Raw genomic sequence first — 111,476 nt, 5'->3', positions numbered from 1 at the left:
GGCGAGTTGACGGATGCCGTCGAACAACGCCGGCGCTTCGAGATGGAAATGGCAGAAAAGGCGCGTGTCTACGGCGAGACCTACCCGCTCGACGAGGATTTCCTGGCAGCACTCGCGATCATGCCCGAAGCGAGCGGCATCGCGCTCGGCTTCGACCGGCTGGTGATGCTCGCAACCGGTGCGTCGCGTATCGACCAGGTGCTCTGGGCACCGGTGGCGGAGACGCAGCCGTGAACGTACATCGCCCGATCAAGACTGCGCGAGAGCTCGTTGAGGCAGGTCTCGTCGACCGCAGCAATGAGGCCGCGGTTGCCGCCGTCGCCGAGCGTTATGCGGTTGCGATCAGCCCTGTCATTGCCGGCCTCATCGATCCCACCGATCCCGCCGATCCGATCGCCCGGCAGTTCGTGCCCGATGCCGCCGAGCTGACGCTGCTTCCCGAAGAGCGCGAAGACCCGATCGGCGACAAGCCGCACAGTCCCGTTGCCGGCATCGTCCATCGCTATCCGGATCGGGTGCTATTGAAGGCCGTGCATGTCTGCCCGGTCTATTGCCGCTTCTGCTTCCGCCGCGAGATGGTCGGGCCGCAGGGGCTCGGCACGCTGACACCCGCCGAACTCGATGCGGCGATCGCCTACATCGCCGAACACGAGGAAATCTGGGAGGTGATCCTCACCGGCGGCGATCCCCTGGTACTGTCGCCGCGGCGGCTCACCGAGCTCATGGAACGGCTGAAACCGATCCCGCATGTGAAGATCGTCCGCTTCCACACCCGCGTACCGGTGGTCGAGCCGTCGCGCATCGACGCCGAATTGATCGCTGCACTGAAGGCTAACGGCAAGGCGACCTATGTGGCTCTGCACGCCAACCACCCGCGCGAGCTGACTGAAGAGGCGCGCGCCGCCTCGGCACGACTGATCGATGCCGGCATCGTCATGGTCAGCCAGTCGGTGCTCTTGAGGGGCGTCAACGACGACGCGGATGTGCTGGCTAGCCTGATGCGCGCCTTCGTCGAGACACGGATCAAGCCCTATTATCTTCATCACCCGGATCTGGCCCCTGGCACCAGCCATTTCCGTCTGTCGATCGAGGAAGGCCAGGCGCTGGCCTCAGCCCTGCGCGGCCGCGTCTCCGGCCTCTGCCAGCCGACCTACATCCTCGACATTCCAGGCGGCCACGGCAAGGCGGTGATCAGCGCGGCGGCGATCGCGGCCGATGGCGGCGGCTGCTACACGGTCACAGATTTTCGCGGCGGCGAGCACAGCTACCCGCCGAAAGCCTGATACGCCGCGAGAAATCGCGTCTCGCCAACACATTGAAATTTCATCTAAATATTGCGGACCTGTATTTTTCTTGGCGATTTTCGAGAAAAATCGTAGAGGCGCGTCACAGGCTTTCGACGTCAATCGTCACATGGTCATAGGCAACACAACAACGATGGAGTTGAGACCATGACCGATACGAAAGCCGTCCGCTACGAACAGGAAATCCCGGATGTGCTCGGCGCGCTCGCCGATGTGCACAAGACCATGGACCTGCACGGGCTCGACCGGACGATCCACAATCTCGTGCAGCTGCGCGCCTCGCAGATCAACCGCTGCGGCTTCTGCGTGAAGATGCACACCAAGGAATCCCGCGCCGAGGGCGAGAGCAACGAACGGCTCGACCGAATCATCGTCTGGGACCAGGTGAATGATTTCACACCGCGCGAGAAGGCAGCGCTTGCCTGGACCGAAGCGCTGACCGAACTCGAACCGCGCACCGACTTCGCACCGCTCCGCGCCGAGCTGCGCCAGCACTTCAGCGAGAAGGAGATCAGCGTCATCACCTCGACGGTGGCGATGATCAACCTTTGGAACCGCATCCAGATTTCGAGGCACTGACATGAATGACAGGCAGCACATGCAGATCTTCGAGGAGGCGCGCCCGCGCCTCCTCGGCCTTGCCTACCGCATCCTCGGCTCGCGCGCCGATGCAGAAGACGCGGTGCAAGACACGTTCCTGAAATGGCAGGAGGTCGACAGGGCATCGATCGAAACGCCGGCGGCTTGGCTGACGACCGCCTGCGCGCGCCGCTGCCTGGATCTGCTGAAGGCCGCGCACCGCAAACGCGTCGACTATGTTGGCGCGTGGCTGCCCGAGCCGATCCACACGACAAGCGACGACAATGCCGAGGAGAAGCTGGCGCTGACCTCCTCGCTCACCACCGCATTCCTTTTGATGCTCGAGCGGCTGACACCGAAGGAGCGCGCAGCGTATCTGCTGCACGAGATTTTCGGCCAGCCCTATGACGAGGTGGCGGAAACCCTGGACATGCAGGAGACGGCCGCCCGCAAGCTGGTATCGCGCGCCAAGACGAATATCGGCCTGGAGAAAGCCCGGCACCAGACCCCGCGCGAGCGCCAGGATGAACTGCTATCCGCTTTCCACCAGGCAATCCACGGCGGCAACGTCGCCGGACTTACGACGCTTCTTTCGGCCGACGTGAAGCTGACGGCCGACGGCGGCGGCAAGGTGGCGACCGTGCTTGGCGTGCTCTCCGGCAAGGAGACCGTGCTCGCCTTCATCATCGACCGGCTTACCGAATACTGGGCGCATTACGTCTGGGAAATCGGCGACATCAATGGCGGCCGCGGCATCGTGCTTCGCGACGAGGCGAAAAACGAGATCGCCGCGACAGTCGCCTTCGGCTATGACCGTGACGGAAACGTCAACGACATCTTCATCATGCGCAACCCGGACAAGCTCACGCATTTTGGCGAGGCTGCGCTCCACTGACATAGCGGCACCGCCGAAGCGAACGCGATCTTCCGATACCGGATGAGCCGGTGCGCGTTCGCTTGCGATGTCCCGCGTGAGGTACTGACATGCTTGAAAAAACTCCCGCTCCCCAACAGGAAGCCGGCTGGCGCGCGCTGCTGACAGGCGAAAACGCCGTGCATTCGCTGGTGCTCAGCGGCGGTGTCGCGCTGCATGCGCTCAACATTTACGTGGTGACGACAATCATGCCTTCGATCGTGCGCGAGATCGGCGGGCTCGAATATTACGCCTGGAGCACGACGGTGTTCGTCGCGGCCTCGATCCTCGGCGCCGCACTATCGGCGCGGCTGCTCGGTGCTGTCGGCGCCGGTGGCGCCTACGCAATCGGCGCGCTCGTCTTCGGCGTGGGGACGCTCGTCTGTGCCACCGCCCCTTCGATGGCGATGTTGCTTGCCGGCCGGGCGATCCAGGGTTTTGGTGGCGGCCTGCTCTATGCGCTCGCCTATGGCGTGATCCGCCAGGTCTTCCGGCCAGAACTCTGGACCCGCGCCATCGGGCTGATTTCGGCAACCTGGGGAACGGCGACCTTGATCGGCCCCGCAATCGGCGGCATGTTTGCCGAGTTCTCCACCTGGCGCGTTGCCTTCTGGTCTCTCCTACCACTGACGGCGCTGCTTGCCGCGCTCGCCTTCTCGACGCTGCCGCGCAAGGTCACCGGCGAAGAGGGGCGCACGCCGCTCCCGCTGCTGCAACTCCTGCTCCTCGCCGGCATCGTGCTGGCGCTTTCGATTGCGAGCACGCGCACGATGGCCCTGGAGCAGATCGGCTGCGTCGGCGCTGCGATCCTTCTGTTCCTGAGCCTTCTGTTCGTCGAACGTCGGGTGACGGGCAAGCTTCTGCCCTCCGGCAGCTTCACGCTGACCTCCCCGCTGGCCGCCCTTTATGCTACGATCACCCTGCTGATGGTCGGCCTGCAGCCGGAGATCTATGTGCCGTACCTGCTGCAAGAATTGCATGGGCTATCGCCACTGGTGGCCGGCTATATCGCTGCGCTGATGTCGATCGGCTGGACGGCGGGATCGATGACAAGTGCTCATTGGCACGGAGAACGGGCGAAACAGACAATCTTTGCCGGTCCGGCCTTCGGTTTTATCGGCCTGGCCCTGATCGCCCTGTTCATGCCGATGGCAGGCGCAGAGTTCCTGGTGATCGCCGCGCCGCTCTGCGTCGGCATCATCGCGGTCGGCTTCGGCATGGGCTTTGCCTGGCCGCATATCGTTACCGCCGTCTACGAATTCGCGCCGGAGGGCGAAGCGGAGAAGGCATCGAGCTCGATCACCACTGTCCAGCTGTTTGCCGCTGCACTCGGCGCAGCGCTTGCCGGACTGACTGCCAACCTCGCCGGGATCGAGGCGTCGTCGGAGGGTGGCGTGGCGCTCGCGACGACCTGGCTTTTCGGTCTGTTCGCGCTGCTGCCCGTGCTGGCAGTGCTGACCGCCAGGCGCGTACGGCGCGCGAGACGCACGGTGGCGTGAGCCTATCGGGCAATGCGGCCCGCCGAAACGACGGCGGGTCGCAACGAAAAGACTGCGGCGTCCCGACTCATTCGATGGAGCGCGGTCAGGAGGAAACGATGGAAGCCGAGGGCATCGGCCTTCATGGCGTGCGCGAAACGCTGCTGATCACGCTTCGAGCGAAGGCTGCGGAGAGCGCACTACCCGATTCTCTTCTGCACGATCGCTTTGCTGCCGAGCTGTTGCGGCGCCTCGACGGCAAGGCGAAAGCGCCTGATGTCGGTCACGACATGACGATCGGCATCGCGATGCGCGCCTATCTGCTCGACCGATGGACCAGGGCTTTCATCGCGAGCCATCCGGATGCGATCGTGCTCAACCTCGGCTGCGGCCTCGACACGCGGATCCTGCGGCTCGATCCGCCTTCCTCCGTCGCCTGGTTCGACGTCGACTTTCCGGATGTCATCGCCTTGCGGCAGCGCCTCTTTCCCGATCGCGTCGGCTGCACTGCAATCGCCTCCTCCATTACCGAGCGGGACTGGATCGACCGCATCCCCGACAATCGGCCGACGATCGTCGTCGCTGAAGGGGTGCTGCCCTATCTTCGCGATCAGGAAGTGCGGGACCTCCTGCGACGGGTCGTCACCTGCCTTGCCGGCGGCGAGATCGTCTTCGACGCCTACAGCCATCTCGGCATCGAACTGCTGCGCTTCAACCCGTCCTTGCGTGCAACAGGTGCTGAGCTTCGTTGGGGGATCGAGGACGCACGGTCGCTGGAGAGGGGCGTGCCCGGGCTGACACTGCTCGAAGACATTTACAACTACGATGCCGCGCAGATCGCGCGCATGTCACCGATGGCGCGGATCGCGATCCAGTTCTTCAGCGCGGTCCCGATGCTGCGCCGTATGGGGCGCCTGCTGCGCTACCGTTTCAAGCAGACATGAAAAAGGCCGCGCCTCGCGGCGCAGCCCCTTGCAAGCAATCGATGTCTGCCGATCAGGCCTTGATCGGCGCGATCGAGATTTCGACGCGGCGGTTCTGCGCGCGGCCGGACTCGGTCGCGTTGGAAGCGATCGGACGCTCCTTGCCGTAGCCCATGGCCGACATGCGGCGCTGGTCGACGCCCTGGCCTGCCAGGTAGTTGGCCACCGAGGCGGCACGGCGCTCGGAGAGGCCCTGGTTGTAGGAGGCGCTGCCGGTCGCATCGGTGTGACCGTCGACGTCGATCATCGTCTTGTTGAACTTGCGCAGCACGATCGCTACCGAGTTCAGCGTGTCGTAGAAGGCCGGGATCACCTGGTCGCGGTCGGTCGCAAAGGTGATGTTCGACGGCATGTTGAGGATGATGCGGTCGCCGGCGCGGGTGACCGAAACGCCGGTGCCCTGAAGCTGGGCGCGCAGTTCCGCTTCCTGGCTGTCCATGTAGTTGCCGATCAGGCCGCCGCCGAGGCCGCCGATTGCGGCGCCCACAAGCGCCGAGTCGCGCCGTCCGGCAGCACTGCCGCCAACGAGCAGACCGGTCGCTGCACCGAGGCCCGCGCCGATCAGCGCGCCGCCGGCGGTGTTCGACATCTTCTGCTCACCCGTATAGGGATCGGTGGTCGTGCATCCCGAAAGATAGATGGCCGCAACAGCCAGAATGGCGCATTTCTTGATCATGGAATCAGTTGTCCCCATTGGTGCTCAAAGGTGCTTCATACTAGCGATTGCGGCAGGAAGATGAAGAGGCGTCCCAATCACGCCATGGTTTACCGGCAAATGCCGGTTTGCTCGGACCGGGTGTGCCGGTCGGGCCACACTATAACCGATCCTTCACATGCCCTTGATAGGACGGACATCTAGCGACCAGGATAAATGTGTGCGGCTTTCCGCCGCCGCTCATTGATAAAGACGAGGCAGATTTGATGGCAATCGAGTTCGGCGACACGCAACGCAGTCTCAGCGACACGCTCAACGGCATGATTGCCTCCATTCGCGGCGAGACGATCACGCTGCGCGAACTGATGACCGAGATCGGCGAACAGGGATTTCTGTTGCTCTGCGCCCTGCTGACGCTGCCGTTCCTGTTGCCGGTGTCGATCCCCGGCGTCAGCACCGTTTTCGGCGCCGCAATCATCCTGATCTCCGTATCGATCACCCTCAACCGCCTGCCCTGGGTGCCGCAACGCATTCTCGACCGCAAGATCGAGACAGAAAAGCTAGTTCCGACCCTGCAAAAGGGGGCGAGCATCGTCTCCAAGCTCGATCGCTACGTCCGCCCGCGCCTGGGTTTCCTGACGCAGGGCGCGGTGATGAACCGCTTCAACGGGCTGATGATCATGGCCGGCGGCGTGCTGTTGATGTTCCCGCTCGGGCTCATCCCTCTGTCGAACACACTGCCGGGAATCGCGATCCTCTTGCTCTCGCTCGGCATCATCCAGCGCGACGGGCTGATGGTCGCCGGCGGCTACCTCTTCCTGATCGCAACGACCGTCTATTTCACCGTACTTGCCTACATGGCCTTTGCCGCCGGCCAGGGCCTGTCGTCTTTCTTCGTTTCGTAAGGCGGAAGCCCGCGAATTCGCAGTCGGGCCTAACGCGCCATCGACGCGTCGGTCGCCAGTCCGGCCGGGAAAGCCGGAGCGGCGGAATGTCAGGCCGCCTGGAAGCTTTTGTAACTGGCGGAATCGGTTTGGACGCCGAGCTTCTCCATCAGCGCCTCGCGGTCGATGCCGAGACTCCTGTCGAACTCGCCAATCGCTGCCGCGACCTTCGGCGCGAACGCTTCGCTTTCGAATTCGATCATGGTGCAGAAGTTGAACTTTCCCGGGCCGGCATGCTGCTCGAGGAACAGATCCTTGACGTAGCCATCCTGGCTGCGAATGACCGCAAGGGTCTTTTCCACCAGCTCCACAAACTGTACCCGCGCGGCGGTTGGAACCGCAAACTTGTTGATGCGATAGAGCGGCGCGACGACGTCCGCCTTTGCATTGCTGCTCATTGAACTCTCCCTCAAGTGTCTCTTCAATGCCCGCCGATGACCATTTTGGCGACGGGCAGAAACACTCGTACGACCTCAAGTAAAGTTGAGGTCAACAGGGGTCGATGAAAAATCATCCTGACGGCTGAAGCAGGATCAGGCGGCGATGCCCTTAAGTACATTGGCAACGTTGAGGCCGATTTCCGGCACGCCGTAGCCGCCCTCCATGCAGACGACGACCGGCAAGCCTGAGCGTTTCAGCGCCTCCCCCATGCGGATGTAGTCCTCGGACGTCAGCCGGAAGAACGAGATCGGGTCGCGCTCGAAGGTGTCGACGCCGAGCGAGACGACCAGCGCCTCGGCACCGAAGGCGGCGATGCGTGACAGCGCGTCGGCCATGGCATCCGACCAGACATCGTAGCCGGTACGACGCGGCAAGGGATAGTTCTTCGTCGTGCCAAGCCCCTCGCCGGCGCCCTCCTCGTCAGCAAAGCCGAGGAAATAGGGGAAGGCATCGACGGGATCGCCGTGGAGCGAGGCGAAATAGACGTCTCCGCGCTTGTAGAAGATATCCTGGGTGCCATTGCCGTGGTGGAAGTCGACGTCAAGCACCGCAACCTTGCGGGCGCCGTGATCGCGCAGGCGCTGGGCGGCACAGGCGGCATTGTTGATGAAGGAATAGCCGCCATAAAGATCGATCGCCGCATGGTGACCGGGCGGACGGCAGAGCGCGAAGGCGGCGCGGTTGCCCGCATGGATGTGGTCGGCAGCCGAGATGGCGCAGTCCATCGCCGCCCGTGCAGCTGCATAGGTGCCTTCGGTGATCGCCGTTTCCGCCGCGAAGGAATAGTAGCCGAGCGCACCGTCGATATCTTTCGGCGGGTGCTGGCGCATGCGTCGGGCCGGGAAACAGGTCGCGATCGCTTCGCCGCGATAGCCGTCGGCGACCCAACGCGACCAGGCGGTTTCGAGGAACTCGAGATAATCGGGCGCGTGCAGCTTAAGGGCGACCTCGAGCTCGTGACGCTCCGGCGAGACGACATCTTTGAAACCCGCTTCCCTTACCGCCGCGAGAATCCATTCGGCACGGAACGGCGCCTCGAAGGGCGGCACGAGTTCGCCGCCGAAGAGCTCGGTCTTGGCGTCGCGGAGCTTATGGTCTTCGGTGTAGAAGATGCGCATGACGAGAATCCTGATCGGGTGCAACGGGCGTGGCGCGGGCAACCTAACCCAAGATTCAGGCTGTTGGCTATCACGGTAGCCGCCCCTCATCCGGCCTGCCGGCCACCTTCTCCCCGCCTGCGGGGCGAAGGGACGTTGCGGCACCTGCTCGCCCGCAATCTCCACTCTCAGCACTTCCTGGGTGACAGGTGCGGCAGCTGAGACATCAGCGGCCTTTCCGCGTCCCCTCTCCCCGCCTGCGGGGGAGAGGGTTAGGGTGAGGGGCAATCTCGGGAATTAGCAATCACTCGCGAAGCGCGATCCTCTTGTAGAAGAACGTGGTGGCGCAGAGCCCGCCTTCCGGCCACATCGCGTAATCGGGGATGACGCCGACGCGCTGCCAGCCAAGGCGCGGATAGATCGCCTCCGCCTCGCTGCCGGTCGCCGTATCGAGCACCAGCAGCGTCTTGCCGCGCGCCGCCGCTTCGCGTTCGACAGCCTCCATCAACCGCCGCGCCAGGCCCTTGCCGCGGGCTGCGCGATGAACGAGCAACTTCTTCAGATCGCCGCGGTGCGGCTGGTTCGGCATCTGCGCGATGCCGACCTGCACCGTACCGAGGATGCGGCCCGCTTCCTCCGCCACCATCAGCAGCGTTTCGTCTGCAGCGACGGCCTCAACAACACCGCGCCAATAGGCAAGCGCGCTTTCCGGCGGATAGGGCTGCATGAAGCCGACCGAGGCGCCACCCTCGACGCAATCGGACAGTACCTCGGCAAGCGCCGGCATGGCGGCGCGGGCCTGGGTTTCATCGAGCAGACGGATCTGGATATCGGACATGATCAAACCTTGGTGCGGCAGAGGACGACGGCATAGTGAGCCGGCTCATCGTGAGGGTTGTGGAAGATGTGGCCAGCCCCCAGCCCCATGAACAGGCAGTCGCCTGCTTCCAGCGAATGGGAGCCGGATTCGGTTGTCAGTTCCAGCCGACCGGAGAAGAGCCAGAGGTGTTGGGTAATCCCTCGGTCAGACGGCTGCCGCTCGAAGACGACGCGCGCACCCGGCGGAAACTCGACCTCGACGATATCGACCGGCGAGCCGAGGCCATCCGGCGAGACGGAGCGGCGCAGATAGCCGGATTCCGGATCGCGCCAGAGGCGCTGGTCTGCACGCCTTGCAAGCGGAGATGCTTCCTTAGCCTCGAAGGCGAAGAGCGCTGAAAGCGTGGTGCTGAGCGCGCTGCAGAGCTTGGCGAGAAGCTGGGCCGTTGGGCTCGCTTCACCACGCTCGATACGCGAGATCATCGCCCGGCTGACGCCGGAGCTGGTGGCGAGTTCGTCGAGCGTCAGATTCTGCTCCGTGCGCAGGGTGCGAATGCGCTCGCCGATGGCATGTTCGAGGGGGTCGGTGATGTTTTCCATTATTTGAGATTGCATTTCTCATATAGTGGAGTCAAGACTGGGAAAGACTGAAAATACGGGCATGCGATGCCGCTTTGGCGACAGCGCATCGACGGCCTTTCGGCTATCATGGCAGCTTCGTGAGCAGAAACGAGAAAAGCTTACACTTCAATACTTTAGATAGTCCTCATCCATCACGCCAGCGCGCCCAAAGGCGCGGCCTTCCATCGACAGGTTGGACATGACAACGCAGCCCTCCTCGCTGACCTCGATCGCCAGTATCGTTGCCTCGATGACTTCGGTCGCGATCGGCAACGGCATGATGCTCGCCTATGTGCCCTTCGCGCTGACGCGCTCGGACGCGCCGGACTGGGTGCCGGGTGCTGCGGTCACGATGATCGCCTTCGGCGGGCTGATCGGCTGCGTCATCGCCGGACCGATGATCCGTCGTGTCGGCCATGCGCGCGCCTTCTCCTGCTCGATGGCGCTCGTCATCCTCTCGGCGCTGACGATCGCGCTCGGCATGCATCCGCTCTTGTGGGTACTGGCCCGCGGGCTTTATGGCGCGTCCGGCAACACCAATTTCATCATCGCCCAAAGCTGGCTCAACCATGCGAGCGAAAACCACTGGCGCGGCAAGGCGATGGCGCTGTTCTACATGGCCTATGTCATCGGGCTCGGCACCGGCGCCTGGCTGTTCGGACAGATCCCGGCCGACGGCAACCTGCCGCCGCTCGTCACCATCTTCTTCACAGCGCTCGCGCTCTTGCCGATCGGGCTGACGCGGCTGCCGACGCCACCGCCGCCGGCCAAAGTCAGCATCGACATCCCGATGGTCTGGCGCAATTCCCCCGTCGCCTTCATCGGCGTGCTTGCCGCCGGCGGCCTGTCGATGGTGGTGCAGGGCTTCACGCCGATCTATGCGGCCGCCAATGATGTCAGCCAGCGCGACGTCGCCAATCTGATGTTCGTCATGCAATTCGGCCTCATCGCCATCCAGTATCCGATGGGAACATTGTCGGACCGGATCGATCGGCGCCTGGTGTTGATCGGCACGTGCCTATTGATCCTTGCCGCCGGCTTCTTCGCGCTTTCGGCGTCGTTCAGCAATCTGCTCCTTCTGATGCTGGTCTTCGCGCTCTTTGCCGGCGCAGTCGAGACCGTCTATTCGATCGCCAATGCGCATGCCAACGACCGCACGGATCCCGCCGATTTCGTGCCGCTTGCCAGCACCATGCTGGTCGCCTGGTCGATCGCCGCAACAGTCGTGCCGATGCTAGTGACGCTGTTGACACCGGTGTTCGGGCAGCGCACGTTCATCTATGCGGCGATGGCCGTTGCCGCGCTTTATGCCTTCTTCGTGCTGCTCAGGTTGCGCAAACGTGATGAGGTGCCGGCGGCCGAGCGCGAGAGCTTCGAGATCATGAGCGCGCAGGTGCCCAATGCCGGTGCGCTCGTCGATGCCGAAGCGGGGGCCGAATAGGCCGATTTATAGTGAACGAAGCCTTCATTTCCCGCTTTGCGGCGGTTGAAGGCACTGCTATATGCGGCCCATGAGCACAACATCTTCGAAGACGCCCCTTTCGCATATCCGCAACTTCTCGATCGTGGCCCACATCGACCACGGCAAGTCGACGCTTGCTGACCGGCTGATCCAGTCCACCGGTGGCCTCGCCGAGCGCGAGATGTCCGAGCAGGTGCTCGACAGCATGGATATCGAGCGCGAGCGCGGCATCACCATCAAGGCCCAGACGGTGCGTCTGCACTACAAGGCCAATGACGGCGAAACCTATGTGCTGAACCTGATCGACACCCCCGGCCACGTCGACTTCGCCTATGAAGTCTCGCGCTCGCTGTCGGCCTGCGAAGGCTCACTGCTGGTCGTCGATGCGTCCCAGGGCGTCGAAGCGCAGACGCTCGCCAACGTCTACCAGGCGATCGACAACAACCACGAGCTCGTCACCGTGCTCAACAAGATCGACCTGCCGGCGGCCGAACCGGACCGCATCAAGGAGCAGATCGAGGAAGTGATCGGCATCGACGCTTCGGACGCGGTGCTGATTTCGGCCAAGACCGGCCTCGGCATTCCCGACGTGCTCGAAGCGATCGTCACCAAGCTGCCGGCGCCGAAGAGCGACGGCGGCGATGCGGCCCCCTTGAAGGCGCTGCTGGTCGACAGCTGGTACGACACCTATCTCGGCGTCATGGTTCTCGTGCGCATCATCGACGGCACGCTCAAGAAGGGCATGACCATCCGGATGATGGGCACCGACGCCAAGTACACGATCGAACGTGTCGGCGTGCTGACGCCGAAGATGGTCGCGATGGATGCGCTCGGCCCGGGCGAGATCGGCTTCATCACCGCCTCGATCAAGGAAGTGGCCGATACCCGCGTCGGCGACACCATCACCGAAGACAAGCGCCCGACCGCCAAGGCGCTGCCGGGCTTCAAGCCGGCACAGCCGGTGGTGTTCTGCGGCCTCTTCCCGGTTGACGCCGCCGATTTCGAGGACCTGCGTTCGGCCATGGGCAAGCTGCGCCTCAACGACGCGTCGTTCTCCTTCGAAATGGAATCGTCCGCAGCTCTCGGCTTCGGCTTCCGCTGCGGCTTCCTCGGTCTGCTGCACCTTGAAATCATCCAGGAACGGCTGGAGCGCGAGTTCGACCTCGACCTGATCGCGACGGCCCCTTCGGTCGTCTACAAGCTGTTCATGACCGACGGCTCGGAACGCGAGCTGCACAACCCGGCCGACATGCCCGACGTCGTCAAGATCGCCGAGATCCACGAGCCGTGGATCCGTGCGACGATCCTGACGCCCGACGACTATCTCGGTGGCATCCTGAAGCTCTGCCAGGACCGGCGCGGCATCCAGATCGAGCTGACCTATGTCGGCACCCGCGCGATGCTGACCTACGACCTGCCGCTCAACGAAGTCGTCTTCGACTTCTACGACCGCCTGAAATCGATCTCCAAGGGCTACGCCTCGTTCGACTACCAGATCACCGACCACAAGGAAGGCAACCTTGTGAAGATGTCGATCCTCGTCAACGGCGAGCCGGTCGACGCCCTGTCAATGATGGTACACCGGATGGCGGCGGAAAAGCGCGGTCGCGAGATGTGCGAGAAGCTCAAGGAACTGATCCCGAAGCACATGTTCAAGATCCCGATCCAGGCGGCAATCGGCGGCAATGTTATCGCCCGCGAAACCATCTCCGCGCTGCGCAAGGACGTGACGGCCAAGTGCTACGGCGGCGACGCCACCCGCAAGCGCAAGCTTCTGGAAAAGCAGAAGGCCGGCAAGAAGCGCATGCGCCAGTTCGGCAAGGTGGAGATCCCGCAGGAAGCGTTCATCGCCGCACTCAAGATGGGCGACGAGTAAGCGGCAGAACCGCATGCTTCTACGTTTGAAAAGGACGGCCTCGGGTCGCCCTTTTTGGTTTGCCACTAAGACGCGCGTCAGTCCGCGTCGAGCAAATACCGCTTCGAAATCCGATCCACCAGCCGCCCGTCACTCAGCGGCACCGCCTTATCAATCTTGTAGTCTGTGAAGCCCATCCTGCCGTAATAGGTGAGGCCGCCCACGTTGTCGGCGCGGATGGTGGCGTTGAGCGCCTTGAAGCCGATGGAACGGGCGTGGTCGCGGGTGGCCTCGAAAAGCGCCGTGCCGGCGCCTTTGACCTTGTTGCCGGGGCGGGAGAAGGTGCCGATATCGGCCCAATCCTTGGGTATTCCGTCCGAGCGCTCCAGTCCCTGGAAAGCGCAAGGCTCACCATTCTCATCCTCCGCAACGAAGCAACTGACGAAGCCGGGACCTTCGAGATAGTGTTCCGCAAAGCTTTTTGGCGTGAACGGCGTCTGATGGGCGGTGGTGCCGCCGATCCGGATGATCTCGTTGAGGAAGGCGCACAGAACAGGCGCATCGTCCCGCCGCGCCGGGCGCACATGGATCGTTTTCGTCGCATCGACCATAAGAAAAACACTCCTTGAAAAGGTCTAAAGTATTCAGTTTCCTGCACGCGGCAGCGGGCGTGCCGGGTTTCCGGCGACGGTCGCCCCGGCGGGCACATCCTTCGTCACCACCGCGCCGGCGCCGACAATCGCACCATCGCCGATCGTCACACCGCCCAGGATGATGGCGCCGCCGCCGATCCAGACATCCGCGCCGATAGTCACCGGGCGGGCGACTTCGAGGCCCTGGCCACGCAGAACCGCGTCCTTGTGGTGCTCGGCACAATAGATCTGCACGCTCGGTCCCAGCATCGTGCCCTCGCCGATCGTCACCCGACCGCTGTCGAGGATCGTGCAGCCGGCGTTGAGATAGACGCGGGCGCCGAGACTTGTGTTGATGCCGTAGGAGCAATGGAACGGTGCTTCGATGAAGACGTCATCGGCAACCGCACCGAACAGTGCACGCAAAGCCGGCGCCATGCTTCCGCGCGCGGCCGGTGACATGGTGTTGTGCTGGTGGACCGCTTCGCGTGCCGTCAGTCGAAGCGCATCGAGCTCGGCATCGAGGCACGAGTACCATTCACCTGCGGCCATCTTGTCGCGTTCGCTGGCGGTCATGCTCTTGCCTTTGCTTCCGCCGCTTCGCGCCGGGCCAGGCTTTCGGCCGGCCACATCGTCTTCATGTCGTAATAGATCTCGAAGGCTGGAGCGCCGCCTTCGAGCGACAGCCACTCCACCTTGGAGCGAGTGAAAATGTGCGCATCCGGCGAGAAGTCTGAGGGACGGTCGAGGCTCGCGATGCGGAGGAAGGAGAGCCAGCCGCGCCGGCCATAGTCGCTCCAGAGCGCCGTCTGGCATTCGGCGCAGCGATAAACGTCGTGCGGGCGGCCGCTGTCGGTGGGGAGCGTCACCATGACGGGCTCGCCCTCGGTGAGCTCGATATTTTCGCGCTCGATAACGCCGTTGACAACGAAAGCGCTGCCGACCTGGCGCTGGCAATCGCTGCAATGGCAGCAATTGACGAACATCGGCGCGGCCTTCAGCCGATAGCGAATGCGGCCACAGAAGCAACCGCCGTTTAGTGTCTCGCTCATCCGTCCATCTCCTCCAATACCGGATCCGCGTTCGCGGCGGCGCCCTCACGCCGACCGATCGTCGCCACCCAGGCGCGCGCCAGCGTCAGGCCGGCAGCATCGGCCTCCCGGCCATGGCGGGCAGCGTGCTCGCGATAGCGGGCAAGCCAGGTGGGATCGAGCCGGTTGATCGTATCCGCGAAGGCGCGGTTCCAGTCCTCGACGAGGTGCGTGTCCGCCTCGAAATGAAATTGGGTGCCATAGGCGGCGCGGCCGATGCGGAAGGCCTGATGGGTGGTGACGGCGTTTTCGGCGAGATGGACGGCGCCCTCGGGCAACGTAAAGGTATCGCCGTGCCACTGGAAGATCGGGAAGCTCCGGCCGACGCTGGACAGCACCGGGTCCTCAGCGCCTTCGGCGCGCACCTGTATCTCGCACCAGCCGAACTCCCTGGCGGCGCCCAGCAGATTTTCCCCGCCATAGGCGCGCGCAAGAAGCTGGCTTCCGAGGCAGATGCCAAGCACGGAGCGACCGCTGTCGCCGAAGGCGCGCATCAGTGCGGCGAGATCAGGCAGATAGGGATAGGCGGCATCGTCGAGCGCGCTCTGCTCGCCGCCAAGCACGACGAGCGCATCGTAACCTTCGGGCGTAGCAGGAACGGTTTCGCCCAGATAGGCGCGGTGGATCTCGATCTGCGCCTTGACCTCGCGAAGCGCCGTGCCCACCTGGCCGAGCTCGGTCTTCGCCATGTTTTCAACCACCAATACCCGCATCGCCACCTTCCCTTCGCCGTCGCGAACCGAGATTGAACACGAGCGTGGCCGCTGTTCAAGAGGCGCAATGATCCGCCCTGCGCTTTGCCACCTCCGCCACGGGTCTTGACTTCCCGGTCAAACTTTCCGACCTTCGGGGCATCATGATGTCGACGATTTCTTCCTATCACTGCTTCCGGGTGTGCCCGATCGCAGGAACCTGACCCCAGCCCGGATGCTTGCGCTCTCCGGGTAAGGGGAGCCTTTCGCGTCGGCAGAAGAAATTTTAGACGCGGCTGAACGAGCGCCGAAATCCCAGAAAATTGATTCAGAGTGCGCCCGTGGGCGCCAAGGCCGAACACGGCAGGTCACATCATGGCGGCATCCCGCAAGAAACTTCCCCCCATCATCGTCAATGCCGAGGATCACAAGCGGCTGACGGCGCTGGCGTCCTCCGCGCTCGACCGCGTGCCCGACGTGGCCGAAGCGCTGCTCTGCGAGCTCGACCGCGCCCGCATCGGCGCACCGGAGGCGCTGCCTGCCGACAGCGTGCAGATGGGCTCCACCGTTGCCTTCGAGGCGGATAACGGCTTTGCCAAGCGGGTGACGCTCGTCTATCCCGGCGAGGCCGACATCGAGGCCGGACGCATCTCGGTGCTGACACCTGTTGGAGCGGCCTTGATCGGCCTTTCCGTCGGTCAGTCGATCGACTGGCAGGATCGGTCGGGCAAGGTCCACCGCATGACCATTCGCAGCGTGACGCCCCAAGCAATTCCAGGAAAAGTGTGAAACGGTTTCCATCCGGAATTGCGTATTCCCTGAAGGCAGGCCGGCGGCATGGGCACTACGTGTCGCCAAACGAAAACGGGGAGGCCGGTCTTCACCGCCTCCCCGTTTCCCTGGTCATCGTTCGATCAATCAGAACTGCTTGCCGAGCTTTGCGTCGACCGACTGGCTGTTGGCGCCACGGATGGCGAAGAAGAACAGGATCGCCGCCCAGAGGATGGATTTCTCCGCGCCGAAGAGACCCTCGCCCTGCACGATGCCGTGGAAGTAGACGGTGACGAGCAGAACGATCATGCCGGCGAAAGCAGCCGGGCGCGTCAGCAGGCCGATCGCGATCAGGATGCCGCCGAAGAATTCGGTGGCGGAAAGAAGCGGCGACCAGAAGACACCCGGATAGAAGCCGAGGCCTTCAACCATGCCGATCGCGCCGAAGGGATCGGTGATCTTGCCGAAGCCGTGGACCGCGAGCAGGGCACCCGCCAGAACACGCAGCAGCGTCTCGGCTGATGTATCCAGCGGCAGATAAATTTTTTCCAGAGCCGGCAGGATGGTACGCGGGCGGGAACTGGAAGCGGTGACGTCGGTCATGAATGGCCTCTCCGGCGGTTGGGGTGCGACAATTTGTGCAATGCCGCATTGTCTCGCCGCGACGGCAGCGCAAAGCAAGCTATCCCCCGATAAAAACATGACTAGATTTGTTGACAATTATGTGAGCAGGACGTGAGCATCTGAGGCGGAGCGACGCAGTTGTTTCCACCTGGCGCCGCCGGTATGGTCGCCGCCCCGACACACGTCCGAGACCAGGCCGATGGATCCGAAACCGCGTATCACCATCCTCTATTGCACCCAATGCAACTGGCTGCTGCGCGCCGGCTGGATGGCACAGGAACTGCTGCAGACCTTCGGGCAATCGCTCGGCGAAGTGGCGCTCATTCCCGGCACCGGCGGCAATTTCGAGATCCGCGTCGATGACGCGCTCGTCTGGGAACGCAAGCGCGACGGCGGCTTCCCCGGTCCCAAGGAACTGAAACAGCGCATCCGCGACATCATCGAGCCGGAGCGCGATCTCGGCCATACGGACAGGAGCTGATCCTGGATTTCGGAATTCTTGCCGGCGTCTTTTCCGCTGCGTTCCTGTCGGCGACGCTGCTCTTTGGCATGTCGGAGGCTGCAGTCGTTGCCGCCGCCTTGCATGGAGAAACAAGCCGCCCTGCCCTGTTCGTTGCGGCAACGCTCGGCAACGTGCTCGGCGCCGTCGTCAACTTCGCGCTGGGGCGCTTCCTGATCCGCTTCGAAGGTCGACGCTGGTTTCCGGTTTCTCCGGCAAGCCGACAGAAGGCGGAGGCGCTCTTTGCCCGCTACGGCCAGCCGGTGCTGCTGCTTTCCTGGCTGCCCGTCATCGGCGACCCGCTGACGCTGGTCGCCGGCCTGTTGCGCATGAAGCTGCCGCTATTCCTGCTGTTCGTCGCCATCGGCAAGGCGGCACGTTATGCCGTCGTCCTGTACCTGACGCCCTGACGCCAAGCAAAGCGATCAGACGTTGCGATCACGGCTCAGCTGTGAGCGAAGATATCCGTCTCGTCCCAGCCCAGCAGATCAAGCTTGGAGCGCGTAGGCAGGAAGGCAAAGCAGGCGTCGGCATGCTCCATGCGGCCGTCGCGAAGCAGGCGGGCCGTCAGCTTGTCGCGCAGCGCATGCAGGTGCAGTACATCGGAAGCCGCATATTCGAGCTGCGCCGGCGAGAGGATGTCCGCCGCCCAATCGGACGACTGCTGCTGCTTGGAAATGTCGACGTCGAGCATTTCCTTGAGATTGTCCTTGAGGCCGTGGCGGTCGGTATAGGTCCGGGTCAGCCGCGAGGCGATCTTGGTGCAGAAAACCGGCGTCGTCGTCACTCCGAACGTGTGGAAGAGCACGGCGATATCGAAGCGGCCGAAGTGGAAAATCTTCTGGCGGGCCGGATCGGCGAGCATGGCGACGAGGTTCGGCGCTTGCCTCTGGCCGGCGGCGATGCGGATGACGTCGGCGGTGCCGTCGCCCGGCGAAAGCTGTACGACACAGAGACGGTCACGGCGGGGGATGAGACCAAGCGTTTCAGTGTCGATGGCGATCGCACCGGTATAGCGCGCAGCATCGGCTGCGGAAATGTCGCCTTCATGGACCCGTATTGCATTCGCCATCGAAAATCCCCAGATCAAACGAAGTGGTGTGGCCTATAGCGCAAGTTTGGCGCCGGCGATACCGTTACCGTATCCCGCCAGACGGTCGCCCGTTCGAAAGTCCTGACAATGACGTCTTTTCGCTCCGCTCTCGCCCTTTCGGCCCTCGCGCTGACTTTGGGGCTCTCCATCGTCCCGGCAACGGCACAGACCTACCGGGACCTGCCCGGCGTGCGCCAGATGGATCCGCTGAATGGCGGCGGAGACCATACCGTCTGCGAACAGACCTTCGTCGACCGCAACTATCCGTTCGAATCGACGGCCCGCGGCGGCCCCGTCTACGACACGATCTACAATTGCCGCCGCGGTGATGGACCGGTCTTCCAGGGCAGCGACCTGCCGCCGTCGCTCTATCGCCAGAAACGCGGCCTCGGCTATTGAAGCAGGCGTGCCTCGGCGCCCGTCGCGTTGCTCGCAAGCTTGCCTCCTCGACGACCACGCCGCTTGGCAAGGCGGGGATTTCTTCCTAGCCTGACGGTACGGAAGCGGGACTGACTCCGCCTACAGCACTTTGAATTGCTGCATGTTTTCATCCTTGAATCGGTTACGATCAAAGGAAACATGCGGTGGGAGGAACCATGCCCGATATTATGGCCAACAATCGGCCGCTTGCCATCAGCGCGCCCGCTCCACGCACGCTTGACCTGATCTTCACGCCGCAGGCGCTGAAGGACCTGCACCAGCGTTACCGGATCGTCGAAGCCGAACCGGACGATATCGCCGGGCTTAGCGACGATATCCTGTCCGAAGCGCGCTACATCATCGGCCAGCCGCCGCTCGATCATGCAACGCTCCAGCGCATGGGACAACTCCGGGCGATCCTCAATGTCGAGAGCAACCTGATCAACAACATGCCCTACGAGGTGCTGTTTGCGCGCGGCATCCATGTGGTGACCACCGGTCAGGTCTTTGCCGAACCGGTCGCCGAACTCGGCCTTGCCATGGCGCTCAACATCGCCCGCGGCATCGTCGACGCCGACCTTGCCTTCCGCGAAGGCCGTGAACTGTGGGGCGGCGACGGCAACCGATCGGCGCGGCTTCTCGCCGGCGCCGACATCGGCATCATCGGCTTCGGCGATCTCGGCAAGGCGCTGAACCGCGTGCTCTCCGGTTTCCGCGCCAGGATCCGCGTCTTCGATCCCTGGATGCCAGCCTCGATCCTGAGGGACAACGGCGTCGAGCCGGCATCGCTCGATACGGTCCTCGGCGACAGCGACTTCGTCTTCGTCGTCGCATCGGTCACCAGCGAGAACGAAGGCTTCCTCGGCGAAAAGGCCTTTGCCCGCATGCGCCCTGGCGCTGCCTTCATCCTCTTGAGCCGCGCCGGCGTCGTTGATTTCGATGCGCTGATGGCGGCGGTCGCACGCGGCCATATCGTGGCGGCCAGCGACGTCTTTCCGGAAGAGCCGCTACCGCTCGATCATCCGGTTCGCCGCCTGCCAGGTTTCCTGCGCTCCGCCCACCGCGCCGGCGCGCTCGACAGCGCCTTCAAGAAGATGGGCGACATGGTGCTCGAGGACATGGATCTGATGGACCGCAACCTGCCGCCGATGCGCTGCAAGCGGGCCGAGCGGGAAACCGTCGCGCGCATGCGCTCGAAACCGGTGACGGTGAACTGACCCAGCGATTTTTTGAGGCGGGTGTCGGCGGGGCGTGCATCCCGCCGGTTAACGTGTTTTATGGGAATCGCATTTAACTTTCCTTGCACATGCGACCATCCTTGCACGCTAAGGTCGTCGCCAGTTGATCGGTACGGAAGCAGAGAACCGCAATGGCAGACACGGCGTCCGGTGCTCGACAAGGCAGAACACGCGATGGCTGGAACAGCTCGCTGCGGTCGCTGTTCAGCCTGGTCATCGTCACCATGCTGATTGTCGTCTCGGCCACACTCGTCGGGCTCGATTATCATCGCTCGCGCAACGCCGCGATCGCCGACGCCGAGGCCAATATGCGCGGCTTCATGAACCGCCTCGTGGATCGACTGGGCGTGCTCTCGGGCGATACCTCGGCCCTCGTCAACCTCGTTTCCTCGGTCGCCAACTCCTTCCTCGTGCCGCCGCCGGAGCGCATGAACGACAAGGTGGCGGTGCTGCGCGAGGGCATCACCCGCTCGCCGCATATTGACGGGGTCTATGTCGGCTATCCCAACGGTGCTTTCTTTCAGGTGGTCGATCTCAAGCAGGTCGCCTGGCGCATGGCGCTGGACGCGCCACGTGGTGCTGCCATTGCCGTGCGCTCGATGGAAAAGGATGCGAGCGGCAAGTCTCTGCAGCGCGTGCTCTTCCTCGACAAGGACGGCACGCAGTTTTCCGAGCGGCGGCTGCCACCTACCGGCTTCGACCCGCGGACCAGGCCGTGGTATCGCGCGGCGGTCAACGGAAAGGCCGCGGTCTCGACCGGCCCTTATGAAAGTGCCACCACCGAAACGCTGGGCATGACGATCTCGCAAGCGCATCGGGGCAATCCGGAGATCGTCATCGGCGCGGACGTCATTCTCGATACGATCACCGATTTCCTGGCCCGCGAGCGGCTGACGGCCGGGTCCGTCTCCTTCATCCTCGATGCCGTCGGGCGTCCGATCATCCACTCGGACCTGGTGATGATGCGACGCATCATGGCGGCGAAGGACAAGGATAGCCCGATCGTGCAGGCCGAGAGCGATCCCTTGATCCAGAGCATCCGCCTCAATCCGCCTAAGCCCGGCAAGGCCGACTTCGTCGAGGTCGGAGACCGAACCTATCTCGTCATGGTGACGCCGCTCGAATCCGCGCTGCTTCTCTCCGGCAACCGCGCCGTGGTGGCGGCGCCGCTGGACGAACTGATGGCGGAGGCCAACCAGACGCTCGTGCAAGGGCTGGCGATTTCCGGATCGGTCGTGGCGCTCGCGGTGCTCGCTTCGCTGGTGCTTGCGCATTTGATCACCAAGGGGCTCAACCAGCTGACGGCCAGCGCCAACCGGCTGCAGGATCTCGACTTCACGACGCCCATCGACGTCTCGTCGCATGTCAGCGAGATCTCCACGCTCGGCGGGGCCATGAACCGGGCGCGAGACGCGATCTTCACCTTCGCGCTCTATGTGCCCAAGGAACTGGTGCGCAAGGGCATCGAGTCCGGTCAGTTCAGCGGACGCTCCGCCTGGCGACAGGAGGTGACGGCGCTCTTCACCGACATCTACGACTTCACCACGCTCAGCGAAAAATATCCGCCGGAAGATGTAGTGGCGATGCTGTCGGAGTATTTCGACATCTTCAGCGAGACCGTCGGAGAACACGACGGAACGATCATCCAGTTCCTCGGCGATTCGGTGTTCGCGATGTGGAACGCACCGGCGGCGGACGAAAAGCACGCAGAACATGCCTGTCGGTGCGCGCTGGCGGTCGAGGAACGCTTGCGTGTCTTCAACGAGGCGCAGCGTCAAAAGGGTCTTCCGGAGTTCCGCACCCGTTTCGGCATTCATACCGGCACCGCCGTCGTCGGCAATGTCGGCGCGAAGGAGCGACTGCAATATACGGCGATGGGCGATACGGTGAACGTCGCCTCCCGCCTGGAAGGCATGAACAAGAACTACGACACCACAATCATGGCGAGCGGCGCCGTCGTCGCCCATGCCGGCACCGCTATCCGCTTCCGGCCCCTCGGCTCGGCGCAGGCGAAGGGCCGCGCCTCTGCGTTGGAGATCTATGAGGTGCTGGGCGCAGAGCCGGCAGCCGCAGACATGCCGGCAACCAAGCCGGAAGGCTCGCAAGGCGGGGAAAGCGTATAGGCGGCCTCAGTGACCAACACTGCGGCGCGATCGGGTGACCCAGCGGACACCGGCGACGACAGCAAAGGCGAGCAGCGGCCAGACGGCCCAGAACACTCCATGCCACGTCAGCACGTTGATCGTCAGGAGCACCAGCCCGGAAAGGGCCAGCACACCGATGCCGCGATCCACCCACGGGTTTGCCTTGAGCCACGCAAGGCCCGACAAAATGCCGAGCCCGAGCAATGGCCAAACGGACCAGAGCACCCCGTTCCAGGTGAGGAGGTTCAGCACGACCAGTCCTGCGGCGATGACGGCGAGCACGGGAAGAGATCCTCGCTTCGCCGCGGCGACCGCCCCGCCGCCCCCCTTTGCCTCAGCCCCTGATCGGCCGCCATTCCCGCTCGCTTGACCAGCGGAACGTCCGAAGCCTTGGATGCCGATTGCCGGGCGGGGATCGGCCGTGCCGATGCGCACGGCGTAGCTCGGAACACCACCATCGATGTTCTTCACCTCCAGCGGCCCCAGAAAATCGAACCCGACGGCGACCTTGTTGCGCACCTGGTCATAGACCGTATTCGAAATGACGATGCCACCGGCGGGTGCTGAAGCCTGCAGGCGCGCCGCGACATTGACGCCATCACCATAGAGGTCGTCGCCCTCGGCGATCACGTCGCCGAGATTGATGCCTATGCGAAACAGCATCTGCTCGTCCGAGGGGCATTTCTCGTTGCGACCGGCCAACTCGTTTTGCACGTCGATCGCCGCGCGCACGGCTTCGACGACGCTCGGAAACTCCGCGATGAGGCCATCGCCCCAGGTGTTGACGACACGGCCCTCATGCGCCTCGATGAGCCGTCCCATGGCATCGCGATAGCGCTTCAACGTGGCGAGCGTGCCCTCCTCGTCGGCACGCATCAGTCGGGTGTAGTCTTGAACATCCGCGGATAGGATAGTCGTCAGCTTGCGACGCGTCTCGGACATCGCTTCGTCCTCGCTCAGTTCCGCCGCCCCGGCGGACGATTGCATGGTGCCGCGTTCGTGCGGTCTGCACGCCACTTCGTTGCGAATAGAATATCAATGCTGCCGGTCAAAGCTTCAAGGCGCGTCGCGCGAAAATAACGGCGACGCGCAACCATATCGACGGAAAGAGCGCGCCGCGCGACAGGAAATCGCCTCGATTTGCGGGCAAACGCCAGAAACGAAAAAACCCCGGCTAACCGGGGTTTTTCAAAACCAAATCAAAGACTTGGTTGGGAATTTGGTGCCCAGAAGAGGACTCGAACCTCCACACCCTTGCGAGTACCAGCACCTGAAGCTGGCGCGTCTACCAATTCCGCCATCTGGGCGACGGGCTGGGGTGTAAAAGGCCCGAGCTGAAGTGTCAACAGGGTTTTTGAAGTTTTCGTGTCGGATTGCAAAAAACTCAGTTCGAAGCGGATTCTGCCCACCGGCGGATTGTGGATAGCCCCCTTGAGAGCAGCGCTTCGGCAGCCTCAGACGACTCCGCCTCGACGTAGCACCGCATCTCCGGCGCATTGCCCGAGGGTCGGAAATGGATGATCCGACCATCATCCAGCGTCACTCTCAGCCCATCGATGTCGCTCACCGCAGCGACGCCGCCGATCGGCGCCAGGAATTCCGCAAGATTTGCCTCGTCTCCGCGCAGATAGGCCATCAGCCGGGCGCTTGTTTCCACCGGGAAATTTTCGAGCCTATCGCTGAGCGCCACAGGCAACCGGTAGGAAGCGGCGAGCGCGGAAAGCGAAAGCTTGGCCTCAGCCGCCGCGGCCAGTGCCGCGACAATCGGCAGAAAGCTATCCCGGGTGGGTAGCGCTTCCAGCGTTGCGCCATTGATCTCAAAGGGGCTCGCGGTCAGCGTACCGCCATTGGCCTCGAAGCCGGCGACCTTCTGCGTACCCTCTTTCAGCGCCTGCTGCATGCCGGCGATCACGAAGGGCGAGCCGACGCGGGTGCGCAGGACGGAAAGCCCTTCCCTGCCCTCAAGGCCGGAATTCGACGTGACCGGAGTGACCGCAAGTCTGGCGCCGAGGAAACCGCAAGCCATCAGGCCCAGCAGGTCACCACGCAGGGGCAGCCCGTTCTCGTCGGCGACAAGGGGCCGGTCGCCGTCCCCATCCGCCGATACGATCGCATCGAGGCGATGTTCGCGCGCCCAATCCTGAAGCCGCTCGATCGTCTCCGCCGAAACGGCCTCGGTATCAACAGGAATGAAGTGTTCCGAGCGCCCAAGGGCCACGACATCGGCACCAGAGTGGGTCAGCAGGTCGGCGATCAGGTCGCGGGCGACGGTGCTATGCTGGTAGACACCGACCTTGAGCCCGGACAGCGCCCCGGCCGCCAGCAATTGCCGGTTCCGTTCCATGAAGAGGGCGGCGGCCCTGGCCGCGTGGTCCTCACCGGTTCCGGCATCGGCGACCGGTGCGATCTGGTTTGCAATGCCGTCGGCGATGCGGCTGATCGCCACCTCGTCCGCCTTGTCGATCTCGCCATCCGGGCGATAGAACTTGATGCCGTTGCGATCGGCCGGAATATGGGAGCCGGTGATCATCAAGCCCGCTGCCCCGTTGGCGAGGCCGTAGAGCGCCAGTGCGGGCGTCGGCACCGTGCCGCAGTCAAAAACACGCAGCCCCGCGCGCGACAGCGCCGCGGCACAAACGGCCGCGATCTCAGGGCTCGAATCGCGAAAATCACGGGCGATGAGGATGGGATCGCCAGGCTTGCTGTGCCCGGACTCCACGAGGTGCCGGGCGAAGGCCGTCGCATAGCGGGCGGAGGGTTCGCCCTTCAGTTCCTCGGAGAGGCCGCGCAAACCACTGGTGCCAAACTTCAATTGCATCGTGTACCTCGCTGACGACGGGAAGGGACCGGACAAGAACCACAGTGACACGACCGACGGATAGGCGCATCGTACTGAAGAGAGCAACGGGCGGAAATCCAGTGGTTCCCGCAACCACACACAGCGTCCGGCGCCATGAATAAACCAAGAAAAACAAACGTAATACAGGCAGGGACACAAACGGAAGGCATGGCCTTCTGAAAGTGAGGATAAAATGACGGGATTTCGCAATTTCGTTATCGGCTGCAGCTTGGCCGCCACCTCCCTGATCACCCCCATCGGACCTGTCGAGGCAATGCCGATCCAGGCGCCCGATCTCCAGATCAAGGCACAGGGCGACGTCCAGAATGTGCAGTATTACCACCGGCGCTACGGCGGATATGGCGGGTACGGCTGGCGTCGCGGATGGGGTCCAGGATGGGGAGGAGGGCCTTACTACCGGCGAGGATGGGGTGGCCCATATTATGGTGGTTCGGGCCTGAGCTTCTACTTCGGCTCCGGCGGCTATTATGGCGGCGGCTACGGCAGCTACTATGGCGGTGGATACTATCCCCGTTACTATGGCGGCTACTATCCGCGTCGCTACTACGGTAACCGCTATTACGGTAATAGCTACTACGGCAATAACTACTATTATCGGGACCAGTATGTTCGCGGCGGCTCACATGTGAGCTGGTGCATGTCGCGCTACCGCTCCTACAATCCGGCGACCAACCGGTTCCTAAGCTACGGTGGTGCCTACAGGGTCTGCTACTCGCCTTACCGATAGGCGAGACTGACGCGCCGCCGCGCAAAGGCGATGCTGCCTCACGCATTTCTCCGTGCGCAATCGCGGAGCAGATGGCTTCGTCTGCCCGATCGGTCCCGATTTGTGGGAAACGTCGGTTAAGCCGGCATTAACCGCCACGACCTACCGTTTCGGAAAGCTCCACGATGCTGTCCGGGGATCATACATGCTGCTTCCGACCCAGCAATCGACCGCCACCGCAACGACCAGCCTGGTCGGCTCGATCCTCAAGGACATCGAAAAGCGGCAGGCGGAAGAAGAAGAAAAGGCCAAGGGCACCAAGGACGACAAGGTCCTGAAGGCGCAGGTCCAGTCCGACGATGCCCGCAAGGCGGCCAACGAAAAGATCAACGCGCACTTCTTCGATCGCACCCAGAACGACCCCAACAGCAATCGCGCGGCTCTCGTTCGCCAAGTCGGAGCGTTCTTCCACCTCGACCGCGAGACGTTCAAATCCGACGCCGCCTTCGCCAGAACGCTCGAGAACCAGATCAAGGATCTGGATCCGAGCGATATCGCCAAGGTCGAGGAGCAGCTTGGGCTGGATAAACTCGGCCTCTCCCTCACCGAATTGGCTGAGGCACTCAAAAATCCAGGCGGCCGGGAAAACGAGACACTGAAGGCGGCGCTTGGAGAGACGAGCGGCAAGAGTTCTCAAAGCCAGGCACAGGCTGCCAAGGCGGTGGATCGACTCAAGAGCACAACGGAATCCGGGTCGCTCGAGGAAGCCCAAGTCGACAGCTTGCGCAACGATCCCACGCGCAGAACCGACAAGCAGTCGCTGGTCGAACAAAACGAGCAGCTTCGTGCGCTCCAACTCAAGGACGAGATGGAAAATGTCGCCGAGCGCCGCGAAGCCGAGTTGCAAAACCTGGTCCGCTTCGACGAGAACGGCCTGTACAGCCTGACGGCGCAGAGCTTCTGATCATTTCCTCCGCACGATACCGAGCCTTGCCATGACCTCCTTGGGAATGCCGTAGCGGCGAACGGCATCGCGGCTGTCACGCAGCCCGCAGATCTCGCGCTGGATGAAAAAGGCCCAGACGACATCGGCTGCTTCATCGAGAAGCCGCTCGCGCAAATCCGGGGCCGCCTCCGCCTTCAGTTCCGACAGTGCGGCAAGCGCCTTTTCCACCTTCAGCCCATGCCGGCCGAGCGCATCGGCCCGCTCGGACATGAGTTCATATTCGAGCACGTTGAAGGCGCCGGTGGTCGAGAAGGTCGGGCTCAGGGCTTTTGGGGGACGAACGCTCATCCGAAACTCCTCAGAAGTCCAGAAGATGGCGCTGTCGAAGCCCGCAGGCAAGGGCGGTCGGCTGCCGCAGCGATCGAAACTTGGTTAAGATTTCATAAACCTCTTTCACCTAGCCTCAGTGATCATGCCGATTCCCTTATCCGCGGCCTGGTCGCGGCTGTCCGGCCATTGGACCCCTGCATGTTTCTTTAAGAAACATGCAGCAACTCAAAGTGCTACAGCGACCTTTGCGCGCCTCATAGGGCGCGCGGCGCTGTAGACGCGCATGAGGCGCCAACCCGTAAGTGACAAAGAAAACAGTTCGCACGCGAGCCGGAAATCGGTCCGTGCCCAAGCGTGCACCCGCGTTTCGTCGCTCACCGATGATTGGTCAACCTGAGGTCAAGCGAGATGGAGACCAGAATGCTGATACCCATCCAGACGGCCCGAGCCGCGGCCGCTACCGCAGAAGACACGAACACCAAGGCACAGCAGCCGGCAGCGCTGTTGCCCGCCGGCCAACGCGGCGAAGCCATTCAAAAGATCCTGGACGCGTTGACCCGACACCTCTCGGGTCGCGAAATCCTCTCCAAGGACGCTCTGGTGCGGCTGATGGAGGACCTGGCGCGCATCCTGAAGTTCCCGCCCCTGCCTCAGGAAGGCGGGCGCGATTTCGTTCGACGCCTGGTGGCCTTCCTCGAAACGATGCCTGCATCCGATCGGCTGTTGCTCGAGCGCCAGCTCGGCGGGCGCAGCCTCGCCGTCCGGGTCGGTCTGCTTGCCGAACTGCCCGCGATCCGCAATGGCACAAGCGCGTCGAGTAACACCGCCACTTCGATGCCCGCTCAGGCGCGCGACGTCATCCTGCGCAACCCCTCTTTCCAGCCGGCAATGCCTTTCAACCCGGTTGCTGCGCGTACCCCGGTTGCCGGCGAAGTTGCGCTGCTGCAGGCGGTACTGCGCAAGACCTATGGGGTTGGCAACGACACCGACGCGCTCGAACCGCGGGGTGATGACCTGGACCAGGCCGGAACGACAGAGGCGCCCTCAAAAGCCCGAAACGCCGCACCGGAGCGAAGCGAAACGCGTGCGAGCACAGGCAAGCCCACGCCACCGGAAGGCACGCCGGTCGAAACCGCCGCCGCCCTGCTTGCAGGCGAAGGCGAAGTCGAGGAAGCGCCGCAAACGGCCCTCGGGCCTGAGCCTGAGGAAACCGGCCCCCCAACCGATGGCGGGCATGTCGAAACCGAGGTCCCGGCCAGCGAGAGCACGGCGGCGCCGGCCGAAGCCGATACGACTGCCGAAACCGCTGAGGACGCCGACCCCGATGGCACCTATGGCCCAATGCCTGATGCGGAGGAGAAGGACGCCAAGACAGCAACGGCGGCCGGTCGCGGCAACCCCGAAGCCCGGCCGGTGCGGGTGCTCTTCGAGGCGATCAAGACGCTCATTCGCGACAGCGTAAACCTGCCCGGAAGCGCAGCCGGCGCCGAGACCAAGCCGGCGGCTGAGCACGCCAATGGTACCGACGCGCCGGCGCCGGTCCCGGTAAAAGAAACCGCCACACCGGTGCGCGCAAACGACGCCGCGGCGCACCAGCGCGAGGCCCCGGACGGCGGCAACGCCCTGCCGTCCTTGCTCGACGACCAGACCGAGGACACAAAGGCTGCCCAGCGCCTGCCTGTGGACATGCGGCCGCAGCGCGCAACCGATGAACAGAGGATGCATCAGGTCATCGCCAGGCTGGTCGAAAACGGCCTGCCGCGCGAAGCCATTCCTTTTGCCATGATCCCCTACCCGCCAGCCGCCAAGGATGCGGCGGAGACCGAAAACCTCAGCCATGAAATGCCTGGCGGATCTGAAGACCAGGCATCGGACGAAGAACAGGGCGCAGAAGAAGGCGACGGCCACGATCAAGGGGATGGAGCAGATCCAACGGACGAAGCCCTGCTCGACGACGGGACACCCGAAGCACCCGACGCCTATGATCTCTATCGCAGGCTCGGCGGCCTCGGCTGAGGGGGCGCGACCCGAGCAAGTATTCGAGCAAAGAAAAACCCGCGGAGATCGCTCTCCGCGGGTTTTTCAGTTCAGGTGTCAGGCAACGATTACTCGTTGTTCTGGCGGTTCTTCAGAGCCGCGCCAAGGATGTCGCCGAGCGAAGCGCCCGAGTCGGACGAACCGAACTGAGCAACGGCTTCCTTCTCTTCAGCGATTTCCAGAGCCTTGATCGACAGCTGGATCTTGCGGTCCTTCTTGGAGAAGTTGGTGACGCGGGCGTCAACAACCTGACCAACCGAGAAACGCTCCGGACGCTGTTCGTCGCGGTCACGCGCGAGGTCAGCGCGGCGGATGAACGAGGTGATGTCTTCGTGGTTGACGAGCTTCACTTCGATGCCACCATCGTTGATCGCGATGATTTCAGCCGAAACAACGGCGTTCTTGCGCAGTTCGCCCGAAGCAGCGGCGTCGCCGACTGCATCCTTGCCGAGCTGCTTGATGCCGAGCGAGATGCGCTCCTTGTCGACGTCGACGTCGAGAACAACAGCGCGAACAACGTCGCCCTTGTTGAACTCTTCGATAACCTGCTCGCCCGGACGGTTCCAGTCGAGGTCGGAAAGGTGCACCATGCCGTCAACATCGCCGTCGAGGCCGATGAACAGACCGAATTCGGTCTTGTTCTTGACTTCGCCTTCGACTTCGGTGCCAGCCGGATGGCTATGCGCGAATGCCTGCCACGGGTTCTCGAGCGTCTGCTTGAGGCCGAGCGAGATGCGACGCTTGGTCGGATCGACTTCGAGAACGACAACGTCGACTTCCTGGCTCGTGGACAGGATCTTGCCGGGGTGTACGTTCTTCTTGGTCCAGGACATTTCGGAGATGTGGATCAGGCCTTCGATGCCCGGCTCCAGCTCGACGAACGCACCGTAGTCGGTGATGTTCGTGACGGTACCGGAGATCTTCTTGCCGACCGGGTACTTCGCGCCGATGCCATCCCACGGATCCGACTCGAGCTGCTTCATGCCGAGCGAGATGCGGTGGGTTTCCTGGTTGATGCGGATGATCTGAACCTTGACCTGCTGGCCGATGTTCAGGATCTCCGACGGATGGTTCACGCGACGCCATGCCATGTCGGTGACATGGAGCAGACCGTCGATGCCGCCGAGGTCGACGAACGCACCGTAATCGGTGATGTTCTTGACGACGCCTTCGACAACTTGGCCTTCTTCAAGGTTCTGAACGATTTCAGAACGCTGCTCGGCGCGGGATTCTTCGAGAACGGTACGACGTGAAACGACGATGTTGCCGCGACGCTTGTCCATCTTGAGGATTTCGAAGGGCTGCGGGTTGTGCATCAGCGGGGTGACGTCGCGGATCGGACGGATGTCGACCTGCGAACGCGGAAGGAAGGCAACGGCGCCGTCGAGATCGACGGTGAAGCCACCCTTGACCTGATTGAAGATGATGCCTTCGACGCGTTCGCCGGCTTCGAACTTCACTTCCAGGCGCATCCAGCTTTCTTCGCGGCGAGCCTTCTCGCGCGACAGAACTGCTTCGCCGAGCGCGTTTTCGATGCGCTCAACGTAGACTTCGACTTCGTCGCCGACCTTGAGCGAGCCGTCCTTGGCCTTCGCGCCGAATTCCTTCAGAGCGATGCGGCCTTCGACCTTCAGACCGACGTCGACAACGGCGACGTCCTTTTCGATGGCCGTAACGATGCCCTTGGCAACATAGCCTTCGGCGAGATCGGTCTTCGCGAAGGATTCTTCGAGAAGAGCGGCGAAATCGTCACGGGTAGGATTGGTAGCAGACATGGAATCTCCTGCATGCATCTCATTCGAGACGCACATGCGCCGGGGGCTGGTGTTGAACAGGCCTGAACCCAGTCCGCCCCATCGAAGGGGCAATCCGGCGCGTGGACGGAATTTCAGGCTTATGCAAGAAGAGCGATCCTGACAGTGTCGGAGATGGGCTCTTCTTCAGATCTTCTTGATCAGGGCCGCATCGATCAAAGATTTTGCGCCCTGAAACGCCGCCTCTATACTCATTTCAGACGTATCAAGCAAGTGCGCGTCTTCGGCCGGGCGCAAAGGACTGTCGGCACGCCCCATATCGCGCTCGTCGCGCTTCTTCACATCCTCGAAAATCGCCGCGTAGTCGGCCGGCTGGCCGTTGCCGATGATCTCGTCGTAACGGCGTTTCGCCCGTACTTCCGGCGACGCAGTGACGTAGAGTTTTACCGGCGCACCCGGACAGACAACCGTGCCAATATCGCGTCCGTCGAGCACCGTTCCGGGCTCGCGCAGCGAAAAGGCGCGCTGCGCCTCGACCAGTGCGCGGCGCACCGCCGGCATGACGGCGATCTTCGACGCCGCCTCGCCGATCGCGTGGGCGGAAAGCACCGACCGATCAAGCCCGGCGAGCTCGACCTCGCGCGCCATCTTCTCGGCGACCGCCTCGTCATCGAGCGGCAGCCCGCTATCCAGCAGCGCCTTGGCGGTGGCACGATAGGTCAGCCCCGTATCGAGATGATGAAAGCCATATTCCTCGGCGATCCGGCGCGAGAGCGTGCCCTTGCCGGCCGCTGCCGGCCCGTCGATGGCGATGATGAACGTCATTTTCCAACCTGCATATGTATATGGTCGTCGTGCCTGGCGGCCCTGCAACCCTGAAACCTAATGGACTCCGCCTCGACGCCAAGTCTTTGCGCCAGATGCGGCTCCACGAATATCTTCTCGATACCGAAACCGCTCCCCTCACCGGCAAGCCAGCGGAGCGCCTCACGCATCCGCGCCTCTTCGAGCGGCCAGGGCCGCCATAGTGACTGCAGAAACGCCAAGTCCCACCGCAAGGTCAAGAGGGCGTTGCGATCGTCGCATGGAAGAACGCTTCCCGGACGCGGCTCTTCGAAGGCGAAGTAGCCGATCGGCGAACGTGTCGTCTTATCCAGGTATCTGCCGCCGGCATCCTGATAAAAGAACGCGACATCGAGCTTTCGGCCATCCGAGTGGGAGAGATGGGGAAACAGTGGGAAGCCATTGAAAAATGGAAAATTCGCGTCGAGGGCCAAGGTTGTGGTTCCGGGGAATGCCCGGTCCATATGCCGCGACAAAGCGACGGCTGCCTCCCTCAGTTCCGGAACGACATACTGGCGGTTCAGGACGCAGAAGAATGGCGACTGCATTCTGAGCCGCGATGTACCGTCGTCGAAACAGGGCAACGGAACCCGACCAAAGACCGGCGCCACAGCGTAGCTGAGCGTGCTCCCGGCTGCATAGAGGCCAAGAAAGAGTGCAAGAAATACGAGAAAGCCAGCTCTGCTTCGGCGCGCAATGCCAAGTGCAACAAGCCAGACAAGGCCGCCGATCTGCGTCAGCAACGTCAGGAGAACAACGACTGCGATTGTCAGCAGCCATCTGAGTTTTATCGCCGCCAGCGCCGTTGGCTTCACTCGACCACCGCCCCGAGCGTGGTCATCAGCTCAATATACCCCGGAAAGCTGGTCGCGATCATCGACGCATCATCGACGGCGACCGGGTATTCGGACACAAGCCCCATCACAAGGAAGCTCATGGCGATACGGTGATCGAGATGGGTCCTCACCACCCCGCCTGAAGCATTTCCGAGGCCCTTGCCGCCGGGGCGACCACGCACGACGAGCGAGGATCTGCCCTCATCGCAATCAACACCGTTGAGTTTCAGGCCCGCGGCAATGGCGGCGAGGCGATCGGACTCCTTCACGCGCAGCTCATCGAGACCATGCATGATGGTCGCGCCTTCGGCAAAGGCGGCGGCGATGGCGAGAATGGGATACTCATCGATCATCGAGGCGGCACGCTCTTCGGGGACCGTAACGCCTTTCAGTTCGGAATGGCGCACCCTCAGATCCGCCAGGTCTTCTCCGCCGGCCTGCCTGATTTCGATCACCTCGATGTCCCCGCCCATCTCCTGCAACGTCAGGATCAAGCCCGTGCGGGTCGGGTTCATAAGCACGTTCCGGATGGTGATGTCAGAACCCGGAACGACGAGCGCCGCGACCAGCGGGAAAGCCGCCGAGGACGGATCGCCGGGCACATCGATCTCCTGGGCGACGAGCCTGCCGCGGCCTTCGAGCAGGATGGTGCGGACACCGGTGGCATCGGTTTCCACCGAGAGTTCGGCGCCGAATCCGCGCAGCATGCGCTCCGCGTGGTCGCGGGTGATCACCGGCTCGATGACGGTGGTGATGCCGGGCGCATTGAGACCGGCGAAGAGCACCGCCGATTTCACCTGGGCAGACGCGACCGGCACCCGGTAGGTGACCGGCGTCGGCGTCTTCGGTCCGCGAAGGGTCACCGGCAGCCCGTCACCCATAGCTGCCTTTACCTGCACGCCCATCTCACGCAAGGGATCAAGCACGCGCGCCATCGGCCGCCGGCTGAGCGAGGCATCGCCGATGAAGGTCGTTTCGAAATCATAGACGCCGACGAGACCCATGATGAGGCGGCAACCGGTGCCGGCATTACCGAAATCAAGCGGCGCTTCCGGCGCAAGCAACGCACCATTGCCGACGCCGTTGACGATCCAGGTGTCGCCCTCCTTGCGGATCCTGGCACCCATCGCCTGCATGGCCCGGCCGGTGGCGATCACATCCTCGCCTTCGAGCAGGCCGGTGATACGCGTTTCGCCGGCGGCAAGCCCGCCCAGCATCAGCGACCGATGCGATATCGACTTGTCGCCGGGAATTCGGACCGTACCCTTAAGGCCGTCTGATTTGCGGGCGGTGGCAGGGCTTTGGCCCAATCCTTGCGACATGCGGAATCCTCGAAACATGCAAGACAGTGTCGCGCGCTCAAGTCGCGCCAACGTCGCGGCGGCAGCTGAATGGCTGACTGTTTTTATTCTTAGACCGGATAGGATTGAAGAAGACAATGCAACTCGTAAGGCGTCCTTGCAGGCCGGCGCCTGCTGTCGGCAGCACTCCTGCCACAACCCCTGCTGCATACTTCCTTAAATCGCGGCGAGCGGCCATCCTTGCGCGCCGGAAAGCCCGTGACACAGGGCCTTGCAAGTTTTGCCTTTGACAGATGCGGTCAAGATGATTATGGGGACCGGCTAATCATCATAAGCTTGATACCCTTTCCACCCGCCGGTTTTCGGCAAGAGCCGGCTCGGCCGGCCATTCAAGAGGCTTTGACAGTGGCAAAACCGGAACTTGGAACAAAGCGCATCGACCCGGAAACCGGGCGCAAATTCTACGATCTGAACCGTGATCCGATCGTTTCGCCTTACACCGGCAAGTCCTATCCGCTGAACTTCTTCGAAGAAACCTCGGTCGCCAAGGTGCTCGAGAAGGAAGAAGAAGAAGACGTCACGGAAGTCGATGCAGAGAACACCGAAGTCGAACTCGTTTCGCTCGAGGATGCCGATGATGAGGCAGCGGGCGGCGACGACCTGCCGGATCTCGGCGACGACGATGTCGAGATCGACGGTGACGACGACGACACCTTCCTCGAAGCCGACGAAGACGAAGACGACGACGACATGAGCGGCCTCATCGGCGTCTCCGACGACGAAGAAGACGTCTAAGCGCTTCAAATGACATGGGAATGCTCCCGTCCTCGGCCTATAGGGCCCGGACGGGAGAAAATCGGCCCGGACTAGAAATAAATCCACAGGCCACGCATTTTTCGGCTTGCCATCCTCAAAAAGGGGAAGTAATAAGCCGCCACTCGCCGGACACAACAGGCCGACGAATTTCCCGGACCGGCCTAGCCGGAACCCGATATGGGGCTATAGCTCAGCTGGGAGAGCGCTTGCATGGCATGCAAGAGGTCAGCGGTTCGATCCCGCTTAGCTCCACCAAATTTCTTCTTCGATTGATGACCAATGGACCTTCAAGGTCCCTCACTGCTTTCCAACTCGTCCAGCGAATCCAGGATCATCGTCAGCAACCGGATGATGTCGGCCGACTCGAGCAGGGCGTTGCGGATTTCGCGTTCCGATCGGTTGGGCGCGGAGGCGGCAATGTCGAGCAGAACATTGGTGACATCGGGGGCATCGGTGTTGGGTTCCATGCCGGTCTGTTCGCGCATGCAGCGGATCAGCGCCACTGCGCCTTCGAGCAACCGTTGTGCCTGCACCGGGGTGAGTTCATGGACCTCATTGGCGGCACGAAACAGCTGGGATCTGAAGCCCGATATCGTGGTCATCCCCCGGATGATACTCCTTTCGGCTTCAAATGAAAGTGGTGGCCGGACCCATCTGTGCAACGTTCGGATGAACAGGTTACGCGAGCGACCTTGCGCGAAGGCGAACAAGACGGCCAAGCCGCACAGTCACACGTCGGTGCAGCCGGCCCCTCCATCGCGTGTTTATAATTTGTTAAGCATCGGAACGCAGAAGCTGATGCCATGTTCCTGATCTCGAAAATCTTCTGGCTGGCCGCACAGCCGCTGTCGTTCTCGTTCTTCGCCGCCCTTGCCGGGCTGCTGGCGACGGCGGCGGGCATGCGCCGCACCGGCGGCTTCCTTGGCGGGCTTGGCGCGCTGGTGCTCTTCGTCAGCCTGTTCACCACCGCCGGCCCCTACGCCCTCCAGGCGCTCGAAGACCGCTTCGCGCGCCCCTCGCCATCACCTGCAACGCTCTCCTGCATCATCGTGCTTGGCGGCGCCTTCGAGAACGAGGTGATGGCAGGCCGCGGCGGCATGGAATTCAACCAGGCGGCGGACCGCTTCATCGAGACGGTGGCGCTCGCAAAACGCTACCCCGAGGCGCGTATTCTGGTTTCCGGCGGTGACGGCTCCTTCAGCGGCGCCTATGCCGGCGACGCCGAGGCTTCGCAGGGTTTCCTCGCTGCATTCGGCGTCGGCGGCGAACGGCTGATTCGCGAAGAACAGTCGCGCACAACGTTCGAGAACGCCCGCAACACCAAGGATCTGCTGGCTGCGAATGGGCTCTCGAATTGCGCACTCGTCACCTCCGCCTTCCATATGCCCCGTTCGGTCGGGCTCTTCCGCGCGCTCGACATCCCGGTCATTCCCTGGCCGACGGATTACCGCACCAGCGGCAAGCTTGGCCTTAGCTTCGACTTCACCCAGCCGTCGCTCAACGCACAATTGACGACGACGGCGGTGCGCGAATGGATCGGCCTCCTCGCCTATCACCTTGCCGGCCGGACACCCTCGATCCTGCCGGCGCCCTGAGAGTTGACGGCGGGGCCCGAGATAGCCCAGCTTCAAAGCGAACCGCCGAATCTTGCCCGGAGCGCCCATGCCGATCCTCGAAATCCTCGACTACGCCGGTGTGGCCGTCTTCGCAGCGACCGGAGCGCTGTCGGCGTCACGCAAGCAGCTCGACATCATCGGCTATCTCTTCCTCGCCTCGGTGACCGGGATCGGCGGCGGCACGATGCGCGATGTCGTTTTGGGCGCGACACCGGTCTTCTGGGTCACCAACCCGACCTATCTTCTGGTCTGCGTCACCGTGGCGGTCATCCTCTTCTTCACCGCCCATCTCTTCGGCTCGCGCTACCGGGTCCTCGTCTGGCTCGATGCGATCGGCCTTTCAGCCTATTGCGTCATGGGTGCTGCGAAGGGATTTGCGGCCACGGGCTCAGCGGGTGTCGCGCTGGTCACCGGCATGCTGACGGCCACCTTCGGCGGCATCCTGCGCGATCTGCTCGCCGGGGAACCCTCGGTGCTGCTGCGGCCGGAAGTCTATGTCACCGCCGCGCTGATAGGCGCTGGCGCCTTCGTGCTTGCAACGATGGCTGGCCTGCCGCTTGCGGCGGCATCGACGCTCGGGGTGATTTCCGCCTTCGCCGTGCGCGGCGGTGCGCTCAAGTTCGGCTGGACGCTGCCGACGGGCAAGGCGCAGCCGGGCAGAGATCCCGATGATGTGATGTGAATGCGCTTATGCGCCTGATCGGCGCGAACGCTACGCGATCAATTTATTTTAAGGATTGCCGTGCCGGCTCGCTTGAAGACACGCGATTGCCAGCGGAACCCCGTTTCGCGCTTTTCCTGGAATTGCGCTGAGATCAGCGACCGTTCTTGCGGCGCAGACGGATCACCACGTCGACATGCGAAATCTCCATGCCCTCGGGCGGCTCCGGGAGATTGTCGATCTGAATGTTGCTGACGGGGATATCGAGAACCTCGTTCTGGCCCTCGACGAAGAAATGATGGTGATCCGACACATTGGTGTCGAAATAGGTCTTGGCGCTTTCCACCGCCAGGACACGGATCATGCCGGCCTCGGTGAACTGGTGCAGCGTATTGTAGACGGTTGCGAGCGAAACGGGCACCCCGGCCATGACAGCCTCCTCGTGCAGTTCCTCGACGGTCAGGTGACGGTCACCCTTGGCAAAGATCAGATCGGCGAGGGCAACGCGCTGACGGGTCGGACGCAGGCCTGAGTGGCGCAGCCTTTCTTCCGAACTCACTTCTGTTGCTTTCGTCATCAAGGGTCGTTCCATGTATCCCGGCGAAAATCACAATACTTCCGTTGCGATATAACTTTTGCGCCCCGCGCTTTCAATAGATTCTCGGTCAAACATGCGTTGCAAAGCCCGAAAAACCGGTCAAACTCGGGGAAGGCTGGCAATTAACTCTGGTCGCGCCCACATTGATCCTGTAAGCGACGGCGGAACGAAAACGCCATCTGAGGCGGCGGTGATCTGGCCGGAAACGAGAAGGTCCGGGTTCGCCACGCTTCATTTCAAGCCGAACTTGCTCTAAAGCAGATCGGACAACACGTTAAGTCATTCGGGGAAGCATCCATTCATGACCACCAGACAATCCAGCTTCAGCTACGAGGAAATCCTGGCCTGCGGCCGTGGCGAGTTGTTTGGCCCTGGCAACGCGCAGCTGCCGCTGCCGCCGATGCTGATGGTTCATCGCATCACCGAGATTTCCGAAACGGGTGGTGCCTTTGACAAGGGTTATCTGCGCGCCGAATACGACGTGCGCCCCGATGACTGGTATTTTCCCTGCCACTTCCAGGGCAATCCGATCATGCCGGGCTGCCTCGGCCTCGACGGCATGTGGCAATTGACCGGCTTCTACCTCGGCTGGCTCGGCGAGCCTGGCCGCGGCATGGCGCTTTCCACCGGCGAAGTGAAGTTCAAGGGCATGGTTCGTCCCCACACCAAGCTTCTCGAATACGGCATCGACTTCAAGCGCGTCATGCGCGGCCGGCTCGTGCTTGGCACCGCCGACGGCTGGCTGAAGGCCGATGGCGAGACTATCTATCAGGCAACCGACCTGCGCGTCGGTCTGTCCAAGGATAAGGCCGAGTAGTCCAGGCCTGCCTGCACCGAACGAAATAAAGAAAAGGTCAGTATCATGAGACGGGTTGTTGTCACGGGCCTCGGCATCGTTTCCTCGATCGGAAACAACGCGGACGAAGTCACGGCGTCGCTGCGCGATGCAAAGTCGGGCATCACGTTTTCTCCCGATTTCGCGGAAAACGGCTTCAAGTGCCAGGTCTGGGGCGCCCCGTCGCTCGATCCGACCGAGCTCGTCGACCGTCGCGCCATGCGCTTCCTGTCGCAGGGCGGCGCCTGGAACCACGTGGCGATGAAACAGGCGATCGCCGACTCCGGCCTCGAAGAAACCGTCGTTGCCCGCAACGAGCGCACCGGCATCATCATGGGCTCGGGCGGTCCGTCCACCCGCACGATCGTCGAAGCCGCCGACGTCACCCGCAAGAATGTGAGCCCGAAGCGCATCGGCCCGTTCGCCGTTCCGAAAGCGATGTCGTCCACGGCATCCGCGACGCTCGCCACCTGGTTCCAGATCCACGGCGTCAATTACTCGATCTCCTCGGCCTGCTCGACCTCGGCGCACTGCATCGGCAATGCTGCCGAGATGATCCAGTGGGGCAAGCAGGACGTGATGTTTGCCGGCGGTCACGAGGATCTCGACTGGACCATGTCCAACCTCTTCGACGCCATGGGCGCCATGTCCTCGAAATACAACGAGACGCCGGCGACCGCGTCCCGTGCCTATGACGTCAACCGCGACGGTTTCGTCATTGCCGGCGGCGCCGGCGTTCTCGTTCTCGAAGAGCTTGAGCACGCCAAGGCCCGCGGTGCGAAGATCTACGCCGAAATCGTCGGCTACGGCGCGACCTCCGACGGCTACGACATGGTGGCTCCCTCGGGCGAAGGCGCGATCCGCTGCATGCGCCAGGCGCTTTCGACGGTGAAGGGCGATGTCGACTACATCAACACCCACGGCACCTCGACGCCGGTTGGCGACAGCAAGGAAATCGGCGCGATCCGCGAAGTGTTCGGCAGCAAGATGCCGCATATCCAGTCGACCAAGTCGCTGACCGGCCACTCGCTGGGTGCTGCAGGCGTGCAGGAATCGATCTACGGCCTCCTGATGATGCAGGCCGGCTTCATCGGCGAAAGCGCGCATATCACCGAACTCGACCCGGAATTCGATGGCGTTCCGATCGTTCGCAAACGCATCGACAATGCCAAGATCGATACGGTTCTGTCGAACTCCTTCGGCTTCGGCGGCACCAATGCGACGCTCGTCTTCCAGCGCTACAACGGATAACACCATGACGGGACTGATGACCGGAAAGCGTGGCCTCATCATGGGTGTGGCCAACAGCCATTCCATTGCCTGGGGCATTTCCAAGGCGCTTGCGGCGCAAGGGGCGGAACTCGCCTTCACCTACCAGGGCGAAGCTCTCGGCAAGCGCGTCAAGCCGCTCGCCGCCGAGCTCGGCTCGGACTTCCTGCTGCCTTGCGATGTCGAAGACATTGCGTCCGTCGATGCCGTCATCGATGCGATCAAGGAACGCTGGGGCAATCTCGACTTCATCGTGCATGCCATCGGCTTCTCCGACAAGAACGAGCTGAAGGGCCTCTATGCCGACACCTCGCGCGACAATTTCAGCCGCACGATGGTGATCTCCTGCTTCTCCTTCACCGAAATCGCCAAGCGTGCTGCCGAGCTGATGAATGACGGCGGCTCGATGCTGACGCTGACCTATGGCGGCTCGATGCGCGTCATGCCGAACTACAACGTCATGGGCGTTGCCAAGGCGGCGCTCGAGGCTTCCGTGCGTTACCTAGCGGCGGACTACGGCGTGCGCGGAATTCGCGTCAACGCGATCTCCGCCGGCCCGATCCGCACCCTTGCCGGCGCCGGTATTTCCGACGCCCGGGCGATGCTCTCCTGGCAGCAGAAGAATTCGCCGCTGCGTCGTACTGTCACCATCGACGACGTCGGCAATTCCGCGCTCTACCTGCTTTCGGACCTGTCGCGCGGCGTCACCGGCGAAATCCACTACGTCGATTCCGGCTACAACATCACCTCGATGCCGGCGCTCGACACGTTGCGGACGGCCGACGTCGAGTAACACCCTCAACCGACCGGAAAACGGAACAAAGCCCGCGGATCGGCCTCGATCCGCGGGCTTTGTCATTCATGAGCCGCTCAGGGAAATAGAAACAGTGCGAGCACGGCGACCACGATCGCCAGCACGATGAACCCCGTGTGCGTGCGCCGCCCCGGCTCCAGCGGCAGGTGATAAAGGCTCTTCAGGAATGACATGGGTACCTCGGAGGTCGCTCCATGTCCCTCGGCATGCTTGATGTCCTTGGCGACAGCCTCGGCCGCGTCCTCGGTCAAAGGCGGCCTGTTCACTCCCCACGTCATGGCACTCATCCTCCGACGAGAAATACCGACGGCGTCATGGTGAGCCCGAACAGGGGCGATGGCAACAGGCAAACTGTCGCTGCCCGTTGGCCGGGGCGAGAGACCCGGAACGAAAAAAGCCGGGCGATTGGCCCGGCTCCTTGCTTAATCCTTGATGGGCTTCAGCGCTTCGCCCAGAGCACCTTGAAACGGGCGTTGCGGCAGGTTTCGCCGTATTCCTTGGAATTCTCGGCCAGTACCTGCTCGTAGGGCAGGCCGCGGTTGGCGACCAGCATCAGCTTTCCGCCCTGCTTCAGCGCCTTCAGCGCCGTCTTGATGATGGCAATGCCAAGCGCCGGCTCGGCGGCGTGGGCCTCATGGAAGGGCGGATTCATGACGATGAGATCATACTTGTCGCGCGGCTCTTCGCTCGTCAGGTCGAACCAGTGGAAGCGCGCCGGCGTCGACGGCACGTTTGCCATCATGTTGACGCGCGCAGCTTCGAGCGACTCATGGTCGGCTTCGAAGAGATCGACGCCCTTGAGGCCCGGCGAGGCTTCAGCGAGCTTGACAGCGAGATAGCCCCAGCCGGCGCCGAAATCGGCGGCATGGCCGTGGAAATCGTTCGGCAGACGCGAGGCGAGCAGTTCCGAACCCGCGTCGATGCGGTCGTGCGAGAACATGCCCGGCGAAGCCTCGAACAGGCCATCGACGCGTACCGGCACCTTGGCGAGCTTGTGCACCGCGTCGGTGACGTCTTCGGGACGGGTGAACCAGAAGGCGACGCCGTGATATTTCGGCAGATGATCGCCGTCCCATTCGAACTTGGCGATCCGCTTCTTCAGCGACTGGATGCCGTCTTCCTTGCCGCCGGCAACGACGATCAGGCCGCCCTCGCGGGTGCGCTTCAGCGCCTCGGCGATCCGGTCCTCATTCTCGCCCTTGTGCTTGCCACAGAGCACCAGCGTGACGTCGTAGTCCTCGCCGGTGATCTCGGGCGTCACATCGGCGCGCATGGCCTCCAGGGCGCGATAGAGCGGCCGCAGCGGCTGAACGGCGGCGATCGAGGCTTCGAAGCCCTTGGGCAGCCTGTAGCCCGCCTCAGCGCCGAGAAAGAGAACACGCTCGCCTTCGCCCGGGGGGTCGATCACACCGCTATCGAACGGGTAAAACAGGGTCTTCAACGCATCTCGGCTCATCGGTCTATCCGTCATCTTCCTACAAGAAAGGGGCGCGGAGCGTTCCGCCCCGCGCCCCGAATGCATTCGGGTGAAGCTCGCTTATTCGGCGGCTTCGCCGTCGCCCTTCTTCTCAGACTTCTCGGCAGCAACTTCCTTGCCGGTGGCCTGGTCGACGACCTTCATGGAAAGGCGAACCTTGCCACGCTCGTCGAAGCCCATGAGCTTGACCCAGACCTTGTCGCCTTCCTTGACGACGTCGGTCGTCTTGGCAACGCGCTCGGAAGCGAGCTGAGAGATGTGGACGAGGCCGTCGCGGGCGCCGAAGAAGTTGACGAAGGCGCCGAAGTCGGCGGTCTTCACAACGGTACCTTCATAGATCTGGCCAACTTCCGGCTCGGCGACGATCGAGTGGATCCACTTGCGGGCCGCTTCGATTTCCTTGCCCGACGAGGAGGCGATCTTCACGGTGCCGTCGTCTTCGATGTTGATCTTCGCGCCGGTCTTCTCAACGATTTCGCGGATGACCTTGCCGCCGGAGCCGATGACTTCGCGGATCTTGTCGACCGGGATGTTCATGACTTCGATGCGCGGAGCGAACTCGCCGAGCTGGCCACGGCTTTCGGAAATGGCCTTGGCCATTTCGCCGAGGATGTGGAGACGGCCGCCCTTGGCCTGGTTGAGCGCAATGCCCATGATCTCTTCGGTGATGCCCTCGATCTTGATGTCCATCTGGAGCGAGGTGATACCAGCGTCGGTACCGGCAACCTTGAAGTCCATGTCGCCGAGGTGGTCTTCGTCGCCGAGGATGTCGGAGAGAACGGCGAAGCGCTCATCTTCCTTGATCAGGCCCATGGCGATACCGGCAACCGGCTTTGCCAGCGGAACGCCGGCGTCCATGAGAGCGAGCGAGGTGCCGCAAACCGTCGCCATCGACGACGAGCCGTTGGATTCGGTGATCTCGGATACGACACGCAGTGTGTAGGGGAACTGCTCGGCTTCCGGCAGCATCGGGCGAATAGCGCGCCAGGCGAGCTTGCCGTGACCGATTTCTCGACGGCCCGGGGAGCCCATGCGACCGGTTTCGCCGACCGAGAAGGGCGGGAAGTTGTAGTGCAGCATGAAGCGTTCTTTGTACATGCCGGTCAGGCTGTCGACGTACTGTTCGTCTTCGCCGGTGCCGAGCGTGGCAACGACGATCGCCTGCGTCTCACCGCGGGTGAAGAGCGCCGAACCGTGGGTACGCGGCAGAAGGCCGACTTCCGAGACGATCGGACGAACGGTTTCCAGATCGCGGCCGTCGATACGGCTCTTGGTGTCGAGGATGTTCCAGCGAACGATCTTGGCCTGCAGGTGCTTGAAGACGGCGCCGATGACTTCAGCGGTGTACTTGGGCTCCGCACCTTCCGGGAAGAAGTGTGCCTTTACCTTCGCCTTGACGGCATCGACGGCAGCGTAGCGGGCAGCCTTTTCGGTGATCTTGTAGGCGTCGCGCAGTTCGGCTTCGGCCATGCCGAGCATTTCGGCTTCGAGCGCGGAATGATCTTCCGGTTCGAATTCGCGCGGCTCCTTGGCAGCGACTTCAGCGAGCTTGATGATCGCGTCGATGACCGGCTGGAAGCCCTTCTGACCGAAGACGACGGCGCCGAGCATGACGTCTTCAGCCAGTTCCTTGGCTTCCGATTCGACCATCAGCACCGCTTCCTGGGTGCCGGCGACAACGAGGTCGAGCGTCGATTCGTCCATCTCGTCGAGATGCGGGTTCAGCACGTACTGGCCGTTGATGTAGCCGACGCGCGCGCCGCCGATCGGGCCCATGAACGGGACGCCCGACAGCGTCAGCGCTGCGGAAGCGGCAACCATCGACAGAACGTCGGGGTTGTTTTCGAGGTCATGCTGCATGACCGTGACGATGACCTGGGTATCGTTCTTGTAGCCATCGGGGAAAAGCGGACGGATCGGACGGTCGATCAGGCGCGAAACGAGCGTTTCGTTTTCGCTCGGACGGCCTTCGCGCTTGAAGTAGCCACCCGGGATCTTGCCGGCAGCGTAGGTCTTTTCCTGGTAGTTGACGGTCAGCGGGAAGAAGTCCTGGCCCGGCTTCGGCGACTTGGCCGAAACGACGGTGGCGAGAACGACGGTTTCGCCGTAGGTGGCGATGACGGCGCCGTCAGCCTGACGGGCGACCTTGCCGGTTTCGAGCTTGAGCGGACGCCCAGCCCATTCGATTTCAACCTTGTGGGTATCGAACATGTTCTGTCCTTCATGTGCGGCGGACCTTTCCGCGGCTGTTGCAGCGCGGGTGGTCGAGGGGCCGCATGAAATGGCGCATCACGGGCAAGACAACGGGAGGCTTCACGCTTGAAATCGGCTTGTTTCCGCTTCACCGCGCCGCTTATCTGCGGCGTTCCGGCAAGCAGAGCCGAAGCATCCTGCAATCCTGCCCCATGACGGGCCATCGGTTGATCCGCGATACCGGCCCATCCGGTTCGCTGGATTCTCTCCTGGTACCACGCTTCCTAAGCGGCCGGAGAGATCATTGCTTGAGCGTTGAACGCTCCATAAAAAAGCCGGCGGGCCGCAAAGACCCGCCGGATAAGTCGCTTAGCGACGGATGCCCAGGGCACCGATCAGCTTGGTGTAGCGCGCTTCGTCTTTCTTCTTCAGATAGTCGAGGAGCGAACGACGGCTGGAAACCATTGCGAGCAGACCACGGCGGGAATGGTTATCCTTCTTGTGGCCCTTGAAGTGTTCGGTCAGGTTGTTGATCCGTTCCGTCAGGATAGCAACCTGGACTTCCGGAGAACCGGTGTCGCCTTCAACGGTTGCAAATTCCTTGATGAGCTGAGCCTTACGCTCTGCAGCAATCGACATCGGATGATCCTTTCGATTTCGAGGATTTAGGGACGCCGTCAGCCGGGATGTCGTCCAGCTGCGGCCGTGAATGCAACGGGCATGCGCCTTTTGCTGGCGTGCCTATAAACGAATTGGATGAAAAAGGAAAGGGTCATGGACCTGCACCCCGATGGGCTTCCGGAGGGCCTCGGAAGCTTGTCGGTCGCGGCCGATTTCCGACGGTCGCGATCGACGCTCCGGCCGACCTTCGCGCCGTTTTTAAAGGGGCCCATCCGCATTCACGAATCTTCGTCCTTCGCCTCGCGCGGAATGGTGATCCGCCACTCGATGCCATCGGCATGCATCACCCGCTCCAGCGCGGCGTTCAGCGCCATGCCGAGCATGCGCTCCAGCACCAGTGTTCCGAAGCCCTTGCGGACCGGATCGGAGGGCTTGTCGGCGAGATCCGCGCCCTCCTCCCGCCAGCGAATGGCAATGCCTTCATCCTCCAGCGACCAGCTCAGCTTGACGACCCCGGTGGTGTTGGCGAGCGCTCCGTATTTGGTGGCGTTGGTCGCGAGCTCGTGCAGGGCCATGCCGAGGGTCTGGGCGATCTGCGTGTCGAGCCTCAGAGCCGGGCCGGAGAAGATCACGCGCTTCGGATCGTCAGGCGTAAACGGCTGCAACTGGTTCTGGGCGAGCTCGCGGAAATCGACCCCTTGCGCGGCGTTGGTGATCATCAGGTCGGTGGAGCGCGCGAGTCCGGCAATGCGCTTGCGGAAGCTGTCGGCGAAGTCCGACGCGCTCTCGGCCGAATAGACCGATTGGTTCAGCATCGACTGGATGACGGTAAGCTGGTTCTTCGAGCGATGCGCCACCTCGCGCATGAGGAAGCGGATCTCGTTTTCAGCCTTGCCGCGCGCCGCCGCTGCCCGTGCGAGCGCTGCCGAGACCTGCTCGACCTCCGAGATCATGTGCGGCCGCGATTCGATCCGTTCGCCGGCGCCGAGACGGCGCGCATCCTGCGCCACGAGCTTGACGCCCTGCGACAACAGCCGCGCAATCGCCAGCGAGCCGGCAATCGCGATGCCCGCGAAGATGATGCCGCCGAGCGACAGCCACAGGAACGACCAGACGGCCGGTGCATCGACGGTCGCGCTAGGCGCCCAGGCGATGATCCGCCATCCCGTGACGACGGAAAACTCGGTCGCGACGCGATATTTAGTGCCGTTTTCCTTGATGTTGCGGACACCGATGCTGATCGCCGGCACCTTGTCGAGGAAGAATGGTTCCCCGGCCTTGACGGCCGCATCCGACGAGATGATGACCTTGCCTGCGCCATCGACGAGTGCCGCGTTCCAACCGGGAGAAAGCGTGTCGCGGTTGACGGCCTTGGCCATGTTCTCGGCGTTTTGCGTCAGCGTCAGCAGATACTCCTCACCGGTCGCCAATTTCGCCGGCAGATAGACGTTGAAAACCCACTTTCCCGCGGTCTGGCCAAAGAAGACGTTGGAGACGAGCGGCGCACCATTGTTGGTGAAGGCCCGCTCGACCGAGCCCGTATCCGAGGCTTTGCTGAGTTGCGCACCGAAAGGCACCCTGGTGTTGAGCCGCTGGTTGTGCTTGCGGTCGATGACGATCAGGTAGGAGTCCGTTTCGGCGAGCGCCGTGGCGGCCCTGCGGTAGAAGGCCTCCATATTGCCGTCTTCGATCTCTTGCGATGTCGACAGCACCTTGAGCGTCGTCAGCATGCCCTCGATGTCACGTTCGACGATGCGCGTCACCGACCCGGTCGAAGCCTGCAGCAGCGCCGTGATCACCTGTTCCTGCTGGTCGACGCTGCGCTTCAGCACGACGAGCGAAAAAATGAAGGCCGGAACGATGGCCACCAGGAGCAGCGACGTCAGATAAAAACTGAACGGCCGGGTCAGGCGATGACGAACGAGATCGACGATCGTCGCCAGACCGTTCGTAGCCTTCCGCTTTTCTTCGTCCAGCACGCCCGTCACCTCAGTCGCCCTTCTTCGTTCCGCGCCGGCACACAGCCGCTTTCGGCGCGCGCCGCGGGAGACGGTGCGATCGCCAATCGGCTCCGGAGCACGGGACGGAAACGGAATCACCTCGGATGGATTGGAAGCCCATGCCGGGGATCATGCGTCAAGGATGGGGCAAAGGCAAACGCTTCCGGGCGCTTAGCCGGTGGCGAAAACACGCTTCGGGCGGAACTCACCCTCGGCGATCTCACCGATGGCGACCAGCTTGCCGCGTGCCGTCGCATAGGCTTCAGGCGTCGCAAGCGGCGCATCGCGGCCGCGCAGGATGATGGGATTGCCCATTCTCAGGCGGTGCGCCTGATCATCGTTGACGGCAACATGCGGAAGGTTAGAAAGCGCTTCACCGGTCTCGATCAGATAGGCGTCGAGCGCCGCCAGGCGTTCTTCGTCGCTCTCGATTTTCTCCAGCGCCACCAGATCGGCGAGCGGCACCATGTCCTCTTCACCAAACGGTGCGACAAAGGTGCGGCGCAGCGAGGCGATGTGGCCGAAACAACCGAGATCGCGGCCCATGTCACGGGCGAGCGAACGCACATAGGTGCCCTTGCCGCACTCGATTTCGAAATGCGCGAGATTGGGAGCGGCACCCAAGAGCGTCAGGCGGTGCACCTCGACCTCACGAGCCGGAATCTCGACCGTTTCGCCATCGCGGGCGAGGTCGTAGGCACGCTCGCCGTCGATCTTGATCGCAGAGAACTGCGGCGGCACCTGGCTGATGACGCCGGTATATTTCGGCAGCAGCGCGCGGATCGCCTCTTCGTTCGGTCGTTCGGTCGAGGAATGCGTAACCTCGCCTTCGAGATCGTCGGTCGAGCGTTCCTCGCCCCAGGCAACGGTGAATTCGTAGATCTTGCGGCCGTCCATCACGTAAGGAACGGTCTTCGTCGCATCACCGAGTGCAATCGGCAGCATACCGGAGGCCAACGGGTCGAGCGTGCCGGCATGGCCGGCCTTTTGGGCCTTGAACAGCCACTTGATCTTCGAGACGGCTTCAGTGGAGCCGAAGTCGAGCGGCTTGTCGAGGATCAGCCAGCCCGAGATCGGGCGGCCCTTGGGCTTACGCGGTTTGGACATGAAATCTACTATTCTTCGTCTTCGCTGGACTGGTCGAGATCGCGGCTGACTTCCGGCGAACGCAGCAGCTCATCGATCTTCTTGTAGTTGTCGAAGCTCGTATCGTCGCGGAAACGAACGTCGGGCATGTATTTCATCTGCCGAAGCTGGGGGCCGAGGCGGCCGCGGATGTACTTGGCATTGCGGTTCAGCGCGTCGATGACTTCGTCATGGTTGGGCACGCCGAGCGGCGTGACATAGGCCGTGGCGATCTTCAGATCCGGCGACATGCGCACTTCCGAGATCGCGATGACGGTCTTCTCGATCACGGGATCGCGAACCTCGCCGCGCTGCAGAACCTGGGTGATGGCAGCGCGCACCTGTTCGCCGACGCGCAGCATGCGCTGTGAAGGGGCAGAGGATGTGGCTTTGGTCATGGACGGTACCTCAAAAAAATGCGAGCGCCGAAGGACAACCCGGCGCCCGCATAATCTCTAATCGGACGGTTCTTAAAGCGTCCGCGTGATGTGCTCTACGCGGAAGCACTCGATCGTATCGCCGGCGCGGATGTCTTCGTAGTTCTCGAAGGCCATACCGCACTCCTGACCGACGTTGACTTCCGAGACTTCGTCCTTGAAGCGCTTGAGGGTCTTGAGCTTGCCTTCGTGGATAACGACGTTGTCGCGAACCAGACGGACGCCGACGCCACGCTCGACCTTGCCCTCGGTGACGCGGCAACCCGCGACCTTGCCGACCTTGGTGATGTTGAACACCTCCAGGATCTCGGCGTTGCCGAGGAAGGTTTCGCGGCGCTCCGGCGAGAGCAGACCCGACATCGCCGCCTTCACGTCATCGACCAGATCGTAGATGATGTTGTAGTAGCGGATCTCGATGCCGGCGCGCTCGGCGGCCGAACGGGCCTGCGCGTTGGCGCGGACGTTGAAGCCGATGATCGCTGCGTTCGACGCCTCGGCGAGCGAGATGTCGGACTCGGTGATACCACCGGCACCCGAATGCACGATGCGGGCACGCACTTCGTCGGTTCCGAGCTTGTCGAGAGCACCGGCGATCGCTTCGATCGAACCCTGCACGTCGCCCTTGATGACCAGCGGGAACTCCTTGAGACCGGAGGTCTGGAGCTGGGTCATCATCTGCTCGAGCGAGCCGCGCGAGCCGGACTGACGGGCAACCTGCTTCTCACGGGCGAGCCGCTGGCGGTACTCGGAGATCTCGCGGGCGCGGCTTTCGTTCTCGACGACGGCGAACTTGTCGCCGGCAGCCGGTGTTCCGGACAGGCCGAGAACCTCGACCGGCATCGACGGACCGGCTTCCTTGACGTGTTCACCCTTGTCGTTGACCAGAGCGCGCACACGGCCCCACTGGTCGCCGGCGACGATGATCTGGCCAGGACGCAGCGTGCCCTTCTGGACGAGGACGGTTGCAACCGCACCGCGACCACGGTCAAGCTCGGCTTCAACCACCGTACCTTCGGCCGTCCGGTTCGGATTGGCGCGCAAGTCGAGGATTTCGGACTGCAGCAGGATCGCTTCCAGCAGCTTGTCGAGGTTGGTGCCGTTCTTCGCGGAGACTTCCACGTCGAGAACTTCACCGCCCATGGATTCGACAAAGACTTCGTGCTGCAGCAGCTCGGTGCGAACCTTCTGCGGGTTCGCCGTCGGCTTGTCGACCTTGTTGATCGCCACGATGATCGGAACACCGGCCGCCTTGGCGTGGTTGATCGATTCGATCGTCTGCGGCATCACGCTGTCGTCGGCCGCAACCACCAGGATCGCGATGTCGGTCGCCTGGGCACCGCGGGCACGCATGGCGGTGAACGCCGCGTGGCCGGGGGTGTCGATGAAGGTGATCTTGTTGCCGTTCTGCTCGACCTGATAGGCGCCGATGTGCTGGGTGATGCCACCAGCTTCGCCGGCCACCACGTTGGCGTGGCGGATCGCATCGAGCAGCGAGGTCTTGCCGTGGTCGACGTGCCCCATGATCGTGACGATCGGCGGACGCGGCAGCAGTTCCTCGTCGGAATCGGTCACGTTGAAGATGCCTTCCTCGACGTCGGATTCCGAGACGCGCTTGACCGTGTGGCCGAATTCGCCGGCGATGAGTTCAGCCATATCGGCGTCGATCAGATCGCCGGGCTTCATCATCTGGCCTTCCTTCATCAGGTACTTGATGACGTCGACGGCGCGTTCAGACATGCGCTGCGACAGTTCCTGAATGGTGATGGTCTCAGGCAGGATGACTTCGCGCGAGATCTTCTCGCGGGTTTCCTGCATCTGGCTGCGCTTAAACTTCTCCTGGCGGCGACGCATGGCCGACAGCGAACGGGCGCGCTGGCCGCCATCCTCGTCGACGGCAGCGGTCAGCGTCAGCTTGCCCTGGCGACGACCGTCGTCGGCCTTCGGGCGGGCAGGAACCTTGGCAGGCTCGGGACGCACGACCTTGCCGCGTGCCGGGCCTGCGCCCGAACGCGGACCACGATCGTCATCCTTTTCGTTGTCGACCTTACGGCCGCGCAGAGCGCCGGCCGGAGCCGGGGTCGGAAGTCCAGTTGCCGCTTCAGCAGGCCGTGCAGCCTGCGGGCGGTTGTCGACGCGACGCTCAGTGGAAGCCGGTGCGCGAGCTGCCACGGGGCGCTCTTCGACAACCTCTTCGGCCTTTGCTTCAGGCTCGACAGCCGGGCGGGCCGCTTCTTCAGCGGCGCGGCGTGCGGCCTCTTCCTTCTCCTGAAGGAGACGGGCTTCTTCCTCGCGCTTGCGGCGTGCTTCGTTCTCGGCGCGGATGACCGCTTCTTCGGCATCGCGGATCTGCGCTTCGGCGAGAGCACGGCGGCGCGCATCGATCTCACCGGCGGAAAGCTGGTTCAGAACGACACCCACACGCGGACGGTTGGCCTGATTGGCTTCCTGGCGCGTCGAGTGCTGCTGCGGCTGCGGGGCCGGGCGGCCGGAAGGCTGCGGCTGAGCCGGACGCTGTTCGACCGGGCGTGCTGCAGGAGCCGCGGCGACCGGCGTGATCGGACGCTCGTCCTTGGGGCGATGGAAGGGGCGTTTCTTGGTTTCGACCACGACCGCCTTGGTGCGGCCACGGCCCATGTCCTGACGCACGGTCCCCTGCGAAACCCCGTGGGGTTTCAGGGTCAGCGTCTTCTTGCCTGCTGCGCTGCCTGTCTTGTCGTCGTTGTTGTCGGTCATTCCGTTCCGTTCCTAGCGATCAGGGCCGGATGCGTATCACCTGACCCTGTCTTCCAAATTGTCTCAAACAATGTACGCGATGCCAGACTGTGCTGGTGACGCGGGTCATTGCTGTGGCTTGCCAGCACCGCCGTCGGCCCGGACCGGGACGGATCCTCGGTACTTTTCGAGCATGATTGCGCGCTTCACTACACCCTCACCCGCCTGCCCTGCAAGCGCTGCGGCATGGATAAAAGCATTACTTCCTAAAAGGCCCTCCATTTCCGCCCCGGTGAAGGGACGGAACGAAGGTATTTCCATTTCATCGTCGGCCACGAAGCTCATCGCCTTGCGGGCCTGGTCTATCTTCCGCACACCGTCGGCTGCAGCGTCGGCCGCATGGAACACGGCAAGCGCTGCAAGACCGCGCACGGCCTGCTCCGTCTTCGTCGCGCCGGAGATGAACTGGGCCGCCTTGCGCGCCATGTTCATCATGCCGGCCAACTGCTCGGCGAGCAGCCGGTCGACGTCGTCGGCGAGCGTCGCGTCGGCCTTGACGTCCGCCTTCAGGGCGCGGGCGAAGAACTTCTTCGCCACCGCCTTTTCAACGAGCGCCCGCTCGGCCTTCACCCAGCAGCCGCGTCCCGGAAGCTGACGCTTCAGATCGGGAACGACGCGACCGTCGGGCCCGGCAACGAAGCGGATCAACTCATCCGGCGAACCGCTTTCGCGGGTGACGATGCACGTCCGCGTGCTGCCGCTCCGATCCTTCGGGCCCCCATCCAAGGGCAATGTGTCCGAAGGCAGGCTGTCGGCATCATCAGAGGCGGTCATCGTCCTTAAGCGTCCTGCTCGGCGCCTTCGGCAACGTCGATCGGCTCTTCGCCTTCGACCTCATCGCTTGCCAGGTCCTCTTCCGTGATCCAGCCGGCCGCGAGGCGGGCCTGAACGATCATGGCTTCGGCTTCGGCGCGCGAAACGTCGAACTTCGAGAAGGTGCCCTCGAAGCGCTTGGTCTCGCCGTCCTTGCGTTCGCTCCAGCCGACGAGGTCGTCAGCGGCGCAGCCGGCAAAGTCTTCGATCGTCTTGATGCCTTCTTCGCCGAGCGCAACGAGCATCTGGCTCGTCAGGCCGTCGATCGAGCGCAGCTCGTCGGCAACGCCGAGTTCCTTGCGCTTGGCATCCATTTCCGCTTCGAGCTTGTCGAGGAATTCGCGCGCACGGGTCTGGATTTCGGTAGCGGTCTCCTCGTCGAAGCCATCGATCGACGAGATTTCGTCGAGGTCGACATAGGCAAGCTCCTCGACGGCGGCAAAGCCTTCGGACGCCAGAACCTGGCCGACCATTTCGTCGACGTCGAGCGCGTCCATGAACAGGTTGGTGCGCTCGGTGAATTCCTTCTGGCGACGCTCGCTCTCTTCCTGTTCGGTGAGGATGTCGATGTCCCAGCCGGTCAGCTGCGAGGCGAGGCGAACGTTCTGGCCGCGACGGCCAATGGCGAGCGAAAGCTGCTCGTCCGGAACGACCACTTCGATGCGCTCCGCATCTTCGTCGAGAACGACCTTGGCCACTTCCGCCGGCTGCAGCGCGTTGACGATGAACGATGCCGGATCCTGCGACCACGGAATGATGTCGATCTTTTCGCCCTGCAGTTCGCCGACGACGGCCTGAACGCGCGAACCGCGCATACCGACGCAGGCGCCGACCGGGTCGATCGACGAGTCGTTGGAGACAACGGCGATCTTGGCGCGCGAACCCGGGTCACGGGCAACCGACTTGATCTGGATGATGCCGTCGTAGATCTCAGGCACTTCCATGGTGAAGAGCTTCACCATGAACTGCGGATGGGTACGCGACAGGAAGATCTGCGGGCCGCGCTGTTCGCGGCGAACGTCGTAGACGAAGGCGCGGACGCGGTCGCCGTAGCGCATGTTTTCGCGCGGGATCATCTCGTCGCGGCGGATGATGCCTTCGCCACGGCCGAGGTCGACGATGACGTTGCCGTATTCGACGCGCTTGACCGTGCCGTTGACGATCTCGCCGACGCGATCCTTGAATTCGTCGAACTGGCGATCACGCTCGGCTTCGCGAACCTTCTGGACGATGACCTGCTTGGCAGACTGGGCGGCGATGCGGCCGAAGTCCATCGGCGGCAGCGGGTCGGCGATGAAATCGCCGAGCTTGGCGTCCGGATTGCGATCGCGAGCAAGCTCGAGCGGGATCTGCGTGGAATAGTCGTCAGCCTTTTCGACCACTTCCAGAAGACGCTGCAGGCGGATTTCACCGGTCTTCGAGTTGATGTCGGCGCGGATGTTCGATTCCGACCCATAGCGCGAGCGGGCGGCCTTCTGGATCGCATCGGCCATTGCGGCCAGAACGATCTCGCGGTCGATCACCTTTTCACGCGCGACGGCATCCGCGATCTGCAGAAGCTCGAGCCGGTTAGCACTGACTGCCATGTCTTATCTCCGTTGGGTTGCAGGGGGCTTCACGCTCCGCCCGACTTATTCCTCAATAGGTGAATCTTCGTCTTCGAAATTCTCGTTCGCGGCGCGCTCGGCCTTCGCCTTCTTGTCGGCCGTCAGCGCATCACGGATCAGATCGTCGGTCAGGATCAGCCGCGCTTCGGCAAGCGTGGTGAACGGGATGACGACGACAGGTTCCTCGCCGTACGCGGGCTGGTCGCGCTCAAGCCGGAAACCATCGTCATCGACGGAAACGATCTTGCCGCGGAACCGCTTGCGGCCATCGACCAGAACCGACGTCTCGCATTTCAGCAGGTGCCCCTGCCAGCGGAAGAAGTCGGACTTGCGCACCATGGGACGGTCGATGCCGGCCGACGACACTTCGAGATGATACGCCTTGTCGATCGGATCTTCCACATCGAGCACCGGCGAAATGGCCTTGGAGATCTCTTCGCAGTCTTCGACGGTCATGGTGCCGTCGTTGCGCTCGGCCATGATCTGCAACGTCAGGCCGTTCTGGCCGGACATGCGCACGCGCACCAGGCGGTAACCCATCGGCACGATGACCGGCTCGATGATGTCGGCGATGCGCTGGTCGAGACCGGTTTCGGTGATCAGGCGCGGTTCATTTGCATTTTCAGCCGTTGTCGTATCGGACAAACGATCATCTCCTCATCGGACCGGCTAATAAAAAAGAGCGGGTCCTGACGGGCCCACTCTTCATCTACCGATCAAGAATTTGAGGCTCATATACGCTTCGTCGCCGCAAATTGCAAGGCATTGGGCCGTGCGCTCCAAATGCGCCGATCCGCTCGCAGACGACGATCTTCGACAACAAGGTCAATTTCAGCGGGTGGCACTTCGCGTCCTCGGGCCTATAACAGGGATAGAACCGCTTCGAGACGACAATCAAGGACAAGAGAGAAGACGAGGTGCCCCACCGTAATTCGCCGCTTGCACCCTTTAAGCACGACATCTTCCGCACGATCTGGATCGCGAGCCTCGCATCCAACTTCGGCGGCCTCATCCAATCGGTCGGCGCCGCCTGGCTGATGACCTCGATCTCACCGTCGGCAAACATGGTGGCACTGGTGCAGGCCTCGACCTCGCTGCCGATCATGCTCTTCTCGCTCATCTCGGGCGCGCTTGCCGATAATTTCGATCGGCGGCGGATCATGCTGGTGGCGCAGTGTTTCATGCTCTCCGTCTCGGCGCTTCTGACCATCTTCGCCTATGTCGGACTGATCACGCCCTGGCTGCTCCTGCTCTTCACCTTCCTCATCGGCTGCGGCACGGCGCTCAACAACCCATCCTGGCAGGCCTCGGTCGGCGACATGGTCCCGCGCGACGACCTGCCGGCGGCAGTCGCGCTCAACAGCATGGGCTTCAACATCACCCGCAGCGTCGGCCCGGCGATCGGCGGCGCGATCGTCGCCGCGGCGGGGGCTGCCGCCGCCTTCTTCGCCAATACGCTCAGCTATTTCGCGATCCTCTTTGCGCTGGTGCGCTGGCGGCGGGAAGTGCCGACGAACACCTTGCCGCGTGAGACGCTCGGCCGCGCCATATCCGCGGGCCTGCGCTATGTCGCGATGTCGCCGAACATCGGCAAGGTTCTGCTGCGCGGTTTTCTCTTCGGTCTTTCGGCAAGCGCGATCCTCGCGCTCTTGCCGCTCGTCGCCCGCGACCTCGTTCAAGGCGGGCCGCTCACCTACGGCCTGATGCTCGGCGCCTTCGGCCTCGGCGCGATCGGCGGGGCGCTGCTCAGTGCGCGATTGAGGGAGAAGCTGTCGAGCGAGGCGATCGTGCGCATCGCCTTCACCGGTTTTGCCGCCAGCGCCGCGATCACGGCCTGGAGCACCTATGCGTGGCTCAGCTGTCTCGTGCTGCTCGTCTCCGGCGCCTGTTGGGTGCTGGCGCTGTCGCTGTTCAACACGACAGTACAGCTCTCGACACCGCGCTGGGTCGTTGGCCGGGCGCTATCGCTCTACCAGACTATGACCTTCGGCGGCATTGCTGGCGGCAGCTGGCTCTGGGGCACGGCGGCCGAACAATATGGCGCCGCCAATGCGCTGATGGGCTCCTGTCTGCTGATGTTCGCTGGCGTCGTGGTCGGCTTCCGGCTGCCCCTGCCGGAGTTCACTTCGCTCAATCTTGATCCGCTCAACCGCTTCAACGAACCGCCGCTCGAACTGGACCTGAAGCCGCGCAGCGGCCCCATCGTCATTATGATCGATTACGAGATCGCGGACGACGATATCCCCGAGTTCCTCACGACCATGGCGGAACGCCGGCGCATCCGCATCCGCGACGGTGCGGGCCACTGGGCGCTGATGCGCGACCTCGAGAACCCGACGACCTGGACCGAGACCTATCACGTGCCGACCTGGGTCGAATATGTGCGCCACAACCAGCGGCGCACCCAGGCCGACGCCGCCGTCGGCGACAAGCTGACGGCACTGCACAGCGGTGTGGCACCACCGCGCGTGCACCGGATGATCGAACGCCAGACGATCGTGCCGACGCATTACGAGCGCTACAAACGCCAGGTCGATGTCGACATGCACTAGATCATTTCATTGTTTCATCGAAACACTGAAGTGATCTAAGTCTTTGAAATTACGCAATTCCGGACGGAAAGCCGTTTCACACTTTTCCTGGAATTGCTCTAAATGCCGTTGTCGCCCCCAACGCTGACATCGACCAATGCAACGAAAGAGGCCCCGTCACGCAGGGCCTCTTTCGGTTCAGCGGTTCAGCTTGAGAGAGCGTCGACGCCTCTGGTTGGAAATTGCCTTAGCGCAGCTTCGCCTTCAGCGAGGCATCGGGGAAGCAGGTGGCGGCAAGCCCGCTCTTTGCCTGCCAGTCGCCAAGCGAGCGGCGCGTCTTGTAGCCGGGAAGGCCGTCGACCTTGCCGACGTCATAGCCCTTGGCGACGAGCGCCTTCTGCATGGCGAGAACGTCCGAGCGCAGCATGTTGCCGACATCGCCCCAGCTCCCGCGGAACGCACCGCCGCCGGTGGCGATGCGGTCGGCGAGATTGCCGATGAACAGCGCATAGAGGTCGGAGTTGTTGTACTCCTTGAGCACATAGAAATTCGGCGTAACGATGAATTCCGGCCCATGCCGGCCGGCCGGCACCAGCATCATCGACGACGCCGACAGTTCATGCGACGGGAAGGCCTTGCCGGAAATCCGCGTGATGCCCTTGTTGGCCCAGTCCGAAATCGGCCGTGCGAGGTCCGGGCCTTCCTGGGCGCAGGAGACGGCGTCGGGGATCGACACCTCGAAGCCCCAGTCCCGGTTGCGCTGCCAGCCCTTCTTGACGAGATAGTTGGCGATCGAGGCCAGGCTGTCCGGCACCGAATTCCAGATGTCGCGGCGGCCGTCGCCGTCGAAGTCGACCGCATATTGCAGGAAGCTCGACGGCATGAACTGCGGCTGGCCCATGGCGCCGGCCCAGGAACCGCGCATCGCCGCCTCGTCGACGTCGCCGTTGTCGAGAATGTGCAGCGCCGCGATCAGCTCGCGTCTGAAAAGGTCGGGCCGCGTCGACATGAAGGCCTTGGTCGCCAGCACGTCGATGACCGGATAGGGGATCTTGGCGCGGCCGAAGCCGGACTCACGGCCCCAGATCGCCACAACCACCGAGGCCGGCACGCCATAGGTGCGCTCGATCTTCTTCAGGGTCGACGCATGGGTGGAAGCAAGGCTGCGGCCGGTTGCCGCCAGTCCTTGCAGGCGCTTCTCCGAGAAGTAGCTGCCGGGCGAGGAAAACTCCGCCTGGCTCTGCTTCTGCTCTTTCGGCTTCGGGAAGCCGGGAGGCGCCAGATCCGGCAGGTCCCAGTTGAGCTTCACGTCGGCGAAGACGGCCTTGAATGAACCGGCGGAAATGCCCGCCTTCTGCGCTTCCGGCCAGAGATCGCTCTGGAGCCAGGCGCGAAACTCCGCCTCGACATCCGCCTTCGTCGCGGCATGCGCGAACCCCAGCCAGCCACAGAGCAACAAGGTCGAAAGTGAAAGAAGTCTCAGCATAAGGCTTCCCTATCGGTTGGATCGCGGCGTTCGAAAATAGCGTCAGATCGACGTGCGGGCGCGAAGGGCGGCCGCCAGCGTGCCTTCGTCGAGATAGTCGAGTTCACCGCCAACAGGCACGCCATGGGCAAGCCGGGTGATCTTCACTTCCATGCCCTCGAGCTGGTCGGTGATGTAGTGCGCCGTGGTCTGGCCCTCGACCGTCGCATTGACGGCGATGATCAGTTCGCGGACGCCGCCATTGGCGACGCGCTGGACAAGTCCTTTGATGTTGAGGTCTTCAGGACCGACACCGTCGAGCGGGGAGAGCGTGCCGCCAAGCACGTGATAGGCGGCGTTCATCGCGCCGGCGCGCTCCAGCGCCCAGAGGTCGGAAACATCCTCGACGACGATGATGACCGACTGGTCGCGACGCTCGTCGGAGCAGACGGTGCAGGGATCGATCGTATCGACATTGCCGCAGCAGGAGCAAATGCGGACCTTGCGGTGCGCCTCGCCCATCGCGTCGGCGAGCGGCCCCAGCAACTGGTCCTTCTTCTTGACGAGATGGAGGGCGGCGCGCCGTGCCGAACGCGGCCCGAGCCCCGGGACTTTTGCCAGGAGCTGGATGAGTTTTTCGATTTCGGGGCCGGTGACTCGTTTTGCCATGCGGCGCTTTTAGCCCATATCGAGCCCGAACGGAATCGACTTCGCACACTGCAGTGGGCCATCGCAAAGGGCACAGGAGAAATCGGCGTGCATTCGAGCAAGGCGCAATCTATTGTTGATTGCAGCAGATGGAGGCTCCGATGACCAATACGCCTTTCCGCTATGCAGCCCCCAGCGATGAATGCGATCTGATCATGAAAGGCGGCATCACCTCCGGTGTGGTCTTCCCGCGCGCCATTACCGAACTCGCGACCCGCTACCGCTTCATGCACATCGGCGGCACATCGGCCGGTGCGATTGCCGCCGTCATGACAGCGGCCGCCGAATACCGACGCCAAAGTGCCGCAACGGCGGACGAAAAGAACGCTGGCTTCGCGCTGATCGATACGATGCCGAAGGAGCTGGCCGCCAATCTGCCGACCTTCTTCCAGCCATCGGCGGAAACAGCGCCGCTCTTTCGCGTCGGGATGGCGATGGTGCGAACGCAGGGAAACAAGGTGGTGGCGGCAGCTCTGGAGACCCTCAGGGTTTTTCACCTGGCGTTGCTTCTTGCCGCCCTCCCCGGCCTCGCGCTGATCGTCGCCGGCATCGCCGCGACCGACTGGGCGCTTGGCATCCTGGGGGCGCTCGTCGTCCTGATCGGCGCGATGGCGATGTTGACCTATCAGCTCTATCGCGCGGTCGCGGTGGTGTTGCCGGCCCACGACTTCGGCCTATGCAGCGGCCTGACCCAACCGGGCGCGAAGAAACCTGCATTCACCAACTGGATTGCCGAGCGGATCGAAGCCATTGCCGGCCCGGTTCGCTCCGACGGAGAAGCACGGCCTTTGACGATCGGCGATCTCGATCGCTACGAGATCACGTTGAAGAGCGTCACCACCGATCTCTCTTCGCGGCGGCCTTACGAGCTACCCTTTGGCGACCGGGTGCACAATTACCGCAAGTCGGAATTCGAAAGGCTGTTTCCGCCTTCCATCATGAGCTACCTCCTGAAGGAGAGCAAACCACGCGACATCGTAGGGCCGGACGGCGTGCGGGATTACTACCAGCTACCGCCGGCAAGGAAGCTGCCGGTGGCGATCATCGCCCGCATGAGTCTCAGCTTCCCCGGATTGATCCGCGGCGTTCCACTCTATCGCTACGATTATTCCCTGCGCGCGGCAGCCCGGCGCGATCCGTCAACCCATATCCGCTGCCTGTTTTCCGATGGCGGCATCACCAGCAATTTCCCGATCCATTTGTTCGACGGACTGCTGCCCGGTCGCCCGACCTTCGGTATTTCGCTGGCGAGTTACGATCCGAGGCGCCATGGAGAGGATGAGGACGGATCAGGTGGCAGCCGCGTCCATCTTCCGCTCCGGACGGCCGAGGGCAAGGCAACGCCAGTCTATCCGGTCAAGGGGCTCCTGGGGTTCGTCGGCGCTATCCTCGACACGGCCCGCAACTGGCAGGACACGCTACAGAGCCAGCTCCATGGCTACAGCGAACGCATTGTCGAGGTGAGGCTCGACGATGCCAAGGAAGGCGGGCTCAATCTCGACATGGATGGAGAAACCGTGAATTTCCTGAGTATGCTCGGCGGCAAGGCCGGCGACGTCGTGCTCAAGAATTTCGACTTCAACGAACATCGATGGCGCCGGGCGATGACGATGCTGCCGACACTTTCCGAGTCGCTGCGCAAGCTGTCCAATCGTTACATGGAACCGGCGACCGAGCGCAGGATCGACTATCCGGCGATCCTGACGGAATACGATCCGACCGGCCTCGTCGGCGTTACAAAGGCTGATCGCCTAGCGCTGAACGAGCTTACCCAGAAGCTCGCAGCCATAGGCGCCGAACTCGATCGGCGCCCGATTCCTCCACCTTCCAGCCAGAAGGTGGATCTCAGGATCACCGCCAGCATGGATACCAATCCACGCGGGGCGAACCCTCCGCGGCCGGACACGCCACCGGCGCCCAATCAATAGAGCGGGATGCGGAATAATGCGTGCGGTTTTCCGAACGCACCGCGCTCCAACTCGTTCAAACTGGTCAGAACGGCAGCTTCATGCCGGGCGGGATCGGCAGGCCGGCGGTCAGTTCGGCGGTCTTTTCCGCCTGGACGGCTTCGGCCTTGTCCTTGGCGTCCTTGTGGGCGGCGACGATCAGGTCTTCGAGGATCTCGACGTCGTCTTCCTTGAAGAGCGAAGGATCGATCTTCAGGCTCTTGAGGGTGCCCTTGCCGTCGAGGCGGACGGTCACCAGACCACCGCCGGACGTGCCGTCGACTTCGAGTGCGGCGATCTCCGCCTGCATCTTCTCCATCTTGGCCTGCATTTCCTTGACCTTGCCCATCATCCCCATGATGTCGCGCATCGTCGTCTCCTGTTTTTCTGTTTCTGCTCGCAGACGGGACTATTCGATGTCGTCGCCAGGGACGATATCGCCGTCAGCGGATTCGGCTGTAGCCGGAGCAACACTCTCGGCCTCTTCCTCGACGGCGCGAATGCGCACGTCGGTGATCTTGGCACCCGGGAAGCGGGCGAGAATGGCCGCGACATCCGGGTCCTGGCGCGCATCGTTGACGCGCTGTTCCTGCGCCCGCTGTTCGGCCTCGATCAGCGTCGGCTCGCCGCGCTCTCGGCTGTAGCTGACGATCCAATGGATGCCGGTCCATTCCTTGAGCTTAACCGCGACTTCACCAAGCAGCGTCTTCGGCGCATCGTCGGAAACATTGACGTCGAGACGACCGGCCTCGATATGCACCAGCCGCAGGAAGCCGCGCACCAGCGTCTTCAGCTTGATGTCGCGGTTCTTGGCGCAAAGTTCGGCGATATCTGCGATCGAATTGACCGGAACCGACGGCTGCGGCTTGGCAGCTGGGGCCACCGCGGGTCGCTCCTCGATACGGCCGACGGTGACCGGCTGGGGTGCTGCATCCGGCACGGCGCGCAGCATCGTCGCGCCGTTGCTCGTCGGGCGCTGCACCGGCATCGCCTGCGTTGCCTGCGCCGAAATCGATCCTGAGGCGGTGGCCTGTGCCCCGCCGCCATTGCCGCCAACCGGCCCGGAACGGGCGCCGCCGCCTTCACCGCCGGAAAGCTCAAGCACGCGTCGCGCAGCCTCTTCCGGCGCCGGCAGGTGTGCGGCATGCGCCAGCCGGATCAGCACCATTTCGGCAGCTCCCGCCGGGCGCGACGAGCTTTCCGCTTCCGGAATGCCCTTGAGCAGCATCTGCCAGATACGCGAGAGTGCCGTGACCGCAACGCTTTCGGCGAAGACGGCACCGCGGGTGCGCTCGATCTCGCTCAGCGACTGATCGTTGACCGCCTCCGGCACATATTTCATGCGCGTGACAAGATGGGTGAAATCGGCGAGATCGGTCAGAACGACCGTCGGGTTGGCGCCGGCCCCGTATTGCGCGGCAAACTCCTGGAGCGCGGCCGCAACATCGCCTTTGACGACATGGTCGAAGAGATCGACGATGCGGGCGCGGTCGGCAAGGCCCAACATGGAGCGCACGGTCTCGACCTCGACCGCACCGCCGCCATGCGCAATGGCCTGGTCGAGCAGCGACAGGCCGTCACGCGCCGAGCCTTCGGCGGCGCGGGCGACCATGGCGAGCGCTTCCGGATCGAAGGAAACGCCTTCCTTGCCGAGGATCGTCGAAAACAGGCCGACGAGATCAGAGGCGCTGATGCGGCGCAGATCGAAGCGCTGGCAGCGCGACAGAACCGTGATCGGAACCTTGCGGATTTCGGTGGTGGCGAAGATGAACTTCACATGTTCCGGCGGCTCTTCGAGCGTCTTCAACAGGCCGTTGAAGGCCTGGGTCGAGAGCATGTGCACTTCGTCGATGATGTAGACCTTATAGCGCGCCGATACCGGGCGGTAGCGAACCTGTTCGATAATCTCTCTGATGTCATCGATACCGGTATGCGAGGCGGCGTCCATTTCGATGACGTCGACATGGCGGCCATCCATGATCGCCTGGCAGTGTTCGCCCGGCACACGAAGGTCGATCGTCGGCCTGTCGGTCTCAGCCGTCTTGTAGTTCAGCGCACGGGCGAGGATGCGGGCGGTGGTGGTCTTGCCGACCCCGCGCACACCGGTCAGCATATAGGCCTGCGCGATGCGACCCGTTTCAAAAGCGTTGGTGAGCGTGCGCACCATCGGTTCCTGGCCGACCATCAGGTCGGAGAAATCCTTGGGGCGATACTTGCGCGCCAGAACACGGTAGGCGGCCGGTTTCTCAACGGATGAAATGGACGTGTCGTCGCTCATCGACCCTGCCGCTGTTCGAACTCTTGTCCCGACAGGACGGAAAAGGTGGGAGGCTGGCACGATGACCCGTGCCGGGGCTCGTTAGGGCTGCTTCCTTCCGGACCTGACCCGGTTGGCGAGTGGCTCGTCCACCACCAACCTCCCGGCTTCCATATCGGCAATATCGAAAGCAAATGCAAGCCAAGCCATCAAAAAACTGATATCGATATGCAAAACAAGGCGAATCCGTTGTCTTTGCCTGAGGAGAATGACTTGGCGACCTTCACTCTCGACGAGCGGCTCGAACGCGACGGCATCCCGATCGCCTCGATCGGCCTCTGTCAGATGCGGCTGATGAACGACCGCCGCTGGCCCTGGCTCGTGCTCATTCCGCAGCGTGAAGGCATTTCGGAAATCTTCGACCTGACCCCACTCGACCAGACGATGCTGACCTTCGAGACGACCATGGCGGCAACCGCCCTGAAGACGGTCACCGGCGCTCAAAAGATCAATGTCGGCGCATTGGGCAATATCGTTCGGCAACTACATGTGCATATCATCGCCCGCAACGACGGCGACCCGAACTGGCCGGGGCCGGTCTGGGGCTTCGGCAAGCCGGAGCCGTGGGACGAGAAAGAACATCGGGACTTCGCAGCGCGCATTCTGGAAAACCTCTGAACATGACGAAATCGATCTTTGACCTTCGTAGCCCGCATCCGGAGCCAAGCACTCTCGTCGCCTTTTCCGAAAACCATCTGGACCGCCAGTCGGAGCACCGCAGCGACGATTGCGTCGAGCTGGCGCTCAAGCACCCGGGCGCCCATTTCCTGGCCTTCTCGGGACCGAAGCTGATCGTCAAGCACGACGAGAAGATCATCGACCCGCTGTTTGCCCCTTACGAACTCGAAGGGCTCGAACCGGTGCTCGACGAGACCATCCTGCTCGGCTACCTGCCGAACGGCGAGCCACGGCTTGCCGTGCCGACGGGCTTGACCGAAGAGACGATCACTGAACCCTTCAAGATCGCCGATGGCCGCACGCTCTACCGGCAGCAGATGCTGCCGGAGGAACTGCTCGGCCAATTCGCCCAGGCCTCGAGCCTCATTACCTGGAACGCCAACAACCGCTTCTGCGGCCGCTGCGCCGGGCCGATGGAAGGCACGGCCGGCGGCTATCGCCGGGTCTGCACCGCCTGCGGCCACATGGTCTTTCCGCGAACAGATCCGGTCGTCATCATGATGACGATCGACCTTGAGCGCGACCTCTGCCTGCTTGGCCGCAGCCCACATTTCGCGCCGGGCATGTATTCCTGCCTTGCCGGTTTCGTCGAGCCGGGGGAGACGATCGAAAATGCCGTGCGCCGGGAAACGCACGAGGAGTCCGGCATCCACATCGGCCGGGTGCGTTACCATGCCTCGCAGCCCTGGCCGATGCCGCACACGCTGATGATCGGTTGTTACGCCGAGGCGAAATCGACCGTCATCAAGCGCGACGAGCAGGAGCTGGAAGACGTGCGCTGGTTCACCCGCGAGGAAACGATCGCGATGCTCGAACGCTCGACCGGCGTTGCCAATACCGGCGACGAGCATATTCCGCCGCCGAAGGGCGCGATCGCGCACCAGCTGATGCGCGACTGGCTCGCCTGGGACGAGCGGGCCTGAGGGCGACGGGTTACGAGGAGGGCCGACCGTGTCCCGCTCCGAACGGCTGCTGGATCTTCTGCAGGTGCTCCGGCGCTACCGCCAGCCGGTGAGCGGCCAGCGGCTGGCGGAAGAGACCGGTGTCAGCCTCCGAACGCTCTATCGCGATATCGCCAGTCTGCAGGCTCAGGGCGCCCATATCGAGGGCGAACCGGGGCTCGGCTATGTGCTGAAACCCGGCTTCATGCTGCCGCCGATGATGTTTTCCGCGGAGGAAATCGAGGCACTGGTGCTCGGATCGCGCTGGGTTTCAAAGCGTACCGACGACGATCTCGCAGGTGCTGCAGCAAACGCCCTTGCCAAGATCGCCGCGGTGCTTCCGGCCGAGCTTCGCGAGGAGCTGGACAGCTCGACCCTGCTCGTCGGGCCGAGCCCGCCGGCCACCAACGGCATCGACATTGCCGCACTCAGGCGGGCGATCCGCAACGAGCGCAAGGTGGAACTCGACTACGTGGACAATGATGGCAGTGCAACGCAGCGCACGATCTGGCCCTTTGCGCTCGGCTTCTTCGAGAACGTCCGCATGGTCATGGCGTGGTGTGAACTGCGCCTGGACTTCCGGCACTTCCGCGCTGACCGCATGCGCCGGATGACCGTGACCGAAGCGCGTTATCCTCGTCGCCGCCAGGTACTGATGAAGGATTGGCGCGCCAGCCAGGACATCGCCGCATCCAAGCGCCAGACGGTCGGCTCCTGACAACTCTCGATGCTGACAGAAGTTGGCAGCCACCACGCCTAGCCTGCAATTCCCCGCAACAAGGAGGAAACAACATGGCCAAGGCAAATCTCATCGTTCTTTATGTCAAGGACCCGCTGGCGAGCGTGGCGTTCTACCGCGATGTCCTCGCGCAGGAACCAAGCGTCACCTACCAGACCTTTTCGTCCTTCGAACTGCCCGGCGGCTTCACCCTCGGGCTCTGGGCCGAACATACGGTCGCGCCGGAGCCGACGGCATCAGGCCATCGCTCGGAACTGGCGTTCATGGTGGAGGATGAGGGCGCAGTGCGCGCGCACTACGAGAAATGGAAGGCGGAAGGGCTGCAGATTGCGCAGGAATTGACCGAGATGGATTTCGGTCCGACCTTCGTCGCGCTCGATCCGGATGGTCACCGGCTGCGCGTCTGCCTCTTCGATTCGTGATCGAGAGGACAGCGGCGCGTATCCCGCCAGCCCTACAGCGCCGCACGTCTTAGCAGACGTGCAAAGGTCGCTGCAGCACTTACATTGCCGCATATTTTTGTCCTTTGATCGGAACGATCAAAGGACACATGCAGACGCGGCGGGATACGCGAATGATGCGGATTAGCGGCCGTAAACGGCGGCCTGGATCTGCGAACGGGACAGACCGATATCGCTCAGTGCGTGATCGTCGAGAGCGTTCAGCTCGCGGATCGCACGGCGGGTCTTCGCATATTCCATGATCTTCTGACGGATCTTCATCTTTAACACTCCTTACGTGAACGAGCGTTAGATAGGCATTTGCCTAAAATTTGTGTACCGCCGCGATTGCAGATTAGGCATGCGCCAGACGCGTAGCCGGTTAACGAATTTTTGCCACTTTCTTACGCCGCGACACGATCGTTAAGCTGATGATTCCCGTTGCAAAACCGCCTTGGATCACGGCCGGAACGAACGGGTGTTGCCACAGCCAATTCTATTGGCCAGTTTTGATAAACGAAGATGACGACATGCGAATGGGAGAAGATCGCAGCCTTTCGGATGCCATCGGAATTCGATCGCTTCGAGCGCTGGATTGCAGATCAGGTGAGCGCGGGGATCGCCCTGGAGGTCCCGGTGAGGACATCTCGTGCGGGGAGCTTACCGGACGAAAAGTGGTATCGGCACCTTGCGTCCGGTGAGGTGTGGCGGCTCGTCTCGCCCGACTTTCCCTTTCGAGGAGCTTTCGAGCGGGTCTGAGGCAAGCGTCAGAGCACGCCGCGCATCGGGTGCGCCTTGTAGGTACCAAGGATGCGGACCTTCTCGGAGAAGAAACGCAGCTCGTCCATGGCGTGGAGCACGCCGATATCGTCGGGATGGCCTTCGATATCGGCGTAGAACTGCGTCGCCACGAACTTGCCGCCGAGCTGATAGCTCTCGAGCTTGGTCATGTTGATGCCGTTGGTCGCGAAACCGCCCATCGCCTTGTAGAGGGCCGCGGGAATGTTGCGGACATTGAAGACGAAGGTGGTGATGATCAACTCGTCGTCCGCGGAACGCCCTATGCGCTGTTCTTCACGGGAAAGCACGACGAAGCGGGTGACGTTGCTTTCGGTGTCCTCAACGTTTTCGGCGACGATCTCGAGGCCGTAGAGATCGGCGGCAAGGCGCGGCGCAAGCGCCGCCATCGAGCGGTCGCCCTTTTCGGAAACAAGCTTCGCCGCGCCGGCGGTATCGCCGGCGACGACCGGCTTCCAGCCATTGGAACGCACGATCTTGCGGCACTGGCCGAGCGCGTGGATGTGGCTGTGCACGGTGCGGATTTCGTCACGCGTGACGCCGGGCAGAACCATCAGCTGGAAACGGATCGGCATGAAGTATTCGCCGACGATGTGCAGCCGCGATTCCGGCAGGAGGTGATGGATGTCGGCGACGCGGCCGGCGATCGTGTTCTCGATCGGGATCATTGCCAGGTCCGCATCGCCGTTCTCGACCGCGACGAAGGCATCCTCGAAGGTCTGGCAGGGCAGCGGCTCCATCGACGGAAACATGTCGCGGCAGGCCATGTCGGAATTGGCGCCGTAGTCGCCCTGGAAGGAAATCCTGTTGGTCTTGACGGTCACGGTAGCTTCCTTCTCAGGCTTATTCGGGATGGCGGGCGGAAAGGATACGGCGGGCTTTTTCCAGCTCCACCGGCGTATCGACGCCGAGCGGAACCGAATCGACGATCTCGACATCGATGCGCATGCCGGCCTCGAGCGCGCGCAGTTGCTCCAGCGACTCGCGGCGCTCGAGCACGGAGGGCTTTAGCGATACGAAGCGCTCCAGCGCCTGGCGGCGATAGGCGTAGAGACCGATGTGATGGTAGAGCGGGCCCTGGCCGTAGGGCGCGGTGGCGCGGCTAAAGTAAAGTGCGCGCAGGCGCGTGTCGCTCAGCGGCGAGCCGACGACCTTGACGATGTTCGGGTTGGTCTTTTCGCTCTCTTCGGTGATCGCCACCGTCAGCGTCGCGATATCGGTGCCGGCGTTTTCAAGCGGGTTCAGCGCGGCACGGATCGATGCCGGCTCGACCGTCGGCAGATCGCCCTGCACGTTGATGACGATCTCCGCTTCGCCGGTCGGGTCGGCCTTCTGCAGCGCTTCATAGATCCGGTCGGATCCGGACTGGTGATCGATGCGGGTCATGATCGCTTCGAAGCCGGCCTCCCGCACCACGTCGAAGACCTGCTGGTCGTCGACGGCGACGACCACGCGGCCGACGTCCGCTTCCTCGGCGCGTTTCGCCACCTGGACGATCATTGGCAGGCCGCAAATGTCGGCGAGCGGCTTTCCGGGCAGGCGAGTCGAGGCCATGCGCGCCGGAATGAGCACGATGGCTTTACCTGAATTTTCGCGATTCATGATCTGGCCTTCAAAAACCCCGCTGAAAGTGTCAATAAGTCTCAGTTAGGGGCCGATAATCACTGTTGCAACGCAGAGCCAAAAGACATAGGTTCCGCGCGATTTCAAGATAGGCCGGGTTTTTGTTTGCGCCGGTGGCAAAGGGAGCGTTTGCAGATGAATTCATATGTGAACATGGGCGTGGGTGCCTTTCTGGGGACGGTCTTCGTTCTGATGTCCGTGTCCATTGCATCGGAAGGCATTTTCCACTCCGAGGCTCCCGAGAAGGAAGGCTTCGCGATCGTTGCCGAAGAGGGCACGTCTGAAGCCGGCGCCGGCGGCGCCGCAGAAGTCGAAGTCGATATCAAGCCGCTGCTTCTCAAGGCCGATGCTTCTGCCGGTGAAGCCGTGTTCAAGAAGTGCGCAAGCTGTCACACCGCCGACAAGGGCGGCGCAAACAAAGTCGGTCCGAACCTCTGGGGCCTCGTCAACCGTCCGATCGCCTCGCATGAAGGCTTCAGCTATTCGGCCGGCATGAAGACCTTCTCCGAGGGCAGCAAGGTCGTCTGGGATTACGACCACCTGAGCTTCTTCATCGAAGCGCCGAAGAAGCACGTTCCGGGCACCGCCATGGGCTTTGCCGGCGTCAAGAAGCCGGACGAGCGCGCCAACCTGATCGCGTGGCTGCGCGAGCAGGCCGATTCTCCGGCTCCGCTGCCGGATGCGGCTGGCGGCGCTGCCGAAGCGGCACCGGCTGCTGGCGCCGAAGGCGCAAAGCCGGCAGAGGCTCCGGCAACCGAAACCAAGCCGGCTGAAGGCCATGCCGCTCCGGCGACGGAATCCAAGCCTGCCGAAGGCCAGCCGGCACCGGCGCAATAAGCTTAGCGGTTGGAAACAACCCATTCGAAAGGCCCGGCTCGCGCCGGGCCTTTTGCATTTGCGGGGCACGGTGACGCGACACATCCACGCGAATCGATAGACGGGATTTCGCTCCTCCCGAGGAAACACTTCCCGAAGTTCCGAAGCAGTCACACCAGCAGATAGGCCCAGACCGAAACGCTGACGACGCCGAGCGCGGTCGTCAATGTGATGGTCGAGGAGGCGAGTGCGTGGCCGACGTTGAAATGGTTGGCGATCAGCCAGGCGTTGACGCCGGTTGGAACGGCCGATGTCAGCACCAGCGCCGTCGTCCAGTTGTCGTTGAGGCCAAGCAGGTGGCAACTGGTGAACACGACCCCGGGCATGACGAGGAGCTTCAGCACACTCGTAAAGGAAGCAAGACCGAGATTGCCGGCAAGGCCGTATTTGTCTAGCGCCATGCCGATCGAGATCAGCGCTGCCGGCGCCGCCATCGAGGCAAGCTGATCGACGACAGTCTTCACAGGTCCGCCAAGCGGCTGGCCGACGAGATGAAACGCTGCGCCGCAAGCAAGCCCGATGACCAGCGGATTGCGCACCAGGTTGCGGCCGACGCCGGCGAGAAGATGCAACGGGCTTTGCCCTGGTTTGCCGCTTGCACGGCGCTCGGCACGCTCCATCAGCAGCGTGCCGGCGATCATCATGACCGGCAGATGGACGGACAGCAGGATCGAAATCGCCACTATTCCCTCCTCGCCGACGATGCGTGAAACCAACGGCAAGCCGATGAACACGGTGTTGGCGAAGGCCGAGGAGACGCCGGCAAGAACGCCCATGCGTGGGTCACGCCGGAAGATGAGCGTTGCAGCCAGATGCCCGGCCGCCCAGGTGACGGCAACGCCGGAAAAGTAGGCGACCCAGAGCGGCCAGGGCGAACCGTCCTTGAAATCCGCTTCGGCAATCGTGCGAAATAATAGAACGGGAACGGCAACACGAAAGACGAAGTCGCCGAGCGCTTCGCCGACAGCCGGTTTCAGATAGCCTAACCGAACCAACAGCCAGCCGGCAAGGATCAGGACGAAGATGGGCAGAACGTTCTGGAAGATGTCGGACATGCGCAGGCCTTGGGATGGGACTGCCAGCAATAACCGCGTTCACGCCAGGATCGCAAGCGCGGCGCGGCAGAGCACTTTCAAGGGAACCTTCGCAGACCGCAGGCGTTCGGGAAGAGCATGAGGAACATGCCATGCCGCCAGATAAGCCCATTTATGCCCATGGAGACGACGATCCGCATCTGACGGATGACGCGCTCGCCGACAAGGTGCTGCGCTTCATCCAGTATGCCGCCCTGGTCGACACGAGCCGCATCTCGGTGATGGCGCTTGGCGGGCTCGTCGTTCTTTCCGGTGAGGTCGCGAGCGAAACGGACGTCGCCTGCGCCGGGGATGCGGCGGCATCGGTGATCGGTGTTGCCAGCGTCGAGAACCGGCTGAACGCGAAGCCGGGCGACGCCGACCCGCATGCCTGAGCGGTGATCCGACGGGTTGCCGTGTCAAAAGCCGAATGATAGGACATGCGCCACTATTGATGTCGATATGGGCTTGGCATTGCCGTCAGCCTGCAGGAGCCGCAGATGAGGACCGACGAGTCAGCAACCAGGTAAGCCGCAACAACGGTTTGAAAAAGTTGTTGCGGCGTCTGTCGGCTCACACTCCCAAGATTTGATGAAGTGGCAGATCGCCGCCGAATGTTACCCATTTGCGCGGATGTTTCATCATGCCCGATCATAACTTGCCCACCTGGCCCTATACGCTGCCGGCGGCTCTGCTGCTGATGGCGCCTTTCGATATCCTGGCGTCGCTCGCCATGGACATCTATCTGCCTGTCGTGCCGGAAATGCCCGGCATTCTCGGCACGTCGCCGGCAATCGTCCAGCTGACGCTGAGCCTCTACATGCTCATGCTGGGCTTGGGACAGGTGCTCTTCGGCCCGCTCTCCGACCGGTTCGGCCGCCGTCCGGTGCTTCTCGGAGGCGCGACTTTGTTTGCACTGACGTCATTGCTGCTGGCGCTCACCACCTCAGCGCCGGTCTTCGTGGCACTCCGGCTTGCGCAGGCGGCGGGCGCCTCGGCGGCGCTGGTCGCGACCTTCGCGACGGTGCGGGACGTCTATGGCGCACGTCCGGAAGGCGTCACCATATACGGCCTCTTCAGCGCCATGCTGTCCTTCGTTCCGGCGCTCGGACCGATCGCCGGCGCGCTGATCTCAGGCGCTCTCGGCTGGCAGGCGATCTTCCTGACGCTCGGCGTGCTCGGTCTTACCGCGCTCGGCCAGGCGCTGCTGCGCTGGTCGGAAACCCGGCCAATCCCTTCCGGCAACGGGAAGCCCAGCTTTAAGCCCATTCTCAGGAACGGCGCGTTCTGGACCTATACGCTCGGCTTCAGCACGGCGATGGGCGCGTTCTTCGTGTTCTTCTCGACCGCGCCGCGCCTGCTCATCGATCGCGCCGGCTATTCGCAGTTCGGCTTCAGCCTCGCCTTCGCGACGGCGGCAGTGGTGATGATCCTGACCACGCGCTTCGCCAAGGGTTTCGTCGGCCGCTACGGGATGTCCGGCTGCCTCATGCGCGGCATGGCAGCGCTGATCCTTGGCGGGCTGTTGCTTGCCGCCGGCGAAGTCTTCACGACACCCTCCTTCGCAAGCTTCGTGCTGCCGATGTGGGTGATCGCCGTCGGCATTGTCATGAGCGCCTCGGTGACTGCGAACGGCGCGCTGAAGGCCTTTGACGCGATCGCCGGAACGGCGGTGGCGCTCTACTTCTGCATCCAGAGCCTGATCGTCGCCGTCGTCGGCACCGGCGCCGTTCTGTTTCTGAAGGGCGATACGGCCTGGCCGCTCGTCGGCTACTGCCTGGTGATGGCGACGGTCACGCTCCTGGCGCTGGCGCTCCTGAGCCGACCTGGAGGGCAATAGCTGCCATGTACCTCCCGGAGCGGTTGCCTGCTCCGGGAGGTATTCAGCCAACCGGTCCGGCGGCTGCCAACAAGACGGCAAGATGCCTCTTGACCTCGCCCCTGGGGCAGGCCCCAGACTTGTCTCATGACCGATTCTTTTTTCCTCGCCGGCCGTTTCGGCGCTGCCACAAGACTGTCGCCGAAGGCGCTCCGGCTCTATGCCGAGCAGGGCCTGCTCCTGCCCGCCCACGTCGATCCTGTGACCGGCTACCGCTACTACGCCGCCGAGCAGGCGGGCCGCGCCCGGCTGATCGCGCGGCTGCGGCAATTGGGCCTGCCGATCGCCCGAATCGCGCGCCTGATCGAGCTTCAGCCCGAAGTGCGCCTCGCCGAACTTCGCGCCTGGCTGGAGGTACAGACCAAACGGCTCGAGGAGCAGAGCGAACTGGTGCAGGCGATCTTCCGGCAATCGACCGGCGGCGATGATCCGCTGATCAAAGCCGTCCGCGTCCGCGACTCCGCCCCTTCGAAGATCATCTATCGGCAGGGTCATGTGACGGTCGATGCGCTCGAAGCTTTCACGGAAAGCGCCGAAGCGGCGATCCGGAGCTACCTGGCACAATGCGGCAAGGACGACGACGAACCGATGACGCTGCATTTCCACGAGCCCGTGAACCATGATGGCAAGGGTCTCGTCGAAGTCGCGATCGCCTATGCAGGCAGCCTCGAACCGTCAGGCGATCTGCGCATCCGCCTTCAGCCGGCTGGGCGCGAAGCATTCCTGCCGGTGCCCGAGACGTTCGAGACCTTTCCGGCGGTGCTGCGCATCTACGACGCGATCGAGGCCTGGTTCGAGCACAGCAACGATCTCGATTGTTTCGGCAGCCCCTACGAAATCTAACCCGGCAGCGGTGGCGCCCGTTTCGATGTCGCCTATCCCATCGTGCCCTAGAATACCGCAGCTCCGGACGGAAAACCGCTTCACACTTTTCCTGGAGCTGCTTTGAACAAAGCAATCCGGGATACACCCTCGTACCTCCAATGACCCCAAGGATTCAACCGATGCAGCACGTTCCCTATGTGGGCTCCGGCCCCTATTGTTATGCCAACTCCTTCGCCATGATGTTCGGCGAGGCGGCGCCCTCGCCCGCCGTCATCGAATTTGCCACAAGCAGCCCGTTCGGAATGCAGCTCATCGGCGGCTCGCTGCCGTTCTTCGACCCCTATGGCTGGGACCCGGAAGCCGGGTTCGACGGCGCGCTTGCCGCGCTCGGCTGGACCTCGGAAGTCAGCAAGGGTGACGATGCCGAGGACGCGCTTTCCCGCCTCCGGTCGGCCCTGAAGGACGGCCCGGTCTGGGTCGGGCCGGTGGAAATGGGACATCTCCGCCATCAACCCGGCATGACCGGGCCGATCGAGGCCGACCATTATGTCGTGGTCCTCGCGCTCGACGAGGAGCGGGTGCTGATGCACGACCCGCAGGGCTACCCCTACGCCTCGCTGCCGATCGGTGATTTCATGGCGGCCTGGAGCGCGAAGCTCACCTACGGTGATTCTTTCACTATGCGGTCGGGCTTTTCGCGGGTGGCGGAGGTCTCGGAGGTGGACGCGATCCGGGCCTCGATCCCGGCTGCGATCCACTGGCTGTCGATGGTTACGGATCGGGCGATGCCGCCTAGGAGCCTCGGCAATGCCGAGGCCGCCGAAGCGCTGGCGGCGCGCATAGAGGAAGGCTGTGACAAGGGCTTGCGGGCGCACCTGATCCATTTCGGCGTTCGCGTCGGCGCCCGCCGTGCGGCTGACGCCGCAACCTGCCTCAAGCGCGCCGGCTTTGCCAAGTCCGCCGCGATTGCCGGCGAACAGGCGCCACTCATCGGCGCGCTGCAATATCCGCTTGTCCTGCGCAGGGATGCGGAAGCGGCGGAAGCCCTACGGCGGCTGGCTCCGACCTACGATCGGCTGCTCTCCGCCCTGCGAGGCGGAGACTGATTCCAGCAACACGCAATTCCGGACGGAAAACCGCTTCGCACTTTTCCTGGAATTGCTTTAGGCAATGAGCTCGGAGAAGCTCTTCGGCCGCTCCGACTTGGCGTCGCGTACGGTTGCGTAGTGAAGTCCGACGACACCGTTGTCGTAGTGTTCGCTGCCGATCAGCTGCAGTTCGTTCTTATCTCTCAGCCGGGCGAACCACGGTTCACCCGGCGAGACGACGGGATAGACGAAGAAGTGGTAGCGATCGACCAGTCCGAGGCCGATCACCGTCTGCGCCAGGCTCGCGCCGCCCGAGAGATGGATATCGCCGCCGGGCTCAGCCTTCAGGTCCATCAGGTAGCGCGAAAGTGCGGCGTCGTCGGCAGCCACGACCTGTTCGGCATTGTGCCAGGGGCTGATCGCCTGCTCACCGGTGCGGGAGAACACGATCTTGCGGTAGTCGTGCATGCGTTTGGCCATCACGCGATTGGTCTCGCCGTTGACCTCATCGTTCAGCGCGCCGGGCCAATAGCCAACCATCTCCTCATAGGTGGTGCGCCCGACGAGTACCGTGTCGTAGCCGGCATAGAGCCGGTCGATCGCCCGGTACTGCTCATCGACCACCGTGCCCATCCAGGCAAGCGGATCGTCCAGGCGGCCATCGAGCGTCGTCATCATCTGCAGGACGATGTTGCGCATGTCTTCGCCTCCTTAATGGGTTTGCTCGACGAGGCGGCCAGCTGCTCGGCGACCGTTCCCCAGCCGTCGTGGAAACCCATCTCCTCGTGCATCTTCCGGTCCGCGCCGTTCCGGTGCATCACATGGGCGGCGTACTCAGTGCCGGCCGGGTGGTCGCTGAGCGTGATGATTGCCGTCATGAAGGCGTTCTCGGCTGGCCGCCAGCCGGCAACGAGCGTGTCGGTGAAGACGATGCGCGAGAGTTCGTCGACCGCGAGGAAGCAGGCATTGATATGCGGCACGAACTCGCCGCCGCCTTCGCTGATCCGGGTCACGAAGCCGCCGCCCGGCTTCAGGTCCATATCGATCACCTTGCAGATTGCCGGCGCCGGGACCCACCATTGCTCTAGCCGGGTCCGATCGCTCCAGGCGCGCCAGACGGTCGCGCGCGGCGCCTTGATGAGGCGTGCCATCGTCAGGTCGAGTTCGGGATCTGGAGAGCGAATCATGTCATTCCTCCTCGTGTTCAGTGACGAATTTTTCCAGCCGGTCGGCACGGCCTTCCCAGAGCGCGCGTTGCGCCGAAAGCCAGGTCTCGACCACGGCGAATTGCGCCTTCTCGATAGCGCATGTCCGCACCCGGCCCTCTTTGTGGGTGCGGATCAGGCCGCTGCCTTCCAGGAAGTGGATGTGCTTCATGAAGGACGGCAGGGCCATATCGAAGGGTCTGGCGAGATCGCTGATGCTCGCCGGGCCGCCGCCGAGCCGCGAAAGCACGGCGCGCCTGGTGGGATCGGCGAGCGCCTGAAAGATCACGTCCAATCGGTCTGAATACTGTTCCATAAGGCTAAGTATCACGACCAAACACTTAGCACAACAGCTAACTATTGAAGTCCTCCCCGACAGGTTCGGAGCCAATTTGTCTCACGGCGCCGTGCCGTCGACCGCAGGTCGAGAGCCGAGACCATTTCCCCATTTCCCACTGATATGTTTTACTTGCTGCACTTTGCGGGATCGACAAAGGTCAGGGGCCAAAGCTCGAATGATGCGCTTTTTTGTATTCGCGGTCGCCGCGCTCATCGCATTCGACGGGAATGCAGCAGAGCAGAATTTCCCCGCCGATGGCGGTCTGATTTATTTCAACATGCCGACCGGCAACATCGGTTGCCAATACACGCCAGCCGGTGGCTCCGATGTTTATGTCCCGGAGGACGGCGGCCCGGAACTTGGCTGTGACCGCATCGAGCCGACCTATCAGAGGTTCATTCTGGGAAAGGCGGGCAAGGCCCGACGATTCCAGAACGCGGGCGATACAGCATGCTGCGACGGCTCACATATCCTGAGCTACGGCAACAGCTGGAAGAAGGGGCCGTTTAGCTGTCGGTCCAGCAAAACCGGGCTCAGCTGCGAGCGCAGTGACGGCCACGGTTTTTACATCAGTCGATCGAAGACCGACGTCTATTAGAGCGGCAGCAGGAAAGGTGCATACGGTTTGCCGCGCGCCCTGACTTCTGGTTGATGGCCAGAGCGGGTTTGGTCGCAATCCTGTCGCGTCAGCGTTGACGAGGCCAGCGACCGCCATGGCTCTCGATCCCGGCAGAAGATCAACGCTCGCCTATCTCGTGCAGAAAAGTCTCCAGCGCGCTGCGGCTCTGCGCCAGCTTTTCCGTCTTCTCTTCGACAAGCCGGATCTGCTCGCGCAGGGTGACGCGCAGTTCGTCGCAGGGCTCAAAGATCGGACCTTCGCCACGCACGCACGGCAGGAACTGCAGGATCGTCGGAAGGGTCATGCCGCCGGCGCCCAGGAGCTTGATGCGCTCGACGGTTCTCACCTCCGCCAGATCATAGTCGCGATAGCCGCTTTCGGTGCGTCCAGGCTTCAACAGCCCTTCGGCCTCATAGTAACGCAGCATCCGAATGCTGACGCCGGTGCGTTTCGACAGCTCGCCTATTTTCATTCCGGTCCCTTCGCCGCGCCCTTGACTCTGACAGCGCTGTCAGACCTTAGACCTATTGGCTCCTTCATGTGAACACACCCAGGAGCAAGACCATGCCGAACGAAACAAGCCTCTATCCCGCAGCGCTCAACGGCCGCCCGGCCAGCGCTGCGGATCTGATCCCCTTGGCTTTTGCCGGCTTCGCCCACTTCACCGCAATTCAGGTCAGGGACCGCAAGATCAGAGGTCTGGACCTGCATCTGAAGCGCCTCAGCAACGCCTCTCTCGCATTCTTCGGCCGCGCGCTGCGCGACGAACAATTGCGCGCCCACATCAGACAGGCAATCGACGCCGGTCCGGCGGACCAGTCTCTGGCAGTCACCGTCTTTTCGCCGGACGGCGAGTTTACCGCCGACAGCATGCAGGGAGACCTCGCCGTTCTCGCGCGCAGCGGCCCACCCTCCAATGGCCCGAAGGGTCCGCTGCGGCTTGCCGTCATCGAGCACGAGCGACCACACCCCACGATCAAACACGTCGGAGAATCCAGCAAGACCTATTACCTGCATCAGGCGATCAGGGCGGGTTTCGACGACGCCGCCTTCATCGACCGGCAGGGGCACCTCAGCGAAGCCAGCATCTGGAACCTGGTCTTCTGGGACGGCGAAACGGTCATCTGGCCCAGGGCCGAGATGCTGACCGGCACGATGATGGGCACGGTCCAGCGACAACTCGAACGCCTGGGCGTGCCGCAGCGCCGGGAGGAAGTTACCCTTAGCCGGCTCAAGGATCTCTCCGCTGCGGCCGTCATGAATTCATGGACACCAGGCATTGCCGTCAGCGCCATCGGTTCGACAGCAATCCCGGAAGCAAAGGCATTTCTGGATTTGCTGCACCGTGCGCATGCGGCAGAGCCGGCCAAGGCAGTTTAGAGCAGTTGGGTTTGGCGGAGGCGGACAAACCGTGCCGCCGCGGCCAGCCTCAGCGCTTGCGAGCGACGATATAGGGACGATTGTCGTAGCCCTTCGTCGCATGGTTTTCGATATCCAGAATGTCGAAGCCGGCAGCCGTTATCTCCTGGCTCAGCTCGATCAAGCCGAAGGTTCCTGCATAGGGCGCTATTCCGAACGCGCGCATCGCCGGCAACAGCGCCAAACGGATCAGCGGGCTCATCTCCCCGACGCACGGCGTCTTGGAGATGAACAGCCCCTTCGATGGGAGCAGGGCATGAATGCTGCCGAGCGTGCCCGAAAGATCGCGCAAGAGATGCAGATAGTTGAAGGCCAGGACCGCATCGTATTTTACGCGCTCGGCGGCCAGTGCTTGGGCCGTCGCGGTGCGGAAGACGAGATTCGGCACAAGGTCGACGGCATATCTCTCGCTCGCAATTGCGATCATCTCGCTGGAAAAGTCGGTCGCAAGATAGTCCCGGACATCGCCCGCGAGCCGAAACGCCGTTGTCCCCGTGCCGCAACCGAGCTCCAGCACGCCGTCATCGGGCAGAAGCAGAGAGCGGGTACGGTCGAGCGTGCGCTCATACCCGGCCGGGTCCGCGATCGCCCCCTTGGCGTATCGCCGTGACGTCCGATCCCAGAAACGCGCGTCACTCGCCGTCTTCATGCTGCCTGCTCCCCAGATCGCGACCAGATCTCCTCGGCGCGAGCGTCGAGGCCGGAGTCATGCCGGTCAAGGGATTCCGGCTACCGCGCAATCGTCAACAAATGGCGGAGATCGGACTGTCAATCGGCGGAGGTCCCGTTAGGCCAGCCGAACCCAATCGACGGTTTCAAGCACATAGGGCGCGAAGAGAAAGTCGCGGATCGCGGCGATCTCGTCCTCGCGCCAGTCGAGAAGAACGAAATGCTTCGGTTTTTCCGTGGGCCCAGTGCTATCGAAAACCAGCATGACCGGACGCCCCTCGATCGCTCCGAGCGCGAACCGCCACCTCGTCTCCTCGGCATAGCGTGTGACGTAGCGGCCAATGCCCTCACGGCCCTCCAGCTTCAGCCTGTTGACCAGCTCGAGCTTGACGTCGTCGGCCAGCATGGCGCGGATTGCATCGAAATCGCCACCCTGGAACAGGCGCACATAGGTCGCCATCTTTTGCCGGTTGGCATCCGACATCAGCGGCAGCCGCATCTCGTCCGGGCGGTCCGCCAGTTGCCGGAGCGCCGCGCGTCCGCGCTGGAGTGCCGACTTGGCCGCCGCCGGCGTGCAGTCGGCAATATCCGCGATTTCTTCGACCGAATGTCCGAGCACATCCTTGAGAATCACGGCGCAGCGCTGAAGTTCAGGCAGTTGAAGGAAGATGTGGAAGCCGACTGCAACGATGTCCGCTTCGGGCAGCGGTGCGTCCTCCAGATCATCGAGCAGCGGAACGACCTTGTGCCGGGTCCGACGGCGCAGGAAATCGAGGCTGGTATTATGGGCGATGCGAAGCAACCAGCCCTCGAGATTGTCCACGACCGCACCGTCCGCCCGCGCCTGCAGGGCCTTGATCAAGGTATCCTGCAGCACATCCTCGCCGTCCACGGCCGAGCCGGTCATGCGCGCGCAATAGCGATGCAGCCGCGGCCTGAACTCGCGCAGGCGATCCTCGAAATCTTCCACGTTCATGTATCGATCTCCATGGGCGCATCTCCAGGCGTCAGCCCACGGGCGACGACGGCACGATAACGCGGCTCCAAGAAAATGTCCGCCGCCTTCCGGCCGCTCTCCGCGGACGTCGGCGGCGGATCGACATCACCTGTTGTCGCTGAACACGGCCTCGCCCAGGATCGACTCAAGGCTTGCCAGTTCCAGGATATGCGGAAAGTAGGCCTTCATCCGGGGATCGGCCCGCATCGCCTCAATGGCCGCCGGCGTCTCCCATTCCGAATAGATGATGACGCTGGCGCCGTCCTTGGCGGCGATCAACCGGCTTGTGCGCCAACCGCCGAGCGTGCTGATCACGGTTTCGATGTTGCGCTTCAGGAGCGCGATCAATTGCGCCTGCTTGCCGGGTTCGACCTTCAGCAGATTGACGAGTGTGACAGGTTCGGTGCTCATCAGCATGTCTCCTTTGCTACGGACACAGCAAAGACGAAACGGAGAGGCGAAACGGATCGCGCCGAAGAAGATTTTTGCGTGATGGCGCCAAGCGGGTTGGCAACATCTTGATATGGATCGCTGTGGCAAGGAAGGAAAATGGCGGACAGAGAGGGATTCGAACCCTCGATACGCTTTCACGTATACACGCGTTCCAGGCGTGCGCCTTCAACCACTCGGCCACCTGTCCATCCGTCAGCAGCCGATGGTCAATCCGGCTGGATGGGAAGGGCGGGGCCCTTCGGTGTCAGCCAGCGTGAACCGGCGGACGCGCGTCTATATACCGATGATTTGCTTGGGATCAACTGCTTTCTGACAGATTGTTGACATCTTGTGAAACGAGTGGCCCGTCGTCCCCATTGTGCATACCAGGCGGCACGCTTATCTCTTGGGTCGAGACGAGCGTCACACTCCCGGCAGCGTCCAGATGCCGGCTCGGCTCTGCTGCGATCACCGCATAATTTCGCCACTGGGCCTTGTCCGAGACCCCTGCGATCGAAGAAGATGCCGCCGGGGCGTTGCGCTTGACCATGGCAAGGCGCCAGCCAGTGACATGAAGGGAAAATTGGACCTATGCGGTTTTTGTTGAGGCTGGCGAGCGCCGTCGTGTTGTTTGCTGCCGTGCTTGCCGGTGCCGTCGATGCAATCCAGTCGGTCGCCGCATCGGAACTGGTGATGACCTCGCTTGGCGACGACCTGGAGGCTCTGGGCGCCGACACGGCGAGCTGGATCCAGTTTGCGCAGCGTTCCGATACGGCGCAGACGATCTGGCATTCGGTCCTGCATTGGCTGCTGATGCAGCCGGCCTTTGCCGTGCTCGCGCTGCTCGCGCTCGTTCTGTGGATGGTCGGCTACAAGAAGCGGCCGGCGGCGGGCCGCTTCGCCGCCTGATTTTTCGCGGAGCCCGTCTCCGAACCGACGAGGAGTATGCTGATGTTCCTGATCGACATGTTCAACAAGAAGACGATCATGCCCGACGCGCAGACAGCGCTGCCGGGTCGCGACGAGGCGATCCCGACGGCCGAGACGCATTTCGTTTCCGGACGGCCGCTGAATGGCCCCTACCCCGACGGCACGAAGCAGATCCTGCTTGGCATGGGCTGCTTCTGGGGCGCCGAACGGCTGCTCTGGAAGATCCCCGGTATCTACGTGACGGCTGTCGGTTACGCTGGCGGGCTGACACGGAACCCGACCTATCAGGAGACGACCACCGGGCTCACAGGCCATGCCGAGGTGGTGCTGGTCGTCTATGATCCAGAGACGGTTCCGCTTGCGACCCTGCTCAAGACTTTCTTCGAGGAGCACGACCCGACCCAGGGCATGCGCCAGGGCAACGATATCGGCACCACCTACCGCTCGGCAATCTACACCTATGACGACGAGCATCTGGCGGAGGCCAAGGCCGCGCGCACCACTTTCCAGGCGGCGCTGAAGTATTCCAACCATGGCGGCACGATCACCACCGAGATCGGCAAGGCCGGCCCATTCTACTTCGCCGAGGACTACCACCAGCAATATCTGGCGAAGAACCCGAACGGCTATTGCGGCCTGCGCGGCACCGGGGTGAGTTGTCCGATCGGGTACTAGGGCGCCGTGCGTTCGACTGACGCACAAAGGACGCTCTAGCACTTTGATTCTAGAGCATCTTTCCGCCTCCGGTGGTTCCACTCGAGAGCGGGATGTTCTAGACAGGCCGATGTGCTTGGCCTCAATCGACCCAAACCTTCACCAGATCGTTTCGTGTAAACAAGCGCTGGATGCGGGCGGAGAACCGCACACACTTTTCCTCACCCCGCTCCGACACCGGGGGCCGCTTTGGGCCTCTCGAAAGCAAGCGCGATACCCACAACCCAGAGGTCGCGCCGGATGGGCGCGCACACTTGCCGGCGATCTCAAAAGCGCAACAGAACCGGTGCCTTACGGGTACCGGCTTCTGTGGCTTCAATTTTTACCATCTGAAAAATTTTGAGTGTTTTTTTGCCGTGACCGTGCAAGGATGCGCCACCCTAGCCCCAAGGAGAAGGGGGTGGGTTCCGCAGACAGGTTCCGTCGGGGAGCCGGCGGGAGGACCCAATAAGATCAATAGCGACAACAGGGCTGCACGATGAAAAAAACCATTCTCGGTCTCTTTGCCTTTTCGATGATGTCCGCGACGGCACTGGCCGCCGACATCAAGCCAGCGATCATCTACGATCTCGGCGGCAAGTTCGACAAATCCTTCAACGAGGCTGCCTTTAACGGCGCCGAAAAGTTCAAGACGGAATCGGGCGTCGAATACCGCGAGTTCGAAATCGCCAACGACGCCCAGCGTGAACAGGCGCTGCGCCGCTTTGCGAGCGACGGCAACAGCCCGATCGTCATGGCCGGCTTCAACTGGGCGGCTTCGCTCGAGAAGATCGCGCCGGAATACCCTGATATCAAGTTTGCGATCATCGACATGGTCGTCGAGAAGCCGAACGTCAAATCGGTCGTCTTCAAGGAACAGGAAGGCTCCTACCTCGTCGGCGTTCTCGCCGGCCTCGCTTCGAAGTCGAAGACCGTCAGCTTCATCGGCGGCATGGACGTTCCGCTGATCCACAAGTTCGCCTGTGGCTACGTTGGCGGCGCCAAGTCGACCGGCGCTGACGTCAAGGTTCTGGAAGCCTACACCGGAACGACGCCGGACGCCTGGAACGACCCGGTCAAGGGCGGCGAAATCGCCAAGTCGCAGATCGACCAGGGCTCGGACGTCGTCTACCACGCAGCCGGCGGCACCGGCGTCGGCGTTCTGCAGGCGGCTGCAGATGCGGGCAAGCTCGGCATCGGCGTCGACTCCAACCAGAACGGCCTGCAGCCGGGCAAGGTCCTGACCTCGATGCTGAAGCGCGTCGACGTCGCCGTCTACGAAGCCTTCACGGCGGCCAAGAACGACAAGTTCGAGTTCGGTATTTCCAACCTCGGCCTCAAGGAAGATGGCGTCGGCTATGCGCTCGACGACAACAACAAGGCGCTGATCACGCCTGAGATGCTCGATGCAGTGGAAAAGGTGAAAGCCGAAATCATTGCCGGCAAGGTCGAAGTTCACGACTACATGAGCGACGAGTCCTGCCCCTACTAAGAGCAGCACTTATGTAAATAGAGAGGCCGCAGGTTCGTTGGACCGGCGGCCTTTTTATTCCCGTTTGCCGTGGCGCTCGATCAGTAGTGCGGCGGCCGGGTGATCGCCGGCGCATCGAGCGATTGCTCCTCGAGCGACAGGAAACGCTCGGTCAGCCGGTCGAGCTTGGCGCGCGTCTGCTCCACCACCTTCCATTGCTCGGCGAGCTGGTCGGAAAGTTCCTCGATGGTCTTGGCCTGATGGGCCACCGTTTCCTCGAGGTGGGTGATCCGTTCGTCCGTCTTGTTCATGTCCGCCAACTCCGTCCTGCCACGCGCCGGCGCGCCCGCGCTGCACAATGGGATCTTGCCGGCAGATTGGCCATAGCCGGCATCATGTCAAGCAAGAGCCTCTCAGGCCTTCGCCGCCGCACTGCCCGAGAGCGAAAATCCGGGATCCTTTGCTGAAAGCCGCTTGTGCAGATGCACCATCAGACCGGCGGCAAAGAGCGGCGTCAAAAGGTTGACGAAGGGCACCGCCAGAAACGCCGCGAGCAGTAGGCCGGCGAGAAACACGGTGGAGCGGTGCTTCTCACGGAAGAGCCGCGCCTCCGCCGGTGCACGATAGCGCATCGCCGCGAACTCGAAGAATTCGCGGCCGAGCAGATAGCCGTTGACCAGAAAGAAGGCGATGAGGTTGACGCCCGGAACGAGCAGCAGGAAGAGCGCCAGCAGGTTGCCTAGAATGACAACGCCGAGAAACTTCAGCGATCCGGCGATCGCCTCGACAAGCGGCAGCGGCCGGCCCGGCGGCTCATTCGGATAGTCCCGCTTCTCGATCACCTCGGCGACATCATCGAGGAAGAAGCCGGCGATCAGCGCGGTGACGGGAGCCAGGAGCAACGCCAACGCGAGCGCCAGCCCGAGGCTCGCAAAGATGCCGACGACGAAGGTCAGCCAACCGGCCCAGACGGGCGTGCCCGGCATCAGCGTATCGATCCACGGCAGCGCCAGCCAGATAAACACTTCGCGCACCGCAAACCAGAGCGCGACGAGCGCCAGTATCGTCAGGCCCAGCACGTTCCAGAAAACCGATCGGGTCTCGGGCGCAAGGAGATTGGCAAGCGAAAGTCGCGCCGCGTCCAAGATCATCATCGCTCTCCAGTATGGCCCAAGGTTCGATGATGCATGTAGGCAGAGGCACCGCCGGCGACAAGACACGCGCGGCGGAAGCCAGGTCTTTATGCAAGATTCACGCGCCTCGTCTAAGGGAAGCATGGAAAACGCCAAGGGCGGCGATATTGTAGACGTAGCGGACAGCAGTAGCAGGCAAGAACAGCATTCCGCGGAGGATGACATGACAGAACAAAAGACACTCGCCAGCCTTTCCGTGCTGGTGCAGAGCGGCAAGCTGGACCCCGTGGACCTCGCCAAGCAAACCTATGCGGCGATCGACGCGCACGGCGACTATGCCATCTTCGTCGAATTGACGCCTGAGCGCGCGACGCGGGATGCCGAGGCCGCCTCGAAACGTCTCAGGGCGGGACGCTCGCTCGGCCTGCTCGACGGCCTGCCGGTCGCGTGGAAGGACCTGTTCGATGTGGCCGGCAGCGTCACGACCGCCGGCTCGAAGGTGCTGCAGACGCACGCCCCGGCAAGGAGCGACGCTCCGGTCGTTGCCGCCGTTGCCGCAGCCGGCATGGTCAGCGTCGGCCACACCAATATGAGCGAGTTCGCCTTTTCGGGCCTTGGCATCAACCCGCATTACGGCACGCCGAGAAACCCCGCGGCCACCGACGTGGAACGCATTCCCGGCGGCTCGTCGTCAGGCTCGGCGGTCGCGGTCGCGGCCGGCCTGGTGCCGGCGGCGATCGGCACCGATACCGGTGGCTCCGTCCGCATTCCCGCGGCGATGACCGGCATCGTCGGTTACAAGGCAACACGCGGCCGCTACACGATGAAGGGCGTCTTTCCGCTGGCTGAAAGCCTGGATTCGCTTGGGCCCCTCTGTCACACGGTGCAGGACGCCGTGTGGGTGGATGCCGCCATGCACGGGCTGACGGCCCCGACGGTGCGCCGCGCCGACCTCTCCGGCGTCGCGCTGGTGATCCCGGAAACGGTGGTCTTCGACGATGCGGAGACGGAAGTCGTCGAGGCGTTCGAGGATGCCATCAAGCGGCTTGAAAAAGCCGGCGTTGCCGTCAGCCGCCGCGCCTTCCCGACCTTCTCGGCGATCTTCGGGCTGATGGCCCGCCACGGCGCCCTGGTGACGGCCGAGGCCTATGCGCTTCATCGCGAGCGGCTGGCCGGGCACGAGGCCAATGAGATCGATCCCCGTGTCGTTGCCCGCACCAGGCTCGGCGAGAAGATCACCATGCCCGACTACATTGCTCTGCTCGACGCGCGCGACCAACTGATCCATGAGACGGTCGACAGCCTGAAGCCGAACGAGCTCATCGCCCACCCGACGCTGCCACATGTAGCGCCGCCGATCGCGCCGTTGATCGAGGACGACGAGCTGTTCTTCAAGACCAACGCCAAGACACTGCGCAACACGTCGATCGGCAACTTCTTGGATTTCTGCGGCATCTCCATTCCCTGCGGTACCGGGGCGGCGGAAATGCCCGTCGGCTTCCAGCTTGCAGCGCCACATCACCAGGACGACAGGCTGCTTTCGGTCGCCCTTTCCGCCGAAGCGATCATCCGGGGTGAGGCATGATCGTCTGTTTCGACATCGGCGGCTCGGCGATCAAGGGCGCGATCGTGCATTCGCGCGACCGGATCTTTCCGCTGCCGCGACGGACGACGCCGCTCAGCAACTTCCGCCAGTTCATTGAGGCGCTCGAATCGGTCCTGGACGAAGCGGGCGGACACCCGGATTGCGTGGCGATCTCGATCACCGGCGTCATCGATCCCGAGACGCGGCGGATCAAATGCGCCAACATCCCCTGCATCGACGGACGTGACCTGGTCACCGAACTCGAAGCGGCGCTGCACCTGCCGGTGAAGATCGCCAATGACGCCGACTGTTTCGCGCTTGCCGAAGCAGGTGCCGGCGCCGGGCGCGGCCACCGTATCGTCTTCGGCGCCATTCTCGGCACCGGGGTCGGCGGCGGCCTGGTGATCGACGGCCGGCTGATCAATGCCGATGGCGGCTTTGCCGGCGAATGGGGACACGGCCCGGCGATCGCGGCCGAGGCCGGCAACCCGCCGATCGCCATTCCCGCCTATGACTGCGGCTGCGGCCAGAAGCGCTGCGTCGATACCGTTGGCGGCGCCCGCGGGTTGGAGCGGCTGCACCAGACCGCCCATGGTAAGACGCTTTCAAGCCATGAGATCATCGAGGCCTGGAAGGCTGGGGATGCAGAGGCAAAGCGCACGGTCGATCTGCTCGTCGATCTCGTGAGTTCGCCTTTGGCACTCGTCATCAACATCACCGGCGCGACGATCGTGCCTGTCGGCGGCGGACTCTCCAATTCCGAGGAACTGCTCGCCGAAATCGACAGGACAGTGCGTAGCCGGATTCTCCGGCAGTTCGAACGGCCGCTGGTGGTGCGTGGTGAATGCCGGGTCGAGCCCGGATTGATCGGCGCGGCGCTGCTTGGCCTCGGCGAGGAGAAGATATGAGCGACATCAAACTGGAAGTCTGCGTCGACGATGCCGACGGGCTTTACGCGGCGATCGAGGGCGGCGCAGACCGGATCGAGCTCTGCGCCGCCCTGTCCGTCGGTGGCCTGACGCCCAATCCCGGACTGATGGCGCTGGCCGGTCCGCCGCCGGTGCCCGTTTACGCCATGATCCGCCCTCGCCCGGGCGATTTCGTCTTCTCCGCCGCGGACCTCGATGTCATGCGTCGCGATATCGACGCGGCGCGGGCGGCAGGTCTCGCCGGCGTGGTGCTCGGCGCCTCCCTTGCCGACGGTCGCCTCGATAAGTCGATGCTGATCAAGCTCACAGGCCATGCGGCCGGACTCAGGATGACGCTGCACCGCGCCTTCGATCTGGTTCCGGATTTCGCCGAGGCGATGGAGGTGGCGGTCGAGCTCGGCTTCGAACGCATCCTGACCTCGGGCGGTGCCAGGAGCGCACCGCAGGCGATCGATCGGTTGGCCGAAATCGTCGATCTCGCCAAGGGCCGGCTGTCGATCATGCCGGGGTCCGGCGTCACCCTCGATACGGTCGATGCCCTTCTCGACCGGGTGACCGTCAACGAAGTGCACTCCTCCTGCTCCGTTCGTGAGCCGGCTCAGGATCCTCGATTGGTCGAAATGGGCTTCGTTTCGGCCGACCGGCGCCGCACCGATGCGGAAACGGTCCGGGCGATGAAGGCGAGACTTTCAGCGCGCTGAGACAATGTTGCCCGAAATGAAAAGCCCCGGACAACATTTGCGCTGTCCGGGGCTTTTGCTTGATGCGTTATGATCAGGCGGCGTAGACCTGCGTGCCGCCGATCCAGGTAGAGCCCATGCCAAGCTCCGGCGTCAGAAGCACGAAATCCGCATCGGCGCCGGGCTTCAGCCGTCCCTTGTGGGTGGCGAGACCCATAGCATCGGCCGGATAGGCGGAGGCCATCCGCAAGGCTTCTTCCACCGGCAGGCCGAGCTTGTCGTGCACGAAACGGACCGACGACAGCATGTCGATGTCGGCGCCGGCGAGCGTACCGTCGGCAAGCGTCAGGCGACCGCCCTCGCGCAGGATCTCGCGGCCGTTCAGCTGGAAGCTGGTCATGTCCGTGCCGATCGGCGACATCGCGTCGGTCACCAGGAAGATCTGGCCCGGGCCGACTTTTGCGCGCAGCGCCACGCCCATCGAGGCCGGCTCGACATGGTAGCCGTCGGCAATCAGGCCCGCATGCAGCGTGCCGGTGGCAAGTGCCGCACCGACCACGCCCGGCTCGCGATGACCAAGGCCGCTCATGGCGTTGAAGAGATGGGTCACCGTCCTTGCGCCCGCCTTGGCATAGGCGACGGCGGTTTCGTAACCGACATCGGTGTGGCCGAGGCTGACGACGGCGCCGGCTTCGGCCAGCGCCCGCACCTGTTCCCGGGTGGCGTTTTCGGGCGCCACGGTCACCATCAGCACGCCGAGCGCCTTGGCGCAATCGAGCATTTCGGCGAGATCGGCATCGTCCATCGGACGGATCAGCGTCGGATCATGGGCGCCCTTGCGTGCGACCGAGAGATGCGGACCTTCGAGATGCAACCCGAGGAAACCCGGCACGCCAGCGGCCTTGGCGTCGAGACCCGCCTTGATGGTGGCGCTTCTGATTTCGCGCGTGTCGGTGATCAGCGTCGGCAGCAGTGCGGTTGTGCCGAACTTGGCATGCGCCGAACAGATCTGCCGGATACCCTCGACGGACGGTTCTTCGTTCAGAAGCGCACCACCGCCGCCGTTGACCTGCAGGTCGATGAAGCCCGGCACCAGCAGCATGCCATGCGCATCGATTTTTTTGGCATCGGCGGGGACGTCCGCCACTGCCACGATCGCCTTGACGCGGCCGGCCTCGATCACGAGAGCACAGCCGTCATGCCATTCGACGCCGTCGAACAGGCGGGCGCCGGTGATTGCTTTCCTCTCGCTCATCTCGTCTCCGTTACCTTCTTGAGGCTCGCCGGTGCGTCGGGGTTGAGACCGCGCGAGCGCGACCAGGCTTCGACGAAGCCATAGAACGGCAGGATCAAGGTCAGCGCGTCGGTGATCGGGTGGCCCGTCTCGACGAACGCCAGGCGCTTGGCCTTGCCGGCAAGGCTCGATGTAACATGAACCACTGCGCCCTTTTCGGCCATACCGTCGGCAATGCCGGCGACCGAAGTTTCGGCTGCATCACGGGCCGCAAGCGTCAGCACCGGGAACTTGGCGCCGACGAGCGCCACCGGCCCGTGCAGAACTTCGGCCGCGGAATAGGCTTCCGCATGCATGCCGGAGGTTTCCTTGAACTTCAGCGCCGCCTCGCTGGCGATCGCAAGCGCCGGGCCACGGCCGAGCACATAGAGCGATTCCGCCTCGCCGAGATCGTCGGCAAAGGCCTGCCAGTCGAGCTTGACGGCCTTCGCAAACTGGTTCGGCAGATCGGCGACTGCCCGCTTAAGCGCTGCGTCACCGGTCCATTCGCCGAGCACGGCAAGGCCGGCGGCGATCGAATTGACGTAGGACTTGGTGGCCGCAACGGCGATTTCCGGACCGGCGAGAATGTCGAGAGGGTTGGTGCAGGCTTCGGAGATCGGCGAGGGCAGCGTGTTCGTCAGCGCGATCGAGACCGCGCCGGCATCGGTCGCGGCCTGCGCCATGGCGACGATATCCGGGCTCTTGCCCGACTGCGAAATCGCGATCGCCGCAGCACCGCCGAGCTTCAGCTTGGCGCCGTAGATCGAGGCGAGCGACGGGCCGAGCGAGGCGACCGGCCGGCCGGCCTGCAGCTCGATCGCATATTTCAGGAAAAGCGCGGCATGGTCGGAGGAGCCGCGGGCGATCGTGACCAGGAAGGCCGGATCCTTGGCGCGGAGTGCCGCGCCGGCGGCCTTGAGCTGATCGGCCGAGCGTTCCAGCAGGCGCTGGGCGGCTTCGGGGATCTCGTCGATTTCTCGGCGCATATTGGTCTGCATGGTCAATTCCTTTCTGCGGGCGGTCGCCTTAGGATTCCGACAGCGTCAGTTCCGCGACAAAGTCATAGGCATCGCCCCGGTAGAGCGAGCGGGTGAATTCGACGACGCGTCCCGATGCGAGATAGGAGACGCGTTCGATGGAAAGGCCGGCCGAGCCGACGGCAACGCCGAGCATCGAGGCATCCGGGTCCTTGATGTTGCAGGCGGAGATGCGCTGGACGGCACGAACCGGACGCGAGCGTGTCTTGTCCAGCGCGGAATAGAGCGACGAGGTAACGGCCTGCGGGTCCGGCAGGAACTCCGCGGAGATGCTGGCGCGCTCGATCGCAAGCGGCATGTCGTCGGCGATTCGCAGGCGCCCGAGGCGGGCAACCAGCGCGTCAGCGGGAAGGCCAAGCGCCATCATCTCATCTGGCGAAGGATGAAACAGGCCGCGTTCCAGCCAGCGCGCATGGGTGTTCAACCCGCGGCGCGCCATGTCTTCGGTGAACGACGTCAACCGCGACAGAGACTGCTGCACCTTGGAGACCGGCTTGACGACAAAGGTGCCGGAACCGTGGCGGCGAACAAGCAGCCCATCGCGCACGAGATCGTCTACCGCCTTGCGCACGGTCACGCGGCTGATGTTGGCATAGTCGGCAAGATCGCGCTCTGGCGGCAAGGCGTCGCCATGGTTGAGCTTGCCCGACTGGATTGCGTCTTCGAGCGCTTGCCGAAGCTTGAGATAGAGCGGCCCCGATCCTCCGGACTGCAGGCCCTCAAGCGGCAGAATGGAAGCGAGCTGGTGCGTCATGCACTCGCCCTCGCCTGTGAGCCAAACCGTTGCGCGGCCAGAGCGACCGACCCGGTCAATGCGTCCGCCTCGGCTTCGACGAGCAACGCCTGATGGCGCTCGGCAAGCCAGGGGCGATAGAGCGGCGCCAATCCGCCAAGCAGACAAAGCCTCTCACAGCCTCGTGCAACCACGACATCGAGCGCCTCATCCACCGTAAGTGCGGCGGCCTTCAGTATCCGCACGGCGACTGGATCGCCTGCGGCAGCCCCTTCGAAGACACGCGGCGCATAGCGCCCGAACTCGCCGGGCTTCGCAAGACGGGCGAAATCGACGACATCGCGCGCGTCGTTGTTGAATTCGGCCAGAACGCTGTCCGTGACCGCGGAAGCTGCATGAATACTGTCGAAGGCAAGCAGGCTTTCCTGCAGAAGCGCGTGGCCGATGCGGGCTCCGCTGCCATGGTCGCCGATGGTGAAACCCCAGCCGCCGACATAGCTGACCGTATCTCTCTGGCGCAAAATATAGATGGTGCCGGTACCGAGAATGGCGACCGCGCCGTCCTGGTTGCCGAGCGCACCTTGCAGCGCGATCAACCCGTCGGATTCGATATCGGCGGCGGCGAAGGGCAGACGACGCTTTACGTAATGCACGGCATCGCCGACATTATGTCCGGCCACACCGACGATCGCCTTGGCGGCGGCAATGCCCTCAGGATCGAGGCCCGCCTCTTCAAAGGCTGCGCGGGCGGCTCCGCCGATATTGGCGAGCGCGGTTTCCGGGTCGGTCAGGATATTGGCGGCGCCGGCCTTGCCGCGCCCGAGAATGCGCCCATCTGCCGTTGCCACGGCAGCCCGGCAGCTCGTCCCGCCCCCGTCGATTCCTATCAGGTAATTTGTCATGAGTACCTCCGGCTATTGAGGATACCAAAAAAATACCAATAACCAAGTCTGAATCCGCCCACGCTTTCGATTTCGTTGCAATTCATTGAAATTTAAAGACTAATTTAGACGATCGGTTTTTTCGGACGCCAAAAGTTAAATTCTGCTGGACAATTGGTATTTTTTTGGCATTAATTTCAACCGAGAGGAGACATGACCCATGCCGTCAGCAAAGACCGAAGAGCGTCACGACAACGCCAAGGGCCTGGATCTTATGCATCCGGCGCTGGCGCTGCGACTGCTCGCCGCCGGCCAGCAGGCAGCGGCCAAGGCCGTCGATGCGGCGATTGAGTCGATCTCCGCCGCCGCCTCGATTGCCGCCGAAGCGCTCAGCTCCGGGCGGCGTCTTGCCTATGCGGGCGCCGGCAGCTCCGGTCTCATGGCGATGGCCGATGCGCTCGAGCTGCCCGGCACCTATGGTATTGCGCAGGATCAGATCGTCATCCTGCTTGCCGGCGGCGCTGCCAGCCTCAGCGACCTCGCGGGCGGTTATGAGGACGATATGGACCTCGCCCGAGAGGACGTGCGCAAGGCGGGCATCGGCGCGGGCGACTGTCTCGTTTCCGTTTCCGCAAGCGGTTCCACCCCTTACGCGCTTGCCGCTGCCGACGAGGCCCGCAAGCGCGGCGCCAAGGTAATCGCCGTCGCCAACAATCCGGGTGCGGCGCTCTTCAAGGACGCGGACGTCTCGATCCTCTTGCAGACGCCGCCGGAAGTGGTCTCCGGCTCGACCCGCATGGGCGCCGGCACCGCACAGAAGATCGCCTTCAACATGTTCTCGACACTGGTCGGCATCCATCTCGGCCACGTGCTCGACGGCCACATGGTCAACCTGCGCGCCGACAATATCAAGCTGCACGGCCGCGCGATCCGCATCGTCACCGACATCACCGGCATCAGCGCCACTGAGGCCGGCCGGCTGATCAACGAGGCTTCCGGCTCGGTCAAGGTCGCGATCCTTCTCGCCTCGGGCGCGAAGGACGTTGCAGCCGCGGATGCCGCTCTGAAAGAGGCCAAGCAGAACCTGCGCCGGGCGATCGATATCGTCTCGGCCTGAATCAATTCTGGGATCCAAACCGCGCCAAAGCGGCGCCTATAAAAAGGGAGAACCTGCATGACCCGTACAACAATCAAAGGCCTGCTGCTCGCTTCGAGCATTCTCGGCACGGCCGGGCTGGCGCACGCCGAGGACGTGACGCTGACCATCGAAAGCTGGCGCAACGACGACCTGGCCATCTGGCAGGAAAAACTGATCCCTGCCTTCGAAGCGAAGAACCCGGGCATCAAGGTCAAGTTCGCCCCGATGGCGCCGACCGAATACAATGCCGCGCTGAACGCCAAGCTCGATGCCGGCTCCGCGGGTGACCTCGTTACCTGCCGTCCGTTCGACGTCTCGCTCGAACTCTACAACAAGAAGCACCTTGCCGACCTGACGGCGCTGCCGGGCATGGAAAACTTCTCGCCGGTCGCCAAGTCCGCCTGGACCACCGACGACGGCAAGTCCACCTTCTGCGTGCCGATGGCATCGGTCATCCACGGCTTCATCTACAACAAGGACGCCTTCGACCAGCTCGGCATCCAGATCCCGACGACGGAAGCCGAATTCTTCGCCGCCCTCGACAAGATCAAGGCCGACGGCAACTACATCCCGATGGCGATGGGCACCAAGGACCTCTGGGAAGCCGCAACCATGGGCTACCAGAACATCGGCCCGAACTACTGGAAGGGCGAAGAAGGCCGCGCTGCGCTGATCAAGGGCGAGCAGAAGCTGACCGACGAACCGTGGGTCGAGCCCTACCGCGTTCTCGCCAAATGGAAGGACTATCTCGGCGACGGCTTCGAAGCCCAGACCTATCCGGACAGCCAGAACCTCTTCACGCTCGGCCGCGCCGCGATCTATCCGGCCGGCTCGTGGGAAATCGGCCTGTTCAACACCCAGGCACAGTTCAAGATGGGCGCCTTCCCGCCGCCGGTCAAAAACGCCGGCGACACCTGCTACATCTCGGACCACAATGACATCGGCATCGGCCTCAATGCCAAGAGCGCACATGCCGAACAGGCCAAGACCTTCCTGAGCTGGGTTGCCTCGCCTGAGTTCGCCGACATCTACGCCAATGCACTGCCGGGCTTCTTCAGCCTCAACTCTACCCCGGTGAAGATGACCGATCCGCTCGCCCAGGAATTCGTCTCCTGGCGCGAAAAGTGCAAGCCGACGATCCGCTCGACCTACCAGATCCTGGCGCGCGGCACGCCGAGCCTCGAAAACGAAACCTGGGTCGAATCGGCCAACGTAATCAACGGCACCGATACGCCTGAGGTTGCCGCCGAGAAGCTGCAGAAGGGCCTCGACTCCTGGTACAAGCCGGCGAAGTGAGAAGAGACGTAAGCGCAACAGGTTCCCTCCCCTTTTTGGGGAGGGTCGGCCCTACGGCACCCGTGTCCTGCCGGACGCAGAAGGGCGCCGTAGCAGTTTGAATTGCTGCATGTTTTGTCCTTGGGACACTTGCAGCAAGGCCGGGCGGGGCGACATTGGCCGATGAGGCACTCCCCCAGCCGTCGCGTCAAAGGCCTCCCATCGTGGGAGGCCACCGACGCAGTCGTTTGCAAAAGAACGCGATAGACTTAACCTTCGTCATGAGCCCTCAAAAAGGGCAGATGGCATACGGCGAGACCGGCCGTGTGGCGTCGTGCGCATCGTGATTGTCTGGGGAACCGGTCTTCTAGAAACGGATGGTTCAATGAGTGACGCTCTTTCAGTGCAAGACGGACAGCCGACCGCAAGGCGGCCGAAGCGCTGGCACATCCTCGTCTTCCTGCTCCCGGCCTTCCTGGTCTATTCGGCGGTGATGATCCTTCCGCTGATCGAGACGCTCAGGCTCTCTCTGTACAACACGGTTGACGGCCAGCCAGCCTTCGTCGGCCTTGCCAATTTCCAGACACTGTTTGGGGAAGAGCGCTGGGCCCACGACTTCTGGAACGCGCTGAAGAACAACGTCATCTTCTTCATCATCCATATGTGCGTGCAAAACCCGATCGGCGTCGCCCTCGCCGCCATGCTGTCGATCCCGAAGCTGCGCTTCGTCACCTTCTATCGCACGGCGATCTTCCTGCCGACGCTGCTCTCCTTCGTGATCGTCGGCTTCATCTGGAAGCTGATCCTGTCGCCGATCTGGGGCGTGTCGCCCTGGATACTCGACCTCGTTGGCCTGAAGTCGCTGTTTGCGCCCTGGCTCGGAAAGCCGGGTTCCGCGCTCATCGCCGTGTCGCTGATCTCGGTCTGGCAATATGTCGGCATCCCGATGATGCTGATCTACGCAGCGCTGCTCAACATTCCCGATGAGGTGATCGAGGCTGCCGAATGCGACGGCGTCACCGGCTGGAGCCAGTTCTGGAAGATCAAGCTGCCGCTGATCCTGCCGGCCATCGGCATCATCTCGATCCTGACCTTCGTCGGCAACTTCAACGCCTTCGACCTGGTCTACACGGTGCAGGGCGCGCTTGCCGGGCCTGATGGTTCGACCGACATTCTCGGCACGTTGCTTTACCGCACCTTCTTCGGTTTCCAGCTGCAGCTCGGTGACCGCTCCATGGGCGCGACGATCGCCACGGTGATGTTCCTGATCATCCTCGCCGGCGTGTCGCTCTACCTCTTCGTCATTCAGCGCCGCATGCGCCGCTACCAGTTCTGAGGAGACCGGAGATGTCGAAAGCACGCGATTCTTTTCTCCGCACCGGCTTCGTCCACGTGGCGCTGATCGCCTACACGCTGGTGTCGCTGTTCCCGGTGTTCCTGACGATCATCAACTCGTTCAAGGACCGCAATGCAATCTTTCGGGCGCCGCTGACGATCCCGACGCCACAGACCTTCAGCCTGATCGGCTATGAAACGGTCCTCGGCCAGGGCGATTTTGCCACCTATTTCCAGAACAGTTTCATCGTCACGATCGTCTCGATCGCGCTGGTGCTGCTCTTCGGGGCGATGGCCGGCTTCGCGCTGTCGGAATACCGCTTCCGCGGCAACACGGTGATGGGCCTCTATCTTGCGATCGGCATCATGATCCCGATCCGTCTCGGCACCGTCGCCATTCTCCAGGGCATGGTCGCCGCCAACCTGGTCAACACGCTGACGGCGCTGATCCTGGTCTACACGGCGCAAGGGTTGCCGCTCGCGATCTTCATCCTCTCGGAGTTCATGCGCACGGTCTCGGATGACCTGAAGAATGCCGGACGCATCGACGGACTGTCGGAATACTCGATCTTCTTCCGCCTGGTGCTGCCGCTGGTGCGGCCGGCAATGGCAACGGTCGCGGTCTTCACGATGATCCCGATCTGGAACGACCTCTGGTTCCCGCTGATCCTGGCCCCGGCGGAGGCGACCAAAACCGTGACGCTCGGCTCGCAGATCTTCATCGGCCAGTTCGTCACCAACTGGAATGCGGTGCTGGCGGCCCTCTCGCTCGCCATCCTTCCGGTCCTCGTTCTCTACGTCATCTTCTCGCGGCAGCTGATCCGCGGCATCACGGCAGGAGCAGTCAAGTGAGTGCAAGCAGCAAACCCGTCCGGGTCCTCGTCGCAGGGCTCGGCAACATGGGGCGCAGCCATGCGCTCGCCTATCACAACAACCCCGGCTTCGAGATCGTCGGTCTAGTCAACCGTTCGAAGGTGCCGCTGCCGGAGGAGCTCAGCGGCTACACGATCTATCCCGATTTCAGATCGGCGCTTGCCGAACTGAAGCCGGATCTCTGCTCGATCTGCACCTATTCCGACAGCCATGCCGACTTTGCCGTCATGGCGTTTGAAGCCGGTGCCGACGTCTTCGTCGAGAAGCCGCTGGCAACCACCGTCGCCGACGCAGAGCGCGTCGTCGCGGCGGCGAAAAAGCACGGCCGCAAGCTGGTGATCGGCTACATCCTGCGCCACCACCCCTCGTGGATCCGGCTGATCGCCGAGGCCCGCAAGCTCGGTGGCCCCTATGTCTTCCGCATGAACCTGAACCAGCAGTCGAGCGGACCGACCTGGGAGACCCACAAGTCGCTCATGAAGACCACGTCGCCGATCGTCGACTGCGGCGTGCACTATGTCGACGTCATGTGCCAGATCACCGACGCAAAGCCGGTGGAAGTGCGCGGCATGGGACTTCGCCTCTCCGACGAGATCGCCCCCGACATGTACAATTACGGCCACCTGCAGGTGATCTTCGAGGATGGGTCGGCCGGCTGGTACGAAGCCGGCTGGGGTCCGATGATCTCGGAAACGGCCTTCTTCGTGAAGGACGTGATGTCACCCAAGGGCTCGGTGTCGATCGTCATGGACCAGAACGCAAAGTCCGACGACATCGACATGCATACCAAGACCGCGGTGATCCGGCTGCACAACGCCGAAACCGGTCCCAATGGTCGCTTCCTGAAGGCCGATGAGGATCTCAAGATGGACGGCGAGCCCGGCCACCAGGAACTCTGCGACCGCGAGCAGGCCTATGTGCTGAAAGCCATTCGCGAAGACATCAACCTCGACCGTCACATGAACGACGCCGTGCAGTCGCTCCGCATCTGCCTTGCCGCAGACGAAAGCGTGCGCACCGGCAGACCAGTCAAACTCTAAAGGGGGCAACCAGGTGGGATCGCTTCAACTCAAATCCATCCGCAAGGCCTATGGCAGCCATGAGGTGCTGAAAGGCATCGACCTCGAGGTGAAGGACGGCGAGTTCGTCATCTTCGTCGGCCCTTCCGGCTGCGGCAAGTCGACCTTGCTGCGCACCATCGCCGGCCTCGAAGACGCGACCTCCGGCAGCGTGCAGATCGACGGCACCGAGGTCGGTCACGTGGCGCCCGCCAAGCGCGGCATCGCCATGGTGTTCCAGTCCTACGCGCTCTATCCGCACCTGACGGTGAAAGACAATATGGGTCTTGGCCTCAAGCAGGCCGGCAAGCCGAAAGCAGAGATCGACGACAAGGTCGGCAAGGCGGCGAGCATGCTGTCGCTCGATCCCTATCTTGCCCGGCGCCCGGCCGAACTCTCCGGCGGCCAGCGTCAGCGTGTGGCGATCGGCCGTGCGATCGTGCGCGAACCGAAGCTCTTTCTGTTCGACGAGCCGCTCTCCAACCTCGATGCGGCGCTGCGCGTCAACACCCGGCTCGAGATCGCCCGGCTGCACCGCAGCCTGAAGGCGACGATGATCTACGTGACCCACGACCAGGTGGAGGCGATGACGCTCGCCGACAAGATCGTCGTCTTGAACGCCGGCCAGATCGAACAGATCGGCTCGCCGATGGACCTCTACAACCGGCCGGCAAACGTCTTCGTCGCCGGCTTCATCGGCTCGCCGCAGATGAACTTCATCGAGGGCGCGCGGCTCGGCGATATCAGCGCCAAGACGATCGGCATTCGCCCCGAGCACATGGCGCTTTCGCGCGAGAGCGGCGACTGGAAGGGCAAGGTGGTGCACGTCGAACATCTCGGCGCCGACACCATCGTCTACATCGATTCCGAGCAGGTGGGCCTGATCACCGTCCGCCTCTTCGGCGAGCATCGCTATGCACCTGACGATATCGTCTATGCGACACCGATGGTGGGCAGCATGCACCGTTTCGGCGACGACGATCGCGTTCTCGCCTGACCCCATTTTGGGGCCGACGCCCCATCACAGCTGCGTGAAAACCAGTCGCCACAGGGACTAAATCCCTGTGGCGACCGAATTATTTTTTGATTCTACGCACCGCATCACGCTGTTGCACTGCAAAGCGAATTAACATACATTTGTGTTTGTATATTAGCTTTCCGGTATTTGCCGAACCTGATACCGGTTCCGCTCCCCTTCACTTCCGGACCGCACGGGCACCTTGCGAGATGCAGCCGTTGCCTGCGGTCACCGAATATGGACATCGCTATGCGCATGAACCGACCGACACTGGCCGCCGCCTTGGCAACTGTGATTCTTCTTTCCGGTTGCCAGAAAGAGGACGAGCAGCCGGCCGCCGCCGCATTCCCACCGTCCGCGGTCGCGGTCTTCACGACCAAGACCGAAACGCTGCCGATCACCAACGAGCTCCCCGGCCGCATTACCGCGACACGCGTCGCCGAGGTCCGCCCGCGCGTTTCCGGCATCGTCGTCGAGCGCGTCTTCCAGCAGGGTTCCAAGGTCAATGAAGGCGACGTGCTCTACCGCATCGATCCGGCGCCCTTCCGCGTGCAGGTCGAAAAGGCCGAAGCAACGCTTCGGCGCGCCCAGTCCGTGCGCCTGCAGGCCCAGCAGAAGGCCGATCGCCAGGAACAGTTGAAGAAGGCGAACGTCGTCGCCGCGCAACAGTTGGAAGATGCGGCGGCCCTGCTCGCGACCGCCGACGCCGATGTTGCGATCGCCGAGGCCGGCCTCGCGGCAGCGAAACTCGACCTGCAATATGCCGACGTGACGGCACCGATCAGCGGCCGCATCGGTCGCGCGATGATCACCGAAGGCGCGCTCGTCAGCACCAACAGCTCGGAAAATCTCGCGACGATCCAGCAGCTCGACCCGCTCTATGCCGACTTCACCCAGTCGGCGACCGACCTCATCCGCCTGCGCAAGGCGCTCGAGGACGGCAAGATGCTGAGCGGCGACGAAGAAGCCGAAGTCCAGCTCGTGCTCGACGACGGCACGGCCTACGAACACAAAGGCAAGCTGCTGTTCTCCGAAGCGGCCGTCGATGCGACGACCGGCCAGGTGACGCTGCGTGGCGAATTCCCGAACCCCGAAAACGACCTGCTTCCCGGCATGTATGTGCGCGTGCTCGTCCAGCAGGGCGTCGAGAAGGATGCGATCACCGTCCCGCAGCAGGCCGTCCAGCGCAACAATGCCGGCCAATCGCAGGTCTACGTCGTTGCCGCAGACAACAAGGTCGAGTTCCGCAATGTGACGCTCGGCCGCACCATCGGCACCCGCTGGCAGGTGACCTCCGGCCTCAAGGCCGGCGAGAAGGTCATCGTCGAAGGCTTCCAGAAGATCGGTCCCGGCGCCCCGGTCGAGCCGACGGACTGGAACCCGGATGCCAAGCCTGCGGCAGAAGCAGCCCAGACGACGGCCTCTGCCGACGAAAAGCCTGCCGAAGCTACAAAGTGAGTTTGATTGATGCCCAGTTTTTTCATCGACAGGCCTATTTTTGCCTGGGTGGTGGCGATCTTCATCATGGTCGCCGGCGTCATTGCGATCCCGCTTCTGCCGGTATCGCAATATCCTGACGTCGCCCCGCCACAGATCTCCATCAACACGAGCTACCCTGGTGCCTCGTCGCAGGACACCTATCAGAGCGTTACGCGACTGATCGAAGACGAGTTGAACGGCGTCGAAGGCCTGCTCTATTTCGAATCGACCTCCAGCGCCTCCGGTTCGGTCGAAATCAGCGCCACTTTCGCACCCGGCACCGATCCGGGACAGGCAGCGGTCGACATTCAGAACCGCGTTCGCCGCGTCGAGCCGCGCCTGCCCGATTCGGTCAAGCGCCAGGGCGTTCAGGTCGATGAAGCCGGTTCCGGCTTCCTGATGATCGTGGCCCTGACCTCGACCGACGGCTCGATGGATGCCATCGGCCTCGGCGATTATCTCAGCCGCAACGTTCTGAGCGAAATCCAGCGTGTGCCCGGCGTCGGCCGAGCACAGCTTTTTGCCACCGAACGTTCGATGCGCGTCTGGCTCGACCCGGACAAGATGCTGGGTCTGAACCTGACCGCGGCGGACGTGACGAACGCGATCACGGCGCAGAACGCCCAGATTGCCTCCGGTTCGATCGGCGCACAACCGAACCCGATCAGCCAGCAGATCAGCGCGCCCGTTGTCGTCAAGGGCCAGCTGGAAAGCGCCGAAGAGTTCGGCGCGATCGTGCTTCGCGCCAATCCGGATGGTTCGTCCGTTCGCCTGCGCGACGTCGCCCGTATCGAAATCGGCGGCGAAAGCTATGCTTTCTCGACGCGGCTCAACGGCAAGCCGTCGGCGGCTATCGCCGTCCAGCTGTCGCCGAGCGGCAATGCCATGTCGACCTCGGCGGCCATCAAGGAACGCATGGACGAACTGGCGAAGTTCTTCCCGCAGGGCCTCGAATACTCGGTCCCCTACGACACTTCGCCCTTCGTCGCCGTCTCGATCGAGAAGGTGCTTTCGACGCTGGTCGAGGCGGTCGCGCTGGTGTTCATCGTGATGTTCCTGTTCCTGCAGAACATCCGCTACACCATCATCCCGACGCTCGTCGTGCCGGTCGCGCTGCTCGGCACCTGCGCCGTCATGCTGGCGATGGGCTTCTCGATCAACGTTCTGACCATGTTCGGCATGGTGCTGGCGATCGGCATTCTCGTCGACGATGCGATCATCGTCGTCGAAAACGTCGAGCGCATCATGTCCGAGGAAGGGCTGACGCCGAAGGAAGCGACCCGCAAGGCGATGAAGCAGATCACCGGCGCCGTCATCGGCATCACGCTGGTTCTCGCCTCCGTGTTCATTCCGATGGCCTTCTTCCCGGGCGCCGTCGGCGTGATCTATCGCCAATTCTCGCTGACGATGGTCGTCTCGATCCTGTTCTCGGCGCTTCTCGCCTTGTCGCTGACACCGGCGCTCTGCGCGAGCTTCCTGAAGCAGGTGCCGAAGGGCCATCACCACGCCAAGCGCGGCTTCTTCGGCTGGTTCAACCGCAGCTTCGACAAGACCTCGCACGGCTATAGCGGCATCGTGAAGCGCCTGGTCCACCGGACCGGCCGCTACATGATCGTCTATGTCGCGGTGCTCGCCGGCCTCGGCTGGCTGTTCATGAAGCTGCCGTCGTCGTTCCTGCCGGACGAAGACCAGGGCTTCGTGATCGTCATGATGCAGCTGCCGTCGGAAGCGACCGGCAACCGCACGACCGAGGTGGTGGAGCAGGCCGAGAAGATCTTCGGCCAGGAGCCCGCCGTCGAACGCATCATCGCGATCAACGGCTTCTCCTTCTTCGGTACCGGCCAGAACGCGGCGCTTGCCTTCGTGACGCTCAAGGACTGGAAGGAGCGCGACGCCAACAACGCCGCACAGTCGATCGCGATGCGCGCGACGATGGCGATGAGCCAGATCAAGGACGCGATCAGCTTCGCGCTGTCGCCGCCGGCGATCCAGGGCCTCGGCACCACGGGCGGCTTCTCGTTCCGCCTGCAGGACCGCGGCGGTCTCGGCCAGGCGGCACTGTCGCAGGCCCGTGACCAGCTTCTCGGCATGGCAGCCGAAAGCAAGGTGCTTGCCGGCGTCCGCTTCGAGGGCATGCCGGATGCGGCCCAGGTCAGCGTCACCATCGACCGCGAGAAGGCCAACACCTTCGGTGTGACCTTCGCCGACATCAACTCGACGATCTCGACAAACCTCGGCTCGTCCTACGTCAACGACTTCCCCAATGCCGGGCGCATGCAGCGCGTGACGGTGCAGGCGGATGAAGGTCAGCGCATGCAGACCGCCGACCTCCTGAACCTGAACGTCCGCAACGCCAATGGCGGCATGGTGCCGCTGTCGGCCTTCGCGACCGTGGAATGGGTCAAGGCCTCGACCCAGACGATCGGCTATAACGGCTACCCGTCGGTCCGTATCAGCGGTGAAGCCGCCCACGGCTACTCCTCGGGTGACGCGATCGCAGAGATGCAACGGTTGGCGGGACAATTGCCTGCAGGCTTCGGTTACGAGTGGACAGGGCAGTCCCTGCAGGAAATCCAGTCCGGCACCCAGGCGCCGCTCCTGATCGCGCTGTCCTGCCTTCTGGTGTTCCTGTGCCTGGCCGCACTCTACGAGAGCTGGTCAATCCCGGTGGCGGTGATCATGGTGGTGCCGCTCGGCGTCATCGGTTCCGTGCTCGCCGTGATGATGCGCGACATGCCGAACGACGTGTACTTCAAGGTGGGCCTGATTGCGATCATCGGTCTGTCAGCCAAGAACGCGATCCTGATCATCGAGTTTGCCAAGGAACTGCGCGAGCAGGGCAAGTCGCTGATCGACGCGACGCTGGAGGCGGCACATCTTCGCTTCCGGCCGATCCTGATGACGTCGCTGGCCTTCACGCTCGGCGTTCTGCCGCTGGCGATCGCCACGGGTGCGAGCTCCGGCAGCCAGCGCGCCATCGGCACCGGCGTCATGGGCGGGATGATCTCGGCAACGGTGCTCGCCATCTTCTTCGTTCCGGTCTTCTTCGTGTTCGTCACGAAGCTCTTCGGTCGAAAGAAAGTGGAAAACACACCGGCAGCCGCAGAAAACCCGACGCCCGCCGAGTAAAACGACAACAGACGGCCCGCTGAACACCACTGTCGGCGGGCCGTCTGATGAGGAGGAATGAATGCGCCGAACAAAAGCCGACGCAGAAGTAACCCGACAGAAAATCCTGTGCGCCGCCGAGCGCGTCTTCTACGAAAAGGGCGTCTCGAACACGACGCTGGAAGAAATCGCCAAGGCCGCCGGCGTGACGCGCGGTGCCATCTACTGGCACTTTGCCAACAAGACCGACCTGTTCCTCGCACTGCACGACGCCGTGCCCCTGCCGCAGGAAGACATGGTCGCCCGCGAGATCGAGGCGGAAGCCGCCGATACCCTTTCCATTCTCGAAAGCGCCATGGGCGACTGGCTCGATGTTCTCGCCGCCGACGAGCAGCGCCAGCGCATTCTGACGATCATGCTGCGCACCAATTACGACGGCGACATGAGCGAGGTCCTGACCCGCCAGAAAGAACTCGACGAGCGCCACAACGTTCTGCTTGAGCTCGCCTTTTCGCGAGCGCTCGCCAAGGGGCAGATGCACGAGAGCTGGACGCCGGCCTCGGCGACGCGGACGCTGCACTGGATGATGCTCGGGCTCTGTACGGAATGGCTGCTTTTCGGCCGTCCCTTCGATCTGACGGCCGAGGGACGCGAAGGCCTAAGCCGGCTCTTCGCGAGCTTCCGCGCGCCGGCCGTCACCGCGACGGCCGTTGCCGCACGCCCGTAACAGCCTTAGCCGGCGCCCGTGCGGGTACCGGCTCAGATGCTTTCGGACCCTATTAGCTGAACACCACCGTCTTGTGACCGTTGAGCATCAAGCGCCGCTCCAGGTGCAGCTTGACGGCCCGGGCAAGCACGCGGCTTTCGATGTCGCGGCCGGTGGCGACGAAGTCCTCGGCCGTCAGCGCATGGCTGACGCGCTCGGTTTCCTGCTCGATGATCGGACCCTCGTCGAGATCGGGCGTGACGTAATGCGCCGTCGCGCCGATCAGCTTCACCCCGCGCTCATGCGCCTGATGATAGGGCTTGGCGCCCTTGAAGCTCGGCAGGAAGGAATGGTGGATGTTGATCGCCTTGCCGTAGAGGCGCTTCGACAGATTGTCCGAAAAGACCTGCATGTAGCGGGCAAGGATGACGAGATCGGCGCCGGTCTCCTGGACCAGGCGCAACAGCCTCTCCTCCTGTTCGGCCTTGTTGTCCTTCGATACCGGCCAACAGTGGTAGGCGAGCCCCTCGGCCTCGGCCGTGCCTCGGCTGTCCTCGTGGTTGGAGACAATGGCAACGACCTCCGCGTTCAGCCAGCCGACACGGATCTGGTAGATGAGATGCAGGAGCGCATGATCGAACCTGGAGACGAGGATGAGGATCTTCGGCTTCACTGTGGCGTCCGCGAGAACGGTCCGCATCTGGAAACGCTCGACGGCCGGGCGCAAGGCCCGCTCGACATCACCAGCCTGAACGCTCGCCGCAACCTGAAATGCGATGCGCATGAAAAAGCTGTTGGTCTTTGTGTCCCAGAACTGGTTGCTTTCGGCGATGTTCGCGCCGAGCGCGGCAAGCTCGGTGGTGACGGCCGCGACGATGCCGGGTTTGTCGTCGCAGGAAAGCACAAGAATGAAGGTCTTCGGCGCCATGATCTCCTCCGATTGCGGCGGTTCCGGATGAGGCCTCGAGCCCCCTCCCAACCGCTGCCTATGGGGAGTTGAACGCGCCGGCAATCGTTCCGGCTGCGACGGCCGACGCTTTCTATCATCCTGATGGAAAGACGCCCGAGGGCATTAAATGCCCCCGGGCGCTGCAAGATTCATCGCATATGACTTTTGAGGTTTTCTGAGGGAATTCCATCAGAAAACCAGGCACAGGGCCGCTCGGATTAGTGCGCCTCGTCCCAGTTGGTCGCGGCGCGCGCATCGACCTTGAGCGGCACCTTCATGTCGAGCGCCGGCATGGCGGCGTTCTCCATCACCGAGACGACGATCGGAATGGTCTTTTCCACCTCGGCGTCCTCAACCTCGAAGATCAGTTCGTCGTGCACCTGCAGCAACATGCGGGCCGAGAGTTTCGCCTCGGCCAGCGCCGGCTCCATCTTCGCCATGGCGCGGCGGATGATATCGGCGGCCGAGCCCTGGATCGGCGCGTTGATCGCGGCGCGTTCGTTGAAGGCGCGATGCGACGGGATCGACGAGCGGATATCCGGATAATGTGCCCGGCGACCGAAGATGGTCTCGACGTAACCGTGCTCGCGGGCGAACACCTTGGTGCCTTCCATGTAATCGCGAATGCCCGGGAAGCGCTCGAAATAGCGCTTGATGTAGTCGCCGGCCTCGGAGCGTTCGATCGACAGCTGGTTGGCGAGCCCGAAGGCCGAGATGCCGTAGATGATGCCGAAGTTGATCGCCTTGGCGCGGCGGCGGATCTCGCCCGGCATGCCCTCGACCGGAACGCCGAACATTTCCGAGGCCGTCATCGCATGAATGTCGACGCCGTCGGCGAAGGCCTGGCGAAGCTGCGGAATGTCGGCGACATGGGCGAGCACGCGCAGTTCGATCTGGCTGTAGTCGGCCGAGACGAGCTTGTGGCCGGGCGTCGCGACAAAGGCAGTGCGGATCTTGCGGCCTTCGGCGGTGCGCACCGGGATGTTCTGCAGGTTCGGATCGGACGACGACAGGCGACCGGTCGTGGTGGCGGCCAGCGCGTAAGACGTGTGAACACGCTTTGTCTCCGGGTGGACGAAGCCCGGAAGCGCATCGGTGTAGGTGGATTTGAGCTTGGTCAGCTGCCGCCAGTCGACGATCTTGCGCGGCAGCTCGTGCCCCTCGGCGGCGAGATCTTCCAGTACCTGCGCCGAGGTCGACCATTGCCCGGTCTTCGTCTTCGACCCGCCGGCAAAGCCCATCTTGCCGAACAGGATGTCGCCGAGCTGCTTCGGCGAACCGATGGTGAAGGTTTCGCCAGCGAGCTTGTAGATCTCGTCCTCCAGAGCCGCCGCACCTTGCGCGAGCTCGCCCGAAAGCCGCGACAGGATCTGGCGATCAATGGTAATGCCGCGATCTTCCATGCGCGCAAGCACCGCGACCAGCGGCCGCTCGAGCCGTTCATAGACCCGCGTCAGCCCCTTGGCGGCCAGCCGCGCCTTCAGGATGTGCCAGAGTCTCAGCGTGACGTCCGCATCCTCGGCGGCATAGGCCGTCGCCCTGTCGATATCGACGAAGTCGAAGGTCACCGACGACTTGCCGGAGCCGGTGATATCCTTGTAGGCGATCGGCTTGTGGTTCAGCCAACGCTCGGAGAGCGCATCCATGCCGTGGGTGCCGTTGCCGGCATCGACGACATAGGACATCAGCATCGTGTCGTCGAAACTCTCCACGGTGATGCCGTGTCGCTTCATCACGAGGTAATCGTATTTCAGGTTCTGCGCGACCTTGAGGACGGAGGGGTCCTCGAGCAGGCGCTTCAGCCGGCTGAGGGCCTCCCCGACCGGGATCTGGTTCTCGGCGAGCCCGCCCCCCAGGAGATCGCCGACACCGGTCTTGTGGATCAACGGAACGTAGGCCGCCCGGATGGCGGTGCCCGTCGGGTCCGCCCGATGGTCGGCGATCGCCAGCGAGAAGCCGACGAGATCGGCCTGCATGGCATCGAGCGAGTTCGTTTCCGTGTCGAAGCCGACGACGCCGGCATCGCGCGCGGCTGATATCCACTGGTCGAGAGCGGCGACATCACGGATCGTGACATAGGCGCTGTGATCGAACGGTGCCTTCGCGAAGATTTCGGCTCGAGCCGCTGCCAGCGCCTGCGGCGTGGCGTCTGCCGCATCCGTTTCGCCGGCACGTGACAGGACAGCGGCGGCTTCGGCGGCCTCACCGCGGATCGCTGCCTTGGCGGTGGAACCTTCACTGACAGCCGTCGCCGCGTCTCCCTTGTCGAGATCCGGGCCGCGCGCATCCGCGCCCCATTCCACAGGCACGCTTGCGGCTTCCACGGCGTCCGCGTCCGTGCCCGTCGCCGCGGCGACACGACGCGTCAGGGTGGTGAATTCCATCGCCTTGAGGAAGGCGATCAGCTTAGGCCCGTTCTGCGGCTCCAGGCTCAGCTCTTCCAGCGGGACATCGAGCGGCGTGTCGGTCTTGAGCTCCACGAGCTGGCGCGACAGGCGCGCGAGGTCGGCATTGGCGATGATGTTCTCGCGGCGCTTGGCCTGCTTGATCTCGCCGGCACGCGCCAGCAGCGTTTCAAGATCGCCGTATTCCTCGAGCAGCTGGGCCGCCGTCTTCGGGCCTATGCCGGGAATGCCGGGAACGTTGTCGGTGGAGTCACCGGTCATCGCCTGGAGATCGATCATCTTCTCCGGCGGCACGCCCCATTTTTCGATGACCTCGGGGATCGAGATCTGCTTGTCCTTCATGCTGTCGTACATCGATACGTTCGACGTGACGAGCTGCATCAGGTCCTTGTCGGACGAGACGATGGTGACACCCGCGCCGGCCGCCTCGGCAAGGCGCGCATAGGTGGCGATCAGATCGTCCGCCTCGTAGCCTTCCTTTTCGATGCAAGGCAGGTTGAAGGCGCGGGTCGCGTGACGGATCAGGCCGAACTGCGGAATGAGGTCTTCCGGCGGCGCCGTCCGATTGGCCTTGTACTGATCGTAGAGCGCGTTGCGGAACGTCTTCGAGGAATAGTCGAAGATGACGGCGAAATGGGTCGGCGTGACGCCGACCGAGGTGTCGCGCGCATCGGTGAGCAGCTTCCACAACATGTTGCAGAAACCCGATACCGCATTGACCGGGAGGCCATCGGATTTGCGGTTGAGCGGCGGGATGGCATGGAACGCCCGGAAGATGAATCCGGAGCCGTCGACGAGGAAGAGATGATCACCGTTTTTCATGGGCAAATGGATAGCGCGGGGTGAGGCAAAGGTCCATTGCGGTTTTCCCGCCGGGCACTACAATCTCCACTTGCCACAGAGGAAGCCAGCCATGCCGCATGACGTGCGTTACGCCCTGCAACAGTATCTCCTTCTTTCAGGCTTTGCCGTCTTTTGCTTCCTCATTTCCTGGCTCCTGTCGGCCGATCCGACATTCCTCGTCATCATCAAGACAGTCTTTGCGCCCATCTATCTGCTCGCCATGGCGGGCCTCGATACCCATTTCAAGCGCGCGGACGGCGCTCCCTGGCCGCGTTGGCAAAAGGTGGAATATGCAGCAGCCCGCGCCGCACTCAACGTTGCCTTCATTGTCGTCATATCGATCACGCCAGATCAAACAGCTGGCGAAATGGCAAAGACGGCGATGATGGTTGCAATGGCGATCGGCGTTGTGGAACTCATTTTCGCCTTGCGAAACCGGGCCTCGACGGATCGCTGAGAGGTGCGTGAGCTTTCACGCAAACGTTACGCATTTGTAATGTCGGAATCGCACCGGCTATCCTTGAAAAGCCACATTTGACTCCTCAAATCTTAGTCAACGGCACCGAGTGATGCCGTCTTCTGGTGATTGGCCTGTCCCCCGCCCGCACCAGATGAGGACAAAGGCCTTATCCCCCTCTCCGGGCCTTTGTCCCGTTTTCAAGAAGCCGTCACGGCGCCGCCTCCGCGCCGTGACGGTTTTTTATTTGGCACCAAGGCTTTCGATAAAGTCCGCTCAAATCGAAGTGAGCTCAGCGCTTCCCAAGGTTCATCGCCTGCATTGTAACTTGTCTTCATGACGCTTCGGGCGTACCGATAGGCATGGCCTTCAATCGTATGGAATCTGCGACCTATCTGGCCAGCCTGCTGGCTAAGAGCTTTTCGCGCGCGCTTCACGAGCGCGGCCAGAAGCTTGGTTTCGCACCCGGTCAGTTTCCGATTCTGCTCGAACTTTGGGCCGAGGAAGGCCTGACGCAGAAGCAACTGCTCGATCGCCTCGACATCGAGCAAGCGACGATGGCCAACACGCTCTCCCGCATGGAGCGCGACGGGCTCATCATCAGGCGCAAGCACCCTCAGGACAAGCGCTCGCAGCAGATCTTCCTAACCGAACGGGCAAAGGAGATGGAGGCTGCCGCTAAGGAAGCAGCCCTTGCCGCCGACCAGTCGCTGCTTTCCGGCCTCAGGAATTTCGAGCGCGAGCTGATGCTCGAATATATGCGCATGGCGCTTGCCAGCGTGGCACGTGGCGACGGCCGCGCCTGAAGCTTCGCACCTCCCCTGATCGATCCATCAAAATATTTGGCTTAAAGCGAATGACCTTTGGCTCTAAAACCAGAGCGAGCGCGTCCAGTGCCTTTGCGTGTCTGAAGGCGCAGCGTCGAATGCTCGTCAGTCGCCGCCGCTCTACAGCGCCGCGCGTCTTATCAGACGCGCAAAGGTCGCTGCAGAACTTTGATTTGCTGCATGTCTTTGTCCTTAAATCGAAGTCGATTAAAGGAGACATGCAGTAGAACGACCCCGCGTGATTTCGTGCGCAAATCGATTTCGATTTGGCGATTGATGCAGTAGGTTCCGGCAAAACTTGAAGCAAGGATATGCATGATGGCAGATATCACCCCCGTTCTCGAACGCGCAGACGCCAACCTGCCTGACAGCCTCGACCGGCTGTTCGATCTCGTTCGGATAAAGTCGATCTCCACCGACCCGGCCTTCAAGGCGGAATGCCGCAAGGCAGCCGAATGGCTGGTGGCGGAACTCAACAGCCTCGGCTTCACCGCTTCGGTGCGCGACACCCCCGGCCATCCCATGGTCGTCGCTCATCACGATGCTGCCAAGCCTGATGCGCCGCATGTGCTGTTCTACGGTCACTACGACGTCCAACCGGTCGATCCGCTCAATCTCTGGGACACGGACCCGTTCGAGCCGGGCATCAAGGAAATCGAACCCGGCCGCAAGGTGATCACCGGTCGCGGCACGGCTGATGACAAGGGGCAGCTCTTGACCTTCGTCGAAGCGGTACGCGCCTACAAGGACGTCCATGGCGGCCTGCCCTGCCGCGTCACAATTCTGTTCGAGGGCGAAGAGGAATCCGGTTCACCGTCGCTGAAGCCTTTCCTGGAAGCCAATGCCGCCGAGCTCAAGGCCGACTATGCGCTGGTCTGCGATACCAGCATGTGGGACCGCGATACGCCGGCCATCTCCGCGGGCCTGCGCGGCCTCGTCGGCGAAGAGGTCATCGTCAGGGCTGCCGACCGCGATCTGCATTCCGGCTATTTTGGCGGCGCTGCAGCCAACCCGATCCGCATCCTCACCACCATTCTCGCAGGCCTTCACGACGAGAACAGCCGCGTAACGCTCCCAGGCTTCTACGAAGGCGTCGAAGAGACCCCGGCCCAGATCAAGGCTGCCTGGGAAACGCTCGGCCAGACGGCGGAGAAGTTCCTCGGCGAAATCGGCCTGTCGATCCCGTCGGGCGAAAAGAACCGCTCGGTGCTGGAACTGACCTGGGCGCGCCCGACCGCCGAAGTCAACGGCATCACCGGCGGCTATACCGGCGAAGGCTTCAAGACGGTGATTGCGGCCGAGGCTTCGGCGAAGGTTTCCTTCCGCCTCGTCGGCAACCAGAACCCGGAGAAGATCCGCGAGGCGTTCCGCGCCTATGTCCGCTCCAAGGTTCCGGCGGATTGCTCGGTCGAGTTCCATGCCCACGGCGGTTCTCCGGCCATCCACCTGCCCTATGAATCGCCACTGCTCAACACGGCGAAGGTGGCGCTTTCCGACGAGTGGCCGAAGCCTGCCGTCATCATCGGCATGGGTGGCTCGATCCCGATCGTCGGCGACTTCCAGAAGATGCTCGGCATGGAATCGCTGCTGGTCGGCTTCGGCCTTTCCGACGACCGGATCCATTCGCCGAACGAGAAGTACGAGCTGCAGTCCTACCACAAGGGCATCCGCTCCTGGATCCGTATCCTGGACGCGCTCGCCGCTTAAGGCATCAGAGCCGCGGCGAAGTGCTTCGCCGCGGCCTTCGACTGCGGTTGCACACACGCCAATCGCGCAGCCCTCACGCGCAGTGCATCAACCGACGCGCGCGCATTTCCAAACGATCGACGCGATGTCCGCGCTTTACCGTTTCCCCTTCACCGTTTCCCGGCGGTTTCTCCGGTTTCGGCAGACCCTCAATCCTTGACCTCAGGGGTCTCAGGTGCTTCCTTTTTGTGAACCAAATCACAAAGGGAAATCGGATCATTGGCAAGGGTAAGGACCGAAGCGTCGCGCTGCGGGCGTGACGCTACGACAAAGCAGCTTAGAAAACAGGATGTCTCCGCTCGGAGAACCACTCCGGCAGCTGCAACAGAAGTGTCCTCAGAACGCCTCGGCCATTTCCTCACACCGATCGCGGCGTCGGTATGAAGAGGCTGCAGACCTATTTCTGGCCCGTTGTCGGCCTTCTCGCGATCCTCTTTTCGGTGAATGCGCTTTATCACGAGCTCCGCGGCCTTTCGCTCGACGAGTTCCTCGCAAGCTTCAACGCGATCTCGCTTAAAAGCTGGCTGTTGGCGATCTGCTCGACACTGGTCGCCTATGCGGCGCTTGCGGCTTACGACCGGCTGGCGCTCGACCATCTCGGCCACCGCATCTCGATCTGGTTCATCACGCTCTGCTCGTTCACGACCTACGCGCTGTCGCACAATCTCGGTGCCTCGGTCTTTTCCGGCGCGGTCGTGCGCTACCGGGCCTATCGCTCCAAGGGGCTTTCTCCAGGTGAAGTCGGCGTGCTCGTCGCCTTCTGCTCCTTCACCTTCACGCTCGGCACGCTGGTGCTTTCGGCCATCGTCCTTCTCGTGCGGCCCGACATCATCGAACGCTTTGCCGAATTCCTGCCGGTGGAAATGTCGCTGACGACCGGCGTGCTCATCCTCGTCGTCATCGGGCTCTATGTCGTCGGCAGTCTCGTCGGGCTGCCATCGTTCCGCACGCGCTGGTTCCACCTTCACTACCCGAAGCCGAGGATCGTCTTCAGGCAATTGGTGATCGCTCCCGTGGAGTTGATCGGCGCTGCCGGGATCATCTATTTCGCACTGCCGGGAGCCGGAAACCCGGGCTACATCGTCATCCTCGGAATCTTTCTCGCCTCCTTCTCGGCGGCACTTCTGTCGCATGCGCCGGGCGGGCTCGGCGTGCTTGAGCTGATTTTCATCGCCGCGCTGCCGGAGATGGACCCGGCCGACGTACTCGCCGCCCTTGCGATCTTCCGCCTGCTCTACCTGGTCATCCCGTTTGTCCTGGCATTGGTGGTGATCCTCGTTTTCGAGCGGGCCCGCTTCTTGGCACAACGCCCTCCCCCGGGAGGGACCGACCTTCCCTAGAGTATCCGTGTTGGTCAAGTACGGGTTGGTTCCCATATGCGGCCATCCCTGAGCAATGCGTTTGCGATGATGATGAGCTTTCGCATGACGGCGGTAATGGCGAGTTTTGAGGCTTTTCCGGCGGCCTTGAGCGGGTCGTACTTGGCCTTGAGGTCGGGATTGAAGCGGATGGCGACGAGCGCGGGCATGTAGAGTGCTCGTCGGACATTGGCCCGGCCGCCGCGGATGAAGGCGCGGCCGATCCACTGTCCGGACTGGCGAGCGACCGGAGCGAGGCCGGCGAGGGAAGCGACCTGGGCCTGGTCGAGTGTACCGAGTTCGGGCATGTCGATGAGAAGCGC

The 111,476-nt window shown here is 62.9% G+C and carries 112 protein-coding genes, 3 tRNA genes and 1 other RNA gene (1 of these 116 running past the window's edge); 57 read left to right on the top strand and 59 right to left on the bottom strand.

Annotation, left to right across the window (positions count from 1 at the left end):
* From epmA to BLU35_RS20905, 6 genes are all read left to right on the top strand, one after another.
* Positions 1-234: the end of an EF-P lysine aminoacylase EpmA gene (gene epmA / locus BLU35_RS20930; protein ID WP_093234340.1), read on the top strand. The gene continues 819 nt to the left of window position 1, outside the view; 234 of the gene's 1,053 nt are visible here — the last part of the coding sequence; its start codon lies off the left edge, out of view; it ends in the stop codon at positions 232-234.
* Entirely contained in the window at positions 231-1,283 is a 1,053-nt protein-coding gene (locus tag BLU35_RS20925) for a lysine-2,3-aminomutase-like protein (RefSeq protein ID WP_093234339.1), read from the top strand. Before epmA ends, BLU35_RS20925 begins: the two co-directional genes overlap by 4 nt.
* Positions 1,284-1,451: 168 nt before the next feature.
* Positions 1,452-1,883 (top strand): carboxymuconolactone decarboxylase family protein, encoded by a 432-nt coding sequence (locus BLU35_RS20920; protein WP_057247860.1) that lies wholly within the window; start codon positions 1,452-1,454, stop codon positions 1,881-1,883.
* A 1-nt stretch (position 1,884) separates the two neighbouring features.
* Positions 1,885-2,778, top strand: coding sequence for an RNA polymerase sigma factor SigJ (gene sigJ, locus BLU35_RS20915; RefSeq protein ID WP_093234338.1), 894 nt, complete (start codon positions 1,885-1,887; stop codon positions 2,776-2,778).
* A gap of 89 nt (positions 2,779-2,867) precedes the next feature.
* Complete coding sequence (locus BLU35_RS20910) at positions 2,868-4,295, top strand: MFS transporter (protein WP_093234337.1); 1,428 nt, start codon at positions 2,868-2,870, stop codon at positions 4,293-4,295.
* A gap of 98 nt (positions 4,296-4,393) precedes the next feature.
* Positions 4,394-5,218 (top strand): class I SAM-dependent methyltransferase, encoded by an 825-nt coding sequence (locus BLU35_RS20905; protein ID WP_057248233.1) that lies wholly within the window; start codon positions 4,394-4,396, stop codon positions 5,216-5,218.
* 52 nt (positions 5,219-5,270) lie between these two features.
* Here BLU35_RS20905 and BLU35_RS20900 read toward each other — a convergent pair whose 3' ends face one another.
* Positions 5,271-5,933 (bottom strand): YiaD family glycine zipper/OmpA-like lipoprotein, encoded by a 663-nt coding sequence (locus tag BLU35_RS20900; protein WP_057247858.1) that lies wholly within the window; start codon positions 5,931-5,933, stop codon positions 5,271-5,273.
* A 245-nt stretch (positions 5,934-6,178) separates the two neighbouring features.
* On the opposite strand from BLU35_RS20900, the gene BLU35_RS20895 reads away from it, so the two are divergent.
* Positions 6,179-6,817: an exopolysaccharide biosynthesis protein gene (locus BLU35_RS20895; RefSeq protein WP_057247857.1), complete on the top strand. Its 639-nt coding sequence runs from the start codon at positions 6,179-6,181 to the stop codon at positions 6,815-6,817.
* Between the two features lie 89 nt (positions 6,818-6,906).
* Here BLU35_RS20895 and BLU35_RS20890 read toward each other — a convergent pair whose 3' ends face one another.
* The 4 genes from BLU35_RS20890 to BLU35_RS20875 form a co-directional block, all read right to left on the bottom strand.
* Positions 6,907-7,254, bottom strand: coding sequence for a hypothetical protein (locus BLU35_RS20890; RefSeq protein WP_058324545.1), 348 nt, complete (start codon positions 7,252-7,254; stop codon positions 6,907-6,909).
* Between the two features lie 135 nt (positions 7,255-7,389).
* Positions 7,390-8,415, bottom strand: a complete 1,026-nt coding sequence (locus BLU35_RS20885) for a histone deacetylase family protein (RefSeq protein ID WP_093234336.1) — start codon at positions 8,413-8,415, stop codon at positions 7,390-7,392.
* A gap of 283 nt (positions 8,416-8,698) precedes the next feature.
* Positions 8,699-9,232 carry a GNAT family N-acetyltransferase gene (locus tag BLU35_RS20880; protein ID WP_093234335.1) on the bottom strand — a complete coding sequence of 178 codons (534 nt, stop codon included), beginning with the start codon at positions 9,230-9,232 and terminating at the stop codon, positions 8,699-8,701.
* Between the two features lie 2 nt (positions 9,233-9,234).
* A complete protein-coding gene (locus BLU35_RS20875; RefSeq protein WP_082615690.1) occupies positions 9,235-9,813 on the bottom strand; it encodes a helix-turn-helix domain-containing protein in 579 nt (192 codons plus the stop codon).
* 220 nt (positions 9,814-10,033) lie between these two features.
* Between BLU35_RS20875 and BLU35_RS20870 the strand changes: the two genes are divergently transcribed.
* Together BLU35_RS20870 and lepA are read left to right on the top strand one after the other, a co-directional pair.
* Complete coding sequence (locus BLU35_RS20870; RefSeq protein ID WP_093234334.1) at positions 10,034-11,275, top strand: MFS transporter; 1,242 nt, start codon at positions 10,034-10,036, stop codon at positions 11,273-11,275.
* A 70-nt stretch (positions 11,276-11,345) separates the two neighbouring features.
* Entirely contained in the window at positions 11,346-13,172 is a 1,827-nt protein-coding gene (gene lepA / locus BLU35_RS20865; protein ID WP_425985965.1) for a translation elongation factor 4, read from the top strand.
* 77 nt (positions 13,173-13,249) lie between these two features.
* On the opposite strand, the gene BLU35_RS20860 is transcribed toward lepA, so the two are convergent.
* The 4 genes from BLU35_RS20860 to BLU35_RS20845 are packed head-to-tail and all read right to left on the bottom strand — an operon-like array spanning position 13,250 to position 15,587.
* On the bottom strand, positions 13,250-13,762 hold the full coding sequence (locus BLU35_RS20860; protein ID WP_057247850.1) for a GNAT family N-acetyltransferase: 513 nt from the start codon (positions 13,760-13,762) through the stop codon (positions 13,250-13,252).
* 33 nt (positions 13,763-13,795) lie between these two features.
* Positions 13,796-14,359, bottom strand: coding sequence for a sugar O-acetyltransferase (locus BLU35_RS20855; protein ID WP_093234332.1), 564 nt, complete (start codon positions 14,357-14,359; stop codon positions 13,796-13,798).
* Positions 14,356-14,835 (bottom strand): GFA family protein, encoded by a 480-nt coding sequence (locus BLU35_RS20850; RefSeq protein WP_058324539.1) that lies wholly within the window; start codon positions 14,833-14,835, stop codon positions 14,356-14,358. The genes BLU35_RS20855 and BLU35_RS20850 overlap by 4 nt, the downstream gene beginning before the upstream one ends.
* Positions 14,832-15,587, bottom strand: coding sequence for a type 1 glutamine amidotransferase (locus BLU35_RS20845; protein WP_093234331.1), 756 nt, complete (start codon positions 15,585-15,587; stop codon positions 14,832-14,834). The genes BLU35_RS20850 and BLU35_RS20845 overlap by 4 nt, the downstream gene beginning before the upstream one ends.
* Before the next feature lie 354 nt (positions 15,588-15,941).
* On the opposite strand from BLU35_RS20845, the gene rnk reads away from it, so the two are divergent.
* Positions 15,942-16,355, top strand: coding sequence for a nucleoside diphosphate kinase regulator (rnk, locus tag BLU35_RS20840; protein WP_093234330.1), 414 nt, complete (start codon positions 15,942-15,944; stop codon positions 16,353-16,355).
* Between the two features lie 129 nt (positions 16,356-16,484).
* On the opposite strand, the gene BLU35_RS20835 is transcribed toward rnk, so the two are convergent.
* Positions 16,485-16,940, bottom strand: coding sequence for a DoxX family protein (locus BLU35_RS20835; protein ID WP_093234329.1), 456 nt, complete (start codon positions 16,938-16,940; stop codon positions 16,485-16,487).
* A 220-nt stretch (positions 16,941-17,160) separates the two neighbouring features.
* Here BLU35_RS20835 and BLU35_RS20830 point away from each other — a divergent pair, with 220 nt between their 5' ends.
* Together BLU35_RS20830 and BLU35_RS20825 are read left to right on the top strand one after the other, a co-directional pair.
* On the top strand, positions 17,161-17,442 hold the full coding sequence (locus tag BLU35_RS20830; RefSeq protein WP_058324536.1) for an Rdx family protein: 282 nt from the start codon (positions 17,161-17,163) through the stop codon (positions 17,440-17,442).
* A gap of 68 nt (positions 17,443-17,510) precedes the next feature.
* Positions 17,511-17,870, top strand: a complete 360-nt coding sequence (locus BLU35_RS20825; RefSeq protein WP_082615689.1) for a YqaA family protein — start codon at positions 17,511-17,513, stop codon at positions 17,868-17,870.
* Between the two features lie 35 nt (positions 17,871-17,905).
* Here the strand turns inward: BLU35_RS20825 and BLU35_RS20820 are convergent, their stop codons facing one another.
* Positions 17,906-18,532, bottom strand: a complete 627-nt coding sequence (locus BLU35_RS20820; protein WP_057248232.1) for a ribonuclease D — start codon at positions 18,530-18,532, stop codon at positions 17,906-17,908.
* A 108-nt stretch (positions 18,533-18,640) separates the two neighbouring features.
* Between BLU35_RS20820 and BLU35_RS20815 the strand changes: the two genes are divergently transcribed.
* From BLU35_RS20815 to BLU35_RS20805, 3 genes are all read left to right on the top strand, one after another.
* Positions 18,641-18,952 (top strand): hypothetical protein, encoded by a 312-nt coding sequence (locus BLU35_RS20815; protein WP_057247842.1) that lies wholly within the window; start codon positions 18,641-18,643, stop codon positions 18,950-18,952.
* A gap of 197 nt (positions 18,953-19,149) precedes the next feature.
* Positions 19,150-20,190: a hydroxyacid dehydrogenase gene (locus tag BLU35_RS20810; RefSeq protein WP_058324535.1), complete on the top strand. Its 1,041-nt coding sequence runs from the start codon at positions 19,150-19,152 to the stop codon at positions 20,188-20,190.
* 152 nt (positions 20,191-20,342) lie between these two features.
* Positions 20,343-22,334: an adenylate/guanylate cyclase domain-containing protein gene (locus BLU35_RS20805; RefSeq protein ID WP_093234328.1), complete on the top strand. Its 1,992-nt coding sequence runs from the start codon at positions 20,343-20,345 to the stop codon at positions 22,332-22,334.
* A gap of 6 nt (positions 22,335-22,340) precedes the next feature.
* Here BLU35_RS20805 and BLU35_RS20800 read toward each other — a convergent pair whose 3' ends face one another.
* The 3 genes from BLU35_RS20800 to BLU35_RS20790 form a co-directional block, all read right to left on the bottom strand.
* Positions 22,341-23,297, bottom strand: coding sequence for an adenylate/guanylate cyclase domain-containing protein (locus BLU35_RS20800; RefSeq protein ID WP_093234372.1), 957 nt, complete (start codon positions 23,295-23,297; stop codon positions 22,341-22,343).
* Between the two features lie 278 nt (positions 23,298-23,575).
* Positions 23,576-23,662: transfer RNA gene (locus tag BLU35_RS20795), tRNA-Leu, on the bottom strand.
* A gap of 77 nt (positions 23,663-23,739) precedes the next feature.
* Positions 23,740-25,173, bottom strand: a complete 1,434-nt coding sequence (locus tag BLU35_RS20790; RefSeq protein ID WP_093234327.1) for a phosphomannomutase — start codon at positions 25,171-25,173, stop codon at positions 23,740-23,742.
* A 214-nt stretch (positions 25,174-25,387) separates the two neighbouring features.
* On the opposite strand from BLU35_RS20790, the gene BLU35_RS20785 reads away from it, so the two are divergent.
* Both BLU35_RS20785 and BLU35_RS20780 read left to right on the top strand, forming a co-directional pair.
* The gene (locus tag BLU35_RS20785) at positions 25,388-25,942 is read left to right on the top strand and encodes a BA14K family protein (RefSeq protein ID WP_057247838.1); all 555 of its coding nucleotides are present in this window, start codon (positions 25,388-25,390) and stop codon (positions 25,940-25,942) included.
* Between the two features lie 184 nt (positions 25,943-26,126).
* On the top strand, positions 26,127-26,885 hold the full coding sequence (locus BLU35_RS20780) for a hypothetical protein (RefSeq protein WP_058326196.1): 759 nt from the start codon (positions 26,127-26,129) through the stop codon (positions 26,883-26,885).
* On the opposite strand, the gene BLU35_RS20775 is transcribed toward BLU35_RS20780, so the two are convergent.
* On the bottom strand, positions 26,886-27,215 hold the full coding sequence (locus BLU35_RS20775; protein ID WP_058324533.1) for a DUF6665 family protein: 330 nt from the start codon (positions 27,213-27,215) through the stop codon (positions 26,886-26,888). It lies immediately after the preceding gene.
* Positions 27,216-27,617: 402 nt separating this feature from the next.
* On the opposite strand from BLU35_RS20775, the gene BLU35_RS20770 reads away from it, so the two are divergent.
* Positions 27,618-29,213, top strand: coding sequence for a hypothetical protein (locus BLU35_RS20770; RefSeq protein WP_093234326.1), 1,596 nt, complete (start codon positions 27,618-27,620; stop codon positions 29,211-29,213).
* Between the two features lie 89 nt (positions 29,214-29,302).
* Here the strand turns inward: BLU35_RS20770 and rpsA are convergent, their stop codons facing one another.
* The 4 genes from rpsA to aroA form a co-directional block, all read right to left on the bottom strand.
* Positions 29,303-31,027: a 30S ribosomal protein S1 gene (gene rpsA / locus BLU35_RS20765; protein ID WP_082615707.1), complete on the bottom strand. Its 1,725-nt coding sequence runs from the start codon at positions 31,025-31,027 to the stop codon at positions 29,303-29,305.
* A gap of 147 nt (positions 31,028-31,174) precedes the next feature.
* Positions 31,175-31,813 (bottom strand): (d)CMP kinase, encoded by a 639-nt coding sequence (gene cmk, locus BLU35_RS20760; protein ID WP_093234325.1) that lies wholly within the window; start codon positions 31,811-31,813, stop codon positions 31,175-31,177.
* A complete protein-coding gene (locus tag BLU35_RS20755) occupies positions 31,810-32,646 on the bottom strand; it encodes a hypothetical protein (RefSeq protein WP_286161571.1) in 837 nt (278 codons plus the stop codon). The genes cmk and BLU35_RS20755 overlap by 4 nt, the downstream gene beginning before the upstream one ends.
* Positions 32,643-33,989 carry a 3-phosphoshikimate 1-carboxyvinyltransferase gene (gene aroA / locus BLU35_RS20750; protein ID WP_093234324.1) on the bottom strand — a complete coding sequence of 449 codons (1,347 nt, stop codon included), beginning with the start codon at positions 33,987-33,989 and terminating at the stop codon, positions 32,643-32,645. Before aroA ends, BLU35_RS20755 begins: the two co-directional genes overlap by 4 nt.
* Before the next feature lie 384 nt (positions 33,990-34,373).
* On the opposite strand from aroA, the gene BLU35_RS20745 reads away from it, so the two are divergent.
* Both BLU35_RS20745 and BLU35_RS20740 read left to right on the top strand, forming a co-directional pair.
* Positions 34,374-34,763 (top strand): TIGR02300 family protein, encoded by a 390-nt coding sequence (locus BLU35_RS20745; protein WP_057247831.1) that lies wholly within the window; start codon positions 34,374-34,376, stop codon positions 34,761-34,763.
* Between the two features lie 200 nt (positions 34,764-34,963).
* Positions 34,964-35,039 (top strand) — tRNA-Ala (locus BLU35_RS20740).
* Positions 35,040-35,071: 32 nt separating this feature from the next.
* On the opposite strand, the gene BLU35_RS20735 is transcribed toward BLU35_RS20740, so the two are convergent.
* On the bottom strand, positions 35,072-35,386 hold the full coding sequence (locus BLU35_RS20735; protein ID WP_058324528.1) for a hypothetical protein: 315 nt from the start codon (positions 35,384-35,386) through the stop codon (positions 35,072-35,074).
* A gap of 201 nt (positions 35,387-35,587) precedes the next feature.
* Here BLU35_RS20735 and BLU35_RS20730 point away from each other — a divergent pair, with 201 nt between their 5' ends.
* Both BLU35_RS20730 and BLU35_RS20725 read left to right on the top strand, forming a co-directional pair.
* Complete coding sequence (locus BLU35_RS20730; protein WP_093234323.1) at positions 35,588-36,379, top strand: YdcF family protein; 792 nt, start codon at positions 35,588-35,590, stop codon at positions 36,377-36,379.
* A 67-nt stretch (positions 36,380-36,446) separates the two neighbouring features.
* A complete protein-coding gene (locus BLU35_RS20725; RefSeq protein ID WP_058326190.1) occupies positions 36,447-37,082 on the top strand; it encodes a trimeric intracellular cation channel family protein in 636 nt (211 codons plus the stop codon).
* Positions 37,083-37,215: 133 nt separating this feature from the next.
* Here the strand turns inward: BLU35_RS20725 and irrA are convergent, their stop codons facing one another.
* Positions 37,216-37,638: an iron response transcriptional regulator IrrA gene (irrA, locus tag BLU35_RS20720; protein ID WP_093234322.1), complete on the bottom strand. Its 423-nt coding sequence runs from the start codon at positions 37,636-37,638 to the stop codon at positions 37,216-37,218.
* A 322-nt stretch (positions 37,639-37,960) separates the two neighbouring features.
* On the opposite strand from irrA, the gene fabA reads away from it, so the two are divergent.
* The 3 genes from fabA to fabI are packed head-to-tail and all read left to right on the top strand — an operon-like array spanning position 37,961 to position 40,556.
* The gene (gene fabA / locus BLU35_RS20715) at positions 37,961-38,476 is read left to right on the top strand and encodes a 3-hydroxyacyl-[acyl-carrier-protein] dehydratase FabA (RefSeq protein ID WP_029742379.1); all 516 of its coding nucleotides are present in this window, start codon (positions 37,961-37,963) and stop codon (positions 38,474-38,476) included.
* Between the two features lie 45 nt (positions 38,477-38,521).
* Positions 38,522-39,745 (top strand): beta-ketoacyl-ACP synthase I, encoded by a 1,224-nt coding sequence (gene fabB / locus BLU35_RS20710; protein WP_093234321.1) that lies wholly within the window; start codon positions 38,522-38,524, stop codon positions 39,743-39,745.
* 4 nt (positions 39,746-39,749) lie between these two features.
* Entirely contained in the window at positions 39,750-40,556 is an 807-nt protein-coding gene (fabI, locus tag BLU35_RS20705) for an enoyl-ACP reductase FabI (protein WP_057247825.1), read from the top strand.
* A 77-nt stretch (positions 40,557-40,633) separates the two neighbouring features.
* Here the strand turns inward: fabI and BLU35_RS20700 are convergent, their stop codons facing one another.
* From BLU35_RS20700 to rimP, 11 genes are all read right to left on the bottom strand, one after another.
* Positions 40,634-40,855, bottom strand: coding sequence for a hypothetical protein (locus tag BLU35_RS20700; protein WP_058324522.1), 222 nt, complete (start codon positions 40,853-40,855; stop codon positions 40,634-40,636).
* A 161-nt stretch (positions 40,856-41,016) separates the two neighbouring features.
* Positions 41,017-42,033: a class I SAM-dependent methyltransferase gene (locus tag BLU35_RS20695; RefSeq protein ID WP_057247823.1), complete on the bottom strand. Its 1,017-nt coding sequence runs from the start codon at positions 42,031-42,033 to the stop codon at positions 41,017-41,019.
* Between the two features lie 81 nt (positions 42,034-42,114).
* Positions 42,115-44,265 carry a polyribonucleotide nucleotidyltransferase gene (gene pnp / locus BLU35_RS20690; RefSeq protein WP_057247822.1) on the bottom strand — a complete coding sequence of 717 codons (2,151 nt, stop codon included), beginning with the start codon at positions 44,263-44,265 and terminating at the stop codon, positions 42,115-42,117.
* A 351-nt stretch (positions 44,266-44,616) separates the two neighbouring features.
* The gene (gene rpsO / locus BLU35_RS20685) at positions 44,617-44,886 is read right to left on the bottom strand and encodes a 30S ribosomal protein S15 (RefSeq protein ID WP_029742369.1); all 270 of its coding nucleotides are present in this window, start codon (positions 44,884-44,886) and stop codon (positions 44,617-44,619) included.
* 260 nt (positions 44,887-45,146) lie between these two features.
* Positions 45,147-46,856, bottom strand: a complete 1,710-nt coding sequence (locus tag BLU35_RS20680) for a sensor histidine kinase (protein WP_093234320.1) — start codon at positions 46,854-46,856, stop codon at positions 45,147-45,149.
* A 183-nt stretch (positions 46,857-47,039) separates the two neighbouring features.
* Positions 47,040-47,975: a tRNA pseudouridine(55) synthase TruB gene (gene truB / locus BLU35_RS20675; RefSeq protein ID WP_057247820.1), complete on the bottom strand. Its 936-nt coding sequence runs from the start codon at positions 47,973-47,975 to the stop codon at positions 47,040-47,042.
* 8 nt (positions 47,976-47,983) lie between these two features.
* Entirely contained in the window at positions 47,984-48,391 is a 408-nt protein-coding gene (rbfA, locus tag BLU35_RS20670) for a 30S ribosome-binding factor RbfA (RefSeq protein WP_063893313.1), read from the bottom strand.
* Between the two features lie 72 nt (positions 48,392-48,463).
* Positions 48,464-51,163, bottom strand: coding sequence for a translation initiation factor IF-2 (gene infB, locus BLU35_RS20665; RefSeq protein WP_058326186.1), 2,700 nt, complete (start codon positions 51,161-51,163; stop codon positions 48,464-48,466).
* A gap of 105 nt (positions 51,164-51,268) precedes the next feature.
* Positions 51,269-51,976 carry an RNA-binding protein gene (locus tag BLU35_RS20660; protein ID WP_057247817.1) on the bottom strand — a complete coding sequence of 236 codons (708 nt, stop codon included), beginning with the start codon at positions 51,974-51,976 and terminating at the stop codon, positions 51,269-51,271.
* Between the two features lie 5 nt (positions 51,977-51,981).
* Positions 51,982-53,601 carry a transcription termination factor NusA gene (gene nusA / locus BLU35_RS20655; protein ID WP_057247816.1) on the bottom strand — a complete coding sequence of 540 codons (1,620 nt, stop codon included), beginning with the start codon at positions 53,599-53,601 and terminating at the stop codon, positions 51,982-51,984.
* Between the two features lie 45 nt (positions 53,602-53,646).
* Entirely contained in the window at positions 53,647-54,267 is a 621-nt protein-coding gene (gene rimP / locus BLU35_RS20650; protein ID WP_057247815.1) for a ribosome maturation factor RimP, read from the bottom strand.
* A gap of 272 nt (positions 54,268-54,539) precedes the next feature.
* Between rimP and BLU35_RS20645 the strand changes: the two genes are divergently transcribed.
* Positions 54,540-56,174, top strand: coding sequence for an MFS transporter (locus BLU35_RS20645; protein ID WP_176907344.1), 1,635 nt, complete (start codon positions 54,540-54,542; stop codon positions 56,172-56,174).
* Positions 56,175-56,400: 226 nt separating this feature from the next.
* On the opposite strand, the gene BLU35_RS20640 is transcribed toward BLU35_RS20645, so the two are convergent.
* Complete coding sequence (locus BLU35_RS20640) at positions 56,401-57,639, bottom strand: lytic murein transglycosylase (RefSeq protein WP_093234318.1); 1,239 nt, start codon at positions 57,637-57,639, stop codon at positions 56,401-56,403.
* A 42-nt stretch (positions 57,640-57,681) separates the two neighbouring features.
* A complete protein-coding gene (gene recR / locus BLU35_RS20635; protein WP_057247812.1) occupies positions 57,682-58,287 on the bottom strand; it encodes a recombination mediator RecR in 606 nt (201 codons plus the stop codon).
* A 140-nt stretch (positions 58,288-58,427) separates the two neighbouring features.
* Here recR and BLU35_RS20630 point away from each other — a divergent pair, with 140 nt between their 5' ends.
* Positions 58,428-60,254 carry a patatin-like phospholipase domain-containing protein gene (locus BLU35_RS20630; RefSeq protein ID WP_176907342.1) on the top strand — a complete coding sequence of 609 codons (1,827 nt, stop codon included), beginning with the start codon at positions 58,428-58,430 and terminating at the stop codon, positions 60,252-60,254.
* A 64-nt stretch (positions 60,255-60,318) separates the two neighbouring features.
* Here the strand turns inward: BLU35_RS20630 and BLU35_RS20625 are convergent, their stop codons facing one another.
* The 3 genes from BLU35_RS20625 to ffs form a co-directional block, all read right to left on the bottom strand.
* On the bottom strand, positions 60,319-60,642 hold the full coding sequence (locus BLU35_RS20625; RefSeq protein ID WP_057247810.1) for a YbaB/EbfC family nucleoid-associated protein: 324 nt from the start codon (positions 60,640-60,642) through the stop codon (positions 60,319-60,321).
* A 39-nt stretch (positions 60,643-60,681) separates the two neighbouring features.
* Positions 60,682-62,550: a DNA polymerase III subunit gamma/tau gene (locus BLU35_RS20620; RefSeq protein ID WP_093234316.1), complete on the bottom strand. Its 1,869-nt coding sequence runs from the start codon at positions 62,548-62,550 to the stop codon at positions 60,682-60,684.
* 45 nt (positions 62,551-62,595) lie between these two features.
* An RNA gene (gene ffs / locus BLU35_RS20615) (signal recognition particle sRNA small type) lies at positions 62,596-62,693 on the bottom strand.
* A gap of 64 nt (positions 62,694-62,757) precedes the next feature.
* Between ffs and BLU35_RS20610 the strand changes: the two genes are divergently transcribed.
* The 4 genes from BLU35_RS20610 (at position 62,758) to BLU35_RS20595 (ending at position 65,369) form a co-directional block, all read left to right on the top strand.
* Positions 62,758-63,207: an HIT family protein gene (locus tag BLU35_RS20610; protein WP_058324514.1), complete on the top strand. Its 450-nt coding sequence runs from the start codon at positions 62,758-62,760 to the stop codon at positions 63,205-63,207.
* A 2-nt stretch (positions 63,208-63,209) separates the two neighbouring features.
* The gene (gene nudC / locus BLU35_RS20605) at positions 63,210-64,190 is read left to right on the top strand and encodes an NAD(+) diphosphatase (protein ID WP_057247807.1); all 981 of its coding nucleotides are present in this window, start codon (positions 63,210-63,212) and stop codon (positions 64,188-64,190) included.
* Positions 64,191-64,218: 28 nt separating this feature from the next.
* Positions 64,219-64,926: a helix-turn-helix transcriptional regulator gene (locus BLU35_RS20600; RefSeq protein ID WP_057247806.1), complete on the top strand. Its 708-nt coding sequence runs from the start codon at positions 64,219-64,221 to the stop codon at positions 64,924-64,926.
* Between the two features lie 74 nt (positions 64,927-65,000).
* Positions 65,001-65,369 carry a VOC family protein gene (locus tag BLU35_RS20595; RefSeq protein WP_058324513.1) on the top strand — a complete coding sequence of 123 codons (369 nt, stop codon included), beginning with the start codon at positions 65,001-65,003 and terminating at the stop codon, positions 65,367-65,369.
* Positions 65,370-65,531: 162 nt separating this feature from the next.
* Here the strand turns inward: BLU35_RS20595 and BLU35_RS20590 are convergent, their stop codons facing one another.
* The 3 genes from BLU35_RS20590 to BLU35_RS20575 form a co-directional block, all read right to left on the bottom strand.
* Complete coding sequence (locus BLU35_RS20590) at positions 65,532-65,669, bottom strand: DUF1127 domain-containing protein (RefSeq protein ID WP_064817013.1); 138 nt, start codon at positions 65,667-65,669, stop codon at positions 65,532-65,534.
* A gap of 485 nt (positions 65,670-66,154) precedes the next feature.
* Positions 66,155-67,009, bottom strand: coding sequence for a prephenate dehydratase (locus BLU35_RS20580; protein WP_058324511.1), 855 nt, complete (start codon positions 67,007-67,009; stop codon positions 66,155-66,157).
* 19 nt (positions 67,010-67,028) lie between these two features.
* Positions 67,029-67,787 carry a 3-deoxy-manno-octulosonate cytidylyltransferase gene (locus tag BLU35_RS20575; protein ID WP_093234313.1) on the bottom strand — a complete coding sequence of 253 codons (759 nt, stop codon included), beginning with the start codon at positions 67,785-67,787 and terminating at the stop codon, positions 67,029-67,031.
* 156 nt (positions 67,788-67,943) lie between these two features.
* Here BLU35_RS20575 and BLU35_RS20570 point away from each other — a divergent pair, with 156 nt between their 5' ends.
* The gene (locus tag BLU35_RS20570; protein ID WP_058324509.1) at positions 67,944-68,645 is read left to right on the top strand and encodes a c-type cytochrome; all 702 of its coding nucleotides are present in this window, start codon (positions 67,944-67,946) and stop codon (positions 68,643-68,645) included.
* Positions 68,646-68,794: 149 nt separating this feature from the next.
* Here the strand turns inward: BLU35_RS20570 and BLU35_RS20565 are convergent, their stop codons facing one another.
* Complete coding sequence (locus tag BLU35_RS20565) at positions 68,795-69,739, bottom strand: AEC family transporter (protein ID WP_093234312.1); 945 nt, start codon at positions 69,737-69,739, stop codon at positions 68,795-68,797.
* 131 nt (positions 69,740-69,870) lie between these two features.
* Here BLU35_RS20565 and BLU35_RS20560 point away from each other — a divergent pair, with 131 nt between their 5' ends.
* The 4 genes from BLU35_RS20560 to BLU35_RS20545 all read left to right on the top strand — a co-directional run bounded on the left by BLU35_RS20560 (position 69,871) and on the right by BLU35_RS20545 (position 73,567).
* On the top strand, positions 69,871-70,152 hold the full coding sequence (locus tag BLU35_RS20560; protein WP_057247799.1) for a BON domain-containing protein: 282 nt from the start codon (positions 69,871-69,873) through the stop codon (positions 70,150-70,152).
* 248 nt (positions 70,153-70,400) lie between these two features.
* A complete protein-coding gene (gene cml / locus BLU35_RS20555; RefSeq protein ID WP_093234311.1) occupies positions 70,401-71,597 on the top strand; it encodes a CmlA/FloR family chloramphenicol efflux MFS transporter in 1,197 nt (398 codons plus the stop codon).
* A gap of 126 nt (positions 71,598-71,723) precedes the next feature.
* Entirely contained in the window at positions 71,724-72,479 is a 756-nt protein-coding gene (locus tag BLU35_RS20550) for a MerR family transcriptional regulator (protein ID WP_093234310.1), read from the top strand.
* Positions 72,480-72,640: 161 nt separating this feature from the next.
* Entirely contained in the window at positions 72,641-73,567 is a 927-nt protein-coding gene (locus BLU35_RS20545; RefSeq protein WP_093234309.1) for a YobF C-terminal domain-containing protein, read from the top strand.
* 57 nt (positions 73,568-73,624) lie between these two features.
* Here the strand turns inward: BLU35_RS20545 and BLU35_RS20540 are convergent, their stop codons facing one another.
* Genes BLU35_RS20540 through BLU35_RS20530 form a run of 3 tightly spaced genes read right to left on the bottom strand, consistent with a single transcriptional unit; the run spans position 73,625 to position 75,070 of the window.
* The gene (locus BLU35_RS20540; protein WP_093234308.1) at positions 73,625-74,248 is read right to left on the bottom strand and encodes a dihydrofolate reductase family protein; all 624 of its coding nucleotides are present in this window, start codon (positions 74,246-74,248) and stop codon (positions 73,625-73,627) included.
* Complete coding sequence (locus BLU35_RS20535) at positions 74,224-74,736, bottom strand: SRPBCC family protein (RefSeq protein ID WP_093234307.1); 513 nt, start codon at positions 74,734-74,736, stop codon at positions 74,224-74,226. The genes BLU35_RS20540 and BLU35_RS20535 overlap by 25 nt, the downstream gene beginning before the upstream one ends.
* A gap of 1 nt (position 74,737) precedes the next feature.
* Positions 74,738-75,070, bottom strand: a complete 333-nt coding sequence (locus BLU35_RS20530) for an ArsR/SmtB family transcription factor (RefSeq protein ID WP_093234306.1) — start codon at positions 75,068-75,070, stop codon at positions 74,738-74,740.
* 199 nt (positions 75,071-75,269) lie between these two features.
* Between BLU35_RS20530 and BLU35_RS20525 the strand changes: the two genes are divergently transcribed.
* Entirely contained in the window at positions 75,270-75,692 is a 423-nt protein-coding gene (locus tag BLU35_RS20525; protein WP_093234305.1) for a DUF6636 domain-containing protein, read from the top strand.
* 139 nt (positions 75,693-75,831) lie between these two features.
* Here the strand turns inward: BLU35_RS20525 and BLU35_RS20520 are convergent, their stop codons facing one another.
* The gene (locus BLU35_RS20520) at positions 75,832-76,185 is read right to left on the bottom strand and encodes a MerR family transcriptional regulator (protein WP_093234304.1); all 354 of its coding nucleotides are present in this window, start codon (positions 76,183-76,185) and stop codon (positions 75,832-75,834) included.
* A 92-nt stretch (positions 76,186-76,277) separates the two neighbouring features.
* Between BLU35_RS20520 and BLU35_RS20515 the strand changes: the two genes are divergently transcribed.
* Complete coding sequence (locus BLU35_RS20515) at positions 76,278-77,093, top strand: aminotransferase class IV family protein (RefSeq protein ID WP_093234303.1); 816 nt, start codon at positions 76,278-76,280, stop codon at positions 77,091-77,093.
* A 49-nt stretch (positions 77,094-77,142) separates the two neighbouring features.
* Here BLU35_RS20515 and BLU35_RS20510 read toward each other — a convergent pair whose 3' ends face one another.
* The 5 genes from BLU35_RS20510 to BLU35_RS35075 all read right to left on the bottom strand — a co-directional run bounded on the left by BLU35_RS20510 (position 77,143) and on the right by BLU35_RS35075 (position 79,780).
* Entirely contained in the window at positions 77,143-77,781 is a 639-nt protein-coding gene (locus tag BLU35_RS20510) for a class I SAM-dependent methyltransferase (protein ID WP_093234302.1), read from the bottom strand.
* A 138-nt stretch (positions 77,782-77,919) separates the two neighbouring features.
* A complete protein-coding gene (locus BLU35_RS20505; protein WP_093234301.1) occupies positions 77,920-78,777 on the bottom strand; it encodes a sigma-70 family RNA polymerase sigma factor in 858 nt (285 codons plus the stop codon).
* Positions 78,778-78,903: 126 nt separating this feature from the next.
* Entirely contained in the window at positions 78,904-79,209 is a 306-nt protein-coding gene (locus BLU35_RS20500; RefSeq protein ID WP_176907340.1) for an antibiotic biosynthesis monooxygenase family protein, read from the bottom strand.
* Between the two features lie 139 nt (positions 79,210-79,348).
* Positions 79,349-79,438 (bottom strand) — tRNA-Ser (locus BLU35_RS20495).
* 111 nt (positions 79,439-79,549) lie between these two features.
* The gene (locus BLU35_RS35075; RefSeq protein ID WP_143032961.1) at positions 79,550-79,780 is read right to left on the bottom strand and encodes a hypothetical protein; all 231 of its coding nucleotides are present in this window, start codon (positions 79,778-79,780) and stop codon (positions 79,550-79,552) included.
* A gap of 41 nt (positions 79,781-79,821) precedes the next feature.
* Here BLU35_RS35075 and BLU35_RS20490 point away from each other — a divergent pair, with 41 nt between their 5' ends.
* The 3 genes from BLU35_RS20490 to BLU35_RS20480 all read left to right on the top strand — a co-directional run bounded on the left by BLU35_RS20490 (position 79,822) and on the right by BLU35_RS20480 (position 82,345).
* A complete protein-coding gene (locus tag BLU35_RS20490) occupies positions 79,822-80,139 on the top strand; it encodes a hypothetical protein (protein WP_057247788.1) in 318 nt (105 codons plus the stop codon).
* Between the two features lie 42 nt (positions 80,140-80,181).
* Positions 80,182-80,835, top strand: a complete 654-nt coding sequence (gene msrA, locus BLU35_RS20485) for a peptide-methionine (S)-S-oxide reductase MsrA (protein WP_093234371.1) — start codon at positions 80,182-80,184, stop codon at positions 80,833-80,835.
* Between the two features lie 517 nt (positions 80,836-81,352).
* Positions 81,353-82,345: a BMP family lipoprotein gene (locus BLU35_RS20480; protein ID WP_057247787.1), complete on the top strand. Its 993-nt coding sequence runs from the start codon at positions 81,353-81,355 to the stop codon at positions 82,343-82,345.
* A gap of 80 nt (positions 82,346-82,425) precedes the next feature.
* Here BLU35_RS20480 and BLU35_RS20475 read toward each other — a convergent pair whose 3' ends face one another.
* The gene (locus tag BLU35_RS20475) at positions 82,426-82,635 is read right to left on the bottom strand and encodes a SlyX family protein (RefSeq protein ID WP_057248228.1); all 210 of its coding nucleotides are present in this window, start codon (positions 82,633-82,635) and stop codon (positions 82,426-82,428) included.
* Between the two features lie 102 nt (positions 82,636-82,737).
* A complete protein-coding gene (locus BLU35_RS20470) occupies positions 82,738-83,475 on the bottom strand; it encodes a sulfate transporter family protein (protein ID WP_093234370.1) in 738 nt (245 codons plus the stop codon).
* Positions 83,476-83,680: 205 nt separating this feature from the next.
* Here BLU35_RS20470 and BLU35_RS20465 point away from each other — a divergent pair, with 205 nt between their 5' ends.
* The 3 genes from BLU35_RS20465 to BLU35_RS20455 are packed head-to-tail and all read left to right on the top strand — an operon-like array spanning position 83,681 to position 86,672.
* Positions 83,681-85,042 (top strand): amidase, encoded by a 1,362-nt coding sequence (locus tag BLU35_RS20465; protein WP_093234299.1) that lies wholly within the window; start codon positions 83,681-83,683, stop codon positions 85,040-85,042.
* Positions 85,039-85,950, top strand: coding sequence for an ROK family protein (locus BLU35_RS20460; RefSeq protein WP_057247786.1), 912 nt, complete (start codon positions 85,039-85,041; stop codon positions 85,948-85,950). The genes BLU35_RS20465 and BLU35_RS20460 overlap by 4 nt, the downstream gene beginning before the upstream one ends.
* On the top strand, positions 85,947-86,672 hold the full coding sequence (locus BLU35_RS20455; RefSeq protein ID WP_093234298.1) for a copper homeostasis protein CutC: 726 nt from the start codon (positions 85,947-85,949) through the stop codon (positions 86,670-86,672). Before BLU35_RS20460 ends, BLU35_RS20455 begins: the two co-directional genes overlap by 4 nt.
* 73 nt (positions 86,673-86,745) lie before the next feature.
* On the opposite strand, the gene nagA is transcribed toward BLU35_RS20455, so the two are convergent.
* From nagA to BLU35_RS20435, 4 genes are read right to left on the bottom strand one after another with little or no spacing between them, the layout of a single operon-like run.
* Positions 86,746-87,906, bottom strand: coding sequence for an N-acetylglucosamine-6-phosphate deacetylase (nagA, locus tag BLU35_RS20450; RefSeq protein WP_057247784.1), 1,161 nt, complete (start codon positions 87,904-87,906; stop codon positions 86,746-86,748).
* Positions 87,903-88,925: an SIS domain-containing protein gene (locus BLU35_RS20445; RefSeq protein WP_093234369.1), complete on the bottom strand. Its 1,023-nt coding sequence runs from the start codon at positions 88,923-88,925 to the stop codon at positions 87,903-87,905. Before BLU35_RS20445 ends, nagA begins: the two co-directional genes overlap by 4 nt.
* Before the next feature lie 28 nt (positions 88,926-88,953).
* Complete coding sequence (locus tag BLU35_RS20440; RefSeq protein ID WP_093234297.1) at positions 88,954-89,718, bottom strand: GntR family transcriptional regulator; 765 nt, start codon at positions 89,716-89,718, stop codon at positions 88,954-88,956.
* The gene (locus BLU35_RS20435; RefSeq protein ID WP_093234296.1) at positions 89,715-90,599 is read right to left on the bottom strand and encodes a glucosamine kinase nucleotide-binding domain-containing protein; all 885 of its coding nucleotides are present in this window, start codon (positions 90,597-90,599) and stop codon (positions 89,715-89,717) included. The genes BLU35_RS20440 and BLU35_RS20435 overlap by 4 nt, the downstream gene beginning before the upstream one ends.
* A 199-nt stretch (positions 90,600-90,798) precedes the next feature.
* Here BLU35_RS20435 and BLU35_RS20430 point away from each other — a divergent pair, with 199 nt between their 5' ends.
* The 9 genes from BLU35_RS20430 to BLU35_RS20390 all read left to right on the top strand — a co-directional run bounded on the left by BLU35_RS20430 (position 90,799) and on the right by BLU35_RS20390 (position 102,589).
* Positions 90,799-91,695: an N-acetylmuramic acid 6-phosphate etherase gene (locus tag BLU35_RS20430; protein ID WP_058326166.1), complete on the top strand. Its 897-nt coding sequence runs from the start codon at positions 90,799-90,801 to the stop codon at positions 91,693-91,695.
* A gap of 57 nt (positions 91,696-91,752) precedes the next feature.
* Positions 91,753-93,012, top strand: coding sequence for an ABC transporter substrate-binding protein (locus BLU35_RS20425; RefSeq protein WP_057247779.1), 1,260 nt, complete (start codon positions 91,753-91,755; stop codon positions 93,010-93,012).
* 364 nt (positions 93,013-93,376) lie between these two features.
* Positions 93,377-94,327 carry a carbohydrate ABC transporter permease gene (locus BLU35_RS20420; RefSeq protein WP_057248225.1) on the top strand — a complete coding sequence of 317 codons (951 nt, stop codon included), beginning with the start codon at positions 93,377-93,379 and terminating at the stop codon, positions 94,325-94,327.
* Between the two features lie 11 nt (positions 94,328-94,338).
* Positions 94,339-95,178 carry a carbohydrate ABC transporter permease gene (locus BLU35_RS20415; RefSeq protein ID WP_093234295.1) on the top strand — a complete coding sequence of 280 codons (840 nt, stop codon included), beginning with the start codon at positions 94,339-94,341 and terminating at the stop codon, positions 95,176-95,178.
* Complete coding sequence (locus tag BLU35_RS20410) at positions 95,175-96,239, top strand: Gfo/Idh/MocA family protein (protein WP_093234294.1); 1,065 nt, start codon at positions 95,175-95,177, stop codon at positions 96,237-96,239. The genes BLU35_RS20415 and BLU35_RS20410 overlap by 4 nt, the downstream gene beginning before the upstream one ends.
* A gap of 13 nt (positions 96,240-96,252) precedes the next feature.
* Positions 96,253-97,254 (top strand): ABC transporter ATP-binding protein, encoded by a 1,002-nt coding sequence (locus tag BLU35_RS20405; protein ID WP_065372022.1) that lies wholly within the window; start codon positions 96,253-96,255, stop codon positions 97,252-97,254.
* A gap of 270 nt (positions 97,255-97,524) precedes the next feature.
* Positions 97,525-98,733, top strand: a complete 1,209-nt coding sequence (locus BLU35_RS20400) for an efflux RND transporter periplasmic adaptor subunit (protein WP_492376864.1) — start codon at positions 97,525-97,527, stop codon at positions 98,731-98,733.
* Between the two features lie 9 nt (positions 98,734-98,742).
* Entirely contained in the window at positions 98,743-101,883 is a 3,141-nt protein-coding gene (locus BLU35_RS20395; RefSeq protein WP_058324491.1) for a multidrug efflux RND transporter permease subunit, read from the top strand.
* A 61-nt stretch (positions 101,884-101,944) separates the two neighbouring features.
* On the top strand, positions 101,945-102,589 hold the full coding sequence (locus BLU35_RS20390) for a TetR family transcriptional regulator (protein ID WP_093234293.1): 645 nt from the start codon (positions 101,945-101,947) through the stop codon (positions 102,587-102,589).
* Positions 102,590-102,641: 52 nt separating this feature from the next.
* Here BLU35_RS20390 and purU read toward each other — a convergent pair whose 3' ends face one another.
* The gene (gene purU, locus BLU35_RS20385; protein WP_093234292.1) at positions 102,642-103,496 is read right to left on the bottom strand and encodes a formyltetrahydrofolate deformylase; all 855 of its coding nucleotides are present in this window, start codon (positions 103,494-103,496) and stop codon (positions 102,642-102,644) included.
* Positions 103,497-103,735: 239 nt separating this feature from the next.
* Positions 103,736-106,744 (bottom strand): DNA polymerase I, encoded by a 3,009-nt coding sequence (polA, locus tag BLU35_RS20380; protein WP_093234291.1) that lies wholly within the window; start codon positions 106,742-106,744, stop codon positions 103,736-103,738.
* Between the two features lie 91 nt (positions 106,745-106,835).
* Here polA and BLU35_RS20375 point away from each other — a divergent pair, with 91 nt between their 5' ends.
* The 4 genes from BLU35_RS20375 (at position 106,836) to BLU35_RS20360 (ending at position 111,135) form a co-directional block, all read left to right on the top strand.
* The gene (locus tag BLU35_RS20375; RefSeq protein ID WP_093234290.1) at positions 106,836-107,222 is read left to right on the top strand and encodes a hypothetical protein; all 387 of its coding nucleotides are present in this window, start codon (positions 106,836-106,838) and stop codon (positions 107,220-107,222) included.
* Positions 107,223-107,584: 362 nt separating this feature from the next.
* Complete coding sequence (locus tag BLU35_RS20370; protein WP_058326159.1) at positions 107,585-108,028, top strand: MarR family winged helix-turn-helix transcriptional regulator; 444 nt, start codon at positions 107,585-107,587, stop codon at positions 108,026-108,028.
* 336 nt (positions 108,029-108,364) lie between these two features.
* Positions 108,365-109,756 (top strand): M20/M25/M40 family metallo-hydrolase, encoded by a 1,392-nt coding sequence (locus tag BLU35_RS20365; RefSeq protein ID WP_093234289.1) that lies wholly within the window; start codon positions 108,365-108,367, stop codon positions 109,754-109,756.
* 419 nt (positions 109,757-110,175) lie between these two features.
* On the top strand, positions 110,176-111,135 hold the full coding sequence (locus tag BLU35_RS20360) for a lysylphosphatidylglycerol synthase transmembrane domain-containing protein (protein WP_093234288.1): 960 nt from the start codon (positions 110,176-110,178) through the stop codon (positions 111,133-111,135).
* A gap of 14 nt (positions 111,136-111,149) precedes the next feature.
* Here the strand turns inward: BLU35_RS20360 and BLU35_RS20355 are convergent.
* Positions 111,150-111,476 (bottom strand): transposase (locus BLU35_RS20355; RefSeq protein ID WP_143032960.1); only part of this gene is annotated, 327 nt, incomplete at its 5' end.

It is taken from the genome of Sinorhizobium sp. NFACC03 (assembly GCF_900103435.1).
GTDB lineage: Bacteria > Pseudomonadota > Alphaproteobacteria > Rhizobiales > Rhizobiaceae > Ensifer.
Note: the sequence above shows the minus strand (reverse complement) of the source record. Positions and strands in the feature narration are given on the sequence as shown.

Coding starts and splice junctions, on each gene's coding strand:
- BLU35_RS20920 (WP_057247860.1), top strand. CDS start 1,452: ATGACCGATACGAAAGCCGTCCGCTACGAACAGGAAATCCCGGATGTG.
- sigJ (WP_093234338.1), top strand. CDS start 1,885: ATGAATGACAGGCAGCACATGCAGATCTTCGAGGAGGCGCGCCCGCGC.
- BLU35_RS20910 (WP_093234337.1), top strand. CDS start 2,868: ATGCTTGAAAAAACTCCCGCTCCCCAACAGGAAGCCGGCTGGCGCGCG.
- BLU35_RS20905 (WP_057248233.1), top strand. CDS start 4,394: ATGGAAGCCGAGGGCATCGGCCTTCATGGCGTGCGCGAAACGCTGCTG.
- BLU35_RS20900 (WP_057247858.1), bottom strand. CDS start 5,933: ATGATCAAGAAATGCGCCATTCTGGCTGTTGCGGCCATCTATCTTTCG.
- BLU35_RS20895 (WP_057247857.1), top strand. CDS start 6,179: ATGGCAATCGAGTTCGGCGACACGCAACGCAGTCTCAGCGACACGCTC.
- BLU35_RS20890 (WP_058324545.1), bottom strand. CDS start 7,254: ATGAGCAGCAATGCAAAGGCGGACGTCGTCGCGCCGCTCTATCGCATC.
- BLU35_RS20885 (WP_093234336.1), bottom strand. CDS start 8,415: ATGCGCATCTTCTACACCGAAGACCATAAGCTCCGCGACGCCAAGACC.
- BLU35_RS20880 (WP_093234335.1), bottom strand. CDS start 9,232: ATGTCCGATATCCAGATCCGTCTGCTCGATGAAACCCAGGCCCGCGCC.
- BLU35_RS20875 (WP_082615690.1), bottom strand. CDS start 9,813: ATGGAAAACATCACCGACCCCCTCGAACATGCCATCGGCGAGCGCATT.
- BLU35_RS20870 (WP_093234334.1), top strand. CDS start 10,034: ATGACAACGCAGCCCTCCTCGCTGACCTCGATCGCCAGTATCGTTGCC.
- lepA (WP_425985965.1), top strand. CDS start 11,346: ATGAGCACAACATCTTCGAAGACGCCCCTTTCGCATATCCGCAACTTC.
- BLU35_RS20860 (WP_057247850.1), bottom strand. CDS start 13,762: ATGGTCGATGCGACGAAAACGATCCATGTGCGCCCGGCGCGGCGGGAC.
- BLU35_RS20855 (WP_093234332.1), bottom strand. CDS start 14,359: ATGACCGCCAGCGAACGCGACAAGATGGCCGCAGGTGAATGGTACTCG.
- BLU35_RS20850 (WP_058324539.1), bottom strand. CDS start 14,835: ATGAGCGAGACACTAAACGGCGGTTGCTTCTGTGGCCGCATTCGCTAT.
- BLU35_RS20845 (WP_093234331.1), bottom strand. CDS start 15,587: ATGCGGGTATTGGTGGTTGAAAACATGGCGAAGACCGAGCTCGGCCAG.
- rnk (WP_093234330.1), top strand. CDS start 15,942: ATGGCGGCATCCCGCAAGAAACTTCCCCCCATCATCGTCAATGCCGAG.
- BLU35_RS20835 (WP_093234329.1), bottom strand. CDS start 16,940: ATGACCGACGTCACCGCTTCCAGTTCCCGCCCGCGTACCATCCTGCCG.
- BLU35_RS20830 (WP_058324536.1), top strand. CDS start 17,161: ATGGATCCGAAACCGCGTATCACCATCCTCTATTGCACCCAATGCAAC.
- BLU35_RS20825 (WP_082615689.1), top strand. CDS start 17,511: ATGTCGGAGGCTGCAGTCGTTGCCGCCGCCTTGCATGGAGAAACAAGC.
- BLU35_RS20820 (WP_057248232.1), bottom strand. CDS start 18,532: ATGGCGAATGCAATACGGGTCCATGAAGGCGACATTTCCGCAGCCGAT.
- BLU35_RS20815 (WP_057247842.1), top strand. CDS start 18,641: ATGACGTCTTTTCGCTCCGCTCTCGCCCTTTCGGCCCTCGCGCTGACT.
- BLU35_RS20810 (WP_058324535.1), top strand. CDS start 19,150: ATGCCCGATATTATGGCCAACAATCGGCCGCTTGCCATCAGCGCGCCC.
- BLU35_RS20805 (WP_093234328.1), top strand. CDS start 20,343: ATGGCAGACACGGCGTCCGGTGCTCGACAAGGCAGAACACGCGATGGC.
- BLU35_RS20800 (WP_093234372.1), bottom strand. CDS start 23,297: ATGTCCGAGACGCGTCGCAAGCTGACGACTATCCTATCCGCGGATGTT.
- BLU35_RS20790 (WP_093234327.1), bottom strand. CDS start 25,173: ATGCAATTGAAGTTTGGCACCAGTGGTTTGCGCGGCCTCTCCGAGGAA.
- BLU35_RS20785 (WP_057247838.1), top strand. CDS start 25,388: ATGACGGGATTTCGCAATTTCGTTATCGGCTGCAGCTTGGCCGCCACC.
- BLU35_RS20780 (WP_058326196.1), top strand. CDS start 26,127: ATGCTGCTTCCGACCCAGCAATCGACCGCCACCGCAACGACCAGCCTG.
- BLU35_RS20775 (WP_058324533.1), bottom strand. CDS start 27,215: ATGAGCGTTCGTCCCCCAAAAGCCCTGAGCCCGACCTTCTCGACCACC.
- BLU35_RS20770 (WP_093234326.1), top strand. CDS start 27,618: ATGCTGATACCCATCCAGACGGCCCGAGCCGCGGCCGCTACCGCAGAA.
- rpsA (WP_082615707.1), bottom strand. CDS start 31,027: ATGCATGCAGGAGATTCCATGTCTGCTACCAATCCTACCCGTGACGAT.
- cmk (WP_093234325.1), bottom strand. CDS start 31,813: ATGACGTTCATCATCGCCATCGACGGGCCGGCAGCGGCCGGCAAGGGC.
- aroA (WP_093234324.1), bottom strand. CDS start 33,989: ATGTCGCAAGGATTGGGCCAAAGCCCTGCCACCGCCCGCAAATCAGAC.
- BLU35_RS20735 (WP_058324528.1), bottom strand. CDS start 35,386: ATGACCACGATATCGGGCTTCAGATCCCAGCTGTTTCGTGCCGCCAAT.
- BLU35_RS20730 (WP_093234323.1), top strand. CDS start 35,588: ATGTTCCTGATCTCGAAAATCTTCTGGCTGGCCGCACAGCCGCTGTCG.
- BLU35_RS20725 (WP_058326190.1), top strand. CDS start 36,447: ATGCCGATCCTCGAAATCCTCGACTACGCCGGTGTGGCCGTCTTCGCA.
- irrA (WP_093234322.1), bottom strand. CDS start 37,638: ATGACGAAAGCAACAGAAGTGAGTTCGGAAGAAAGGCTGCGCCACTCA.
- fabA (WP_029742379.1), top strand. CDS start 37,961: ATGACCACCAGACAATCCAGCTTCAGCTACGAGGAAATCCTGGCCTGC.
- fabB (WP_093234321.1), top strand. CDS start 38,522: ATGAGACGGGTTGTTGTCACGGGCCTCGGCATCGTTTCCTCGATCGGA.
- fabI (WP_057247825.1), top strand. CDS start 39,750: ATGACGGGACTGATGACCGGAAAGCGTGGCCTCATCATGGGTGTGGCC.
- BLU35_RS20700 (WP_058324522.1), bottom strand. CDS start 40,855: ATGACGTGGGGAGTGAACAGGCCGCCTTTGACCGAGGACGCGGCCGAG.
- BLU35_RS20695 (WP_057247823.1), bottom strand. CDS start 42,033: ATGAGCCGAGATGCGTTGAAGACCCTGTTTTACCCGTTCGATAGCGGT.
- pnp (WP_057247822.1), bottom strand. CDS start 44,265: ATGTTCGATACCCACAAGGTTGAAATCGAATGGGCTGGGCGTCCGCTC.
- rpsO (WP_029742369.1), bottom strand. CDS start 44,886: ATGTCGATTGCTGCAGAGCGTAAGGCTCAGCTCATCAAGGAATTTGCA.
- truB (WP_057247820.1), bottom strand. CDS start 47,975: ATGTCCAAACCGCGTAAGCCCAAGGGCCGCCCGATCTCGGGCTGGCTG.
- rbfA (WP_063893313.1), bottom strand. CDS start 48,391: ATGACCAAAGCCACATCCTCTGCCCCTTCACAGCGCATGCTGCGCGTC.
- infB (WP_058326186.1), bottom strand. CDS start 51,163: ATGACCGACAACAACGACGACAAGACAGGCAGCGCAGCAGGCAAGAAG.
- BLU35_RS20660 (WP_057247817.1), bottom strand. CDS start 51,976: ATGACCGCCTCTGATGATGCCGACAGCCTGCCTTCGGACACATTGCCC.
- nusA (WP_057247816.1), bottom strand. CDS start 53,601: ATGGCAGTCAGTGCTAACCGGCTCGAGCTTCTGCAGATCGCGGATGCC.
- BLU35_RS20640 (WP_093234318.1), bottom strand. CDS start 57,639: ATGCTGAGACTTCTTTCACTTTCGACCTTGTTGCTCTGTGGCTGGCTG.
- recR (WP_057247812.1), bottom strand. CDS start 58,287: ATGGCAAAACGAGTCACCGGCCCCGAAATCGAAAAACTCATCCAGCTC.
- BLU35_RS20630 (WP_176907342.1), top strand. CDS start 58,428: ATGACCAATACGCCTTTCCGCTATGCAGCCCCCAGCGATGAATGCGAT.
- BLU35_RS20625 (WP_057247810.1), bottom strand. CDS start 60,642: ATGCGCGACATCATGGGGATGATGGGCAAGGTCAAGGAAATGCAGGCC.
- BLU35_RS20620 (WP_093234316.1), bottom strand. CDS start 62,550: ATGAGCGACGACACGTCCATTTCATCCGTTGAGAAACCGGCCGCCTAC.
- BLU35_RS20610 (WP_058324514.1), top strand. CDS start 62,758: ATGCAAAACAAGGCGAATCCGTTGTCTTTGCCTGAGGAGAATGACTTG.
- nudC (WP_057247807.1), top strand. CDS start 63,210: ATGACGAAATCGATCTTTGACCTTCGTAGCCCGCATCCGGAGCCAAGC.
- BLU35_RS20595 (WP_058324513.1), top strand. CDS start 65,001: ATGGCCAAGGCAAATCTCATCGTTCTTTATGTCAAGGACCCGCTGGCG.
- BLU35_RS20590 (WP_064817013.1), bottom strand. CDS start 65,669: ATGAAGATCCGTCAGAAGATCATGGAATATGCGAAGACCCGCCGTGCG.
- BLU35_RS20575 (WP_093234313.1), bottom strand. CDS start 67,787: ATGAATCGCGAAAATTCAGGTAAAGCCATCGTGCTCATTCCGGCGCGC.
- BLU35_RS20570 (WP_058324509.1), top strand. CDS start 67,944: ATGAATTCATATGTGAACATGGGCGTGGGTGCCTTTCTGGGGACGGTC.
- BLU35_RS20565 (WP_093234312.1), bottom strand. CDS start 69,739: ATGTCCGACATCTTCCAGAACGTTCTGCCCATCTTCGTCCTGATCCTT.
- BLU35_RS20560 (WP_057247799.1), top strand. CDS start 69,871: ATGCCGCCAGATAAGCCCATTTATGCCCATGGAGACGACGATCCGCAT.
- cml (WP_093234311.1), top strand. CDS start 70,401: ATGCCCGATCATAACTTGCCCACCTGGCCCTATACGCTGCCGGCGGCT.
- BLU35_RS20550 (WP_093234310.1), top strand. CDS start 71,724: ATGACCGATTCTTTTTTCCTCGCCGGCCGTTTCGGCGCTGCCACAAGA.
- BLU35_RS20545 (WP_093234309.1), top strand. CDS start 72,641: ATGCAGCACGTTCCCTATGTGGGCTCCGGCCCCTATTGTTATGCCAAC.
- BLU35_RS20540 (WP_093234308.1), bottom strand. CDS start 74,248: ATGCGCAACATCGTCCTGCAGATGATGACGACGCTCGATGGCCGCCTG.
- BLU35_RS20535 (WP_093234307.1), bottom strand. CDS start 74,736: ATGATTCGCTCTCCAGATCCCGAACTCGACCTGACGATGGCACGCCTC.
- BLU35_RS20530 (WP_093234306.1), bottom strand. CDS start 75,070: ATGGAACAGTATTCAGACCGATTGGACGTGATCTTTCAGGCGCTCGCC.
- BLU35_RS20525 (WP_093234305.1), top strand. CDS start 75,270: ATGATGCGCTTTTTTGTATTCGCGGTCGCCGCGCTCATCGCATTCGAC.
- BLU35_RS20520 (WP_093234304.1), bottom strand. CDS start 76,185: ATGAAAATAGGCGAGCTGTCGAAACGCACCGGCGTCAGCATTCGGATG.
- BLU35_RS20515 (WP_093234303.1), top strand. CDS start 76,278: ATGCCGAACGAAACAAGCCTCTATCCCGCAGCGCTCAACGGCCGCCCG.
- BLU35_RS20510 (WP_093234302.1), bottom strand. CDS start 77,781: ATGAAGACGGCGAGTGACGCGCGTTTCTGGGATCGGACGTCACGGCGA.
- BLU35_RS20505 (WP_093234301.1), bottom strand. CDS start 78,777: ATGAACGTGGAAGATTTCGAGGATCGCCTGCGCGAGTTCAGGCCGCGG.
- BLU35_RS20500 (WP_176907340.1), bottom strand. CDS start 79,209: ATGAGCACCGAACCTGTCACACTCGTCAATCTGCTGAAGGTCGAACCC.
- BLU35_RS35075 (WP_143032961.1), bottom strand. CDS start 79,780: ATGGTCAAGCGCAACGCCCCGGCGGCATCTTCTTCGATCGCAGGGGTC.
- BLU35_RS20490 (WP_057247788.1), top strand. CDS start 79,822: ATGCGGTTTTTGTTGAGGCTGGCGAGCGCCGTCGTGTTGTTTGCTGCC.
- msrA (WP_093234371.1), top strand. CDS start 80,182: ATGTTCCTGATCGACATGTTCAACAAGAAGACGATCATGCCCGACGCG.
- BLU35_RS20480 (WP_057247787.1), top strand. CDS start 81,353: ATGAAAAAAACCATTCTCGGTCTCTTTGCCTTTTCGATGATGTCCGCG.
- BLU35_RS20475 (WP_057248228.1), bottom strand. CDS start 82,635: ATGAACAAGACGGACGAACGGATCACCCACCTCGAGGAAACGGTGGCC.
- BLU35_RS20470 (WP_093234370.1), bottom strand. CDS start 83,475: ATGATCTTGGACGCGGCGCGACTTTCGCTTGCCAATCTCCTTGCGCCC.
- BLU35_RS20465 (WP_093234299.1), top strand. CDS start 83,681: ATGACAGAACAAAAGACACTCGCCAGCCTTTCCGTGCTGGTGCAGAGC.
- BLU35_RS20460 (WP_057247786.1), top strand. CDS start 85,039: ATGATCGTCTGTTTCGACATCGGCGGCTCGGCGATCAAGGGCGCGATC.
- BLU35_RS20455 (WP_093234298.1), top strand. CDS start 85,947: ATGAGCGACATCAAACTGGAAGTCTGCGTCGACGATGCCGACGGGCTT.
- nagA (WP_057247784.1), bottom strand. CDS start 87,906: ATGAGCGAGAGGAAAGCAATCACCGGCGCCCGCCTGTTCGACGGCGTC.
- BLU35_RS20445 (WP_093234369.1), bottom strand. CDS start 88,925: ATGCAGACCAATATGCGCCGAGAAATCGACGAGATCCCCGAAGCCGCC.
- BLU35_RS20440 (WP_093234297.1), bottom strand. CDS start 89,718: ATGACGCACCAGCTCGCTTCCATTCTGCCGCTTGAGGGCCTGCAGTCC.
- BLU35_RS20435 (WP_093234296.1), bottom strand. CDS start 90,599: ATGACAAATTACCTGATAGGAATCGACGGGGGCGGGACGAGCTGCCGG.
- BLU35_RS20430 (WP_058326166.1), top strand. CDS start 90,799: ATGCCGTCAGCAAAGACCGAAGAGCGTCACGACAACGCCAAGGGCCTG.
- BLU35_RS20425 (WP_057247779.1), top strand. CDS start 91,753: ATGACCCGTACAACAATCAAAGGCCTGCTGCTCGCTTCGAGCATTCTC.
- BLU35_RS20420 (WP_057248225.1), top strand. CDS start 93,377: ATGAGTGACGCTCTTTCAGTGCAAGACGGACAGCCGACCGCAAGGCGG.
- BLU35_RS20415 (WP_093234295.1), top strand. CDS start 94,339: ATGTCGAAAGCACGCGATTCTTTTCTCCGCACCGGCTTCGTCCACGTG.
- BLU35_RS20400 (WP_492376864.1), top strand. CDS start 97,525: ATGCGCATGAACCGACCGACACTGGCCGCCGCCTTGGCAACTGTGATT.
- BLU35_RS20395 (WP_058324491.1), top strand. CDS start 98,743: ATGCCCAGTTTTTTCATCGACAGGCCTATTTTTGCCTGGGTGGTGGCG.
- BLU35_RS20390 (WP_093234293.1), top strand. CDS start 101,945: ATGCGCCGAACAAAAGCCGACGCAGAAGTAACCCGACAGAAAATCCTG.
- purU (WP_093234292.1), bottom strand. CDS start 103,496: ATGGCGCCGAAGACCTTCATTCTTGTGCTTTCCTGCGACGACAAACCC.
- polA (WP_093234291.1), bottom strand. CDS start 106,744: ATGAAAAACGGTGATCATCTCTTCCTCGTCGACGGCTCCGGATTCATC.
- BLU35_RS20375 (WP_093234290.1), top strand. CDS start 106,836: ATGCCGCATGACGTGCGTTACGCCCTGCAACAGTATCTCCTTCTTTCA.
- BLU35_RS20370 (WP_058326159.1), top strand. CDS start 107,585: ATGGCCTTCAATCGTATGGAATCTGCGACCTATCTGGCCAGCCTGCTG.
- BLU35_RS20365 (WP_093234289.1), top strand. CDS start 108,365: ATGATGGCAGATATCACCCCCGTTCTCGAACGCGCAGACGCCAACCTG.
- BLU35_RS20360 (WP_093234288.1), top strand. CDS start 110,176: ATGAAGAGGCTGCAGACCTATTTCTGGCCCGTTGTCGGCCTTCTCGCG.